Below are 89,314 nucleotides of genomic sequence, written 5' to 3' on the forward strand. Positions count from 1 at the left end.
TGTTGTGGGCGAAGTTGTGAATCTGATCAGGCAGTACCCGATCGCGAATCATGTGAGCGTGATCGACACGCGCAGACGCTTCCTGTTGCCAAGCGGCATCGTGGTAACGTTTGAGTCGCGAGTAAATATGCCCCGGCATGTGCCACATGTGAGCAATCCCCGGTGCGGATTCCCCACACTTCGCGGCCGACTCCAATGCCCGCGCGGGCTTCTTGTAGTCCCATAAGTGAATGCGGTAATGATGCACTGGATGCAACGGATTCGCCGCCAACACTTCACCGATCAACGCATTGATCGTGAGGTTACTCGGCAAATCCAAATCGCGGCGGTATTCGTACAATGCCAAACACAGAAACGCCTTGGCTTCGATGTCGTCGGGATGATCCAGCGAGATCTCTTCCAACGCTTTCACGTAATCACGTTTGCGGTCTTTGGCGTCTTTGTCTTTCTTCTTCGGGTTCCAGTACTCGTTCAATGCATTGATGTAGGCCTTCTCGCGGGCGTCGGCGTGGTCCAAACGTTCGACGGCTTCCTCGATGAAGCCTTTTGCTCGGCTTGAGTTCTTGGTGTTCGCCATCGCCATGCCCCAGTACGCGATGGCACAATCGGGATCGATCGCGGCGGCTTGCCGGAAGGTTCGCTCGGCTTCGAAGTACCAGAACCCGTGCAACTGCCCAACGCCTTGATCGATGAACTTCTGCACGAGTTCGTTCTTTGACGAACACGGAAAATGAACCGCCCCGGTGCCGTCCATCAAGTACGCTGCTTGTCGAGGGCCTTCGTTGAAGGCTTCGCCGTGGAAAGAATGACCGGACTCCACCTGCTTCTCGGCATTCGCGGGGGAATCGTCCGCCCAGGCCAACCCGGCAGCAATACAGACCATTACGCAAGCCAACGAAAAGGCAATCCAACGGGGCATGCGACGCTCACTCTCTGAACACGGAACAAATCGGAAGAAACGAATTCATCTATTTTCGATGCTCGCGTGGAAATGTCTACCGGCGAACCGGGCAAAATCCCCATTGCGGTCATTTTCGCAGACGTCACCCGTACAGTTTCACCGAATTCACATAACCGGATGAATCTCGCGACGCGTCGCGTAACACCTCACATTTGCAAAATGGAAAGGGTGGCATGTCAATGGCTTTGCATGGACATGATTCGACATTCGAGTCTCTCTGGCCCATGCCCACACCGAGCTGTGGGCATGCCACCCGACTTCCTTCTCCATCGATTGTATCGCGCGAACCTCTGCCACAAACGATTACAAATGAGGGAGTTGTGTGCCACTGCTAGCTGGCCTAGCAGTGCGAGTGACCAGCGGTCTGGGAGTCGCTGAAAACACTGCTGGACAATCCAGCAGTGGCACCCATTGGACGCCAGCAGTGCCGGAAATTGCCTGTATTTAAGACAATATTACGTGACATTCGATGTGGTTAATACTTGGGTGGCATGCTCACCGTTTGGGGTGGGCATGGGCCAGCGATGTTTGAATGTCCAATCATGCCCACGTAAAACCGTGGGCATGCCACCCACGACGCTATATCGATGCAATTTCCCGTAGTGGCACCCGTTCACGCTGAGAAATGTGAAATTGGACGCGACGTCCCCTACGTTCCTTCGATGTCCGAAGGGTCACTCTGCAGAACTTCTTCGAGTGGTCGGACTTCTTTGCCGGCGAGGCGGTTGACGCTGTGCTCGACTTGCTTCCGGTAGGAGGGGTTGTTCTTGTAAAGATTGTTGATCCGCCGCCAAATCTTTTGGGCTTCGAGCAATCGATCTTCCAAAAACGCCGTCTCTGCTTCGCGGAGTTGTTGATTGACGAACTCGACCGACGTGAGCGGCGGATCGGTTTGCCGATCGGCGATTTGCCCGCGATGTTTCTCCGCCAGCAAGCGAAACGGACGGGCTTCTTCATTCCCTTGAACCGATTCGATCAACTGCGCGTACTTCGTATCCGCAAATGCCAAGTCGCCGAATTCCTCGAAATCCTGGGCTTCCATAAACTGAGCTTCCGCGACCGATTTCGGATCGATGCCGCGTTCCTTGCGACTCATGGATTGTCGCAGTGCTAAATCCATTTCAATGCGGTCTAGCCATTCGCGGACTTCCGGGTTGAACTGGCTGTTGGGAAACCGAGTTTGCAGGGGATCGATGAATTTTTCGCGGGCGGTTCGCCAATCATCGATGTTTTCCGACGCCATCAACGTCTTAGCTTCCTCATAAAGCTGTTGTTCGCTCATTGGCCAAACCGACCAAGCGACAAATCCAATGAGCCCCGCCAAACACGCAACGAGAAACCATGTCCGTTCCCAGATCGGACCGGCGTCTTTTTTCTTCTTCTTGCGTTTCTTGCGACCTTGCATTTCGACAGTTGGCGAACCCGGCGCGATGGAGGTACGACCGTCGCCGCCTTTGGTGGCCCCGGAAACCGCTGTTCGCTGGGCGACTCGTTGCCCGACATCGTCGAGTGCCACCTGCACTGCTAAGGCATCGAAGTAACGATCGTCGGGGTCTTTGGCCATCAATTTATCGATGAGTGCCTCCAACCAGAACGGGCAGTCAATCGCGAAACTTGTCAGCCGTTCGGGTTCCTCCTTGAGATGAGCCATCAACATGGCCGGCATCGTGTCGTGTTCGTAGGGCGTGCGGAGCGTGAGCATCTCGTACATCACGCAGCCCAAAGCGTACAAATCGGTTTTGCGGGAAATCGGTTTCTTCCCGGTGATTTGCTCGGGGGCCATATATGCATACGTACCCACTGTGCTTCCCGGTGCGGTGAGTGCCGTCGCATTGGTGTCTTGTGCGATCCCGAAATCACCGATTTTCAGTTGTCCCTTTTTGGTCAGAAACAAGTTCGCCGGTTTCAAATCCCGATGGATGATCCCCGCTTCGTGGGCGTATTCCAATCCTTTGCAAATCGCGCGTGTTAACTCGATCACCCGTTCCCAACCGAGTCGTCCGCGTTTCTCTAGCAAGTCTTCAACGCTGCCACCGTCAATGTATTCCATCGCGTAGAAGGTTTGGCCGTCGATCGTCCCGCCACCAAAATACCGCACGATGTGTTTGTGTCGAAGCTTCTTGAGGATCTCCATCTCACGAGTGAAACGCGCCCGTAACTTGGTATCGGACGACATTGTCGGCGTGAGCACCTTCAGCGCGACCCAGCGATTATCTTTGAGGTACTTCGCGAGATACACGACCCCCATACCGCCATCGCCGAGCTTTCGCTCGATTTCGAATGGGCCGATCCTGCGTTTGGCCGTGGCCATTCCGCTACTCCGAGACCTCAAAGCCGTGATGGGTGCCATGATCGTGACTGGAAACGGACCTGGTTGCACACGATTCCACCGGTCCGCCTGGAACTGTCCATTTTTCCGTAAGTGCCCGCGAGATGCAACTTGGAACAATTGCCGAGTTTTTGAAATCTTTTGAAACAAAAGTTCAATAGAAGCAGGTCCCATAAGGAAAGCGGCATCGCAAATTGCAATGGTTCACAAACCACGGTCGTGAGTTTTGCCTTGTGAAAATGGGTCAATGTTCGGCCAGATTCATTGATCCCGAGAAAACCAAAACCGCGGCACGGTTGGAAACATTTCACTTTCTTGTGCAGCAGGTTTTGTCTTGCAGGAGTCGGAAAACAATTTCGTTTTCGCGTCGCCTGCGGACACAGAAGACTGAAGTACGGTCCAGGAGACGATCAATGCCGAAACCTTCAAAACCCGTTCTATGGCGAACTCTGTTTCTCGTCGCGACCGTTTGCGGTGTGGGGTTGGCATGGCGAGCCAGCCAAGGTCACACGCCCGATCGGCAAGCGATTTCCCTTGGACAAGACTTGTTCACCCACGCCTGGAAAGTGAACGACGAACTCGCCGCCGAAGGTGACGGCTTGGGACCGGTCTACAATGCGGAATCCTGCGTAGCGTGTCATTTCCAAGGCGGAGTCGGTGGAGCCGGGCCGAATTCGAAGAACGTCCTTACGTTTCTCGTGGCCCCCATTGAACGTGGTCAGGGAGTCCACGAAGGCGTCGTCCATGCCTCGGCAGTTTCCGAAGACTGCCAGGAATCGACGGAACTAATCCGCGGCTTATTCCCCGCCACACCGGGCGGCGTCTCCAACGACGGTATGTGTAGAGTCCGAATTCCAAGCGTCGATCCGTTGACGTTCCAAACCATCAACACGCCGGCCCTCTTCGGCGTCGGGGAATTATCGAAGATTAGCGATCAGGCAATTACTTGGAATCGTTGGCAACGCAATCTCTCCCTGATGGGTCAGGAACTTCGAGGCAATTGGAACGCAATTCCCGCCGGAAAAGTCCGTTCCTTGGACGACGGTCGCATCGGCAAACTCGGTTGGAAGGGCCAATTCGCGGACTTGGAAGAGTTCGTCGCAGTCGCCTGTGCGGTCGAAATGGGATTGTCGAATCCGCTCAAGCAACAATTGCTCCCGCGTAGTGTTGTCTCGTCACGGGTGAATGTCACCGACGCCTCCGCCAAGTTGGACCTCAATCAAGAACAGTTCGACGGGCTCGTCGCATTTGTCGAATCGTTGCCGCGTCCCGAGCAAGTGCTGCCCGACAATCCCGAAGCCTGCAAAATTATCAAACAGGGCGAAGAGTCGTTCTATGACGTGGGTTGTGCGGAATGTCACACGCCGAACATTGGGGGAGTCGATGGGGTCTATAGCGACTTCTTGATCTACCGTCTGGAACCCGAAGAAAGCGATGGCAGTGGTAGTGGATACGGCCCACCAATTCCCGACGATTGGCCAGATGACATCCCGAAACCGGAAGAATGGCAAACGCCACCGCTATGGGGTGTTGCCGACTCCGCACCGTATTTCCACGACGGCAAATCGCCCACGCTGCAAGCTGCAATCGAACGCCACGACGGAGCCGCAAAACTCTCTCGCGAGAACTACCGGCAACTCAGCCCGGCAAAACGGACAGCGTTGTTGAAGTTCCTCGGAAGCCTGCGAGCTCCCCAAGTCCGCTGATTCCATTCGGAAAATTAGTGTGCCACGGATTTGTGAATTGTGCTGAGTAGCATTCACTAACTCGAAGCACGACTCACACAACCGTGGCACACGATTGGTTTGGTCTACTCGTCGATCGAATTCTTGCGGTCGGTTTCGTCGAACTCGACTGGGGCCGACATGATGCCGGCGGATCGTGCTTTGCGGAATTTGGACGTGTTCTTCGCCACGGCCTCGAAAGCCGCCTGCTGACCACGTGCACTCCCCGTGTACGCCAGCGAAGAGGCCGCCGCAATCCCCATCGCTCCCGCGGAGGCAATCGCATCTTGATCGGCCCCGAGGAACACGAACTGCCAACTGTATTTGTCTCGATGCTCGGCGATCAAATCGTTAATGCGACTCATGTCGAACTCTCGGCTCGAATTCTCTTGGCCATCTGTTTGAATCACAAACAAGACGTTCCCCGGCCGGTCCTCCTCTCGCATCGCAGCGAACTGGCGTCCGTTCTCCATAATCGTGCGACCAATCGCATCTAACAATGCGGTGCTGCCACGTGGTTCGTAAGTCCTCTGAGTGAGGGGCTCAAAATCGTGGATCGGAATCGAAGCACAATCGACCTGATACTGATCGTCGAACTGCACCAACGTGAGCAGACACTCCCCGTCTTCTTGTTGTTGGGAAGCGACATATCCATTGACGGCCTCGATCGTGGCATCGCGAATGATCCCCATCGAACCGGAACGGTCGAGTACAACTGTGATATGTGTTTTGTTGAGATTCATCAGCGTCACCTCGTCAAGTTCAAGTAAATGCTAGTCCTGATACTTCCGCTCGGGAATCTGGGACAACGCAAACCGCGTCCGTTTGGATCACCAATTATACTGTTCATAACCAAACGAAATTCCAATCAGACTCGCCAAAAGGCACTTGGCGAATTTGGGAAGCTTGTGTAAACTCATCGATACCCCATTGGGATTGGGATTGCATCGTCGGGAACGTCTACCAAGTCATCACTTTTCCGTGACAGTTCCGGACATCATCCCCCAGCACATCGAGAAGCGGATTTTCGAACCCTGTGCCCAATGATCGGACCGACATCATGGAGGAGCGGAACGATGACAATTCTGTCGAACCGTCGTATTGTGGTTTTAGGCGGAGGTGCGTCCGCCGAACGGGAAATCAGTTTGTCGAGCGGACGAGCGGTACTCACCGCATTGCGAATCTGCGGGCATCATGTCGTCTGGTTGGACCCGCATGAAACCAATCTCACCGAATTCGCGTGGGAACCTCGTGATGTGGCGTTCAACGCGTTGCATGGCGAGTTTGGCGAAGATGGAGAAGTGCAGCGGATTCTAGAGTCGCTGGGTATCCCACTCACCGGATGCGATTCCATTGCCGCTGAAGTCACTTTCAGCAAATCTGCCTGCAAAGAGCGACTTCGCCACGCCAATGTCCCCACACCGGAAAGTGTGGTGATTCATCAATCCGACGATGCAGAACGCATTGAATGGCTGGCTCGCAACCTCGGTTTTCCGATGGTCGTCAAGCCGGATCGACAAGGATCGAGCTTAGGCGTCTCGATCGTGCGGACCGCTGAAGAATTGCCGGCCGCTTTGGCGGAGTGTTTCCATTTTGGCGAGCATGGCCTTCTGGAAACGTTCGTCGACGGCACGGAATGGACGGTTGGAATCCTGCCAGGAAAAACGTTGCCACCGGTTCGCATCGAAACGCCTCGACCGTTCTACGATTACGAAGCGAAGTACGCCGACCACCACACTCGATACGAATTCGCCGAAGACTTGCCGCCGCGAGTGTTGCATTACCTCGAAAATGTGGCCCTGCGAGCCGCCGAGTCCGTGGGCATTTACGAACTTTGCCGCGTCGACTTGCGATTGGATCGTCACTTGGAACCGTGGGTCTTGGAAATCAATGCGGTCCCCGGCATGACCGATCACAGTTTGATTCCGAAAGCCGCACGGAAAATCGGTCTTTCGCTAGGCGAACTGTGCGAACAAACGCTTTCACGTGCTTTGGAACGAGTGCCGATCGCTCACCGCGTCGCGGCTTAATTATTTGCCAAATGGTGAAGATTGTTAAGATTCTGGACCGCCTGTGCCGATAATGAGGGTGGACAGGGACGTCCAGAAAATGCGGCGTTCTCCTTCCGAAAAGGATTTCCGGGGGAAACGCATCCTATGGATCAGTCAAAACAAACCAGCACCAACGAGCCGACTCCTCAACCGGATGTCGCCGAACAAGCACTGCTGGCTGCCAAGCACACGCCCGAATTCATTCTCTCTCATGAGGGTGAACTTCACGGGATCGATACGCCCGAGCACCGCGAATTGGTGCGACGGATTACCGCGTGCGTTCACGCCTGCGACGGCATCTCCACCGCAGAGTTGGAAGCCGGTATCATTGCGGACATGCGACGCGTCATCGCCGAAGTGCTGCCCGTGCTGCAAGCGCAGCAAGCCGCTCAAAAGAAAGCTGGCTAGACCGTACTCCGATCTGTCGGTCGCACAATGGACGCGTAAAAACTCGAGTTTTACGGACTTCCACACCACGTAAACCGCTACGAGAAAACGGACACGGCTCTAAACGAGACCAGACTCGAAGGTCTCAATCGTGCCGTCGTGTTTCCACGACGTTTGTAAGGCTTCGAAACATCTCAGCAGGGCGGTCATTGCCGCGAGTGTCTCCTGCGAAGCCGGTTCGCCGAGTGACTCTAGTGGATCTGGCACGACTGGTTTCCGCGGCGTGAGTTCGTAGATTTCGTCCTCAGATGTGCGGATGATCTCTGAACGCTTACAGAACCCGCGATGAGTTCCGCCGATTTGCCAACCGGTATCCTCAGAGATGACCGAACTGATGCTGCGGCGAATCTCGATAACAACGCCATTTGGTTCGCGAAGCAGCAACAAGTACCCCCCGCCTGACTCGCCGTCCATTCCTGGTAACGGAATTGCCTGCACGGTCATTCGGCGTAGAGAACTTTCGGCAGCGATCAACAAGTCCCAGGCCTGAGCCAAATCGTTGAAAGCGAACTCAACGAACGCATCAACCGGAGTATTGCGTTGTGGATCGACCGCACCGGCTGAAGAAATACTGCGGTGCAATGTCCGCAATGCCCCGAACTCTCCGTCAGAAACGGCAGCATTCGCGACCGCAAACTCGATATCGGTTTGATCGGGACGGTCAATCCCCAAGCGAGAATCACCACGATCGGCAACCGCTTGAAGCTGCTGAAATTCATCGCTTTTGAACGCTGATAGCTCCGCCAATACCACCGTGCGACCTGCTTGAGCGAGAAGCGTTTGCGTTGCTGCGAACGACGAGTCGCAAATGACGACGGTTTCCCAATCGAGTTGCACACAGTCGTCGACATTCTCGACGGTCTGGTCACAAAGATGACTGGCGGCATCCCGTAATTGCGAATTCGCTTCGCAAACCCCAACCACGAAAAAATCCGGGCGAGAATGTAACTGCTGAAGCAGATGCATTCCCGTCCGGTTTAATCCAACGATCGCAACTCGTCGTGGCGTCATTCGAGTTGGTTACGTCCTCTCAGGCTCAAACGCCGACGGCTTCCAACTCTTCCGAGTTCTCGAATTCGTCTTCGAACTCGGCGTCTTGGTCGACGAAACCACGCAAGTGGTCGGAACGAGTGTGGTGTTGTAGCTTTTTGAGAGCCTTGGATTCGATTTGCCGAATCCGTTCGCGAGTCACTTTGAAGATACGACCGGTTTCTTCCAGCGTGTAGCTGTAACCGTCGCCGAGACCGTAACGCAATCGGATGATCTCGCGTTCGCGGTAGGTCAGGCTGCGAAGCACATGCTCGATTTTGTCCCGCAGCATTTGATGCATCGCGGAATCGGCAGGGCTGCCTTCGCTGGAATCTTCCAGGAAGTCGCCAAAGCTGGAATCTTCACTTTCGCCGACCGGAGTATCCAAGCTGATTGGATGCTTCCAGGTCTTCATGATCCGTTCGGTTTCTTCGACGGTCAAACCGACGGCATCGGCGAGTTCTTCCATGTTCGGATCGCGACCGGTTTCTTGGCGAATCGCTTCCGCTTTGGCTTTGAGCGTCGAGATGCTTTGGAACATGTGGACCGGGATTCGAATGGTCCGAGCATGGTCAGCAACCGCTCGCGTGATGGCTTGGCGAATCCACCAAGTTGCGTAGGTGCTGAACTTGTAACCGCGGCGGTATTCGTACTTTTCGACGCCCCGCATCAGGCCGGCGTTGCCTTCCTGAATGAGGTCCAGGAACGACAAGCCTCGGTTGCGGTACTTCTTGGCGATCGAAACCACCAACCGCAAGTTACCGCCAGAGAGTTGTTGCTTGGCTTCGGTCCAAGCTTGGTAACGACGACCGACTTCCCGCATACGGGCTTGGAAATCGTCGGCGGATTCCAACGTCATCGTTTCGTAGTCATCGAGTTCGCGTTGCAGGATTTCTGCTTCCGCGGCACCACGACGGTGGGCTCGCAAACTCGCAATTTGTCGTTGGAGTTCACCGATTCGATCGGCGACTTGCTCCATTTTCTTTTTGATCGGCTGCATGCGTTGTGTACGAACGGAGAGTTCTTCACACAGCGTACACATCTTGCGACGACGAATGACCATTCGTTCGGCGGCAGCCGTCTTGTCTTCGTCACTGCTGTTCGCGGAGGTGACGATCGCGTAATCTTCTTCGTTGAGCTTCATCAGTTGCTTCAACGTTTTCAGATTGTGCGGCATCCGACCAAGAATCTGTTCCTTTTGAACGTTCTCGGTTTCACTGGTTCGCAGTGTTCGCTCGAATGGCAGTTCGCCACAAGCGACTTTGTCGAGGATGTCGATCGCTTGCTTGAGAGCGAAATCCGACTCCATGACTTTGCGACGGAAACGTTTCCGCGTGATTTCAATTTGTTTCGCCAGGAAGATTTCTCGTTCCCGAGAGAGCAACGGAATGTTGCCCATTTGGCTGAGATACATCCGGATCGGATCACGCGACGAAAGGGCCGCAGTCTCCGGTGGCAGCAGCGACTTCATTCGCCGAGCGTCGGCCGCCTCAGCGCGAGCCGCGTCGGCTTCGCTCACGGGCGGGGCGGGTGGAGTCGGTTCGGGTGCGTCGACCAATTCCAGTCCTGCTTCTTCACAGGCGAGGACCAATTGATCGACCAACGTCGGATCGCCCCCTTCGTCTGGGAGATACGCGTCGATCTCTTGGAATGTCAACTGACCGACCGCTTCTGCACGCTCGATTAATGCCTGCTGGCCGTCTTCACAATGCACTGGTTCATCCTCGAAAATAAGGACCCGGAACGATTCGCACGTCCCTGCACGAATAGGACTACGGAGATCGCCACCGCATGTCCAATGTTCGACTCTTGACTCAAAACATACCTTGAGATTCATCCCACGATGAATTCTCACCAAAAAAGCTCATGCAGGGCTGCCCCCTGCGGGCGTCATCAATGGTGATGACTCATTCGATTGTCACTCAAAGTCCGGTCCGAGAACCGGGCTCAAAACTGACGCCCCCCTTGAGGAAGGGATGTTCTGCAACCGCACCTGCAGACCAGTCCACCGATGAATACGGCTGGCAAGAGTACCCCAACCGGATGGCAAGAAACCCATTCGGTGGAACCTATCGAACTGGTTGGTTACGGCCTGAAAGCAGGTTCTCGATCGCTGCATCCCTTCAATCCTGGAGAACCAGCATCAACCTTGACCTGTGAACCGGCGTGCGAATCAATTCGCTGACCGAGACACACGCTCACGTCTTCAAAGTGAAAACGTGATTGGTAATGCTCGTCTGAGCGGAGAATGCTACCAGAACATTGCCCACTTCAAACCGAAAAATAGCCATCCCTAAAAAAAATCCAAAAATTCTTTGAAGTCGAAGCGTTACAAAACCGAAACCCAGCCATCACATCAATGAATTACCATAAACGCATAGCTAGCAGAATCCCGATAGGCATGGTGTAAGTTTTTTACCAGTATGCACTTGCAAACACATACCCGACACGAGCCTTCACGTGGTTATTCGAAATTATTCGGAGGCACCGGGGAATCAGTCAACCTCTCAATTGTGAGAAAACAGACGGTTTCGACGTGTTCAACAGTTAATTGAGGCCCAATTTTTGATGAACGCCTCGGCAGACCCTTGACCAATCCCGTATCAATTGTTCGTGCGTATTTCGGTAAACCGCCCTGGGAATTCACTCAGAAAAGCCCGGTTCGTTTCCGGGGGAGCCTAGGAATTTGGCTCTTGAAAACGGAAACTCGCAACTGACGATTCCCGCCGCTCAAAAGTCTCCATCTGGCCCGCCGTTAGGATTAATGTGAACTGGACACCCACGAATCGCCCCCATCCTATGACTTGGTCTGCGTCCGCCATCACATTGCTGACGGCCGCATTCTGGGGTGGAACCGCAGTCGCGGTGACTTTCTCGGTGGATCAAGTGCCGGCAATTATGGCTGCCGGGATTCGATTCCTTCTAGCTTCGATTTTTATGTTGATTTGGTGCCAAGCAAGAGGCGTCTCTCTGAAACTATCACGCCACGGTTGGAATGTTGCTTGGTGGATGGGTTTCTTGCTGTTCGTGCAAATCGGTTTGTTCCACTGGGGGATTCAACAAACGAGCGCCTCCCATGCCACGGTGCTGATCAATACATTTGTCTTCTGGATCGCCGGTATTGAACACTTTGTTTTGCGTTCGCAACGACTCGACTCCTCTCGACTCATGGGACTGGCGTGTGCAGCCATCGGGAGTTTGATCATCATCGTGGCCAGTTCGCCGGAATCTCAGGACGCTGCCCGTGACCCTGTCACATTGACTGGCGATCTGTTCCTGCTTGCCAGTTCGTTAGTCCTGGCTGTGAAAGTGATCTACACGAAACACGCGGTGATGAAAGCTGAACCGACCGCCGTCATGTTTTGGCATGACCTTATCGGTGCGGTGTTGTTTTTTGTTTGTAGCCCGCTCGTTGAGAATGTCCACCTGCCGAGTCTGTTAGAAGCCGCCGGCAACCCGGTCACTGTGGCTGCGTTATTCTATCAAGGTGTGGTCGTGGGCGGATTCTGTTTTGGTGTGCAAGCAGTGTTGCTGACCCGTTACACGGCTGCCCAAGTGGCGATCTATAGCGTCGCGACACCACTGTTCGGCATCTGCTTCGCGCACTTCTTCCGTGGTGATCCACTCTCACCGTGGCTGATCCTCTCCGGCGTCTCCGTCGCCACCGGCATTGCGATCATCAACCGCGCGGGGTGAGCTTTGCGAGTCACAAATGCACAACAGGCCAAAAGCGACTAACCGAAATGAGTACCAATACTTTCACGTTTGTCTTCGTCTATGGCACTTTGAAACGCGGGTTTTGTCGGGCAGGGGCGTTGGCCGATCAACGGTTCATTGGTGAAGCCTATACAGTGGCAAAATACCGGTTAGTGAACTGCGGTGAGTATCCCGGTTTGCTGCAAAACGAATCCGGCAACTCGATACAAGGCGAACTCTATGCGGTCGATGCCGACTGTTTGCAACGCCTGGATGAAATTGAAGCCGTCGACGAGGACTTGTACCGTCGCGAGCCGATCGAATTGCAAACTCCCTATCATCAAACCGCTGCTGTAGCGTACTTTTATCATCAAGACGCAAGCGGAATGCCGGATTGCGGAAGCCAGTGGATTTGAAACTCGATTGGCACCCGCTAGCACCACCTCAAACTAGCCGAACTCTTCGCCAATGACTGCAACAACTGCACCAACCGATCAACACTGGACTCGGCGACTGTTCGAGCCGGTCGACATCGGCATGCTCGTTTTCTTTCGCATGGCGTTCGGTGCGGTGATGGTGTGGGAGGCGACTCGCTATCTCAATTTCGGTTGGTACACGACGCAGTTTCAGGAATCAGATTTCTACTTCAAATACTTCGGTTTCTCTTGGGTGCATGCGTGGCCGGGTGAGGGCATGCGAATCCACTTCATTGTTTGGGGTATCCTGGCGGCCATGATCGGCCTGGGGTTGTGCTATCGGATCGCGACGATTCTATTTTTCTTCGTCTTCACCTATGTGTTTCTGCTCGATCAATCGACGTATTTGAACCATTTCTATCTCATTAGCTTGATCAGCTTCTTGATGATCTTTCTGCCCATGCACCGGGCGGGTTCTTTAGATGTGTTGCTGCGACCAAAATTGCGAACCACCCAAGTCCCTGCGTGGACACTCTGGCTTTTACGTTTTCAGATTGCAGTGCCCTACTTTTTTGGGGGGGTCGCTAAGCTCAACGGAGATTGGCTACGAGGCGAACCGATTCGGTATTGGCTTGCGGATTACTTCGGCAAACCCGTTTCAGAGCCAACGGTATATGGATTCGCCTGGGGGGGAATGCTATTCGATTTGCTCATTGTGCCAGCACTCCTTTGGAAACAAACCCGCATCCCCGCATTTGTCGCGGCTGTTGCATTTCATCTGACGAACAACACGATCTTCCACATCGGCATCTTCCCCTGGTTGATGATGGCCGCCTCGATCGTGTTCTTGCCATCGGAGTGGCTCGCAATTTCCGAGCCAACCGAAGATTCCAAGAGGGCAAAAAAAACCAAGATATCCAACTGGACGATTCCCTCACCCCGTCGACAACGATGGATTCTCGGATTGCTCGGCGTCTGGGTCGGTGTGCAGTGTTTGGTCCCGCTCCGTCACTGGCTTTACCCCGGCAATGTGAGTTGGACCGAAGAAGGACACCGGTTCGCATGGCATATGAAACTTCGCGATAAGTCGGCCGATTCGCTCGTCCTCAAAGTGCCAACTGAGTCAGGCTTGATGCTGCAATGGGAACTAGTACCGATCTGGGACGCCGAACTGCAACGACATGATTTTCAGCTGCGACTCTCTGCAACGAATGTGATCGGCGAACCCATCAAAGACCCGCCGCCTGTAGACCTGAACCTGAGCAGTCATCAATTACGATCGGCGGCTACCAAGCCGGATATGTTGCTGCAGTTGGCGGAGTACATCGCGAATCAAGTGCGGCTAGCGGGTGAGGAACCCATGGGCGTGTTTGCGGATTCCCAAGTCTCGCTTAACGGACGCATCCCGCAACCTTTGATCGACCCGAATCAAAACTTGCTACGCACGCCGCGAAACCTGTGGCACGCCGACTGGATTCGCCCGCTCTCGGTCCCGTTGCCAACGCCAAAGCGACGCTGAGAATTACGTTCGCAAACCAATCGCTTGCATGAGTCGATCGGTTTCTTGGTACGCCTCTGTGACCCACTCTTCAATACGCTCTGGGTCCGGTGAGTACTCCAACTCGATCGAAACACAACCATTGATGTCGAGTTGTTTAATCGCTTCCAAATAGGGCGGGAAGTCGACAACACCGCGACCGGGTGGCAAGTCGCCGTGGACTTGGCCATCGCAATCAGAAATGTGCACATGAATGGCTTGGCCGCGAAGTTTCTCCAACTCGCACGGTTCAACACCACTGAGCACCAAATGAGACACATCGATATTCGCTTGGCACGCCGGGTGGTTCACGTCATCAAGAAACCGTTTCATACTGTCGACATCATTCAACAACGATAGCGGAAACGGCTCCAATTCCAACGCGATTTTCAGATTGCGTTCAGCGGCGTAGTCAGCCAGTTCGCGGCAACATTCCACGCCAGCTTGCCATTGCTCGGACGGGGGAATGACTTCCCGGTTCCAAATGTACTCCCCCAACACAAGCAATACATTCTCGGCTTCATACTCGTATGCGAGATCAAGGTACGATTTCACGCGACTCAAGTGAAACCGTCGCACGCTGGGGTTGAAATCGATCAGTCCGACCGCAACGCAACAGATCGACACAATCGGCAACCCCACGCGATCACACTCGCGTTTAATCAGGCAACGTTCGCGAATATCGATGTCGAGCGGATCGGTGAAGATATCAATCGAGTCGAAGCCGAGTTCCTTCGTCTTCTGAATCCCCCACTTCGTATCCCGACCAGCTTGTGCCCAAGCCGAGTTGATCAATCCGAGTCGCATCGTTCCGAACCCTTGTCTATTCTCTCGCGTCTGGCGATTGGCATCAAAGTTGATGCGTGCAGATTAACCGGGCAATCCCTCGGAAACTAGGGGACATCCTCAGATCCGGTAGCGACATTTGTGCGTTTCGTGTATTCATCAAGGTCCCAGGGAATCACTAGCTGTTTTGGCTGCATCGGCAGACGAAAGTTGCTCCATGTCCACATCCGCCGAACAAGCATTCTTGCAAGCCGTTCTCGAAGATCCCGATAACGATCTGCCCCGGTTGGCGTATGCAGATTGGCTCGACGAACAAGGCGATCCGCGTGGCGAGTTGATTCGTGTGCAATGCGAACTCTTCCCGCTGACTGAAGAAGACGAACGATTCCGCCCGCTCTACAAACGCGAACAAACACTCCTCAAACGCTACAAAGACGAATGGCTCGGTCCGCTGAAAGAACTCACACAGCACCCGAAGTTCTATCGCGGATTCGTCGAGAACATCGTGCTGGGTTCGAATCAATTTCTCGAACGCCGAAAAGACATCTTCTCCCTCGCACCGATTCGCGTGCTGAACATCATGGCACTCGCCACCAAACATGTTTCGCCACTTCGATCGGCTCAGGAATGGAGTGGACTGCGCGAGCTTTCCCTAGACATCCGCAAGATGACTGACATCGGTTGGCGAAAGCTCATCACCGCGCCACAGCTAGCGTCGTTGCAAAAACTTCGGTTGAATTGGTGGGGAATGGAACCACATCACTTTGACATGTTGGCCGAGATGTCGGCGCGTCATATCCATGAAATCGAGTTCGCACATCGCGTCTGGCGGAACCAGTGGAATTGGGGAGTCGTGTTTCGTAGCGGCGTACTGTCTTCGCTCAAATCCTTTGTGATCCACGTGAACGATTTGGAGCATGATTTCATCAATGGTTTGCTATCGAATTCTCGGTTTCCAAATTTGCAAAGACTCGCATTGAACTCCTGGGGGTATTTCGAGCGTGTCAGTCGAAAACGGCTGCAATTACTTGGCAATCATTCCCGATTGCCGGAACTCCGATCACTCGCATTCTCGATCCCGGGCGTTGAGTCGAACCAATCGATCCCCAGATTGCTGTTTCCCAATCCGGCAATCATGCAAACCGAGCAACTTCAAGTTCAGGGGTGTTCGATCGATGACGATGGTGCCGACCGGATCGCGCAGTTCGCTTCACTCAAAACCCTGCGATTAGATAACTGCCAAGTTGGAGATTCCGGTGTTTCGATCTTTGCTGACTCGGAACGTATGCAAAACCTCAGAGTGCTAAGTTTAGTCCGTAACAATCTCACCGATGTTGCAGCCCAAGCGATTGCCAAATCGCCTTACTTAAACAATTTGCTAGTGCTCGATTTGTCCCAGAACGAAATCAGCAAGAACACACAAAAAGCCCTGCGGAAACATTTTGGGGTCGGCGTGTGTAAGTTTAGTCGGCCTTAGATTTTCGTTTCTTGCTTTCGAAATGGGTACCACTGGCTTTGCGAGGCGTTCACCCAATGACTGCTAGTGATGGTTTGCACTGGCATAGCCAGTGGCACCCCAAAACCAATGTCTTGACAGCGTCATCGATCATGTCACTTGGATTCCGACGTCCCGCGGTTGAGATACAGTTTCACGTTGTGTGTTGCGCGGCCGCCGGCGACGATGTCGATTTTGCCGTCACCGTTGAGGTCTTCGGCGACTAAGTCCTCCGTGGCAATGCCGCCATCGTCGATGACATGTTTAGTCCACGTTTCGCCGGTTTGATCTGGTGAGTCGTAGATGTAGATTCCGGGGCCTTTGATCTTACCTGTGGCAGGATCGCTGTGACCGAGAATGATTTCCGCAGAACGATCTCCATCTACATCAGCTGCCCACAACGCATGGCCACGACCAAGCGTGTCGTCGAGCACAATTCGTTTGGAGCTACCAAGCGAATACACAGCCAGTGTATTGCCATGCATTGGTTCGATCGCTGCCACTAATGAATAGCGACCTGGGATACGGTGGACATCATGCTGCATCCAGACCGATTTGACCTCGCCAGCACCGCGACTTTGTGGAATCTTGGTCGCCTCAAATCCGTTGACGATCTTATCAGGCTTGCCAACACGGAGCCCTCCCGAACCATCGTCCGGCTCATGCTTGCGGATGAAGTACACGCCTTCGGCACTTGCGGTGAGAGTGTGAGTCTGGTTGTCGGTTCGGTGATGCCAGTGGTTGTGCATTTTATCGAGCGAATCGTTAAGCACCGTTCGTGGCCAAGCGTCGGATTTGGGATCATCAGGGATGCTGAACGCGGTGAGATTCACACCGTTACCTTCGGTTTTGTTGAGCGGACTGACGACGAGTTGCTTCTGACCGTTGCCAAGCACGTCGGCCCAACGCATACGGTGCGTCCACGGGATTTCACCGATGAAATGCACGGACCACTTGTCGTCCGGGTTCTTGCCCCGCGTGATCCACTGAATCGTGCCGGTGTTTTTGCCGTGGAGCCAACCCGCACCGACCGCGAAATCGATTTGCCCATCGCCGTCGATATCATGCGGGGCGAAGCAGACGTTATCGGGTTGGGTTTGATTGTCGAGAATGACGTGTTTCGTCCACGTCGGAGCTTCGTACCAAATCACTTGAGTTTCGGTGAGGGCGACGATATCGGGTTTCTTGTCGGTGTTCACGTCGGCCACGGTAACGGCGTACACGACTTCGCCCGCATGTGGATCGATCGTCACGGCTTCGAACTCCGGAAAGCCATCCGCGTACGCCAGTTGACCGGATAGATTTCCGAGAACAATCGTCATAATCAGAAAACGCACCATCCCGAAACTCCCAGTGAATGAGAAGCAGTTGTGTGGATTGGTTGCATTGTGCCGACTCTGCGGATCAGGATCAACAAACGGTCTTCGTCCGTATGTCTACGTGACGACACGGTCGTGACGACTGTTGCGTCCGTCACGATCGCTAACATTTCGGATCGAACCAGCAAGACGGTGGTCGCATCGTTGAAGCGAAAACGCGATGTCCGCCGAATAACACGAAGGACACGCCAACCGACACCGGGCCGGTGACCATTGAAGTCGGTGAATCCACAAGTTCAAGGAGTGGTAGATTGATGCGGAAACGGATTCTCGTTGTCATGGTTCTTTCTCTCACGACGGCCAGCGTTTCGACCGTTGAAGCCGGTTTCTTCGGACGGCTTTGGGAGTTGGAGAAGAAAAAGAACGCCTGGATCATGCGGAACGTCTTCGGCGTGGGACGTCAGAAGAAGCAACCGGTTTACTACCATACGCCGCCCGCTCAAGAGCCGATGCAATATCGCGAACCGGAAGTGATTCCGCAGCCGATGTCCGAAGGGATGCCCTCCGTACCACCAGCGGTGACGGTGCCGGCAGCCCCACAGACAGTCACGGTACCTGCGGCTCCATCGCCGACGTATGAGCCATCCGAAGCAGCTCCGAACCGAGCCTTCACACGTCCTCAGAACACGGCCGCCATTCCGCCGGCACCCGCCGTTCGGTAATCGCACGACCGGCCCGATCTGACGGCATCGACAAGCAATAAAACGATAATCCGTTGGCAATTGCCAACGGATTATTTTCGTTGAAAGGGGCGTATGTCGATGTCAATCGCGGTGCTGTCGACGCAAGCCCGCGGCCGCCGGAAGAGTGAGTTCGAAGTGTGAACTCAGCGAACGTTCCCGACGGTTGATAGAAAGTTCCATCAGTGCCCCGTGCATTCCACTCAGGAAGGGATGGGAAAACCCGTGTGGCACGGATTGATCATCGAATCGACTTCGATTTGCCCAATGCGTGCTTACCCAGCCAGGAATTTGCGGATCGACGTTCCATTGGAATTGGCCGCTGAGTGGGTCGAGCAAACGTCCGTCGTGAAGCTGCTGGACCGACTTCTCGAGGCCCTCTGGCTCGATGTGGAATTGCTGCATTAATCGAAGCATATAACGTGCGGTATCGGCAGACATGCGACGAGTTTCGACGTATGCTCCGGCTTCGATCGAACGCCGGATTTTCGATTGTGATAAATCGCCGACGTAACATCGAAGTTGAGCCGGTCGCAACGCGGATTCGAGTTTCAATTGCGGCGTTGCCTGTTCCAGAACGTGTTTCTGATTCGAGACCGCCAACCAATCGTCATTCCAGACACGGAGCCAGCGTTTTTCGTGTAGTCCGTAGCCGTTGGCGTCTCGTGTGACTTTTCGTAGTTCATTGTCGGGAATGAAGAACCGCATCAGCCCCGCTTTGTGAGTCTGGCCAAAGTAACCGGGGATCTTCGATTCATCCGTTGGAGCATACTCGATTTCACCATTCGCGATGGTAAACGGCGGTTCAAAGTCGCTGAGACCGGCGAAGAGATGAAGATTATTGTCGGAGTCTTCCTTCACGCGTTCCAGAAATGGCGCAACAACATCGAGGAATAGCCAACTCTCAGTCGATGGCGAAATGCGAACTTGATCGGAATTCGGTAGAAACGCCGCCAAGAACGTGTATTGGCCCATCGCTAACGGGGTGACGTACAGATCGAACACGAGGCGAGTGGCATTCGGTTTGTCAGACGGTTGCTCGGTGATCGCAAGTGCGACGGGATCGACACGAGTCCAAAGTCGACGATAGAAGGCACGGAATTTTTCGTAACCTTCCACTTCGGATCGCGTCGCCTTCGATAGCTCGACATCAGGAATTGGCAGAAAATTGCCTCGGACACCACGTTCAGAATCGACGAGTTCGCCATCCTGAATTGTCGGCTGGCTATGATCGGAACGTGCGAGAATCGACGGCGGGAGAAGCTCTGCAGAAACCAGGTCTGCTACGGACTCCGCCGGGATGCCTTCTGCTTTGGCAGCAAGTTGAGCCAAGGCGACCAGCTCCAATTCGGCAGCTGCCTTCGCGCGACGAGTCATTTCGATCCGGTATTGGGGCGAAATAAAGTTCCGAAAGAAGGCGTCCGACAAATACACGAACACCGGGCCGATGCGTTCGTCGGGGAATTTCATGGCCCGCGTGTATTGGTATTCCTTGAGAGCCCCAAGTGAGCCCGCTGTTTTCGAGATCTCCGTGAATCGTCGCGCGATTGTTTTAGAGTTTGTCACCAGATGGTAATCGCCGACGACAACGTGAATCGATCGCACGCGATTATCCGGCGTGGATAGGAGCGTGCCATGAATCTCCCCAAACCGCAGCGGTGTGAGCTTTGCGTGTGGCTCCATCTTCAACGTGTGAGCTTGCTCCTTCTTCACCCATTCCCGAACGGCATTAGTGTTTTTCGCTTCGAAGACCACACCGATGGCGGCTCCTTCTCGGACGAAAAAGTCGGTGCCAATGACAGCCATTTGACTCAGGACTTTAGGTCCGAGTGCGATCGCGGCTGTCGATTCGCGGATACCAAGTTGACGTTCGAGTTTGGCGTCAATTCCAGATTCGATGGTGTAATCCGAAATTACCCCGTCAACACCTTGTGAGAACGTCTGTAGTTGGTCCAATGCTTGGCGTAACCAGCGGTATTCGGGCACGCCGGCACAGCGAATGTAGAAACATTCCTCGGGTACGTGATACGCTAACTCTTCCACATCACGGCTAACGAAATCACCAGGGATGTCGACCGCGGGTAGGGTCATTCCTTCGGGCAACGGACTATTGGCGATCTCGACCGTCGTCGATTCGCGTAGCAAGGTGTCTCGTTGCAACGCGGCTTTCACCGCCTGTGTGCCAATGATGAGTTCCGCAAACGAGGACCAATCGTTTCCAAAGACACCGGTGCTCTGAGACCACGAACTTCGACGATGGGCGTCTTCATTCGGCAGATCCAACCGACGCGACAACATCGCGGTCAGGTATGTGCCCAGCGTTTCAGGTTCTCGGTGCCATTTCTTTTGGCGGAGGAATTGCGATGGATAATGCTTCCACCACGTTTCGAGCAAATCGCGTCGGGCGTCGGTGTTCGCTTGCGGCGTGATCGTCAACTCACGCGACGGCTTCCCGGGCAACTGGAGTCGTAGGGGTTTGTCGCCTCGAAAGAGAAAGTACACGTCCAGCCGGTTGACGGTCGTTTTCTTGTCCCGCAACTCACGCTTGACCACAGGATAGAACACCCGTTGGTCTTGTTCGTGGAAAACGAACGGTCGGTCGGCGGGAATCTTCTCGTCCAGGTCAGCCCCGATCCGCCCCACACCGAACGGTTCCCCAGGGTACGCCCAAACATGCCATTCGGTCTCGGCTGCCGATGCCGACATCGACACCAACGCTAGACAGACCCCGCACACCCCACGCAATTGCAACCTACGAATCGCACGCATCGGGACACCTCCGGTGTGGAAAGACATTTTGACTCGGTCTTTCCCCAGTGTACCCGGATTCAGCCTTCCACGTTTCGGATTTTCAAGATTGTTTCTCATCCTTCCACGGAGAGTGTCGAGCCAAACGACGAGAAGCCGATTTCAGATCGGCAATCTTCTTGCACTCGCCACTCTCGGGACGCGAACCCATCCGTTACTTCACCATGAAGTTCAGCCGATAGGTGGCGACTTTCTGGCTGAGTTGATCTTCGACGGTCAACACGAGCACGTGCGGACCCAGCGAAATCTGCTGGGGGATCGAGAATTCATAGCTGTGGAAATAATCCTGTCGATAGTTGTGACAGAAGTCTTCCGTAGCGGGGAAGGCCATTTCCTCGACGACTTCACCAGACGGACCCACGCGGCTGATTTCAATCCGCGATTTCAACACCGTTTTGTATTGGCCCTCTGGGGTGACATCGCTTTTGAAGTTGCCGACCTCGGCGTACAACAACACCGGTTGACCGGGGCGGAATTCGTCCCGCTCGAATCGTTCGTAATTGCCGAAGCTGGAAATCTTGTGACAGAACGCCACGTTTCGGAGTTCCAAGCGGGCGTTCTCTTGCAATCGCCGCACGGCGGTTCGCAATTGAGCGACCGTTTGCGTGGCTCGGTAGTCGGAATCGGGCATGGCGTTGGTATCAAAGTAGTTCGCGGTCGCCCAGAACACTTGTTGCCAGAACTCACGATCGGACGGCGGAATGTCGGGAATCGCAGCGAGCGCCCGTTCTTCCTGCCCATCGATCAAGTACAAGAGTCGCAAGAAGACGTGCTGTTGGATGTAGCGGTTGCGGTCTTCCGGGGTAACTTGGTCCGCATATCGCATCGACTGCAAACCGGTTTCATAGCGAGCAATCACGCCCGATAGTTCGTCGGGATTTTGCACGCCATTCGGTCCCGGTGGCACACTGTTGCCGCGTGGCATCACACCCGGAATGGCCTGATCCGGATTGCGACTTGCCGTTTGTACGGGCGGTCTTTGAGCGAAGGGATCGCCCCCGGACTGCGAATAGTTTGGCACACGTGGAGATGGCGGATATTGGTCTCCCGCGAGTCGGCCGTCCTGCGGCGAGAAATCGCCATTCGGGTAATACGGTCTGACTGGGGGTTGGGACCCGACAACCGCTGGTTGCGGACGCGGACTTCCACTCGCGGTCGGACGCTGCGTAATGACATTCGCCGGCAACGGATCCGAGAACCCATCCGCAGTGATCTCCACCGGATTTCGTGACCGTCCGATGCGGTAGACGCCATCGTCGGTATTCGACTGACCGGGACTGTTCAACTCTTCGACGATGCGTGTCGACTGCGATCTTGGCACACGTCCCCACGGATCGACGGCCCCCAAACCGGGATCATTGGCGGGAGTTCGTCCGGGAACATGACTGTAGGGATCGGCAGTACCAGCTTGGCTGCGTTCAATTCCGGGAGCCGGTGGCACTTCGGCACCAGCTAACTGAACGGAAGAACGTGAACGATCAGCCGCGACGTCTCCCGCGAAGTGACTGTGCCCAGGACTAATCACCGGCATACCAGGTTCGGTAGTCGATTCGACTTGCCGAACCATCTTGCGAATCCGAAGAATCTGCCGAATCATCGGCGGTTCGAGCCCCTTCAGATCGTTTGCCAATTGCTCACGTTCGGCGGGGTTCGCTTCGGCGAGTTCGCGTTCGATTAACTCCCGCGTTTCGGCGTCGAGACCACTCCAAGCGGGATCGACAGACTTCGAAGTCTTCACCGGCGGTTTCGCAGCCGTATGTTTCGCGAGTTCCCGACGAAGCGGGTTATCCGATTCCGCAGCGTTCGCATCTGCGGGTTCGGCTTGCGACGAGCGATCGAACAGAGTGGCAACTTGCAACCCGACCGGCGCACCGCAGCCGCAGGTCATGGCACAAATCGACACCACAATCGGTGCCGCGGCGCATTGGGACCATCGGCTCATGAGGGCATCCTTGCTCGCGATGAGTGTATTGTCTGTGAGTGATCGAAACCCGCTGTTCCCGCAACGGATTTCCGGTATTTGAGAGATGAACGCGGGATCTAAACAATCTCTCGAAATGCCGCAAGCCCAAAACCGCGTCTTCTGTGATCAACCAATCGGTGTAATGTAATACCGCCCCGAAATCCCCTCGATATCGTGGAAGTAATAGAAACAGTCTGGGTCGGCCGCTTCGATGGCGTCGACGATCGCCGGTAGTTCCTCGTGAGTCAGAATGGCCCGCACAATCGAAAACGATTCTCCACTGCGTCCCCCCGTGCCAGGATGAACGGTATACGTGCGATGCTCTGACGTTTGCGAGATTGCGCCACCGACCGCGTCTTTCTGCCGGGTAATCACGACCAGCATCGTGATTTTGAACTTCCGATAGAAATTGTTCAGCGTCTCCGCCGACGCAAAAATGTAGACACACGTGTACATCAAGGTGTTCACAACAGACTCAAATTGGCCGGTTTTGGCTAAATCCAGCGACATACCAAACGCAGTCGACGCCGCCCCCGCGAACACCGCGATCGAGCCGACCGGCTTCAAGTATTTGACGGCGAAATACGCAGCGAGAATGTCTTCATCGCCAGTTGATCCGCGATATTGAAATGCCAACGACTTCGCCACACCTGCCAGAATCCCACCGAAGAGCACCAAAATGATGCGTTCGTTCTGCGGTTCCGGTTGTGCAAACCGGAGCTCGGGTAACACCATGAGACAGATAACGACCGTCGTAACAACCACCAGCGATCGCACCGCGAACACTTTGCTGACTTTCGCAAACGCAAACGTCAGCAATATGGCTTGAAACACCACATACAGCCCGACGAAAACGGTATGGCTTTCGAAGTAATACGACAAAGCCGTCGCGATGCCCTCGGTCCCTGTGAGAATTACCTTCGACGGCAATACAAAATAGTGCAATGCAATCGCGTACAGCAGCCCCGCGAGTACAATGACACAGTAATCCATCCATGCACGATGCACGCGAAATCCTTCGTTCAAAAGAAGCAGTCCCGGTTTCGATCTTCCACCGCGAACAGTTTAAGAACCGTTTCGAACTTGTCGAATGCTCCTACGACAAATTCGCAAGATGCAGCGAGAATCCAGCAGCTGGTTCAGAACGATTGTTCCCACTTCCGCAGTTCAGTTTGCAGGTCCCGTACGACATCTGGTTTATCGTCGGCCAGGTTCTGCATCTCACTCGGATCGGATTCGAGATTGAAAAGTTGCCAAGCGTTCTTGGGGTTTTCGCGGACGATCTTCCACGGACCTTTTCGCACTGCAGCGTGGTTTCGGTAACGGAAGTACAACGATTCGTGCGGCGAATTCGCGTTGTCCGTGAGCACTGGCAGAATATCTTTGCCGTCATAGACGACATCCCGGGGAAGCTTCGCAGCGGTGAGTGTCGCAAACGTCGTCAGCAAATCCGGCGACCAACACGGTTCGGAAATCGTCACGCCTTCCGAAATCTTTCCCGGCCACCGAGCCATCGCCACAACCCGCAGACCGCCTTCCCAACACGTGACCCCACCACTTCGCAGTGGAAAGTTCGAGCCGACATCCAAACCGTCCCGTCCGAGTCGGAAAGCCCCATTGTCAGAGTAAAAGAAGACGAACGTATCGTCTGCGATCTGCAGATCGTCCAAAGACTTCAGCACCCGACCAACCGCCGCATCCAACGCGGTCACGACCGCCCGATACCGCTTAACGGGTTCGGTTTCCTCAGGGGACAGGCCATAGGTTTCGAATGCCCATTTCGGAGCTTGCCATTCGTTTGGTTCGCCGGGGGCTTTGTTTCTTGCATTGGGAAAGTGCGGGGCATTGAAGGGCAAATAACAAAACCATGGGTTCGCCTTCGACGACTGGCGACGAATGAAATCAATAGCCGAATCTGCGAACAAATCCGTCGAGTACACGCCTTCGCGATGGAGTTCCCGCGTGCCCTCGTACAAATCGTGTTTGCCGTTGTAGTTGTGCGTGTAGTAATCCATGTTGCCGGACGCATGGCCGATGAACTCATCAAATCCACGCTCCGTCGGCCGTGACCCTTCGGCGAAACCGATGTTCCACTTCCCGAAGCACGCGGTCGCATACGCTGGTTTCGTGGTCTTTAAGATTTCGGGCATGAGGACTTCGCGTTGACTAAGACCCTCACCGTAATTGCCTTCGAGTCCTGGCAACTGAAAATCCAACCCGTGTCGCTGGGGAATGCGTCCCGTCATCAGGCACGCTCGCGAAACCGTGCATGTGGGTGAGGCCGTGTAGAAGCTCGTGAACTTCGCTCCCGACTTCGCCAACCGATCCAAGTGCGGTGCCTGAATCCGTGAGTCCGGGTTGTAACACGGCAAATCCCCGTAGCCCAAATTGTCGGCCGTGATCAGCAAAATGTTCGGTAATCTGGCTGAAGATTCGTCGGCACCAAAAGCGGCGTCAGACAGTGAAATTCCCAAACCGATCGCAACCAGCGCCAACGGAAGATAGAAAAGACGTTCCACACGAAAACCCTTTTGTCGAGATTCAACCAGCGCAGAGATCGGCTTCACTGTACCGGCGATTGCGTCCCCGAAATACCCTCGCCGGTGGTGTTTCAGGTTGTCTGCGGATTATCATAGGCAGACATCAGCCTCTCGCTTGGCAAATCGACAATCTCCACCCACAAAGACACCTTTCAATTACGGTGACAAAATGCTGCTTGGGAATGCTCCTGTTTGGCTCAAAGCCATTTCCTTGATAATCGCTCTGCTGGTGACAAGCACGTCGACGTTTGCGGCAGACCGACCGAATGTCGTGTTGATTTACGGTGACGATGTCGGCTTCGGTGATTTGAGCGTGAACGGCTCGAAGAAGATCCCCACGCCAAACTTGGATCGCTTGGCCGCTGAGGGGTTGAACTTCACCGATGGGCACTGTCCGGCGTCGACGTGTTCGGCATCGCGGTACACCATGCTGACCGGCATCCTCGCTCATCGAAAGAACATCCGTGTACTCGGCCCGACCGCACCATTGGCGATCTCGACTGATCGCTACACGCTGCCTCGCGTCTTCAAAGATGCCGGTTACACCACTGCCGTCGTCGGGAAGTGGCACCTGGGACTAGGCGAGAAAGGCCCGGGCACAGATTGGAACGGCATCGTCAAACCCGGACCGCTGGAAATCGGTTTTGACTACGCTTTCCTCCTCCCGAACACGAACGACCGTGTGCCGACCGTGTATGTGGAGAATCATCGCGTGGTGAATCTCGACCCGAACGATCCGATCTCCATCGGCAAACCGGCCGGTCCGAATTCCACGGTTTATCCCGACGGGAAGAAAAATCCCGAAGCGATGACGTACTACAAAAGCACCCATGGTCACAACAATTCCGTGATCAACGGCATCGGTCGCATTGGGACCATGTTCGGCGGCAAGTCGGCATTGTGGAACGACGAAACCATGGCCGACGAATTCGTCGACCGCACACGGAAGTGGCTCGGCGATCAGCAAAAAAAGAACCCCGATCAGCCGTTCTTTCTGTATTTTTCCTCGCAGGACATTCACGTCCCCCGCACGCCACACCCGCGATTCCACGGCAAAAGCGAACTCGGTTATCGCGGGGATGCAATGGTCCAACTCGATTGGTCCGTCGGCGAAATCATGAAAATGCTCGACGAACATGACCTCACCGAAAACACGATGGTGATCTTCTCATCCGACAACGGTCCCGTATACGACGACGGATACGACGACGGCACGACGGTGCTCACTTCAACCGAAGAAGCCGACCGCGGACATGACGGGTCCGGCCCGTATCGCGGTGGGAAGTATCAAATTTACGAAGGCGGTACGCGGGTGCCGTTCATCGTGCGTTGGCCGAACCGCATCGAACCTGGCACATCGTCGGCTCTCGTGACGCAAACCGATTTCATTCCGTCATTCGCTGAACTGTTGGGCGTGGAACTTCCCGAAGATGCCGCCCCGGATAGCCAAGTCAATCTCCGTGCACTCTTGGGAGACGAGTCCACCGGCAACCAAATGATCGTCGAAGAAGCCGGTGGTTATGCCGTGCGTGACGGCAAATGGAAGCTCGTCCGCAATGCCGGAAAGCCCAAGAAAGGCAAACCCGGAATTAGCTACGAACTTTACGACCTTTCACAAGACATCGGCGAACAAAATGATGTGGCGAGTGTCCATCCGGAAATCGTTCAGCGACTCGGTGCTCAACTCGAAAGAATTGTGAAAGGTGCCGGTGCCCGCGAAGTGTTCACGTCCTCGGCCAACGAATAAATCCCACGCATGCCTCACACGACAGTTCGCTCGTTTGAACCCTCCGACTACCACGCGGTGATCGCCTTGCGAGAAGCCGCGTTGCCCGGTTCGCACCCCCGCAATGATCCGCAACGGGCGATCTGTCGAAAACTTGCGATGGAGGACGGCCTGTTCTTCGTCGCCGAACAACTTGGCAAAGTCGTCGGCACGGTGATGGCGGGTTACGACGGTGTCCGCGGTTGGATCTATTCACTCGCTGTCGCCGAAGATGCCCGTCATCATGGCATCGGCCGTGAGTTGCTTGAAGAAGCCGAGCGAAAACTACGGGCCAAAGGTTGCGACAAGATCAATCTGCAGGTTCTCAGCGACGACACAGACGTCATCGCGTTCTATGAGAAGTGTGGATACACGGTCGAAGACCGCGTCTCGATGGGCAAGATCACCATGTCCTCCGACGAAATCGCCGACCCGGTCCCCACGATTCCCGTCAATTCGGAAATTGAACTGTCACAGATCGTTCGCGAAGATCGCCCCGCGTACTTGCAGCATCTCAACGAAACGTCCGAGTTCTACGAACGCATGGGAAGAATGCCGTTTCCCTATCGCGAATGTGACGCCGACACTTGGTTGGGAAAAGTCTACCGGGAGACACTCGAAACGCACAAAGTCCGCAATTGGGGAATCCGTAACATCGATGGCGAGTTGATCGGCGGAATCGGGGTCTTCAATGTCGTTCTCGAACAAAATTGCGAACTCGGATACTGGCTCGCCAAACCGTATTGGGGACAAGGAATTGTCACCGCAGCCACACGGCAACTTTGCGATTACGCGTTTGATACGTTCCAGTTACGACGAATCTACGCTCGAGCGTTGGCCACGAATCCGGCTTCGGGACGAGTGCTGCAGAACGCGGGATTCGAACTCGAAGGCACACTCCGCGACCATCTGTTCCGTGACGGCAAGTTCTATGATGTGCAGTACTTCGGGCGACTGAATTCCGGTTGACGCAACATCCATTGAAAACAAGGAAAGTCGCGAAAGATCATCTTGCCGCTTCCACAAGGGCGTGATAGGATGCTGTCAGCAATCCAACAGGACTTGCTTGCCTCTACCAACCTATATCGCCTGGGCAATTGTCGAACCCTATGTATTGAACCCAGGGAACCCTGTCGGTTTGGCAGCGTGTATAGCCGGCTTGTACCGGATCACACAATCCAAGCGGAGGGTGCCCACCTAGCATATTCGGGTTCGTACACCGCCCACGCGATTGGTAGAGGTTTTATTTCAGCCTTCAAAGCCCTCTGGTTCCGCCAGAGGGCTTTTCTTTTTGGCTAGACGCGGTCGCCGTTGGCGATGATGATGTGATGAGGTCTTGTGTGATGATGTGAAAAGCGGTCGACCGCCAGCATGGAAACCGCTTGAGGCACCCATCACTCGGGAACAATCACATCATCACCTCAGACCTCATCACCCAAAATGCCCGGACTTTTTGATCAACAGGAAGCCGACAATCTCCGCGACGCTGAACCGCTCGCCGCTCGGATGCGTCCGCGATCGCTGGAGGAATTCGTCGGCCAAACGCACTTCCTCGGCGATGGCAAACTCCTCCGTCGGATGCTCGCGGCAGATCGGTTGGGGTCGGTGTTGTTCTACGGTCCGCCGGGAACGGGGAAAACGACGCTCGCCAAACTCATCGCTCGCCAGACAAAATCGAATTTCGTCACGATCAATGCGGCGGCGTCCAGCGTGAAGGAATTGCGAGCCGAGTTGGAAACCGCCCGTCGGAACCTGAAGTCCGGTGGCACGCGAACGGTACTGTTCATTGACGAACTCCACCGTTTCAACAAAGCTCAGCAAGACGTGTTGTTGCCGGATGTGGAAACGGGAGTCGTCACACTCATCGGCGCGACGACGGCGAATCCGTTTTTCTCACTCGTTGCACCGCTTGTGAGTCGTAGTCAGATTTTCGAATTCCAATCGCTCGCGGCGGAAGACGTGGCGAAAGTCTTGCGTCGCGCCCTCACCGACAAAGAAAACGGTCTCGCGAAACACAAGGTGCAAGTCGATGACGACGCAATCGCATTCCTCGCGGACATCTCCGAAGGCGATGCCCGACGGGCGTTGAGTGCGCTCGAAATCGCGGTGCTCTCGGTGTTGGAGACGGATCAACACGTGACCGTCGATGTGGCTCAAGAATCGATTCAGAAGAAAGCGATTTACTACGACGGCACCGGCGACGAACACTACGACGCCGCCAGTGTGTTCATCAAGAGCATGCGGGGCGGCGATCCGGATGCGGCGGTGTATTGGTTGGCTCGCATGTTGGAAGCCGGTGAAGACCCGCGGTTCATTGCCCGGCGGATCGTGATTCTCGCTTCCGAAGACATCGGCAACGCCGACCCGCAAGCCCTCGTCGTCGCCAACGCCGCTGCTCAAGCGACCGAGTTCGTCGGCCTGCCGGAATGTCGCATCATCCTCTCGCACGCCGTCTGTTACATGGCGACGGCTCCAAAATCGAACGCGGCTTACATGGCCATCAACGAAGCCCAGCAAGACATCAAACACCAACGCGTCCTGCCCGTCCCGATGACGCTCCGCGACAAAAACTCCAGCGGCCGCCGCCTGAACCAAGACGGCCAATACATCTACCCCCACAACGCCGCCGAGGGCTACGTCGATCAGGACTATCTCGGAGTGGACAAAACCTACTACACCCCCACCAACCGAGGCTACGAAGCCGAAATCCAAAAACGCCTCGCCCACTGGCGCTCGCTGCAAGACAAGGAGTGACTTGCAATAACAGACAACGAAATCTTTGACCGTGCTGAGCGCAAATGGTTCGTATTGTCCACGGTTGTCTGCATGCTTTGCTTCTATTGCATTGTGTTCCTCTGTTTGTCGAGTGCTCGACCGAAAACCACAGATCGCGAAGCGTCGGAAACAAGCCGAAATGATCATTCCGTAAACTATCAGCGTATCGTTCCGCATGAGTTTCTGAAACTGGAGTTGGTCGGCTTCGAGGCCTGGGATGAAGTCATCATTGCCCGTATACGGCTCACGAACACCAGTGAGGATGAATATGTTTTTCTGGAAGTCGATCAATTGCCGTGGGGCAAAGACCAGGTGTTCTTGAGTTTTCACGATGCACCAGGATCTGAGGGATTCACGCAACCGAACGGGAATCTTGTCTGTGGCGTTGGCATTGGTTCATCCGCGCCGGCGAACGTTGTCGTGTTGGGAGCCGGGGAATCGATTGAAGGCACGGTCGACGCGAATCAACGACTCACGGAGAAATCGAAAGAGTGGCTTCGCAACGGCAATGCCTCACTCTTGCGTCAATGCATTGTCCTTTCGTGCGACGTCAGAGAACGTGGACCTCGGATGTGGAGTGATCGGTTCGGGTATCGCTATGATTCCGAGTATCACCACGTCGGATTCGTCTCCGACGACTGGTAGAACGTGCAGGCGGTTTTCGAGTCGGGTGGCACGTCCCTGACCAACGGGACGGGCGTGGCGAGCGTTCCCAAGCGTTTTCCACGGTTGACCACGCCCTTCGCAAAACCTCAGAGCGTGCCACCCTGCCGATCGCTGCAAGATGAATCGTAAGTCGCTTCATCCTGGTGGGGATCGACGGTACAATCAGCGAATGTTGATGTAAGCTCTCACTTCGATGATCTCCAATTGACTTACCACCTATGCCTGACACGACTGCTCTCGGACTCTCGGATGATTTCGAGTTCGACGATACGTTCCTCCACGCCCGCAAGGAGGCCCTGATTATTCTGGGCATCTGGTTCGTGTGCCTGCTGTGGACGATTCCGTATTGCTATCTCAACGGGTTCACCGATCCGACGAGTGACGCCGCCGCGATTCCCACCGTGTGGGGCATCCCCAGTTGGGTGTTCTGGGGCGTCGGCTTGCCTTGGTTGATGGCGGACATCGCCACCACGTGGTTCTGCTTCGTCACCATGAAAGACGACAACCTCGGCGAAGCCCACGAAGGTGCCGACCTCGAAGAACAACACGAACGGGCCGAGCACGCGGAGGGGCAGGCATGAGCGAGTTTCCATCCGCCATCTTCGCCGCGAATTCGAATCCGGCGTTGATCACGTTTTTGTTGTATACGCTGGCCGTCTTCGGGATTGCGGCGTTGTCGAATCAGTTGCTCAAGGGAAAAAGTTTCCTCAGCGAATACTTCCTCGGCAGTCGAAGTCTCGGCGTGTGGGCGTTTGCACTCACGTTTGCCGCGACGAGTTCCTCCGGCGGAAGTTTCACGGGGTTTCCCTCGTTGATCTACACGCACGGTTGGATTCTGGCGTTGTGGATCAGCAGTTACATGGTAGTGCCGATCTGCACGATGGGCCTGCTCGGCAAACGGATGAACCAAGTCGCACGAATCTCCGGTTCGATCACCGTGCCCGACGTCCTCCGCGACCGCTTCCGCAGTGTGACGTTGGGTCTGCTGGCGGTGTTACTGATCGTGTTCTTCATGAGTTTCAACCTCGTCGCGCAGTTCAAAGCCGGCGCAATGATTCTCAAAACGCTGTTGCAAGACGTGCCGATTTTTGAAAGTTCCGCGCGGTCACTCGGCTCGATCACAAACGGGGTATCGTTGTTCGGCGATGATCCGCAATACTTACTGTGTCTGATTTCCTTCGGCATCGCCGTCATTATCTACACCACCTACGGCGGGTTTCACGCGGTTGTCTGGACCGATGTCATGCAGGGCGTGGTGATGGTCATTGGTGTGCTAATCATGCTGCCGTTGACACTCGATGCCGTCGGTGGATTGGACAAAGCCACTCAAGAAATGTCACAGATGCAACCGCCGATTGAGCGGGTGCTCACGCTGGAAGATACATCACCCGACACACCGTTGCGGGTGGATAAAGGCGATTGGCTCGTTATGGATGACCGTATCTATCGCTTCGCCGAAAATGCCCGCTGGGCCGAAGATGCGCCAAGTGCCGCGGTGAATGTGATTGAAATTGTCACCCCGAGCGAAAAAGAACGGTTCATCAATGGGCCGCATCCGCGTTATGAAGCAGCCAGCAAATTGGGCTCGAACGAATTGAGCCTTATCGAAATCAGCGACCCGACAGAGTTTGCTTACGGGGCCGAACACCCCGGCGTATATGTCAGCGGTCCCGGGCCAAGCAAAACCAACGCGAATGGCTTTCTGCCGCTCTCGTTGGCGATTTCGTTCTTCTTCATGTGGTCGATTTCCGGGAGCGGGCAGCCGAGCAATATGGTGCGGCTGATGGCGTTCAACAGTGCGACGACATTACGTCGTTCGATTTTCACCGTGGCGATTTATTACACGGCGATTTACTTTCCGCTGGTGATCATCTTCTGCTGTGCTCGTGTGTTGATGCCGGGGATGGAAGTCGAATCGGACCGCATCATGCCCGCGATGGCGGTGTTCATCACCGAAAACGCCGGGGTCGGTTGGTTGGCGGGGTTGCTCGTGGCGGCTCCGTTTGCGGCGGTGATGAGTACCGTCGACAGTTTCCTACTGATGATTTCGTCGGCGCTCGTGCGCGACATCTACCAACGCAACATGAACCCCGAAGCAGAAGAACGTATCATCAAACGGCTGAGTTATTGGTGCACGCTCATCGTCGGGACTGCGGCCATGTTCGGAGCGATGAACCCGCCGGAGTTTCTGCAGAACATCATCGTTTACACCGGCAGCGGGTTGGCGGCGGCGTTCTTGGCACCGGTCGCGTATGCCTTGTATTGGCCCCGCGTGAACACGGTCGGTGTGATTGCTGCGATGATCGGTGGGTTCTCGGCTCACTTGTCGATGTACGTCGCCGGGATGTTCGTCAACGATAGCTTCTTCAACCCGTATCGACTCTTCGATTTCGATCCGATTTTGGTCGGGTTGTTTTCGTCGTTCGTCATGGGTTGGTTGGCGACCAAAGCCACACCACCGCCGCCGACGGATCTCGTCGAACGATATTTCGGCAAGCAATCCACTTAGTCCACGAAGCAGCCGTGGTTATTCTCCGCGAATGACCACGGCTGCACTTTGCCCGACGGATGTCCGACTGACCACGAGTGCGGTGGGATGCGTGCTCGGCTGCGTGTCGGCACTCAATTGCAACGGACACTTCGAATCGGCGTTGCGAATGTTGCGTGTCGGCGGGATCGAGCCGTGTCGCAACGCGAGCAAGCTGCCGGCAAGTTCCATGGCCCCGGAACCAGCATCCGCACTTCCAAAACTTCCTTTAAGAGCAATGCTTGGAATGCGATTCAAAGCATCGCCGAAAACGATGGCCAATGCTGCTGCTTCAGTACGGTCCGCGTTTTGCCCGCCATGTCCGTGTGTGTTGATGTGACCGACTTCATCCGCTCTCAGATTCGACGACCTTATCGCAGCACCGGCGGCGTGAATCAATCCGCGACCGGTTGGGGAGTCCATAGGGTCGCAACCGCTGCCGATACCGAGCACTTCCGCGAAGATGGTCGCACGACGACGTTCCGCGTGACTTCGTCGTTCCAACACGAACGCCGCCGCTCCCTCGCCGACTACCGTGCCATCACGGTTTACATCGAACGGCCGACATGCCCCGGTTGGGTCATCAAACGATTGGGAAAGCTCATCGAATAGACGCAGTTTGAGCCAATCCAACGGAGACACTAACGAGCCGCAACCGCCCACGATCACGCAATCGACAATGTCACGTTCGATCATGTTGACGGCTTCCGCGATCGACAGCAGTGCCCCGCAATCGCGATTGGTGATTGTGTTACTTGGGCCGCGGGCGTCGAATTCAATTGAGACGTGGCTCGCGGGCATGTTCGGCAATTGCCTGAGCAACCATAGTGGTGCGATTTCATCCGTCGCACGGTGTCCCCAATGGTCAGGCAAGAAATCGCCGACTTCGTTTTGACAAGCTTTAAGAACGGCGAAAAGTTCCTGCGGCGTGGTCGACAACCGTCCGGCTCCGAACACGGTTCCCAATCGCTCGGGAGGAATATCGCGGCGTTTCAATCCCGCTTCTTGCATCGCGAGTGTGGCCGCTGCGGTTCCGAATTGAATCGCGGGCGGCATCACTTTCAGAAATTTTCGCCGACGGGCCAGCAATGCACTCGCGTCGAAGTCTCTGATGCGGGCCGCCAATCGGGGTGTTTCCGTTTCTCCCGCCACCAATTCAACACCTGACTGGCCCTCAAGCAGCGATTGCCAGAACGCAGCGTTACCAATCCCGATCGGTGAAACCACACCGACTCCGGTAATGACGACTGATTGGCTCGATTCGCGTCCCGTGGGCATGACGTGTCTGACGCGGCTAGGAAAATGGGGCGGTCGCGGGTCGCGTTGGGTCGGAAATTACAACGGGAATCCACGATTCTGTCAAGAAAGACCAAGCCGGCCCGTTTTCGCGGAATGTCCATTCCCGTTCGTCAAAGTTGCACCCCCCCAGCTTCTCTAGTCATCGTAAACCGTAGTAAATGAGGAGTCTTTGACGACTTGCGTCCAGAAACGCAATCTGTCGGTCGGGCTGAACGGATGAGATTGCCATTGGGTTTCTAGACCCACTGCGATAAGGTTCTCCCCCGCAGATTCCGCGATTACCCTCACCGACGAGGCCAATCGACATGCATTTTGACCGCATCGGCTTGATTGCCGTTCTGACCGGCTGTGTGCTGATTTCGAGCGTTCACGCTCAAGACGGACCACTGCTTCTTCCACCCAGACCATCGACATCGGAACCCACACTTCCGACTTCGCCGGAAATCGTTCCGCCATCCGGCTTTGAGTCGCCCTCCCATCGAGTCGACCATCTGTTGGCGTTGCGTCCGCAGGGGAAAGACTTCTCGCGTCCGTCGCTGGAACGGTTCTACGCAGCTTTTGAGGAGACCTACGGTCCGACTTACCGTGATGTGCCGTTGGAGGCCAAGGCGGAACTGTATGAGTGGGCATTGGAGCGATATCACTGGACGCCTTGGGACCAGGTGTTGCCTCGGGTGATTCTCTCCGACGACCCAAACGCAGAAATCGGTTGGCATCAGGGGGCCGATATTTCCACCTGGAACGGAGCCTTGTTGGCGGCTCTCAGTTATAAGTACGCGGTCACACGGGAACCGGAAACGCTGGAGAAAATCGCTCGGTTGTTGCGGGGGTTGCACCTGTTCCTCAAAGTCACCGACGAAATGGGCCTGCCCGCCCGGTGTGTGATGAAAACGAAGCAGGGTGATGTCAATCGGCAGTTCATCGACGAAAACGGTGAGGAATTCTGGTTCCGCAGTGACGCCGCAAAAGGCACGCTGAATCAGATCGTCGGCGGTTTCGCGGTGATGATGCTGCTTGCCTATCCCGATTTGCCGCCGGAGGTTCAAGCCCAGGCCCGCTTCGATCTGCAAGAGATGGCGTATCACCTCATCCGACACGACTACAAACTTACCGAACGTGACGGCAAGCACACGAAGTATGGCAACCTCACGCCACGCGTCGGTTCGACCGGTGTGCCGTTCAATGCCCAGGTGGCGTACAGCGTCATCGCCACCGCGACGATTTTCGAAGGCCCCGACGAAGGCAAGCAACGCAAAATCCTCAAACACATGCAGGACTTGCGGGGCAAACATCATGTGTATTACGAATCGCCGCTACGGCACATCATTCTGCCGCAACGGATTGGCGCTAGTCCCTTCGTCAAAGGCATGAACGACCGCAACCACGTTTGCAACGCAGCTTACATCGGCTTGTTTCTCGAACGATATGATGCTGTCAAAAACAATCGCCCACTCGATTCCCGCTTCTGTTACGAACTCGGCCGCACGATGTACTGGACACTCCGCGAACTGGAGAACCACCGGAATGCCTTGATCAACTTTCAATGGGCCGGGATTCTGAACGATCGCGAACTGTTCCCACGCGTGCTGAAAGAAGGCGAATACCAACAAACCGTCGAGCAAGTTGGTCGCTTACACGCCGATGGCATGGAACAACTTCGCCGATTTCCGATCAACCGTTTCGGTACGGAGGGAGAAGAAGCCGAGTCGCCCACGCCATTGTGGGTCGATGCCCGCAAACGTCACGACGCCTATCTTTGGAAAAGCGACGCCTTCCAAGCTTGGCAATCTAACGGCCAAACGACTCCCACACACATCGCCTCGATCGACTTCCTACACGCCTATTGGCTGATGCGGTATTGGGGTTTGGATCGGTGATCACTCTCTCGATTCGTCGGCAACATTGACCATAGCGGCCAGGATGTCCATCGCCGTGATCATGCCACAAAGTCGAGCTTGGACATCCACGACGGGCACACGATGCCAATGTCCGTCACACATGCGACGGGCAACATCCACCAATGGCGAGAGATCGCGTACGGACTTCACTTGGTCCGACATTCGCGATGAGACCGGTTGCGAAAGGAACTCTGCATCCAACGCAGGGGCGGTGTCCCAAATCTTCCAAACGGAACGTTGGTTGCCAGGTTCGAGCGTGCGAAGATGCGGTGGCTCATCGGATTTCGTGATGTCCATCACATCGGTGAGCGTCAAAATCCCCACCAGTTTTCCATCACGACAAACCACCGGAGCACCGGTGATGTGCGCTTCACGGAACGTCTTGAGGGCAGCTTCCAGAGTGTCGTCTTCCGAGACCGTAATGACTGGTCGCGTCATGATGTCTTTGGCTCGAAGCTCTCCGAGACGTCCGGGCAGCCGCGACATGGTCGTTTCTCCAACTCCGATGGACCGAAAAACAGAAACCGCCACGAAGCTGACACTCCGCGGCGGTTGAGAATTCTCGATCGATCGCGTTCTGCGTTACTTCGTTCGCGTTCGATTGTAACGCCCAAGTGCCATCAGAGGGAAGTAGATGCGGTAATAGTGATACCGCAGGTAGAAGACTTTCGGGAACCCAGTGCCGGTAAACCACGGTTCATCCCAAGTGCCATCGTCTTTTTGCGTGCTGAGCAGGTATTCCACGCCGCGACGCACTTCCGAGGAATCTTGCTCGCCAGCTGCGATCAAACCTAGCAAAGCCCATGCGGTCTGCGAAGCTGTCGCCGGACCTTGGCCGCGGAGTTTCGGATCGTCGTAAGAATCAGCCGTCTCGCCCCATCCGCCGGACGCTTGCTGACAGTTCTTCAGCCACCGCACGCCAGCTTGGATTCGAGGGTCGTGCTGAGAATAACCAATAGCCGTCATCCCCACGAGAACTTGCCAAGTGCCATAAATGTAGTTCACGCCCCAACGACCAAACCATGCACCGTCCGGTTCCTGATCGTTCCATACGAACTCGGCAGCTCGTTCGAGAGCCGGGTGACTCAGTGGCACATTGAGATGGCTGAACATCTCGATAATTCGCGCGGTGATGTCGGCGGTGCTCGGATCGATCATCGCGTTGTGATCGGCAAATGGCACGCGGGTGAACAACTCGCGATCGTTGTCAGAGTCGAACGCTCCCCAGCCGCCGTTCTTGCTCTGCATGCTGAGAATCCACTTCGTGCCCCGCCAAATCGCGTTCAAAATTGGGGCGGCGTCCTCGACATCGCGGGTCGAACCACGATGACCACGCCCGCTGATCACGGTGGAGGCATCGCGGTCGGCTTCGTGCGGACTCCAATCACCGAGCAGGAATTGGGTTTGCCATTCGCCATCGTCGGTGCTGCTCGGCAAACACCGGCTAAGTGCCATCACCACCATCGAGGTGTCGTCGGTATCGGGGTAGAACTCGTTATTGAATTCGAAGTACCAACCGGCGGGCGGCGTGTTCGGTTTGAGCACCGACCAGTCACCAGGGTCTTTGACTTCTTTACTCAGCAGCCATTCCACGGACTTGCGAATCCCCGGATGATTCCGTGGCACACCGGCATCTCGCAACGCGATCGTGGCGATCGCAGTATCCCACACCGGCGACTTACACGGTTGGAGGCGGATCGTGTCGTTCTCTTCGATGAACAACGCTTCGAGTTCGTCCATCGCGGCTCGCACCATCGGCGAGTCATCCGAATGACCGAGACATTTCAATCCGATCACACTCCACACGATCGGGGGGAAAATCGCACCGAGACCGTCACTTTTGGCAAAGCGTTTGGTCATCCAGTCGGCAGCGCGGTTGATCGCCACTTTTCGCAGCGGTTTGATTCGCAGCTTCTCGACCACTTTGACTGCGGAATCCAACCAGAGGAACATCTGGTCCCAATTCAGCCGCGTGGACTTCTTCAAGTCATCGACGACACCCGCCGCATCGGTCTTCAACTTGAGATCGTCGGGATGACCGAGGAACAGTTCGTGAATCTGCATGGACTTGGGCAAATGCCGAACCGGTTGGTAGGCCCACAGCAAACTCAACGGAATGATGATCGTCCGTGACCACGACGACATTTCGTAAATGTTGAACGGCATCCATTTCGGGATGAGGATCAACTCTGGCGGCACGACGGGGCACTGTGAATACTTGAGCAGCCCCAACATCGCCAAATAATACCGCGTGAAGCTATTGATCTTCTCTGCACCGCCGGCTTCGCGGATCGCGTTGCGTGCACGGATCATTTCTTCACTGTTCGGATCGAATCCGAGAATCTTCAGGGCCAAATACGCCTTGACCGATCCGCTGATCTCCAATTTTCCGCCGGGGTACATCGCCCAACCGCCGGTCGGAAGTTGCTGCTTGCGGATGTACTCGCCACACTTGCGAGCCGTCTCGGATCGTTCTTGCCCGAGGTATGTCAGCAACAGAATATATTCGGATTCGAGGATCGTATCCCCCTCGAGTTCCGCACACCAAAAGCCGTCCTTGTGCTGTTCGTTCAGCAGAAAGGATGTCGTCCGCCCAATGGCCGCTTCGACACGGTCGCGGTCGCCCACCTGTGGGACATTCCACTCCTTCAACGAGGCAGCAGCAGCGGTCGCACTCTGTGCAGGCGGTCCAACCATGCCGGCGTCAAAGCGGAGTCGATTCGGACCAGGGGAGCCGGAAGTCATTTCCGTGTTCCTAGTTGGGGTGATTCGGAGAGAAAATGTGGGGCGGGCCGTATTCTAAAACCATCGATCTAGCGTCACAAGCTTGTCCGCCCGGTTGCGGACGAAATCAACGCAACATCGGCGGAACATCCGCAACAATCGATCTAACGCGATGCAGTCAGTGGCGTCAGCTTCGCAATTCGATACTTGGGAAAGCCCGTTCGCGGGTCGAGATTTTCCGTATCGATCCCGCCTTCGACTAGAACAACCTGTTCATCACGCAAGCCGGTCAGCTTGGGATGATCGGCCAATGTAATCTGCCCGTTAAACGGATCATTGGGCTGCGGAACCTGGCTATAGAACAGGATCCAAACCTTGTCTTGTGGATCGTAGTCGACGATCCCTCGCAACCACCGATAGCCGTTTGGGTCGCGATCATACGGGCTGCGGTCCGTGTTGCCGGCCGGGATAACTCCCGGCGCCCTGGCAGTTTCCTGAAAGGCCGCCGCGTTCTCGACACCACGCGTCCCATCGGGTTGGAACATGGCCCCTTCGGGATAGAACGGCGTCGAGTTTCCACCTTCGAATGTGCCTCCACCGGACGGTGGCAACGGATTGTTGTCCGGGTAGTTCGGCACCAGCCCTCCGCCGCCGTCGTAACCACCACTGGATGGCGGTGGCAAGTCGGAACTTCCCGGAACCGTCCCCGAGGAACCGCCCGGCAACACAGGCTGCGGCGATGTGTAATCCTCTGGAGGCAAGGAGGGACCGAAGGTCGACGACCCATCACTTGGGAAACTTTGTGGTGTTCCCAGTGGCGCGGAATAAGCCGGAGTGGGCATTCCCGCCGGAGGGGCAACCGTCGGCGATCCATACGCAGGAACCGAGTTATATGGTTGATACGGTGCAGGTGCATAAGGGCTATAAGGTGCAGACTGATAATGCGAAAAACAACCCGACGCACTACCAAGAATGACTAAACCTAGCCAGCACAATGAATTCTTAAGCCGCCAATAAAGACGACACCATGAATAGGCAGCCATGCCGTGGGTCCTCGTATCCGTTCCGAGAAATGGGGATTCCGGATCGGCACACTTCGAAGCGGGGAACTCGAAGTGGCGAATCGGCAGGTAGAGCAATCGATCAGCATGCAAACGTAGAAATCAAGCATGCTAGTCCATTGCCGGACCGGAAAGCGAATCTTAAAGAAGTCCGCAACTAAGTCCAGAGCAGTTTCCGCTCGGACTTGAGCCGAATTCGCCGATATCCACAAAAAGACCAAAAAAGATCTAGGCTGACTTACGTAGCTCTTCGGCTACCACCTGTTCAACCGCCGGCTCTTGCACAAAGTTATAGACGATTGATGTGGATCGGATGTGAGGTGAACGTTTTGTCGCACCGACTATACACCGTGCAAACTTAGGCATCCGCGCGATGACATGGGGATTGTCAGACTCACGACTTTGCAAAGCGAGATTGACATCATAGATCCCGGCACTCAAAGACGGGACCATCTCAAACTCATAACGCCGCAACAACCCCTCGTTAGCATCGGCCTCAATCAAACGTGGATCTAGGATGGTGTCCAAACTTGCAACACGTCGACCGTCTAGCGTTGTGAACGATAGTTTCAGCCCGGGGCTTTGAACCACACGCGACAGCTTTGTATAGAACACCGTCCTCAAAGAGTCTCCCGATTGCAGTCGAACATGATGTGGATTCGTAACATCGACAAAGCCAGCGGCAACGATCTCTGTTCCATTGTACTCTGGCGACGCCTCGGATTTCGCACGTTGTAATCGCTGAATCTCCGAAGACTCTTCACATCCCGACTCGATCGCGATCCGTTTCGGGAACGTCACTAATGCTTCGTTGCCTGTACTTGCGCCACCGACAACTTGCATCCTCAACGCCTCGACGGGTTCAATCTCGATTTGCCGGCCATCGAGTGTCTCAGCTGTTGCCCAGACGTTGAACTCATAGTCGGCCGCTGTAATGTTCGCATCAAAGTCGATATCAACCTGAAACCGCCCCTCCTGACTAGCGACGCCACCAACTTTAGCGATCACTCCGCCTAGAATTGACTTGCCAGTTTCGTGAACCTCAAAACCAAGTTCACATCGATCTAACTTTTGCGTGGTTTCTAGTTCCAAACTTAGGCGGCAGGTCTCGCCAACTCGCACGAATGTCCGTGGGACACGGGCCGACGGCGCAAACCCTCGCACCACACGCAACCCCGATGCATCCCCAACGAGCCCGGAAATCGTTTCATCACTACCGTGGAGCGTCAAACGACGACACGCCAACACCGGTCGCTCCGCTGCAGACGGCTGATCGCACGAAATTTTCCCAAGACATCGCACGGTCACGGAACTATTGAGATCCGCAGAACCTACGAAGTCCGTCATACTTGTTTGGTTATCAGCAACGGTACTAGAGTTCGCAGGCGCCTCGGCAGTTCGCACATTGATCGACCATCGACGGTCGACAAGAATCTGTTCCGCACCATCTGCCAAGGGACGGGTCATCAACAACCGTAGTTCGTGATCTCCCGATAGAGATTCCACGGCAAAGTCCCAGGTTAGACAACCTTCGTCGCCTTCACCTGTTGATGCAAATCGATTTGGGTCTAACAAGAACTCTGTGGAATCGACACAAGCACCATTGGAATCAACTAGCAACAAGCGCGTGGTAGCTTTGACGACGGTTTCTTGAAACTTGCACTGAACCGACAACGTCTGTGGCGTACCCGCCTGCAACTGGATTGTCTTTGTCGTTTCGAGATCGTTCCCGGACAAACTCGCTTTGACCACCTGCACGGCAGAGAGACCGGAATCTTCTGACTCTATTTTCGCAGGGTTGAAGATTCGACAAACTGATGCGGCAGTTGGTAGTGCATCGGGGTTGTGAGTTTTCACTTCTCGCGCACCCGATGCCTCTGACTCAGCATCGGTCTGATATTGTTCCAAGAGCACATCGGCCGAACCATGAGCGAGAACTTGGCCTTTCTGCAGCCAGAGAGCTTCGTCCGCAAGACGTCTTAACTGGCCCGCCGAGTGACTTACGAGAACCAGGGTTGTCCCTTGCTTTTTCAACCCTTGAAGATGGCGGATACATTTCTCTCGAAAGGCGACATCGCCAACTGCTAGAACCTCGTCGACTAGCAGAACATCTGGCTGAGCCTGCGCTGCAATACTATAAGACAGCCGGACATACATCCCGCTACTATAGTACTTGACGGGCATATCGATGGCGTCGCCAATTTCCGAGAACTCAACAATCTCATCGAAACGCCGGTCGAGTTCACTCCGGCTTAGTCCTAGCAAGCTGCCATAGATGTAAACATTCTCGCGACCTGAGAGCATCGGGTGAAAACCCACGCCCGACATCATTAAAGCGATCAATCGTCCGCGAGCGCGAATCTCTCCCTGATCGGGAGTAATGACGCCGGTCAACAGCTTCATCAGGGTACTCTTACCCGCACCGTTTCGACCAATAACTGCTAAACAACGTCCGGGACCAATCTCGAAAGAGACATCACGCAAGCTCCAGAATTCGTCATTCCGTAAGCTTGGGTTTGTATTCGCCATATTGAAGAATGTGCGACACGAGTCCGTCAATGCGTATAAGGAGCCGCGGCGTAGGTTGCCACAGTACCGCTTCCAGACATTGCTGACTTTTAACTTCCAAGTATCGGCCATGTTCTCAATACCACTTTCCGACGGCTTGAATGTCAATCCCGTTGTAATGTTCGCTAGTCACGTGAATGAGTCGGCTTATGCTTTTTCTGCGACGTGCGGTAGCAAACAGTGAAAGAACCGCCAACCGACAAGCAGCATGACGACTGTCACTCCACAACTCAAAGCCAGTTGGCCTGGCATTGTCAGGTAACCACGAAATAGCAGGTCTCTATAGGCTGTGATGAATGCACACATCGGGTTGAGCCAGTTAAGTATCAACCGTCTGCCTTCCGTGAATGTTGGAAAGAACACGGGTGTCATGAACACCCATAGATTGATCACGAGCGGAATCACGCTTGTGATGTCTCTCAAGACGGCATTCATCACAGAGAGAATCAGCACAATGCCAAAGCTAAATAGAAACTGCATGAATACGAGTAGCGGCAGTAGCACCACGGTACTAGCCGGCATAACTCCGTAGCCAAGGAGTACAATCGCAGTGAGCCCCACACCGATCATGTAGTCGAACACGGCACTGGCCATCGCGGCGAGAACTAGCACCTCTCGAGAGCAACGCAGCCGTTGTACAAGGTGTGTCGACGCGACAAGGCTTTGCGAACCACGGGTCAAACAGGCGGCGAACATTTGCCACGGAATCAGCCCGCTGAACACAAACACGGGGTAAGGCAAACCGGTGTCACCGACAGCGACAACATTCGCTGAATTGAGATAGATAAACACACCGGCCATGGCGAGCGGTGTCAGAATCGCCCAGCCTAGCCCTAGCATCGACTGCCGATACCGCGAAACGATTTCACGTCGTGCGAGTCGCCAGAAGACCTGCCGACTCGCGCGAAGTTCGAGAAACGCTTCTTTCCAAAACGAAAGTCCAAACGCATTGATACGGTCGGAGACGTTCACGTACTCTGCGAGAGACGCCGGATCGACTTGAGCTACGGTCTCTGTGTTGTCGGAATCCGACCAATTCTCTTCGGTTTGTGGACTCGTCCGTTCGAGTTCGCAGACTCCCGCGATCGATTCCGTCGACATTCGTGTCGTCCTCGTGGTTTGAAGTCGCTGACTGTACACCGCGACGGGATTGCTCAGCGGATGGAGAGAAATAGTTCGGTTGACGTTAGGACTTTTCAGACGGTCGAAGTGACGACCGAATGGCGCGGAGCGGTTTCTTCCACGCGTCTAGAATGCTCGACTTTTTCTCAGTTAATTCAGGTCGACGACGGCAAACCATCAGATAAAACCGCGGCTTGAGTTTACTCGGATCTTTCGGATGCCGAGCTGGTAACCACCGTTCACGCACAAGCTCGAATTTCGGCTTGATCATGCGATGGAGTTCTTTCCGCGTGTATTCTTTGACATGGTACTTCGAGACCAATTCTTCCGTCACGAATAATGGAGTCCCGATAATGAATTGACCATCTGGCTTGAGATAGTGATCGATCACACTCAAGAGTTCGGTTGGTTCCAGCAGGTGTTCGATGCAATCCATCGAGTAAATCAAGTCGAACTTTTTGTACTCCTCGGGCATTCGTGAATGCATATCCGAGAACACACTATGCACGAGTGTATAATTTGTCACGCCATGCTGATCGAGTTCTTGACGCGCGCAGTTCACACCGTCTTGATCCCCGTCCACGCCGACAACGTGCTGACAATAGTTCGACATCTCGTACATATACGCACCGTCACCACAGCCAAGATCGAGGACGACATCAGTCGCCTTCGCTGTGGCACAACAGTGCATCACCCGCAACCCATATTCGGGATGAGTCTTGAGATGTTCCCAATGGTAAGCTCCGTGGGCGCGGTATTTATTGAACTCTACCATTGCAGTCATGGTCGTACCGATCATTGAACAAGTGTCAAACTTTGAGCCACCATTCGGGGGCACCAATAACGGATCTCGTCAAATCTGCCTAGACGGAATTAGAATCCTCACGTCAGGCGGCATTCGACAGAGGAAACCCTTGCTTCCAGGCCATTACTGACTGAAAGTATGTTTCGTATTGTGCGGCAATTGCTTCGAGAGAGTAGGGCGTTCGATCAGCGAGAAAACTTTGGTGAATCTCTTGCCGATGCTCATAGGGCAAGACCTGTCTCAAACAATCTTCGAGTTGTGCTTCATCGGTGAAGAATTTGACATAGCCATTGTCGACTTCACGATAGGATTGTTCATCACTTTGAACGATCGCAGGAATTCCCGCTCCCATGAGGTTGGCGAGTTTCACATTCGACTTGTACCGCGACGCCATCATCGAGCCATGCAATCCACCGCGGGCGGCGAATCCAATATCACAGAGTCCGAGATGAGCTGGGTTCACGACGAACTTCAACCCAAGTTTCGCAGCCACATCTGTCACGATTTGTTCCCAAGGCCCGAGATATTCCGCCCGGCCTTCATAGCCAATCACTTCCGCTTTCTCGCGGATCTTGATGGGCTTGGTGTTTTGTCGATAGTGATGATAGATCGTGGTGGCGTTGGGCATGAGATGGCCATGATCTTCCATCATCTTGCGATTCGGAAAGATGACGCCGTCAACCGGCAACCCTTCGAAGAAGCGATGAAAATAGTCTAACACTCTTGAAATCGAGTTATTGACCAAACCATCACAGGGCTGAACCCACGGATCGACTGGGTCGTAGACAACCGCCTTGCCCAACGCGTGTGCGTGGAGAGCGAGCGGTAGATCGAACCGTTTGATGATGCACAGCACGTCGTAATCGCCAAGCTGCGATGGCGAAAAATCGTGTTTGCCGAAGGCATCCCATTCTGGCCGCATCGCCGCAATTTGCTCGGCCCGCATCAACCATGAACCGCTCGCCCCGTCACCCCAGAAACAGACACGGGGTGTGTTCGAGACGCTTTGTTGAGCTGTCAGGGAAAGTTGATCCATGAGTGATCTGATTCAAACCGTTTGAAATCTGGATTGGTGATGAACTACCAAGAACCGTGCAACAATCGTCGCATCGCCCCAACAGGATTTCGTGCACTCCGTCCGGCGAATGCATAAGCCCGCTTCGTTAGGACAATGATCCGATTTCCCGGATGCGGTTGAGGCAGTGGGAATCGGCGACGTGCTCGGAACACGTCCATTTGCTCATCGGAGAAGGCATTCAGAAGCGTCTCGTGGATGTATCCCTCGTCGACGGCGTCGTAGATGTCATCGACGGTGACATCACCGGTTTTAATCGCTCGGCGCAAGGCGGTGTCCCAGGCTGAGCAACTTCCGAACTCGTGTTTCCATGGCTGATGCAGCGGATCACGGAAACGATGTACAACGCTTTTGCCTGTCAGTGGCCCCGTGCTTGGTCGCCAAGTCGCCGGGATTTGTACGGCGATTTCTTGAGGGTCTCGAACAACAGCGAGAGAATTGATGAGTTCATCCGATGTGTAGGTTCCGTCATCTAACCCACGAATCACCTGTTCGATTTGCCAATCGGCCCGTTCACAATTGATGACTTGAGGCGTTGGTTCCCAACCTGTCGATTCTTGTCGTGGCAACACGGCAACTTGGCAATCATTCGAAACCTGTGACACGAGTTCCGCGACATCGCCACGCACGAGCATGTCGGCTTCCAGGAACAAGGCCAAACCTTGATGACCGGTAAGTTCCGGAATGAGGAATCGCGAAAGGGCTCGCGTGTCACGTGGCCAACGTTGCGGATTCCGTACGCGAGGCAGAGTGGGATTCTTGAGAACTGAAATAGCAATCGGAATCGTGGCGTGATCCCGTAGCCCTCGGGCCAACACTCCCGCCGCGAGTTCTTGCGACTCATCCGCGTTGATAACAACGTGAAAGGGCGTCGCCAAAGGTCGCTGTTCGATGCCGAGGCTGGCCAAGTGTTTGTGTCGATGGTCGCGTTGTTTTTGACGCGAGTGCGGATCGACCACAAGCGAACGAGACTCACGAAATGGTCGAAACTCGTCGTGAATATCGGCAGTCTCATCGCACCCGAGCGTATCGACGGCTTCGGCCCCGAGTTTCGTGAGAAGTTCACAGGCGACGCGTTCGTCGAGTGCAGGTCGGTGTTTGTCGTAGCCACCCGAACACGCCTCGAGACGTGACCGATCGAAACCCACGAGACGACCGGCGTCTGCCAACTTCTGCAATGCCGGCACAACACTCACAAGTTCGTCGAGCGTGATGGAACTTGGTTTGCCATGCACGAATGGCTCCGTCGGCATCAACAATGTGCCGACGTTCTTCAGGTCCGTGTCGGTGCAACTGTCGACGGCCTCTGCATCGAGCACAATCGCGAGATCGACTTTCGTCCGGCGAAAGACATAGTTGAGGCCAACGGTGGTCCACGGGGTTGGGTCGAGATCCGCCAGGTTGGCGAATGTCGGTCCCTCACCAATGAGCAACCACTGAGTCGGTTTGCGATCGAGTGTTAGAGTCCAATCACTGAAATCGATCACAGGTGACACTCCAGCGTCTTATTCATCGAAACAGCGTTTCCGAACTGGAAACGAATTGCGAATGCCGATCCCGAACTACGGACGGAACGCCGTCCCGATTCGGTCTCTCACATTCTCTTTTCGTCACAATCGCTACCATCCAACCAGACCAATCCCGGAAAAATCTGCCGGAATGCTCCAGCTCAACGGCTTTTAACGAACCCTTCAGGCGGCTTTTCGTTGCAAGGATGCGGACGGGGAGAGACGAAAGTTCAGCCGTTCGAGCGGCACATCCTTTAGTCGCGGGGCATCTTTGTCCTTGTCCGAAAGAAGCGGGTCTTCGACGGGCCAATCGATTCCCAAGTCGGGATCGTTCCAGAGGATGCTGCCCTCGGCGGACGGATCGTAGAAGTCCGTGCATTTGTAAACGAACAACGCCATTTCGCTGGTCACGCAAAAGCCATGTGCGAAACCGGGTGGCACGTAGAATTGTCGTTTGTTCTCGGCGGAAAGTGTTACCGCGACCCACTCCCCGAACGTCTTGGAACCGGCTCGGACATCGACGGCCACGTCATAAACTTCGCCTTCCAACACCGAGACGAGTTTCCCCTGAGTGTTCGGGTTCTGGTAGTGCAACCCTCGCAGAATGCCACGTCGCGAGTAGGACAGATTGTCCTGCACAAAACTGAAATCCAACCCGCTTTCGCTGTATCGCTTGGCGTTCCATGTTTCCATGAAGAAGCCACGCTGATCGCCAAACACCTTCGGCTCAATGATGACCACGCCATCAAGTTTCGTCGGTTTGATCTCCATGCCAGTCCTCCGTGACCGTCTCACCGAAAATTTGTAAACCGGGTTCGCAAAGCGTAACCCAGCATTTGATTTGACTCCGTGGCGTCTGAATGTTGGGACGAATCCCAGCTTTCGGTATCACCGTTACGCAGATTTTTTCTTGTCGTGCAAGCCGAGCCGTTGGCCTTCGTAACGATCGTTTGTGACGCGTTGACACCAAGCATCGTTGGCGAGATACCACTCCACCGTACGTCGCAGACCGGTTTCAAATGTCTCACTTGGCGTGACGCCAAGTTCCCGTTCGATCTTGCTGCAATCGATCGCATAACGGAAATCGTGTCCGGGACGGTCGGTCACATAGGTGATCAGATTTTTGTGTGGGGCGTGCTTCGATGCGGGCAACAATTCGTCGAGCAAGTTGCAGATCGCTTCGACGACTTGCAGATTCGTCCGCTCGTTGCGGCCGCCGATGTTGTAGGTTTCGCCGACGACGCCTTTCTCGACGACCGTGACCAATGCCCGAGCGTGATCGTCCACGAACAGCCAGTCCCGCACGTTTTCCCCGGTGCCATAAATCGGCAACGGCTTGCCGGCAATCGCGTTGCGGATGATGACAGGAATCAGTTTCTCCGGGTATTGGAACGGGCCGTAATTGTTCGAGCAGTTCGTCACAATTGTCGGCAACCCGAACGTGTGTTCCCAGGCCCGCACAAGGTGGTCCGAAGAGGCTTTACTTGCCGAGTATGGCGAACTTGGGTCGTACGGAGTGGTTTCCAAGAAGAACCCGTCATCGCCGAGTGAGCCATAGACTTCATCGGTCGAAATGTGATGGAATCGGAAGGCAGCTTTCTTGTCTTCGGGCAACGTGTTCCAGTACGTGCGGGCCGCTTCCAACATGTTGTAGGTCCCAACGATGTTGGTTTGAATGAATTCCGCCGGACCGTCAATCGAACGGTCGACATGCGACTCGGCCGCCAAGTGCATCACCGCATCGGGGCGGTGCGTCTCGAACAACTCGTTGATGCGAACCGCATCGCAAATGTTGACTTGCTCGAACGTGTAACGCGGATCGTCAGCGATCATTTCCAGAGTGGAAAGGTGCCCGGCGTACGTCAGACAATCGACGTTCACGACTTCATGTTCGGTGTTACCAATCAGATGGCGAATCAATGCCGAACCGATGAACCCGGCCCCACCCGTCACGAGAATTTTCATGTCTCACATCCTTGTTTGATCGCTGATGATTCAGGTCAGTACTTGGTTGGTTCGTGAAGTGCCGGCTAGGCAACTTTGCAATTTGGTTTGGTCGTCGTCGGCAGGGTCGGTCGCAGGTTCGCGAAGGTCGCTTGGAGTGCATCCTGCCATTTCGGCCCAACGATGCCAAAGGTTTCGCGGAGCTTGGAACAATCCATGCGAGAGTTTAACGGTCGCTTCGCGGGAGTCGGATAGTCCGCCGTTGGAATCGGTTTCACACTCTGAACGGAAAGCGGCACGTTGCTGTCGTTCGCCAGACGGAAGATCTCACTGGCGAACTCATGCCAACTGGTTTCCCCCTGACAGGCAAAGTGATAGGTCCCACCAACTTGGCCCAGGAACGAAGCGAAATCGCTTTTCGCTTGAGCGAGAATGTGTGCGGTGGCTTCGGCAATTGCACGGGCGGAAGTCGGGGCACCGATTTGATCGGCGACGATCGAAAGTTCCGGACGCTCCAGTCCCAATCGCAACATCGTTTTGACGAAGTTTTTCCCATGCACCCCGTAGACCCAACTCACCCGTAAGATGAGATGATCGACGCCCACGGATCGTAACGCTTCCTCACCGGCAAGTTTGCTCGCGCCATAGGCACCGAGTGGACCAGTCGGGGCGTCTTCGCGGAACGGCTGATCGCCGTCGCCGTTGAATACGTAGTCGGTCGAGTAATGCACCACGCCTGCGTCAATCTGTTTCGCTGATTCCGCGATGATGGCCACCGAATCCGCGTTGATCCAGTTCGCCATTTCCATGTCGGACTCGGCTTGATCGACCGCCGTATAAGCGGCCGCATTGACGATAAGTTGTGGCTGGACGTCTGCCACACACGCACGGATCGCGTTGGCGTCGGTCAAGTCGAGCGGTCGACAATTCGCCACCACCGGCGAAGACCCGGAACGCGTGGTCGCGGTCAGTTCACCCAGCGTCGAGAGCGTTTGCACCAACTCCCAACCGACTTGTCCGTTCGCCCCAATCAACAAGATTCGCGGGCGATTGTTCGACGTGTTCGAACTCATAACCTGTTCCGTTTCCGCATCGACGCGGTGTCAAAACTTGGGTGTCACGACCCTGTGAGCCGTGCGTATTTTCGGCTGTTCGATCGGGTGCCACTGCAGGAAATTGCATGTATTAAAGACAATATACCGTAACATTCAATGCGTTTTATACTTGAGTGGCATGCCCACCGTTTGGGGTGGGCATGGGCCAGCGATGTTTGAATGTCCAATCATGCCCACGTAAAACCGTGGGCATGCCACCCACGACGCTAAACTGATGCAATTTCCTGTAATGACACCCTGTCGAACTTCAACTTTGGCATAAATCCGTTAGGCCGCTTCTGCGATCGATTCCATTTGTTTCCGTCGTGCGGAACCTTCGGTGCGAATCATGTCGATCAAGTAGCGGCCGTACTCGTTTTTCTTCATCGGTTCGGCGAGCTTCAAGACATCGTCGTCGTTGATGTGCCCCATTCGCCAGGCGATTTCCTCGGGACAGGCGATCTTCAACCCCTGTCGCGATTCCAGCACGGCGACAAACTGAGACGCTTCCATCAGCGACTCATGAGTCCCCGTGTCGAGCCACGCGCTACCACGTCCGAGTGTCTCGACGTACAACCGCTTTTGTTCAAGGTAGATGCGGTTGATATCGGTGATTTCCAATTCGCCGCGTGCAGACGGTTTCAGGTTTTTAGCCATCTCGACGACGTCGTTATCGTAGAAGTACAGGCCGGTGACAGCCCAATTGGATTTTGGTTGCGTGGGTTTTTCTTCGATTTCGAGGGCTCGTTTGTTGTCGTCGAGCACCACGACCCCATACCGTTCGGGATCATGCACGTGATACGCAAAGACACTCGCACCATCGGTAACCGCAGCGGCGTTGCGTAAGGTCGCGGTCAGTTGATGGCCGTAGAAAATGTTATCACCGAGCACCAAACACGTGGGATCGTTGCCAACAAATTCCTCGCCGATGATAAACGCCTGAGCCAAGCCTTCCGGCTTCGGTTGCTCGGCATATTGCAGATTGATGCCCCATTGCGAACCGTCACCCAGCATCTTCTGGAACAACGGTAGATCGTGTGGCGTGCTGATGACAAGAATGTCTTCGATGCCCGCCAGCAACAGCGTACTGAGCGGGTAGTAGATCATTGGTTTGTCATAGATCGGCAGCAGCTGTTTGCTGATAACCTGTGTGATCGGATACAGCCGCGTGCCCGAACCGCCGGCGAGAATAATGCCTTTGCGTCGGGGGCTTGTTTTCGAGGGCGTTGTCTGTGGCATGGGTCCGCTCCGTCCTTGGCGGTTGGTGTTCCGTAATGAGATGGCGATTGATCAAGCCGCCCGTTTCAATTCCGTGCGAGGTCGCAAACGTTCGATCCAACTGGCAAGTTGCTCGCTCGTGTTTTGTTCGTCCGCCCGGCGAAGACGTGGCGTGGTGGCCAAACATTCCAACGCGGGATGGAAATACGGGTCACGATCGATTCCCCGATTCACAAGAAATTCCACGAACAACTCTAAGTCTTCCAGGCTGTCTCCGAGTGGCCGGGTTGCGGACTCATGATGCACGAGCGTCGCATGCGGCGTGTATAAGTTGCGATAGCCCTGTTGCCAGATTTTGAGACACAACGTGACATCGCTGTACGTCATGCGGAACTCTTCATCCATTCCGCCGACGTCCCAGAACAACTCTGTTCGCAATAACTGACAAGCACCAGTGACCGCAGTCACGTTGCGTAGCGACTCCGAATTTCCAAGCGGGCTCGGCGTCCCGGGTGGCAAGTTCGCAAACAGATGACCGGCGACACTGGTCAAACCCAACGCGAGACCGGCGTGCTGAATTTTCCCACTCGGAAACAGTAACCGAGCACCTACCACGCCGATTTCTGCTTGTTCGCCCCAGCGGACAAGTTCGGTCAGCCATTCGGGATCGATGACTTCAATATCGTTGTTCAGGAACAGCAAGTAATCGCCGTTCGCCGCACGTGCGCCAATGTTGCAAGCGACGGAATAGTTGAACGGCTGATCGAACTCGACGACCCGCACCCGGGCGTCGTGCTTCAACGATTCATATAACGCAAGCACCTCTACATCGGTGCTGCCGTTGTCGACAAGAATAATTTCCAGCGACGGATACGCAGTGTGATGGAGTAAACCGTCCAAGCATTTCGAGATCAGCGAGTACCGGTCCTTCGTCGGGATCACGATCGAGACGGTTTTTGAGGTATCCACCGGCCATGTGAGTCGCAACCGGCGATTTAATTGTCGTTCACAATGCCAATTCAAACCGCGACGCAGGAATGTTTTAGGGAGTAATGTTTCACCATCCTCCGCCCCTTCGGTTTCCGGGCAGCGGTGGAAAAGGACTTGAGGGATGTGTTCGATCTGACAAGAGTGTTCCGCCGTCTGCAGCAGGGCATCCCAAGTCGATTGAGGGGACTCTTCAAGTGACCGTAGCAATTCGCGACGGAAGAAAACGGTGTTGCCAAGATCATTCGCTTCGAGCAGATTCTCGGGTGACCATTCCGGCAACATCTGAGGTTGGCAACGTCGGCCGGTTGGTGTCCAGATATCGTGATCACCGTAGAGAACGTCAATCGATGCGTTCTCGTCGAGTCGGTCCGCCACGGCAAACAATGCCCAGGGTGACAACCGATCGCCCAGGTTTAACCGAGCCACATGCGAACCCTGCGAAGTTGTGAACCAATCGGCTTGGTCTTTCGAGACCACACGAATTCGCGATTCCACCTCCAACAATTCCGACATGTCAGCGGAGGGCCGATCCGTGACAACGATCCACTCCCAAATCCCATATGTTTGTTGAGTCAAACTCTCTGCGGTGAGTGCGAGATATCGCTTGAGATTTTTGGCCGGAAGGTCAGCCGGAAGGTCGGTGCACAACGAGAGCAACGGACCGTCCGCCTGTTGAGACCAAATCATTTGTCGTTGGAGTTCGAGGGCACTTGGCTCGAAGGCTTTCTGCCACGCACGATAATTTCTCGCCGGAGAAGCCTGACGGATTTGACGTTCGAACCGGCGAACAAGACGACCGGCGACCGCGCGAAATCCTTCTTCACGCCAGTAATGCGTGACTTTCTCGAAGGCGTAACCGCATCGGCGGGCCAATCCGCGGACGTCCATCCGCTGCCCGATCCGTTTGAGGGATGATGCCCGTTTGCTGGAATCCCCAGCGAGCGTTGGGATCATCCACATCCGTGAGCCCTCCGTGAAGCGAAAATTCTCGGCCCATCCTAGACCGACCCGCGCGGAGTATAGCCCTCACTTTCGGAATGTGTCAATAAGTTTCCGCGAACTGCCTGATTCGCCGTGTTTTTCAGGCAAAACCGTCAATTGAGGTTCGACGCGGGAATCGCCGGCAACAGCCGCACATCGTTTGCGAACAAAGCGGGACCGGGTTTCGAGTGCTGTTCGGCATCCCAGGCAGCCACCCAATCGTCCCATTGGATTGCGTTCTCCGCATAAATTGCTTGCGGTGCATCCATCGCGGGCATGGCATGTTGTTTGGCGAGTGTACGGGGTTTCGGTCGCATGGTCGGACGTTGGGTCATTTCGTACCGGACTTCATCGCGGTAGTCCCCGCTCGGCCAAACGACGAGACCGCGATCCGTCATGTCATAAGGAGGCATCCCGCCCACGAAGCAACTTTGCAGTTGCTCCCGAACAATATCCACCCCCGCCATCTTGTAGAAACCGGCGAACGCCAACCACAACGATTTTTGTTCGGCTTCGTTCAACGCCACCGTCCAACCCGGTCGAAGTGTGCCGGCCATCAGATAACTCGACTGTTCCTGAAACGCCACTACGAGAGACAGATCAGAAAGTTGCGGACACAACAACTCCACACAAATGCTGTTCGACGCGACGCGAATCTTGCCAGTGCGAATGGTCAGGTGTTGAATTTCCTTGCTCTCGGCGAGAAGTTGAATCAACTCGCGGTCAACGAAATGACCAATCTCGACGACAACGTGATGCAGTTTCTCATGGTGACGCACACGGTTACGCGTACGACGTTCCGGGCTGTGATGACGCTCCGCATGACGTAATTTGCGGAAGATTTTTGGGATCGTGCCGGAATGAAAACCGGGTTTCATTAGACGAATCATGGATTCCCCATGACTGCCGACCACGACCGGACGCAGTTTTCGAGAGCGATTCGCGGTGTACAACCGCCAGTTTTCTTTGCACTCCCAAACCAAGAACCCAAACACGCCAGGGATCAGGAATACAACCCCGGCCGCAATCGCGTTGGCGGTGCTGATGTCGTCGAACAGGGGAGCAATGATCGAGGCTAACGGACTCAGCGTCGTCTTGGGATCACTCGTAAACCCAAGTGGCAGAATGATTTTGTGCGAAACCGTCACGACGGGGAAGTGCTTGATCGGGTTGACCTGTGGCTCGACAAGCAGATTGATCACGAACCGTAAGACAAACGCCACCCCTGCCCATAGGAATGCCGCGACGCCTTTGATCCACATTGTCAGCGAGTTCTCGCCACTCTTGAAGCGGAGCCACTCGTCGACGGCATACAGGATCCGTTCGACGGTTTCCAGCACGCGTTTGAAGAAGTTCATGATCGATTCAAACAACGCGACGAACACGTGTGCTCGGACACGACGCCAGGTATCGTGGGCACGTTCGGTGGCGAGTTCTTCGAAATCACGACCAGCCCGGCTATTGAGGGCGATCGTCAGAACCGCGAACAACAACGCGGCCCAGCCGATATGCATGCGTTCGAGCGGGGTGACCAGCGGGAACATCAACCACACAACCCCTGTGATAACCAGGGGATAGAACACCCACTCACGGAACATTTTCGCCACACGGCTCTTAAAGAGGAACCGCAGCGAACTCACCCGCCACAACCACTTCGGGAATTCAACGACCCCGATTCGCAGTATTCGCCAGACCGCCTTCAACACATCGACCACGACCGCGCGGAACTTCGGAACGTGGATCAGGCCCATCAGAAAAAAGCCCATCACGACGATTCCGGTCCAAAAACCCGTCGGGTGATGGTGGGAATCGAACCAAGACAGCAAGTGGGTCGGACTTTCGCTGAGTTCCGTGCCTTCGACCGGCACCGCATGGGTGTCGACACCGGCCAACTTATCGAACAGGTGCTTCATCCCTTCGAGGACGATCAGTCCACCACCAAACGGAATGGCCACGTACTTCGTGAGGAACCGTCCGGGCGGTGTGCCGAAGGCGAGAGAACTAACTTTCTGCAAACCCCGCAGATAAATTTCACCACGACGATACACTCCGTCGAGTAGCTCGTTCAGCCGACGATCGGCCTGCAGCAACCAATCGCCTTTCCAAAGCTCCTTAGGACCGGAGAGATCCGGCATCTTCAGATTGTTGCGGGACAGGGCATCACGCAGCATGCTCATATTGAGAAAGCCGTGATGTACGATTTTATCGAGCAACTCGTTGATCAACTTCTTCCGCGAAATACGTTCGGGCAGGTTTCGCGGGCAGATACCGACATCATCGAGGGCCCGTGTTACCAACGGACCGAGACGTCCACGAAGTTGTTGCTCGGCCGACTCCGTTGCTTCATGGAGCAATTTGGAAAGTTTTTCGCGTTCATCTCGAGGCAAACGAACCGCAGCCAATCGGCTGGTCGCTTGACGCAAGTGCTTCGACATCAACACTTCACGTTGATTAGGTAGCGTGCGTCGCACCGGTTTCTTGCCCAAGGACATCACCCATGGGACCAAGTCGACTTTCGAGACTTGGCGTTCATGATCGATGCAGACCTTTTGCAGATCGTACAGCATCCGTTTGTCGGCGTTCCAAAAACCGCTCGTAGCATTGGCCGCTAAAGCCGACAGGATTTCTCGCCATGAATCCGCTTCGTGCTCATCGAACCCCAATGCTTTTTGCAGTCGGGCAGCCAACTGATCAAGTTCCCGCTCCGCCCCCAACGAGGCTTCGCCGACCGATTCCCGGCGACCGTGGCGAGCCGCTCGCAACCGCAGCAATGCCGCCTTCGCCGAGTTGCCACGATCGGAAGATTTGTTGGCTTTGGCGACTAACCGGTTATACGCTCGGTTATTGTGTTCTCCGTTGGCTGCAAATTCGGCGGCTGATCGTGTCAATCGCTCCTGGCTTGTCACTTTCGGCTCAAACGATAACGGAGGGGCGGCATCGCCGTGTGTTCGTGGGGTCGTGCGATTGGAAAGTTGCTCGCCAGGTTTGGGAGCACCTTCGGGTCGAGTCGACTCCAGCAAACCTTGAACATCGACATCTTCCGCGAAAATTGCCTCCACACGGTCGAAATCGTCCAAGCAAGGAAACCACGCCGAGAGCCATTGCGGACGGAAGTACTTCAGTTCCAGAAACACCGCGGCCGCTTCGGTATAGATATGCATCGGATCTTCGGGCCGCAGCAGAAAATCTTCCTGCCGAATGACCGCGTGCATTTCGTCGTACTCGACTTGCCCGATGCGGTCGATCCGTTCACGAACGATGCTGGCCGTAAGTTCCTGCTTCTCGATTTTCTCCGCAATCGTGGCATCGATCCGCGCGTGAAACAACAGACTCCACGACCGCAACAATAAATCGGACAGCGTCAGCGTTGCCAACCGTTCATCACCGGGTTGGGCGATGAGAATTGCGGGTGAACGGACTTGGCTGCTGCGATCAAGCCCCAACTCGTCACGCTGCACGACTTCCAAGAGGGTGTCCGCATCGATGACGTAGCTCTTGCGATGCGGAATCCGCATGCCCAAGCCGGTCAGTTCGTATTCCGCTCGGATCACGCGACGAACGACGCGAGACTCAACCAGAAATGCCGACGAATCGGCAGCGTGAATCGCTTCCGCGGCTTTTCGGACGAGTAATTCTTTGGCATCGGTGTTTGGCACGGAAGATTGCCCTTGGCGCAACCGGAATCGGAACACAGCCCCCCCTCGTTACCGAGATCGGTCCGACTTGAGTCAATATCGATCGGAATTCACGATTCCCTCCGTGTTTTCGCAGCATTACCGTCAAGTTAACCAATTTCGCCGATCATGCCTAATACGAATCACGAATCTGGACAAAAACTTCCTCACGATCAACTGTTCAAAGATCAGTTTCGGCTGATTAGATGGTTTCCATTTCCGCTTCGTCTTCCCCACTCGACCCATAGATTCCATCCTGACAGATGGCGGCGAACTCACGGAAATGCTGCACATCATCTTTGGGTGGCCAAAAGTTCTCACGACGAATATTGCGAATCCCCTCTGCCGCCACTTCGTCGGCTGCCGCGAATTCGTCTGGCGACCAATCCGCGAGATGCATCCCCGTGACGACCAAATCTCTGGGCAGTAATACATAGCCGACTTGGAACGAATCCACATCCGGCACACCCGCGACCGCACGGATCAAGCGACGATAGAGTGGAAGTTGCAGATCAATCCACTCCACCTTCTTCTTACGGTGTTTCTTCTCCGGCGGATCTCCGGCATCTCCGGTTTTGTAGTCGAGAATTGCAACTTCGAGCCCGTTGGCCGTCTCGCGAATGTCGATGCGATCGATACGGCCACGCAAACGCATCGGTTCGCCGTCGACTTCCAAGAACGATTCGGGACTGTCGATCTTCTGTTCCGCCGCGAACACCCGCCAACCCTCGTTTCGCCAGTTTGCTTGTCGTTCCGCGAAGACCCGCAACCGCTCCCGGGCCTGCTCGACTTGGACTCGGACCGCAGGCAGCGGATCATTCCCGAACGTGCCGACGGCCATTTCATCGAGCTTCGCATTGAAGAATTTTTCAATGGTCTCCGCCGAAGCTGAATCGCGAACGTCCTTGTCGAGACCGAACTCTTCGAGCACGTCATGAATCAGATCGCCGAACGCACTCGGTGGCATTTCGAGGCTTGTCGTTTCGCGAGTTTTCAGCGAAAGTCGTTGTTTAAGGTAGTAACGGTACGGGCACTTTAGGTAGTCCGCGAACTCGGTGACACGCATTGAGGTGATCGGCTTCGGCAACCGCACGGGACGCGGCGGCTCGAACACGGTTTTCGGTCCCGCCTGCAAACTGCCGGCAATGCGAGCCGTCGCAAGCGTGTTGGGCGGGGGATCGAACAACTGCTTAACCCGCGTCGGCAATTCCGCTTCCGCACACGCCAGCAGCAACCGACTCGGCACTAGCGGGTCATGCTCCGCGGTGCGTCGACCGGCTATCAAGCGGACTTCCGGTGTGCTCGCGAGTATCGATGTCAACGTGTACGCATCGCGGGCGTAGCGACGGTCGTTGTCTTCCAGATTCAAGGATCGTCGCAATTCGTTCGGCAGGAACATATCCGCGTTCCGCGAATTCGGCACAATGCCCTCGTTCATCCCGGTCAAAATCGCGACAGGAGAATCGTCCAAACGCACATCGAGCCAACCGATCAAGTCAACCGAATTGGCTGACGATTCCTCGAACAAACGTGCGCGTTCAAATGCCCGCTGCACTAACCGCACCGCTTCCGCTCCACTGACTAACGGTGCGAGCAACTTGGGCAACCGAGCCAATTCCGCCAACCCGGTTTTCAACTGCTCGATCGTGGCGAGAATCGTGTGATCATGGGCGGAATCGGGATCGAACGTGTTCGCCCGATAGACCTCCGTCACGCACCGAAAGATCACATCCGACCAATCGTGCAGCGGTTTCTCGGCGGCTTCGAGCGGTTCGAGCCACTTGCGGACCGCTTGGAATGCATTGGATAAATCGTCGGGCGGAGTTCCATCACGACGGGGACGAGCGGAACCCGAGAGTAGCTCCCGTCCCAGCGATTGTGGCAGCCGTTGGTTGTAATAATCATCAAGTTCGCTGAGCCAATCCCCCTCGATGCCTTGCCGACGCAACCAACGTTCGACATCGGGATGCCGAGCGAGATTCGCGAACGTGCGGAACGTCGTGCGTTCCAAGTGACTGGCCATCGCCCGAAACAACCGCCCCGTCGGATTGCGACGCACTGGCGAACCGGCCTCGAGTCGTGTTTCGAGTTCACACTCCCGCAGCCGTTGCGTGATGTACGGCACCACGCGTTCGTCCGGCACCGAAATCGCAACATCATCGACGCGGAACCGATCGCCAAACTCCGAGAGCGTTTGGATGACCGCCATCGCTTGCTCGGAGGGACCGTTCACGATTGTCGTGCGTTCGGCAACGCCTTCGATCTTCGCGGTCTGCCAACGTTCAGGAATCACGCAGCCGAACTCGTCGAAATCGTTCGTCCGCGCTGGCGGTGCGAAGACCCACGTCTGAACATGATCGGCGACTTGTGCCAACACCGCGCGTTGCATCGCATTTAGGTCGGCCACGCCAATAAGAACCAGCGGACCAGTCGCCCGGAACTCGCGTTCTCGGATGGCGAACAACCGGGCCGTTTGTTTGTCCCACAGTTTGAGTCCGTCGAGAATTCGCAAGTAACGTTGCTGAATCTCGTGAAGAATTTGCCAACGACTGGCTTCGTGATGACTTCCGAGCGCGTCCAACTTTTGTTTGACGTGACCGAAGTCGAGCACCTCGGCGGCGAGTTCGCGATGAATCTCCGCGAGTAAATCCGCGAGTGCCAACCAACCGCCACGATCCTCGGGGCTAGGTAATCGCCGCGCGATCCGTGTGAGGTCTTCTTCGGGCGACTCTCGGAGTGCTTGCAACCACGCGAACTCCTGGGTTACCGCATTCGCGAAGGGAAGTTTCGCCTCATACAGTAACTCCGGCAGTTCGCCAGGCGTGATGATTTTACCCGGTTCCAGAATGACGTCGTCCGCCTCGCAGCGTTCGATCAACACTTCCAACAGCCGTCGCGCCGCCCGACCACCGGGAACGACAAGCACCACATTCCGCAACGACAGCGTGTTGCCATTACGGTATTGGTGCAGCAACCAATTCGCGGCCGTCGAAAGCGCCGGTGCGGACCAATCGAGAAATTTGCGTGTGATCGCCATATCTGTTCGCAAAACCGAGTATCTTGGACGTTCGCTGTTGAGGACTGAGGATGGAAAAGACAGGATAGCGAAGTCTCAGAGTATCTTCCTGGCGATCCTTGATCTTCTATCCTCCATCCTCAGTAACCATCGATCGGTGGCGGTTGAAGCCGGGAAACCGTTTCAAACTTCCAATCAACCGATCGAAGGACTGTTCTTCCGTATCCACCATTTTTGGATTTCGACCGCCCAAAAGACAAGGGTACTGACCGCCAGACAGATCAATAAATCGGTCAGATTCAACGCAGTGGTACGGAAGACGTTCTGCAGGAATGGCACGTAAATCACACCGATTTGCAACGCGAACGTCAGCGAAACCGCCCCGAGCATGAGTTTGTTCGAGAACAGCCCCTGCTGGAACAACGACTCTTTGTGCGAACGCACCGCTAACACGTGGCCCATCTGCGAAAACGTGAGGACTGTAAACACAATTGTTCGCCAGTGTCGATTTGCGGGACCGTCGCTGGGGTCGGGCGGTCCATCGGCAAGCCAATACACGATGCCCGTGCCCAGCGAGACGGCTCCCATTAGCAAACCGATCCACAGAATGTGCGAACCCATCCCGCGGCCGAAGAAGTTCTCGTTCGGCGGGTAGGGCGGTCGGTTCATCGTTTCACGTTCGGCCGGTTCGACGGCAAGTGCCAAACCGGGAAGGCCATCGGTGACGAGATTGATCCATAAAATTTGCAAGGGCAACAACGGCAACGGAATGTCGCCCATCACGCCCCAACCGATCGCCGCCAGGATGGCCGGGATTAGCATCACCCAGATTTCGCCGGAGTTGCTTGTCATCGTATACATGATGAACTTGCGGATGTTGTCGTAGACGATCCGGCCTTCTTCGACGGCTCCGACGATCGTCGCGAAGTTGTCGTCGGTCAGCACCATTTCGGAAGCTTCCTTCGACACATCTGTCCCGGTGATTCCCATCGCGACACCGATCTCGGCACGTTTCAGGGCGGGGGCATCGTTCACGCCGTCACCGGTCATCGCGACGACTTCGCCTTGCCGCTGAAGACTTTGAACGATCCGCAATTTGTGTTCGGGTGCCACCCGCGCAAAGACGGCAGCGTCACGAACGGCTTTGTCGAGTTCCTCCTCCGACATCTTCGCCAACTCGCTACCGGTGACGACATGCTCGCTCTCAGTGATGCCAAGTTCTTTCGCAATGTGTCTCGCCGTCAACGGGTGATCGCCAGTGATCATGACCGGCCGAATCCCCGCCGTCTTGCAGCGATGCACCGCGTCTCGCACCTCCGGTCGAGCCGGATCGACGATCGCCGTCAGTCCGACAAAAATCAAATCACGTTCCCAATCCATTGACGGCGAATCAGCGGATTCCTCGGGCTTGAGCGGTCGAAATGCCATGCCGAGCACCCGCATGCCGTTGCTTGCAAGATCGGTGTTTGCACCGTCGATCCGTGATCGCCAAGACTCATCGAGCGTTTCAATCTCGCCGTTGTTCCACACTCGCGAGGAGACTTCGAGCAGCCCGTCAACAGCTCCCTTCACTAACACGACATGCTGCGAACCATCCGGCATGGCTGACTGCAGTTGGTCGCGAAACATTGTTGCTTCCGGCGAATCGATCTCGACGCTGTCCACGGCATGAACGGTCGCCATGCGTTTGCGATCAGATTCGAACGGTAGTTCTCCGCGACGAGGCAACCATTGTTCCAGGGCGTTCTTGTCGAGACCGGCTTGGGTGGCGGCGAACACGAGAGCCGTTTCGGTCGGATCACCCACCGATTTCGGGCTGTGTTCTTCCGACTCGTCTTTCTCGGTGTGTAAAGACGCATCGTTGCAGAGCGTTGCAACACCCAAAATCAGGGTGATTTCCGGGTTAGTCGAAATCTGCCCGGTGAGATCGATGTCACGATTGTCGATCGTGATGCGATCGCCGGCGGCTTCGATCGCGGTGACGGTCATGCGGTTCTCGGTCAGCGTGCCCGTTTTGTCGGAGCAAATCACCGTGACGGAACCGAGTGTTTCGACGGCGGGCAGTTTCCGAATCAGTGCATGGCGTCGCAGCATCTTTCGCGCTCCAAGCGCAAGTGCCACTGTCGCCACCGCTGGCAAACCTTCGGGCACAGCAGCGACGGCCATCGCCATACCAGTCAGCAGCATCGTCTTCCAATCTTGGCTGTCCAACAGACCAAGCACCACCACGACCGCGACAATCCCGATAGCCGCAATCGCCAGGCCTTTGCCGAGTTCACCGAGCCGGCGTTGCAATGGTGTTTCTTCGGCATCGACGGTTTGCAGCATATCGGCGATGTGTCCGAGTTCGGTCTGCATGCCGATCTCGGTCACAATCAACGAACCACGCCCATAGGTCACTTGCGTGCCCATGAAACCAAGGTTTCGACGATCGCCCACCGCCAGATCGTCTTCCGCGATGGCTTGTGAGGACTTCTCGACCGGTTCCGATTCCCCCGTGAGAGCCGCCTCCTGAGCACGCAGCGATTGGGCTTCGATCAGTCGGCCATCGGCGGGTACGACGTTCCCCGCTTCCAATAACACCAGATCACCGGGCACCAACTCGCGTGCGGAGACCTCTTGAACTCGCCCGGACCGCCGAACTCGCACCTGCGGAACGGTCATTTGCTTCAGGGCGGCCATCGCTTTTTCGGCCCGGTATTCCTGCACGAACCCAAGCACCGCGTTCAACACCACGATCAACATGATCACGATGGCATCTTGGTACTCATGCAAAATCACAGACACCACCGCCGCGATAATCAGCAAAATTACCATCGGCCCGGAGATTTGCTCCCACACGATCTTCCACGGACCGCGGCCGCCCGTTTCGATCAATTCATTCGGACCGTGTTCGACTTGCAGTCCATCGACCTTGTCCGTCGACAAACCGTTCGTCAGATCCGTGGAGAGTTTATGGGCAACTTCGTCGGGGGTCAGCTGATACCAATGAGACAACGCTTTGGCTCCGAACCGTGTTCATTCGAGGATGGAGGACTGAAGATAGAGGATCGCGATACCGGATTGCTACTCAACCGGTGATTCGCAAACGCTCGACCTTCGCCTCTGCAACTTCGGAGCCAAAATTAGAGATTCGTCGCCTTGCGTTTTGAGATCGGAACTTCACGGCCGGCTTAATCGCTCAGACGGTCGCGTCGTTTGGCGATGCCTCGCAGATATTCCTCATAGAGATTGCGAACCGCGGCCGGTGCGTTCGCGGGTGGGGCACTGATGATGTCACGGTCGGCTCGATTCCGAACCGATGAACCTTGCCGACGGACGGTTTTCGTCGTCTTCTTCGGCTCGAGTTGTTTGAGCCATTCTTCGTACTGTCGACGTTGGGCCTGTGCTGCCGCCGAATCTTCGACAGGGTTCTGCCGTTCTTTCATGCGATCCAGGAAGTTGGCCGCGTCTTTGTCGGTCCAGCCCATTCTTTCGAGCCAGTCTTCATCGACCTTTCCACGTTTTAAATCGTCTTCCAACTTCTTCAGAACGAAGTCGGCCGCTTGCTGGCTATCTTCCAAGTTCGGCTGATCGGCAGGCGCGAGTTCTTGCTCGGCATTCCCCGCAGGTTCGTCGCCGCTGTCGGAATTCGGACCGTTGGCACCACCATTGCCGGTGCGAGGTCCATTCGGATCTTGTTTTGTCTTCGTATCGCTAGGATCGTTCGGTTTCTCACTGTTGGGTCGATCGTTACCGGCTGGCGTGTTCCCTGGCTTTTGCTCGGACTTCGCATCGGAAGGATTCGCCGGATCGCCAAACTCCGAATCAGACGGCCCATTCTCGCCGGTCTCGTCGTTCATTGGTTTCTGTGAGTTCGGCTTGTTCTCCGAACCGGGTTCGCCGTTCGATGGCTTCTGATTGTCCGGATTGGTCGTTGTGTCATCAGTTGTAGTCGGGTCTCCCATTCCTTCGTCAGCCGGTTGCTTCTCGCCGTTAGGACGTTCCGAAGAACCTTTGCCGGTCTCGTCACTGGCTTCGCCGCCGTTGGGTTTCTCGCTGGTTTCCTTGTTGCCGGGATTGTCGGATTGATCACCAGGACCGGTTTCCTGACTTCCCGGTTCGCCTTCCTGATTCTGTTTGCTGCTCCCTTTCTCTCCGCCTTCTGGCTGTTGAGATTTTTGATCGTTCGGACGACCATCGCCTTTGAGTTCATCCTCGCCGCGATCCGTATCACCTTCCCGTTTGGCCGGACGTTCGGAATCGTCGGCGGTGCCGTCTTTCGGTCGGTCAGCCTCGTCGTCGGAGTTCTGTTTGTCGCCGGGCTGCCCTTCGGCGGAATCCGTATCGGACGGTTTGGAATCGGGATTGCCCTTGCGACCATCGGGATCGCGATCGGTTGTGCGGTTGTTTTCGCCCGGCTTTTGGTCGGAAGATGACGGCTTCGGATCAGCAGCAGAATTCGGTTTTTGATCCGCTGGTTTTTTCTCGCCTGTCCCATCACCTTTCGTGTCGGACGCTGGTTTTTCCTCGACGTTTGGTTCGCCCATCATATCGTCGGTTTCGGACGTTTTGCCGTCCGTCGGTTGGTCCGTGGTATCGGTTGGTTTGGACTTGCCGTCGTCGGGCGTGCGTACGCCGCCAGTAACATCACCAGGCTTCTTGTTTTCCGTTCCTGGTTTGGTGTCCGTACCGCCATCACCGCCCGACATGTTGCCGGGATCGTCTTGGGTTTCCGCGTTCTCATCGCCGCCGGAAGCAGAATTGTTGTCCGACGGTTTATTCTCGGAGTTCGGCTTGTTCGATCCGCCTGAGTTGTTCGACTTCGGCTTACTCTCATTATCCGCCGAGTCCGAGGCATCGCCGGGGGTGTTGTCGTCGTTCTGCTTCTGATTATCGTTGGGATTCTTGGAATCCGCGTCCGTCGGCTGTTTCTCGCTGGATTGGTTTTCGGGGTTCGGGTCAGAATCCGACGGGCGTTGGTTTTCGCTCCCCTCCGACATATCCGAATCAGACGGTTGATCGTTGTTCTCACTCGGCTGCTGATCCGCGTCATTCGGTTTCTGTTCGGGGTTCTGCGGATCGGAATCGCCGGTGCCGTCTTGGTTTTTCTGCTGTTGTTGTTCGCGGAAGCGTTCCACGAGGTCTTTCAACGCTTCGCCATCTTCGGAACCATCGTTCGCGATGGGATCGTCATGCGGTTCGCCGCCCTCACCACCTTCCGAGGCTTCGCCACTCTCGCCGGTTTTACCGTCGGTGTTTTTCTCATCCGATGATTTCCCATCCTCGTTTTGATCTTGGTTTTCGTTCTCGTCCGGCTTTGGCGGGTCTTTGTCGGTGAGTTCGGAATCTTGCTGATCACCCGGCTGAGGATCGGTATTTTCGTTCCCATTGTCCGATTGTTCGGGATCGTTTTGGGACTCTTTATTGTCCGGTTCGTTTTGCTTCCGGTCTTGTTCGAGTTGCTTCTGGACCTGGTCCTCTGTGACCGGTTCGCTGATCACCACAACGCGTTTCTCGGAATTCTTGCGTCCGGGGCGGAGGGTGTTGTTGTCACGAGCTTCGATCCACCAGGTGAGGCGATCGCCCGGCTTCACTATCCACCCGGGACCTTCCCCGATTTTCCACTCGTACCCCGCAGTGAGGGCTTTCTCCGAACCTTCGAACAAGATGCGATGCACGCGTGGCTGTTCGTCGTTCTTTTGTTTCCACAAAGTGGCCGTTTGGACGGCAAAATCGTCCCGAGCAGCAAACCGCAAGGGCAGAATCGCATTGGCGGGGCGTTCGAGTTCCGGCTCACGCGGGCTGATCACACGAATCTCAGGTCGCTCATCGGGACGAATCGCAATGTCATACCGAGTCGGGGACGGGTCACGTTCGTCTCGATCGTTGCGGACGTCAATGTGGTAATGCGTGGGGTACACGCCATCGTCCGCGATCGACAACATCCATCGGCCGCCAAACTGCCGACGATCCTCGCCCACCGCCCGCAGCGGAATGTTCTCCGCCCCGAAATCGGTACCATTGTCGTCAGAAAACGTGACAACCGCGGACTTCAACGGCATGTTTGCCGAGACTTGAATGGCAACCGTTGTACCTTCGTAATCGTCAATGTTTCCGGTCGATTGTGTTTCGGCCGGCAGCTTCATGTACTCGGGGTGCGTGAGCCGAACCTCTGTCACTTGGGCCGTCGGTGGTTGATGCACGGAGACGGTGTATTCCGGCGACCGCGTATCTCCCGCGTAGATACGGTAGGTGAGTGGTTGTTGAATTCCGGCTCCATTGACGCCCAGAATGTCGCCCACATAACGACCGGGTGTGGTTTCATCCGTGCGGAGCGGAACCACTTCGTCCACAAATGCCCGATCCGCCGTCGTGTAGACAAGCTCGACCGCATCGGGAGTCTCGCCGGTAATTTCCACCTCGATCGGCAACCGTGTCCCAGGCACGACTTCGGCGTCGCCCGGTTGAACAGATTTGATCACCGTCTCGGTTGGAGCAGCGATCTCGGCGGTCGGCAGAATCGCTCGCCAAACGGAACTCGAAACCCGTTTCGGTGTGAACAGCGAGTACAGTAGGAACACAACGATCAACACGCAGAATGCATACACGCTGATCATCAGCGGTCGTCGGTCGATCGCGGTGTCGACGTCGGTGTGAGCCATCGATTCGGCGGCGCGACGTTGGAGTGCCCGCTGAATCTCCGGCGGCATCTCGCGACCGCCATCTTGCAAATCGACCAGGTTGAGCAGCGTGCTTTTCAACTCCGGTTGGGTGCGTTCAATCTGCTTCGCGGCGAACAAACGGTTCACACGACGGAGATACGGAACGAAGACCTTCCAACCCAACCAAGCCAGGCTAATTGTGCCGAAAATGACGGCCATCGCAATTCGCGCGGTCGGACCAACGCCGTCTTGAATAACCCAGTGATCGAGAATGACGAACAAGAACAGCCACACCATCAACCCGACGCCGAACATCATCACGGCGGTGAGAATATCGGTGGCCCGAATGCCGTCGCGGGCTTTTTGCAGTTGCAGATCGACGTACTCGTCAAAATCGACGTACTGCTGCGTTGGAGGGGGTTCAATTACGCTGGCCATGGGGCTTCCTGACGCGTCTCAGACCGGCTCGTAGATCGGCAACGACGGACCGTCACCGCAGACTATTATACCGCGCATGACGCAGGGAAGCACCCGGAGGTTCCGGATTGTTCGGAATCACTGATCGACGAGCAGGTCGTAATTATCCAGCACGTCGGAGAGTTTGAGAATGCGGCCGTCACGGTCGACGCAGGCGAGCACGGTTTTGCCAGTGGTGAGCAGGGTGTCGCCACGATAGAACTTGTACTCGTGTTCCATCCGAGCGAGCGTCAGGCTGGTCAGCTTCGTGTTCAGCCGCAGCACGTCATCATAGCGAGCCGGAACTCGATACCGGCATTGGACTTCCGCAATAACGAGGTATTGCCCGCGTTCTTCCATCTCGCGGTAATTCCCGCCTTGAGCACGAAACAATTCCGTCCGACCCATTTCGAAAAACACGAAATACCGTGAGTGATGCAGAAATCCCATCGGATCGGTTTCGCTGTAGCGAATGCGGATTTCCAGATCGATTTCACGTTGCGCTGGGTCGGCCATGTCACGGTCTCGCGGGTTCAAAATCAAATTGGATTGGTTGTGTGTCACTAGCTTCGAGGGTGCGAATCCAGTTCGAAGCCGAGAGCGTCTTGCATTGGCCAAACCTATGCAAGAAACTGCATAGGTTAAAGACAATATTACGTAACATTCAATGCAGTTGATACTTGGGTGGCATGCCCACCGTTTGGGGTGGGCATGGGCCAGCGATGTTTGAATGTCCAACCATGCCCACGCAAAGCCGTGGGCATGCCCCCCGCCGATTGGTCTTTCAATCACGGACCAACGAATCGAATCACGAGTGCGACGTGGTTATAGATTGGAGGTCGAGGGGACGCAAGCGACCTCTGCGGGTGCGGAATCGTACGTTCGGCCACTTCCCGTGGTGCCTTGGTCTCGTTGGTTCAACGCGATCTGGTAGAGTTTTTGTCCCGCGTTGGTCGGATACTGACAATCGATACAGGCTTGGCAGAGTTCGTGTTCTTCGATGCCAATCGAGCGTTTGATCGAATTGACCGGAAGATACCGTAAGCTGTCGGCTCCGATGGTTTCCGCCATCTCCGCTTCGATTTCGGGCGTTAACTCCATGCCATCCATAAACTTGGGCGCGAAAAGCTCGCTGATGGTCGACATGTCGATCCCGTAGAAACATGGCGAAATGATCGGTGGACATGCCACTCGAACATGCACTTCTTTTGCCCGCCCGCGTTCTTTTAATTGCCGAACGAGGGCCTTCATGGTTGTCGAACGGACAATCGTATCTTCAACCAGCAACACCCGTTTGCCTTCCAACACCTCTTTGAGTGGGGTGTACTTCATACGGACTTTATCCGCACGATTCGCGCCGTCGATAAAGGTTCGCCCGACATAACGGTTGCGGATCAGCCCTTCCAAAGACGGAACATTCAGACAGTAAGCCATACTGTCGGCGGCGGCTTTCGCGGTGTCGGGGACAGGAACAACGACCGTGTCGCGGTCGATTTGAATCGTCTCCAGCTTCGCCAATTCCTCACCCAATCGCTTCCGTGTGACGTACACGCTGCGATCATCAAGCGTACTGGCGACGTTCGCGAAATAGATCCATTCGAAGAAGCAGTGGGCCTTGCGGGGGCTGTCAGCGAACCGTTGAATGCTGAGTTCGCCATCTTCAATGATGACTGCCTCACCCGGCGCAAGACTGTGGATATTTTCTTCTTTGAATCCCAAGTGAGCCAACGCGACACTTTCGCTGGCAGCAGCGAACAAGGGGCCTTCGACTGCATAACATAGTGGTCGCATGCCGAGTGGATCGCGAGCGACAAACATCCGCCCATCTGCACTCAGAAAGACGATGTTGTAAGCGCCATCCAACCGACGACTGATACTCTTGAGCACTTCGACCAACGAAATATCCCGATCTTCCGAGAACTCCCGGGCGATCATGTGCATGATGATTTCGGTATCGGTATCCCGTGCGAGATGGAAGTTTGGATCGGCTAGAATCTCGTCACGCAACTGCGGATAGTTCGCCAATTGCCCATTGAATGCAAAGCTGAACCACTTCGGTTTCTCGATGTGTTCGCGTTCAAACGGCTGGGCATTGCTGCGGTCGTCGAGTCCACAGGTTGCATACCGGGTATGTCCGATCGCAGCGGGACCAAGGTATTTGCTCATCAACTCGCGGGACCGTTCCGGTTGATTGAGATGGAACACCTCGGTCACGGTGCCGACGTCTTTATGCGTCGAAAGCAGACGGCCTTCTTCCGGATGGAATCGCGTAATGCCAGCGGCTAACTGACCGCGATTCTGAATATCCAGCAACATTTGCACCATCAGCCGGGAGGCGTCTTCGATCTTGCCGCTGGGGATCAAAGGACTCACGGACTTTGCGGCGTCTTGGTCGGCAGGCTGAGGAAGGTGGTACACTGCGGCGATGCCGCATTCGTGGAACAGTTCCGCCATGGTGGTTGGATGTCCGTCGTGGAGAGGGCGAAAGGCAGTTATCCGGCGTCGTGGCTCAACTTCCCTATCCTAACGAGAGACGTTCGCAGGACCAACCGGTGGACTCGAATTTCCTGTTCACCTTCCTGATTCCCCAGAGAACGACCGGTTATTCGTTGCTCCCCGTAGAGTCGTTGTCGCCGGACTTGCATCAATGTATACTGATGCAGTTAAGTGGCGTGTTTTCCCAGTGGTCAAACCACAGCGGAGGTCAAAGTCGTGACCATGATCCAAACAGGATGGAACCGTCGAGCGTTTCTGGTGGCGTCCGCGTCTCCACTCTGGGGAGCGTTGGCCGGACCTGCGACATCTTCCGCGATGACGACAACGTCTGCCGGTAGTGGACGGGCGAAATCGACGATCCTCTTTTTTCTCTGCGGCGGAGCATCGCAACTCGACACTTGGGACATGAAGCCCAATGCCCCAATCGAATACCGCGGTCCGTTCCAACCAATCGCGACATCGCAGCCAGGGTTATGGTTGTCGGAACATTTGCCGTTGTTGTCTCGCCAGGCTCACCATTTGGCCTTGGTGAATTCGGTCGGAGCAACGGTCAACACAAACGATCATCACGCCGGTTACTATTACAACCTGACCGGCCATGTCCCCGATGTCACCTTTCGTACGCAAGGCAACAATCGCACGCCGTATCCTGATGATTGGCCGTTCGTGGGTTCTGTAGTCGCATCGCGACGCGAGAAACGCGATTTGCCGAATGCAATTACGCTTCCGCACAGCCCCAGTCGCAAACCGTACACGCGACCCGGTCAATTTGCGGCTCGTTTGGGGGTCGAGCATGATCCGCTATACCTGATCGGTCGCCGAGACGATCCGTTCCGATTCCAAGCTCCGGCACTTGTGCTCGACAAAAGTTTGGCCCCCTCACGACTCAACCAGCGAACGGATCTGTTGAAATCCCTTGATGCGGCCCGACGCACGTTCGACCAGACAGCCACGACCGCGACTTGGAACCAACATCAAGAACGGGCCGTTTCCTTGCTCCTTTCGGCGGGCACGACGGAAGCATTCGATGTGACCAGTGAATCACCTGAAACCAAACGACGATACGGCGAAACCATCAACGGCATGAGCTTGCTACTCGCTCGCCGCTTGGTCGAGGCGGAAGTGCCGTTCATTACGGTGTTTTGGCTGGGCGAGGGCATCGGCACACCGTTGGCGAAGAAGTGTCGAAGTGCCGGGAGTTGGGACACCCACGGCAACAACTTCAACTGCCTGAAAGACGATCTGCTACCAGAATTCGACCGCTGTTTCTCCGCACTCATCGAAGATTTGGCCGAGCGTGGTTTGCTTGATACCACGTTGGTAACGATCTCTAGCGAGATGGGTCGCAGACCGAAAATTGGTGATCCACGCAGCGGTGGTAGTTCGGGTGGCGGTCGCGATCACTGGACGCACTGTCTCACCAATGTCTTCGCAGGTGGCGGAATTCGAGGCGGACAGATTTACGGTGCCAGCGATCCACTCGGTGAATTCCCCGCCGACCGACCGGTCACGCCAGCCGATGTCGTCAAAACCGTCTATCATGCCATGGGGATTGAAGACCTCGAAGCAACCGGTCGATTGGGGCGTCCGTTCAATCTCCTCGCCGAAGGCCAACCAATCACCGCATTGTTCTAGGGTAGGCGTTTTCACTTGAGAAGTCGGTTGTTCTGGCTCAAAACCGATCAAGTCGACTCAAACCGCCTCAGACATTCGCTCTCATCGCTATCCACAATCCAGCAAAAATCGCGTCTTTGCTGATCATTCCAGCTCTGGTACGGAAGATGCATTCTCATCCGCCCACTGGTGGTATTGAGACATTAAACTTGCTTAGGAAGCCTGGAAATGCGGACTTTTGAGTGTCACTGCGGTGGAACTTTGTTTTTCGATAGCACTCAATGCGTCAAGTGCGGATTGGAAGTTGGCTTCTGCGAACACTGCCGACTGGTCACCGCCTGGACGACGAGCGACATGGGTTACAGCTGTTCCCGGTGTGACTCCCAACTCGTCAAATGCGACAACAATTTCGACCACGAGGCGTGCAACCATGGCGTGCTCGTGCCCGCGACGTCGCCTGCACTTTGCGAGTATTGCCGAACGACAACGGTCATCCCCGACCTTAGCGTTCCGGGCAACTTGCGGTATTGGCGACGGTTGGCATTCGCGAAAGCGCGGGTCCTGTATAGCTTGGAGGAACTCGGGTTTGCACGACGCGAGAACAATCGACTCGTGCTGCCAGGCTTGTCGTTCGAATTTCGCGCCGACGCAGAAGAACCGGTCTCCACGGGTCACGCCAACGGTGTAATCACGATCAACATCAAAGAGGCAGACCACATCGAGCGTGAGAAAACCCGCGTCGAATTCGGCGAACCGCAACGTACGCTCGTCGGGCATTTCCGGCATGAACTTGGCCATTACTTCTGGGAACAACTCGTTCGAGACAAATGTCTCACGAAGTTTCGTGCCGTCTTTGGCGATGAAACCGACCCAACTTATGCCGACGCTCAGGCGAGCTACTACGAGAACGGCCCAAAACCAGATTGGCAAACAAACTACATTTCCGCCTACGCCACGATGCACCCTTGGGAAGATTTCGCGGAGTCGTTCAACGCTTATCTCGACATGGCAGCGGTGGTTTCGACGTCCCGCAACTTCAATTTGACGGATTGCGACTCCAGCGATTTCGATGCCATGGTACTAGCGTACGAGCGAATCGGGATTATCGGAAACGAATTGAACCGCGACCTGGGGCTGCTCGATCTGGTACCGGAAGTCTTCACGCCACCCGTGGTTGAGAAATTGCGTTTTATTCACGGATTGCGACGCTATACGAAACCCACTCAACCCACACGAAAAACGTCGGCGGCTCAGCAGCAGTCTCAACTCGTCAAACCGATTTCTTGAAACCGTTTGCAGACCGACCGGGTAGACTCTCCCGAACCATTGACGAGAAGGAAACGCCTCGGGACGCTATAATGGTTCGTTCAGTCATTATTCCGCCAATCTCGGGGAGTCGCCTGTATGTTTCGACGTGACCGTGTTTCGAACCGTTTCCGCTGGCTGACCTGTCTGCTACTCGGCGGGCTTTTGGTGACTTTGACGACACCGGCATTTTCGCAAGATGCTGAGGAAGTCATTCCCGAAGGCGCCCCGATTCCGTTGGTAATCGTGAACTTGGCCAGCGTCGAAAGTTTGATGACCGACATCGACTACATGTTCAAGACGATCAATCGTCCTGACATGATGGAGGTCATTCAAGGATTGCTCGGCAACGTCAACGACCTTGGCGGGCTCGACCGGAAGAAACCGCTCGGCGTAATGCTGTTCATGAAGCAGGGAGTTGTCCCCACATTTGCGCCGGTAGCTTACTTGCCGACGGACAAACTTACCACCTTGATCGACACCCTCGAAATCGGGCCCGTCCAAGCGGCACGCGTTGCCGGTCAAACCGATCGTTACGAACTCACCACCCGTGGCCAAACTCTCGAACTTAAGCTCGACAACGGCTACTCGCTGATCTCAAACGATGTCGAACTGCTCGATTCCGATCTTCCCTCGCCGACGGCAATCACAAAGACGATGTCGTCCAAATACGATTTGGCGATTTCCGCTGATATCACCGCCGTTCCCAAGGCGATGCGGAATTTGTTTCTCGATCTGCTGCGTGCACAATCCGATGCTCAACTTCAACAACGCGACGACGAACCCAAAGCCCAATACGAAGCACGTCGCGCGGCGGGCATGAACAACATTGACAGCTTGGAAGCCGTCCTGCGGGACGGGCAACGGTTTACCATCGGGTTCAACGCGTCGCCGGAAGAGAAAGCCATCCTGATTGATCTATCGCTCGACGTCACCGCAGAGAGCAAGTTGGGCGAGGACTTAAAAAGTTTCGCGGGTGCGAAAAGCCGATTCGCACCACTGGTTGACAACCGAGTTCCGATGATCATTTCGGCTTCATTCAATCTTGCCGACACAGACCAGAAAGTTTGGAAGACATTCCTGGAGTCCGGTCGGGAAATGCTCGTGAATCCGGAGAACGTCGAGTATGACGCCTTCGACGCTCCGACCGTCGACCGAGTTTTCGACGCGTTGAAGGCCACCGTCGACACCGGCAAAGTCGACGCATTTATGAAGTTCGAAGGACAACCGCCGAATCCGTTCGTGCTTATCGGTGGAATTCAAATGCGGAACACCGAGGCCTTGTCCACCGGTTTGATGCAAATGGGTCAGGAACTGGATCGTCGCATCGACGAGAGCAACGGCAGCTTCGACATCAACCATGAGACCCACCGCGGAATGGCCATCCATCGGTTCACAGCTACGCGTTCCAGCCCTTGGGACCGGCGAACTTACGGCGGTCCACCTAGCGTTTATGTTGGCGCGGGTTTCGGAGCATTGTGGTTCGCTGTGGGCGGCGAAGATTCGGTATCTGTTCTGGGAGACGCCATCGATCAAGTGCTGCAACCAACCGGTAGAGAGGTTGTTGCACAATCCACTGCACCATTTCACTTCGTTTTGAACTTTGGCAGCTGGTTCGGTCTCCCGGAAAACGAAGAACGACGACGCGGCCAGGCATTCCGCGAGCGGGCCAAAGAAGCATTCTCAGAGGGAGGCGATCAGTTAAAATTCGAACTTCGCCCGACCGAGAACGGAATCCGTTGGCATATTCGGCTTGATGAAGGCTTCATCCGTTTGATCGGTTCCGGCATCACCAGCCAATACGACCGCAACCAACTCTGATCGCCAAATGATCCGGGGCCAAAGAGTATGATTTGGCTCCGACTCATAAAAAAGACGCCTGAAGAACATTGCTTCTTCAGGCGTCTTTTCAATTGTTGTCAACCAACCAACTATTTGGCGGCGGCATAGCGACGGGAAACTTCGTCCCAGTTGACGACGTTCCAGAACGCGGTGATGTAATCGGGGCGTTTGTTTTGGTAGTTCAAGTAGTAGGCGTGTTCCCAAACGTCGAGGCCAAGAATCGGCGTACGACCTTCGGAAAGTGGGGTGTCTTGGTTCGGGGTGCTTTCGACGACCAACTTGCCACTATCGACAGACAGCCAAGCCCAACCACTGCCGAAACGGGTTGCGGCAGCATCGGCGAATTTGGACTTGAACTCATCGAAGCTACCAAAGGTGCTGTTGATGGCATCGCCCAATTCACCACTTGGTGCACCACCACCGTTCGGACTCATGACGGTCCAGAACAAATTGTGATTTGCGGTACCGCCACCGTTGTTGCGAACGGCTCCACGGATATCTTCCGGGACCGCGGCCAAGTCGCTCATCAGGTCTTCGATCGACTTGGATTCCAAGTCCGACTTGCCTTCGATCGCTGCATTCACCTTGTTGATGTAGGCTTGATGGTGTTTCGTGTGGTGAATCTCCATCGTCTTCGCATCGATGTGCGGCTCCAATGCGTCATACGCATACGGCAGCTCGGGCAGAGTGTACGCCATGAGTGTCTCCTAAGTTGAGGGGATCTTCAAAGATGTTCGAATCGTCGGTGGTCACAACACAACGTCCGACCACCAACGCCCTTTATTCTAGACACTCCGCCCATACCCACAACCGAGGCGGCGTGAATTTTCCACTTCGTTGTCGTTCTGAGCCTCAACCGCGTGGGGCTTGGTCGTTTGATAATCCGAATCGCATAGCGATTGGAATCACCAGACCAATCAACACACACAACAAACTCACTGCGGAGACCAAAAGCAGTCCAAAGAACAACTCCACCTCAGTCAGCGGCAGCCGAAGAAGTTTGTAGAATCCAAGCATCAGCACAAGGACTGCGCCCACCCAACATACAAACTGCCCGACTCTCGCATCGAGGGCATCGGAAGTGAATCGACGACTCATCAAACTGGATATTTTCGACATGGGATTTTCTCATTCGACGAGCAGCTTAGAATCCGCCTTCACCACCGGCTCCACCAACACCGCCGGCACCGCCTTCACCACCCGCACCACCAGCTCCGGTGCCGGGGCGATAGTTCGGATTATCGCGGATGTTGAGGTCATAGACCACGTATTGGCTCTTGTACTTGCGAACAACAAACGTCAGAAGTTTTCCGGTATCGGGATTGGCTAACGAAATCCAAATATCACGCTGCACAGTGCGGCGCCCATTCGGGGTGAGTGCCATCAACATTTGTTGGCCTTCTTCGATGGCATCATCACGAGTTTTTTCGTCGTAAAGTTCGCCGATCAGACCTTTGGGACGGAGCGGATAAATGTATTTCGGAATTTCCTCGCCATTCGAGGCCAGAATGTTACGAATCAACTCGACAACCGGATACTCCGGCGTGTCATCCGGAACTTGAGGCACCATTTGAGCGGCTTCAGCGGGAGTTTTGGGTCGCGCATTGCCCCCAAGTCCGCCGCGTCCGCCTTCACCAGGCCCCCCGCCGGCTCCACCTTCGCCGCCACCACCGATGAAACCGGGTTCGCCGGGTGCCATGCCGGGTTCGCCGGGGGCACCGTGACCGTCAGGCATCGGAACAACTCCTGCGGGAGCCCCGTGTTCGCCGGGTGCACCGTCCCCGGATGGATACTCTGAAGGATCGCCAGGAGGCGATTGCCCGTGTCCTGCACCTCCAGCCTGTGCCTCGGCATGAGCGAACTCCTCGGCTCCTGGCATCGGTATCGGCATCGGTGACCGCATCGGTAATGATCCTTCGCTGTGCTCGCTCGAGCCATGACTCGCATTCCCTGGCGAACCGTGTCCGTTCGGTGCAGCTTGCCCGCCGGGTGATCCGTGCCCGCTGGGTGCATTACCCGCCGGGTACGCTTCGCCATGCGAACTTTCAGCGAATTCCGCGTGGGCGATCGATTCCCCTGGGGCAGTCGTCCCGCCTCCATGGCCACCACCGTGACCACCACTTTGGGCTCCCCCGTGTCCGCCCTCCATCATCGCCGGGTCGTAGCTTTCTCCCGTGGCATGGGGATCGCCCGCGAGCATTTCACCATGTCCGTCTTCGAGGCCCGATCCGTGCCCACCAGTTGGGGCAGAGGAACCGTTCGATGACACTCCCATTGGCGGCTGTTGAACAACTTGGCCGGAATCGTCCCCGTCGCCACAACCAACGACGGCCAAACAGCCGATGAGAACGAGTAGCGTCGGGAGGATTTGTTGCGAGTTCATAAAACGAATTCCTAGGGGGAGCGACTCACAGAAGCGGTGCCGCTGCGAGTCACAATGTGTACAATGCTCAGCACATGATAACCGGGCCGAGGCAAGTCTTCCAACAAAACCGGGCGGATTTCCCCCTTGGCTGGGAAATGTCCCCCACGGAAAGATTCCATCCGACGATATGCAGAGCGTTTGAACCCCCAGCGATCCTCAAGGATAGACGACATGTTCGAGCATCCCGATGCGGATGTGATCCACCGCCACGTGGCTGCCCGTTATGATTGCGATGTCGAGGACTTCACGCGTCCTGGAGTGCACATGAAAGTTTGGCACCACGCGGATCGGCGATTGATGCTGACTTTTCACCATGACAATTCGCTGTTGGTCGAAACGTCCGACGAACTAGCCGACCGAGTTCAGACATGGCTCGAAAGCCGCGAAACGCAAATCGTCCACTTCGACGAACTGACGCAACAATTCGCACCGGAAAGCTCTCGGGGAGCCCCCACGGAACGAGTCCTGTATTTGCATCCCGATCGGTTTTGCCCGAAGTTGGATACTGACGTTCGCCGACTCACAGAAGACGATAGCCCCGCGCTCACCGACTTACACCGCGCGTGTCCGATGTTGGATCAGCGGATGGCCAACATCAACATCGATCACCCGGCCGTCTTTGGGAAGTTCCAGGGTGACCAGCTCATTGCAGTGGCGAGTTTTATCGAGTCCGACTTTGACAATATCGCGGATGTCGGCGTGCTCGTTCATCCCGATCACCGTGGCCAAGGTCATGGCCAAGCCGTCGTCTCCGCCCTCGCCGATCACGGCCTCAACACCGGCCGCATCGTTCAATACTGGCGACTCGACGTCAACACCGGCTCCGCCAACATCGCCGACCGCCTCGGTTTCAGTGAATACGGAAGACAAACGACGTTTCGATGTGATGTATAGCTTTTCGTTTATTTGACACGATCAAGCATTAGTCGAAATGCTGGGTCACGACCCAGCCTACGATACTTTATGAGATGCCAGCCAAGGACACGTCGTTTGGAAGAATCTTGTGATTCGCGCCGAAGAGGTCAAGTAAACAGATAGCTCAACTTTCACTAGCGGCTTGCTTAAGAGCTTTCAAATCAGCACCGGTAATGGCTGTGATGTTCGCTTCGATCTTTTCGAGAGGCCAATTCCACCATTTGATGTCTAAGAGTGTCTTGGTGGTTTGTTCGTTGAAACGGCTTTTGATGACCTGGGCGGGATTACCCGCGACGATTGTGTAAGGCGGCACGTCTTTGGCAACGACCGCACGAGCACCGATGATGGCCCCATCACCGATCGTCACCCCTGGCATTACAACCGATTCCATGCCGAACCACACATCATTCCCGATGATGGTATCGCCCTTCTTCTCAGAGACTTCAAACATCGCTTTGATGTCGTCCATCGTGGTGGTAGGACTCATCATGAAATTATTGAAGGGATAGGTCGAGAATCCTCGCATGTTATGGTTCGCGGAACTTGTAATAAACCGCACCCCATGGGCAATCTGACAGAACTTGCCAATCACTAGCCGCTCGGGACTGAGCGGAAACAGAAACGGGGCGATGTAACTGCCGTAATCTTCCAACTTTTCGAGATGACCAAAATACGTAAAGTCGCCGATCTCGATTCGCGGATGATCAATTACCTGATTCAATTGCACGACGGTTTCAATCACCGTCCCATCCGGCATCACCATCGGATACTTTTGGCTCGCATCAAGCATGTGGCTTACTCGCTACACGATTCATTCAATGGAAATATCCGGGATACAGATTAGCTCTCTCGCCGTCTTGGTGTTCGGGGAGCGTTTGTTTGAGATCCGTTCTCGGTGGAACTCAACAGTCTTCGTGCCTTTGCTGAAAGGTTGACAAGTTTTTGCCGATTTGCGTTCATGAACTCAACTGCATACGGCTCGGAGAGAATCGAGAATCGATGCGTTGAACCATGCCATCCGAGATACACGATGGATTTCGTGACACAAGCACAGCTTGAGGTGCATTTCTTCTGAGCTTGCCCCGTAAACTTCTTATAGAATACGCTAGTTGCAATCAGGACAAGGATGCCGAAGCCAATCCCTACAGTTATGCTGGTGAAGTACCAGAGCACACCTGCTCCTAATACTGAAATCACGCAGAACATAATCGTAAGCGATGCCGTGCCTTCTGCGAGATTGACATGTCGTACGCATTCATCACAGTACGGTATGTCCCATTCGTTTGTCTTCGTACGAATAACTCGCCTTCCCGTTGCTTTGCTCGCGGAAGTTGACAACTCAGCGTCTGCAGTCCCACCGCAGCAAGCACACTTTACTGGAAATATAAACTGCTTGCCTGACACTTCGACTTTCATGAGCACACACAACCTTTACTAGTGAGCATCGAGAGTCAGAACTAATCAAAGTGAAACTCGTTTCACTGATCGACACTAGAACATATTAAAACTCGTCCCTGCCGCCTAGATAGGTTGGACACTGCGGACGAGTTCGTTTAGCACCTGATGGTCGGTCGGTAAGTCGCTTTGCAGGAAGGCTCGGAGTGGGATGGGCACTTCGTCCATGCGGTAGGCGGTGCCGGGGTGGTGAACGCCGTAGACGGCAGTGGTGAAGCGGACGGTCGGCGGGATTGCGGATTCGATGGTCGGGTAGTCGAGCACGATCGTCGGGATTTCATGGAGACGCTGCTGAGCAATCGGTGACAACGCCGGCACACCTTCGCTGCCGACCAGTAAACACAGATCGACTTCGTTCCGTTCGAGCAAATCGTTTGCAGAAAACTCGCCGGGGTTGTAACGGGGAAATCCACGACGCAAGTCGACACTAAACGGATAACCGGTCTGCCAACAGAGAACGCTGTCGGCTCCGGTGACGTCGCCGGGCACTCGCATGCGACGGGCATAGAAATGGGAATGCCGATTGAGTTCTGCCGCCAACCGGAGTAGGGCATCGACATTCAAATGCCCGAGCGACTGCTGAGTGAGACCCAAGCCGAAGAAAATCACACCGCATTGGCAATTCTTCATCCGATTGGCCAAATCCCGCAGTGTTTCCCGGTCGGCTCCAAGCACTGCATTTTCGGGTGGCTCCCGATCGGCGACAAAACTGCGGAGTGTCCACAAAGCTTCGTAGTCGCGGTTGGGTTCGACGGGCACGAACATATCGGCCGCTTCGGTGGTTGCAGTTTGCTCGACATCGACGACGACCACCGTACGGTCCGCGCGTCCGTTCGGAATGAATCGCCCAACGGGATCGGCGGAATATCGTTCGAGATGCCGAGGGTGACTGACAAGCGGATTCGATCCCCAATACACGACCAAATCCGCCCGATTGCGAATCTCGCCCAACGAACACGTGGGTTCGCCGGCTTGTTGAAACGCCAAAATCGACGGTGCGTGGCAGCGAGAGGCGGTCGTGTCGATGACGGCTCCCAAGCGATCCGCCAACGCCGTTGCCGCTCGTTGACCGGCAGTGCTACTTCGGGAAAGACCGTAGATTAACGGTGCATGTGATTCGTGGAGCAGTTGCGTGGCTCGCTCGATGGCATCTGCATAGCTCGATGGCTGCTGGTCGATGAAATATGCGGAAACATGCTGACTGGTTTGTTCCAAGAACCACGGTTCGGCGAGCCCACACGCACGATCGGCTTTTACAACCGCCCCGTTCTCGGTGGTAATCTTCAGATCATCACAGACACAGCCGCAAATCGTGCAAGCGACATCTGTAATGGTGTTCAAATTGTGTTGGTGGGGCTGATCGGTCAATGGAATGTGGCTGGCTGGATGTCTATTTCAAGTGCAACGACAAGTTCGAGTGCAACGACAGAGTGGATTTCGCTTCCTGACCCATAGTCTCACGGAGGCCTATAGGACAGATTCTACAAACTCGCCGGATTTTTCGACGGGATTCGGGAAACTCGGGTTTGCGAAGATTCTAAATTGTGTTAATACCCCGCTCCCATCCTCGAATTGCACAATCTACTGTTTCCAATGTCATTTCTACATTGATACCGAGATTTCCTCACGGTTAATTCCCCGAGGTAATACGAGGAGCCGATTTGGGTGGAGCGCCCGATCTGAAGTGGTGATTGACTTGACCGCTTTAGATGGAGTGTGAACAGCATCGCAATTGCCCAAGTCAACCAGTTTGAATCATATGTCCGCAGGTGGGAAGGGACTTCCATGCAGACCTCGTTATGGAAAATGACAGCCCTGATGGGTGTTGTTGGTATCGGTGTGCTGGTCGTATTGCAAGCGCAACGCGGACTCTCGAGCGCTGGCAAACCGGAGTTTACTCCGCCGGTCGCCGATGCGGGTGAACTGGATCCTAACGGCGATCGTCGTGCCGACGAGGTCGAACGTGTTCCCCCGAAACCGTCGGAACCCCTGCGATTTGCAGCGGAACCGGCTGAGTTCGAGGTCGTGCCGAGCGCGTTCCCCGAGCCGAACCCACCACGAACGTTGCCGACAAACGCGAGTGCAGATGTTCCCACGCCGGTGGAGATGGCCGCCTTGCCTGCGGAATCTCCGATGGCGTTTCGACGTGAGCTGCCCAGCACCGACGAAACACCAATCCCGTTGGAACGGGCTGCCGAACCACTGGGAAAGGCGTCTGTCAGTGGACAACCGATATCGGCGAAACCGGCAGAGATTCGAGTAGCCCTGAACGATCCGGCTCCATTCGGTGCCGGCGGGTCATCGACCGACACCTTCGGTGCCAGCGACGAAAATCCGTTCTTCGACTCGCCGGAACCACCACGCGAATCCACGCCGACGCTTCCCAATCCCGAACCGGATCCCAATGGCGGAGCGTTTGACGAACCCGTGTTTCCGACATCGAGCAGCGAACCGAAGCCATCCGCAGCGACGGGGACGACACCGGAATTCGATCCCTACGAACCAGAAACCACGAACGACTCGGGACCGGCTTTACCAGCGCCGGCTGGTCCGTTCGATCTCGCAGCTCCAACTGCACCGACACCGGTCGACACTGCCGCGAACGAGCCGGTTCTCCCAGAACTTTCGCCCGCTCCGAATACCCTCGGAAGCGGTGACGTTTCCTTGCCGACCGCGGAAGCCGCACCGACACCAGTCGACATGCGAACTCCGGCTGGCGTGACCGGTCCCGAAGAAGATCCGCTCACGGCTTTCGGTTTGGTTCCCGAAGCTGACGAAACTCAGCCGGAACCAGTCGCCGAACCGACCTTACCGGCAGCGAAGCCATCGAACGACACCCCGGTGGCTAAAACTCCTGTCGAATCGAGTCCGTTCGACGTTGCGGTCAAACCACCGCAACCGGTTGCTGAGCCCAAACCAGAGGCGGAACCGGAAGTCGATCCGCTCGACAACTTGAACTTCAATGCCGGTCCAGCGTTGGGCAATGCCCCGACCGTTGCACCGCCGCAAACCGACCCGACACCGGTCCCGATTCCAGCCGCTCCCGTGCCCATGGAAGCCGCACTCGACTTGCAACCGGAACCGGAAACCAAATCTGCCGCTGTGGAACCGGCTCCGACGATGAACTCCGATGAGCCTCGCGCTCCTGGCAGCATCGTTACACGGCCGGAAGAACTAACAGGGAACGGTGTGATTACCGACCCGTCGCTTAGTGAACACGAGCGGCCGCAATTGAAAATCGAAAAAGTGGCACCGCCGCGAGCCGTCCTCAACGAACCGATGGTTTACAAAATCGTGGTTCGCAATGCCGGACAACGGGCCGCACATCAAGTTGTGGTGGAAGATCAAATTCCTAAAGGCACTCGTCTGACGGGTACGATTCCACGAGCCGAACTCTCCGGCACAACACTCCGTTGGAAACTTGGCAAACTCGAAGCCAACGATGAAAAAGTCATTTCCGTCCGCGTGATTCCGCTCTCCGAAGGCAAAATCGGCAGTGTGGCGAAGGTCAACTTCGTCGCTGAAGTGGCGGCTCGTACGGTGATCACCTCACCGAAAATCGCTCTGACCTTGGATGGACCATCCGAAGCCGCCGCTGGATCGGAACTGACCTACACCTTCAAACTGACCAACACCGGGCAAACCGACGCCGAGGGTGTGTACCTGCGGAACTTGTTGCCGAGTATGCTCTCGCACCCCGGCGGCAATGACCTGGAATACGAAGTCGGCAACATGGCCGCCGGCGAGACGAAACAAGTCAGCTTGACCGTGACCGCGCTCGAACCGGGTAACGCTCTCAACAAAGCGATTGTCACCGCGTCTGGTGGTGTGAAAGTGGAAGCTAGTCGGCAAACGTCGATTGTTGGCACACGACTGTCGATTACCCGCACCGGTCCGAAACGACGTTTCATTGGTCGGGCAGCCGTCTACGAAAACACCGTGCAGAACGATTCCACAAGCATGGTTCAAAACGTGCGAGTGGTCGAAACGGTCCCGGCGGGGATGCGATTCGTCAGTGCCAACGGTGGCGGACAATACGATGCTCAGTTGAATACAGTCACCTGGATTGTTCCCCAGATGGCTCCACAGGCTCAGCAAAAACTGACCGTCCAATTCTTGCCGACCGCAGCGGGGGCCAAGAAAAGCACCGTTGTCGCCAGCGAAGGCGTTGGCAGCGATGCGATGGTGGAATCCGAAACCGAAATTGAAGGCTACACCGCATTGCGGTTGGATGTTGCGGAACTTCGCGATCCAGTCGATGTCGGCGAAGAAATCGCTTTGCGATTCATCACCAAGAACCGAGGCACCGAGCCGGCGACCAATGTGCGGGTGAGTTTCACCCTCTCGCCTCAACTGCAACTGGTCTCCGCCGACGGACCATCGGATGCAGTCCAAGATGGCGACACCGTCAGCTTCACGGCCTTGCCTTCAGTAGCTGGTGAAGTGAAGTTCGATGTCGTCCTTAAAGCGGTCCAACCAGGATCGGCTCGCATCGAATTCGCCTTGCAGTCCGATCAAATGTCCGAACCACTCCGCCGCGACGAAGCCCTCCGCATCTTGCCACCGGAGTGAGTCGCTTCGCCGGTAGGGCAGACATTCCTGTCTGCCTTACGACGAACCGCCTCGAAGACAGTTGCTACCTCACACGGAACCGCTATGATTCCTCGCGAATCTCAGCGGTTTTGTTTGTTAGTGAGCCTGTTATGTCTTCTTCCGTGTCGACCGATCTCCTGGAAACTTTCGAGAACCCGTTCCCGCACCGCGATTATGTGATGGAAACGGTCTGCCCGGAGTTCACGTCCCTGTGCCCCAAAACCGGTCAACCGGATTTCGGCACACTGACGATCAGCTACATCCCCGACCAAGCTTGCTTCGAACTGAAGTCGTTGAAGATGTATCTCCAAGCGTACCGGAACGTCGGTGCGTTCTATGAAGACGTGACGAACCGCATTCTCGATGATCTTGTGAAAGTCACGTCCCCTCGTTGGATGCAAATCATCGCCGCTTTCACGCCGCGGGGTGGCATTCGGTCGACAATCACCGTCGAACACGGCTCGCGAAAGTAACACGCCCTCCACATCGAATCTGGATTTCTTGATCCGGGCTGATCCGAGATTGAAACGACGACGATTGGACATCACGTGGGTGGCACGCCATGACCAACGTGAAGGATGTGGATTCCAGGCCCGCCACGCCCATCGCTTCGCTCTGGGTCGTGCCACTCCGACTCAATTTGAAAGTCTGACCAACCGTGTTTTCTTGATCCGGCGATTGACAAATTTGCATCCAACGCGGCAGGATATGTGAAAGGAATTTCACTTCTGCTCACCGGAGGCGACAGATGCAATTCACTCAGACATTGTGCACCGCATTGTTGGCGATCGCGGTTTCTCAGCCCGCATTGGCGAAAGACCCGCTTGAGAAAATCTTCAATCCGAAGAAAGCCGATGCGTTCAACCCGGCAACTCTGGCCAAAGACGTGACGTTGGAAGACTTGTTCGGCCCCGTGCCGACAAAGCCCGCACCGAAGCAGCCGCAGAATCCGGTGGTGGAGTCAACACCAGTTCCTCCTTCTAGTGATGATCCACTGGACGCTCTGTTCGGGCCCCACCCCGTAGAAACTCAATCCAAAACCCAGCCGACACCGGAAAGTGATGGTCCCTCGAAGGCAGAATTGCTGCGTCGCATCGAACAGCTTGAAAAACGCCTGGCAGAGATTGAGGCAAGACAATCGGAATCACCCCGAGTTACGCCGCCGCATGTGATTCCCGCTCCGGGAAATCCGAAGTTCCGTCGCGAACCGTCACCACAAACACCGCATATGATTCCCCAAAACCCGCGACCAAATCTTGGCGTCCCCGTAGAGCCACCCAACAAGGCAGTGCCCCCAAACTGGAAGAAGTTCCACTTCAACGGCGAAGACTATTACTACATCCCCGTCAAAGATGTCTCGCCCGTGTTACCGATTCAGAGCTATTAAGTGGAATGATCTCTGAGATCAATTGACCACTGTCAATAGTCAAGTCGGGCAGACATGAATTAGGAAATCGCATTCGTCAGAGATGGCGGGTGCCACTGCAGGAAATTGCATCAATTTAGCGTCGTGGGTGGCATGCCCACGGTTTTACGTGGGCATGATTGGGCATTCAAATATCGCCGGCCCATGCCCACCCCAAACGGTGGGCATGCCACCCAAATATAAACCGCATTGAATGTTACGTAACATCGTCTTTAGTACATGCAATTTCCTGTCCTGCTGGCTTGTCCAGCAGTGTTTTCAGCGACTCGCGATCAACTGGTGACTCGCACTGCTAGGCAAGCTAGCAGTGGCACACAACGTCTTTTACTGTAGTAGCTTGTGTTGTTTACAATCTCGCAAATGTAATTTCCTAATTCATGTCTGCTCTACTCAACAGAGTGACAAACACCAAACAAGCGGCGACTACCCTCCCACAATTTGCCCGACGATATCCAACCCCACGCGATCGCTCCAAGCTGACATCAGTTGTGTGAACACAGGCCCCGGACATTGCGAACCGATTTCGTGCCCATCATGACTCCTCACCGGCATCAAACAATATGGCGTGGATGATGTGAACGCTTCACTCGCTTCGCGGACTCTTTCGGAATGGAGTCTTGTAAAGCGAAAACCAATCCCGAGTTCCGCCGCGAGTTCCTGCACGACCATCCGACTGATGCCTGGCAAAGTGTCGGCTTCGGGGGGTGTCAAAATTTCGTCATCAATCACAACGAAAAAATTGCCGGTGCTGGTTTCGGTGATGTGGTCATCGTGATCGAGCAACAACGCGGACGCCGTCGGGAACTCCACGCGAACTTCGCGGTCGGCAATGTACCAGTGAAGTCGGCTACGCGATTTGATCGCGGGATCAAGGCTGTCCGCGGGAATCGCTCGTGTCTTCGGCGTACGTAACTCCTGACCGTTCTTGACTTTGTCCGCCCACAACTCCATCGGCAACCGCCACGTGTGAACCCCAACCAGCCCGTGAGTGTCTGCCTTCGGCCCGACATACGTGGGATTTGGCCCGGCGGTGGCGAAAATCGTGATGCCAAGTTCTTCCTGCGGTTTGATGAACTGGACGTTGTGCGAAATGACCCGCTGAACGGCCTCTAGCAATTCGTCACGAGATATCGTTAGTGGTATCCAAGCCAACTTCGCCGACTGCGCGAGTCGAACGAGATGATCCTCCAAGCGAAATGCCCTATGCTGGAACGTACGAACGACTTCCGTCACACTTGCTCCGTGAACGAAGCCCATGTCGCTTACGGGAATCGTCGCCGCAACGGCGGGGGTCAGTTTCCCGTCAAGATATGCCAGTGGTTGGTCGGCGGAATACATAGCAGCTCGATCAAGAAGCATACCGAGATGGGACCATAGTCGACTTGTAGTATCGACTGTGAAACGACGGCACATTTCCGGTTTTCCCGGGCCGCCAACGTGACGACCCGCGTACAGACCGTTATACTGCCTGCGACACCCGCATATCATTTTCAATTGCAGCGAGAAAGGCAACGATATGGCAGTTCCAGCCATTACACCTGGACAAACGAAAATCGGCTGGATTGGCACCGGCGTGATGGGTTCGAGCATGCTCGGGCATTTGCTCGACGCGGGCTTCTCCGCCACCGTGACGACCCGCTCGAAATCCAAAGCCGACGGTGTGATCGCTAAAGGAGCCGTCTGGGCCGACACCCCGAAAGCCGTTGCAGAAGCGTCTGATGTGATCTTTGCCATCGTCGGATTTCCTTCGGATGTCCGCGAAGTGATGCTCGGCGAAGACGGGGCACTTGCAGGTTCGAAGTCGGGCAACGTCCTTGTTGACATGACGACCAGCGAACCGTCCCTCGCGGTCGAAATTGCCGAAACTGCCAAAGAAAAAGGTGTTTACAGCGTCGATGCCCCGGTCTCCGGTGGTGATGTCGGTGCCAAGAACGGCACATTGTCCATCATGATCGGAGGCGACGAAGACGTCGTCACCGCACTCAATCCTTGTTGGGAAGCAATGGGCAAAACGATCGTCTATCAAGGCCCCGCCGGTGCTGGTCAACATACGAAGATGGTCAATCAAACCCTGATCGCTGCCGCCATGATCAGCGTTTGCGAAGGACTTTTGTACGCCTACAAAGCCGGTCTCGATTTGCCGACCGTGATGAAATCCGTTAGCAGCGGAGCAGCCGGAAGTTGGTCACTGTCGAACTTAGGACCACGGATGATCGACAACAATTTCGATCCCGGTTTCTTCGTCGAACACTTCATCAAAGACATGGGCATCGCGCTATCTGAAGCGAAGAAGATGCAACTGAGCCTGCCCGGTTTGGCGTTGGCCCACCAACTCTATCTCTCCGTCCAAGCGAACAAACACGGACGTGACGGTACTCATGCCTTGATGTTGGCGTTGGCTCAAATGTCGAATGTTGACTGGAAGAATCGGGGTTAGGATTTCGGGACTAGGGGTTGGGGCTTTCAGCTCTGCCCTAATCCCTAAGCTCCAATCCCTAATCCCTCCAAAGATTGAAAACATTGGCGGTGCGTTCTCGAGCACCCAACCTAACGGAGACTTAACCATGCCTCGCAAAGGCGAACAGTTTGCTGGATTGACTGTGGCTCTCGTGACCCCGTTTGATAACGGAAAGGTCAACGAGAAAGCCTTGCGGGATCTGGTGGATTACCACATCGAAGCCGGAACCGATTGCGTCAGCCCTGTCGGCACGACCGGCGAAAGTCCGACGCTCACGCACGAAGAGCACGAGCAAATCATTGGCGTTGTGTGCGAGCAAGCCGCCGGGAAAATCAAAGTGATGGCCGGCACTGGCTCGAACAGCACCGCCGAAGCAATTCGCCTGACGAAGTTCGCCAAAAGCGTCGGCGCGACGGCTGCGTTGATGGTCGCTCCCTATTACAACAAGCCCACGCAGGAAGGTTTCTTTCTGCACTATAAAGCGGTAGCGGAAGCGGTCGACATTCCGATCGTGCTCTACAACATCCCTGGCCGCACCGCGAAGAACATGGAGCCGGAAACGATCATCCGTCTCGCCGAGTTGCCGAACATCGTGGCGGTGAAAGAATCCACCGGCGTGATGGATCAAGCCTCCGCGATCCTTAACAGTTCGGACCTGACCGTTCTGTCCGGCGATGACAGCCTCACGCTACCGCTGATGGCGCTCGGTGGCAGCGGTGTGGTCTCCGTGGTGGGGAATCTCGTCCCCCAAGACGTGAAAGCCATGCTAGACGCGTTCAATCGTGGTGACCTCGCAGCCGCTCAAAAGCAACATCACAAGCTGTTCCCGCTGTGTCGAGACATGCTCGGTTTGGCGACCAACCCGATTCCCGTCAAAACCGCAATGGAACTCCTCGACCGTTGCTCGGGTGAATTGCGACTCCCAATGACACCCCTCACTTCCGCCGAACGCGAGAAGCTGCAAGCGACGCTGAAAACCTACGGTTTGCTCTAATTTCGTAGGGTGCATAACGCAACGCTGCTAGGAAACTGCATTGGCGAGATGGCGGGTGCCACTGCAAGAAATTGCATGTATTAAGGACAATATTACGTAACATGTAATGCAGTTTATACTTGGGTGGCATGCCCACCGTT

62 protein-coding genes, 1 other RNA gene and 1 pseudogene (1 of these 64 cut by a window edge) are annotated in these 89,314 nt (G+C 55.3%); 26 read left to right on the forward strand and 38 right to left on the reverse strand.

Annotated elements, in window-relative coordinates; all coding sequences use genetic code 11:
• Both AC5DDB_RS13225 and AC5DDB_RS13230 read right to left on the reverse strand, forming a co-directional pair.
• Positions 1-919: the start of a redoxin domain-containing protein gene (locus AC5DDB_RS13225; RefSeq protein ID WP_491740198.1), read on the reverse strand. The gene continues 1,466 nt to the left of window position 1, outside the view; only the first 919 of its 2,385 coding nucleotides appear in the window; it begins with the start codon at positions 917-919; the stop codon falls past the left edge of the window.
• A 691-nt stretch (positions 920-1,610) separates the two neighbouring features.
• Positions 1,611-3,272 carry a serine/threonine protein kinase gene (locus AC5DDB_RS13230; RefSeq protein WP_491740199.1) on the reverse strand — a complete coding sequence of 554 codons (1,662 nt, stop codon included), beginning with the start codon at positions 3,270-3,272 and terminating at the stop codon, positions 1,611-1,613.
• A gap of 431 nt (positions 3,273-3,703) precedes the next feature.
• Here AC5DDB_RS13230 and AC5DDB_RS13235 point away from each other — a divergent pair, with 431 nt between their 5' ends.
• Positions 3,704-4,996 (forward strand): di-heme oxidoredictase family protein, encoded by a 1,293-nt coding sequence (locus tag AC5DDB_RS13235; RefSeq protein WP_491740200.1) that lies wholly within the window; start codon positions 3,704-3,706, stop codon positions 4,994-4,996.
• Positions 4,997-5,100: 104 nt separating this feature from the next.
• Here the strand turns inward: AC5DDB_RS13235 and AC5DDB_RS13240 are convergent, their stop codons facing one another.
• Positions 5,101-5,757 (reverse strand): VWA domain-containing protein, encoded by a 657-nt coding sequence (locus AC5DDB_RS13240; protein ID WP_491740201.1) that lies wholly within the window; start codon positions 5,755-5,757, stop codon positions 5,101-5,103.
• 333 nt (positions 5,758-6,090) lie between these two features.
• Here AC5DDB_RS13240 and AC5DDB_RS13245 point away from each other — a divergent pair, with 333 nt between their 5' ends.
• Together AC5DDB_RS13245 and AC5DDB_RS13250 are read left to right on the forward strand one after the other, a co-directional pair.
• Entirely contained in the window at positions 6,091-7,044 is a 954-nt protein-coding gene (locus tag AC5DDB_RS13245; protein ID WP_491740202.1) for a D-alanine--D-alanine ligase family protein, read from the forward strand.
• Between the two features lie 126 nt (positions 7,045-7,170).
• Entirely contained in the window at positions 7,171-7,473 is a 303-nt protein-coding gene (locus tag AC5DDB_RS13250; protein ID WP_491740203.1) for a hypothetical protein, read from the forward strand.
• Between the two features lie 99 nt (positions 7,474-7,572).
• Here AC5DDB_RS13250 and AC5DDB_RS13255 read toward each other — a convergent pair whose 3' ends face one another.
• Positions 7,573-8,523 (reverse strand): Gfo/Idh/MocA family oxidoreductase, encoded by a 951-nt coding sequence (locus tag AC5DDB_RS13255; protein WP_491740204.1) that lies wholly within the window; start codon positions 8,521-8,523, stop codon positions 7,573-7,575.
• A 25-nt stretch (positions 8,524-8,548) separates the two neighbouring features.
• Complete coding sequence (locus AC5DDB_RS13260; protein ID WP_491740205.1) at positions 8,549-10,255, reverse strand: sigma-70 family RNA polymerase sigma factor; 1,707 nt, start codon at positions 10,253-10,255, stop codon at positions 8,549-8,551.
• Between the two features lie 1,052 nt (positions 10,256-11,307).
• Between AC5DDB_RS13260 and AC5DDB_RS13265 the strand changes: the two genes are divergently transcribed.
• From AC5DDB_RS13265 to AC5DDB_RS13275, 3 genes are read left to right on the forward strand one after another with little or no spacing between them, the layout of a single operon-like run.
• Entirely contained in the window at positions 11,308-12,237 is a 930-nt protein-coding gene (locus AC5DDB_RS13265; protein ID WP_491740206.1) for a DMT family transporter, read from the forward strand.
• A 47-nt stretch (positions 12,238-12,284) separates the two neighbouring features.
• On the forward strand, positions 12,285-12,653 hold the full coding sequence (locus AC5DDB_RS13270) for a gamma-glutamylcyclotransferase family protein (protein WP_491740207.1): 369 nt from the start codon (positions 12,285-12,287) through the stop codon (positions 12,651-12,653).
• 52 nt (positions 12,654-12,705) lie between these two features.
• On the forward strand, positions 12,706-14,172 hold the full coding sequence (locus AC5DDB_RS13275; protein ID WP_491740208.1) for an HTTM domain-containing protein: 1,467 nt from the start codon (positions 12,706-12,708) through the stop codon (positions 14,170-14,172).
• Between the two features lie 3 nt (positions 14,173-14,175).
• Here the strand turns inward: AC5DDB_RS13275 and AC5DDB_RS13280 are convergent, their stop codons facing one another.
• Positions 14,176-14,997: a sugar phosphate isomerase/epimerase family protein gene (locus AC5DDB_RS13280; RefSeq protein ID WP_491740209.1), complete on the reverse strand. Its 822-nt coding sequence runs from the start codon at positions 14,995-14,997 to the stop codon at positions 14,176-14,178.
• Between the two features lie 196 nt (positions 14,998-15,193).
• Here AC5DDB_RS13280 and AC5DDB_RS13285 point away from each other — a divergent pair, with 196 nt between their 5' ends.
• Positions 15,194-16,453, forward strand: coding sequence for a TIGR02996 domain-containing protein (locus AC5DDB_RS13285; RefSeq protein WP_491740210.1), 1,260 nt, complete (start codon positions 15,194-15,196; stop codon positions 16,451-16,453).
• A gap of 134 nt (positions 16,454-16,587) precedes the next feature.
• On the opposite strand, the gene AC5DDB_RS13290 is transcribed toward AC5DDB_RS13285, so the two are convergent.
• Positions 16,588-17,811, reverse strand: a complete 1,224-nt coding sequence (locus AC5DDB_RS13290; protein WP_491740211.1) for an FG-GAP repeat domain-containing protein — start codon at positions 17,809-17,811, stop codon at positions 16,588-16,590.
• Positions 17,812-18,104: 293 nt separating this feature from the next.
• Here AC5DDB_RS13290 and AC5DDB_RS13295 point away from each other — a divergent pair, with 293 nt between their 5' ends.
• Positions 18,105-18,512: a hypothetical protein gene (locus AC5DDB_RS13295; RefSeq protein ID WP_491740212.1), complete on the forward strand. Its 408-nt coding sequence runs from the start codon at positions 18,105-18,107 to the stop codon at positions 18,510-18,512.
• Positions 18,513-18,614: 102 nt separating this feature from the next.
• Here the strand turns inward: AC5DDB_RS13295 and AC5DDB_RS13300 are convergent, their stop codons facing one another.
• The 4 genes from AC5DDB_RS13300 to AC5DDB_RS13315 form a co-directional block, all read right to left on the reverse strand.
• Positions 18,615-21,299, reverse strand: coding sequence for a hypothetical protein (locus tag AC5DDB_RS13300; protein ID WP_491740213.1), 2,685 nt, complete (start codon positions 21,297-21,299; stop codon positions 18,615-18,617).
• 193 nt (positions 21,300-21,492) lie between these two features.
• Positions 21,493-23,280, reverse strand: coding sequence for a hypothetical protein (locus AC5DDB_RS13305; RefSeq protein WP_491740214.1), 1,788 nt, complete (start codon positions 23,278-23,280; stop codon positions 21,493-21,495).
• Positions 23,281-23,427: 147 nt separating this feature from the next.
• Positions 23,428-24,309, reverse strand: coding sequence for a YitT family protein (locus tag AC5DDB_RS13310; protein ID WP_491740215.1), 882 nt, complete (start codon positions 24,307-24,309; stop codon positions 23,428-23,430).
• A 131-nt stretch (positions 24,310-24,440) separates the two neighbouring features.
• Positions 24,441-25,820: a sulfatase-like hydrolase/transferase gene (locus tag AC5DDB_RS13315; RefSeq protein ID WP_491740216.1), complete on the reverse strand. Its 1,380-nt coding sequence runs from the start codon at positions 25,818-25,820 to the stop codon at positions 24,441-24,443.
• Positions 25,821-26,010: 190 nt separating this feature from the next.
• Between AC5DDB_RS13315 and AC5DDB_RS13320 the strand changes: the two genes are divergently transcribed.
• The 8 genes and pseudogenes from AC5DDB_RS13320 (at position 26,011) to AC5DDB_RS13355 (ending at position 33,556) form a co-directional block, all read left to right on the forward strand.
• The gene (locus AC5DDB_RS13320) at positions 26,011-27,588 is read left to right on the forward strand and encodes a sulfatase family protein (RefSeq protein ID WP_491740217.1); all 1,578 of its coding nucleotides are present in this window, start codon (positions 26,011-26,013) and stop codon (positions 27,586-27,588) included.
• Between the two features lie 9 nt (positions 27,589-27,597).
• Positions 27,598-28,014, forward strand: a pseudogene (locus AC5DDB_RS13325) (GNAT family acetyltransferase); the annotation flags it as partial.
• Positions 28,015-28,575 carry a GNAT family N-acetyltransferase gene (locus AC5DDB_RS13330; protein WP_491740259.1) on the forward strand — a complete coding sequence of 187 codons (561 nt, stop codon included), beginning with the start codon at positions 28,015-28,017 and terminating at the stop codon, positions 28,573-28,575.
• A gap of 97 nt (positions 28,576-28,672) precedes the next feature.
• Positions 28,673-28,851: non-coding RNA, 6S RNA (ssrS, locus tag AC5DDB_RS13335), on the forward strand.
• Between the two features lie 195 nt (positions 28,852-29,046).
• Positions 29,047-30,360: a replication-associated recombination protein A gene (locus AC5DDB_RS13340; RefSeq protein ID WP_491740218.1), complete on the forward strand. Its 1,314-nt coding sequence runs from the start codon at positions 29,047-29,049 to the stop codon at positions 30,358-30,360.
• Between the two features lie 72 nt (positions 30,361-30,432).
• Entirely contained in the window at positions 30,433-31,026 is a 594-nt protein-coding gene (locus AC5DDB_RS13345; protein ID WP_491740219.1) for a hypothetical protein, read from the forward strand.
• Between the two features lie 239 nt (positions 31,027-31,265).
• Positions 31,266-31,628 (forward strand): YhdT family protein, encoded by a 363-nt coding sequence (locus AC5DDB_RS13350; protein WP_491740220.1) that lies wholly within the window; start codon positions 31,266-31,268, stop codon positions 31,626-31,628.
• Positions 31,625-33,556, forward strand: a complete 1,932-nt coding sequence (locus tag AC5DDB_RS13355) for a sodium:solute symporter family transporter (protein ID WP_491740221.1) — start codon at positions 31,625-31,627, stop codon at positions 33,554-33,556. Before AC5DDB_RS13350 ends, AC5DDB_RS13355 begins: the two co-directional genes overlap by 4 nt.
• An 18-nt stretch (positions 33,557-33,574) precedes the next feature.
• Here AC5DDB_RS13355 and AC5DDB_RS13360 read toward each other — a convergent pair whose 3' ends face one another.
• Entirely contained in the window at positions 33,575-34,852 is a 1,278-nt protein-coding gene (locus AC5DDB_RS13360; RefSeq protein WP_491740222.1) for a beta-ketoacyl-[acyl-carrier-protein] synthase family protein, read from the reverse strand.
• A 326-nt stretch (positions 34,853-35,178) separates the two neighbouring features.
• On the opposite strand from AC5DDB_RS13360, the gene AC5DDB_RS13365 reads away from it, so the two are divergent.
• Entirely contained in the window at positions 35,179-36,750 is a 1,572-nt protein-coding gene (locus AC5DDB_RS13365; RefSeq protein ID WP_491740223.1) for a hypothetical protein, read from the forward strand.
• Here the strand turns inward: AC5DDB_RS13365 and AC5DDB_RS13370 are convergent, their stop codons facing one another.
• The 19 genes from AC5DDB_RS13370 to AC5DDB_RS13460 form a co-directional block, all read right to left on the reverse strand.
• On the reverse strand, positions 36,751-37,257 hold the full coding sequence (locus AC5DDB_RS13370) for a CBS domain-containing protein (RefSeq protein ID WP_491740224.1): 507 nt from the start codon (positions 37,255-37,257) through the stop codon (positions 36,751-36,753).
• 96 nt (positions 37,258-37,353) lie between these two features.
• Complete coding sequence (locus tag AC5DDB_RS13375) at positions 37,354-39,516, reverse strand: terpene cyclase/mutase family protein (RefSeq protein ID WP_491740225.1); 2,163 nt, start codon at positions 39,514-39,516, stop codon at positions 37,354-37,356.
• Positions 39,517-39,659: 143 nt separating this feature from the next.
• The gene (locus AC5DDB_RS13380; RefSeq protein WP_491740226.1) at positions 39,660-40,538 is read right to left on the reverse strand and encodes a hypothetical protein; all 879 of its coding nucleotides are present in this window, start codon (positions 40,536-40,538) and stop codon (positions 39,660-39,662) included.
• A 246-nt stretch (positions 40,539-40,784) separates the two neighbouring features.
• Positions 40,785-43,196 (reverse strand): ABC transporter ATP-binding protein, encoded by a 2,412-nt coding sequence (locus tag AC5DDB_RS13385; RefSeq protein ID WP_491740227.1) that lies wholly within the window; start codon positions 43,194-43,196, stop codon positions 40,785-40,787.
• 75 nt (positions 43,197-43,271) lie between these two features.
• Positions 43,272-44,225, reverse strand: a complete 954-nt coding sequence (locus AC5DDB_RS13390) for an ABC transporter permease (protein WP_491740228.1) — start codon at positions 44,223-44,225, stop codon at positions 43,272-43,274.
• Between the two features lie 85 nt (positions 44,226-44,310).
• Positions 44,311-45,030 (reverse strand): class I SAM-dependent methyltransferase, encoded by a 720-nt coding sequence (locus AC5DDB_RS13395; protein WP_491740229.1) that lies wholly within the window; start codon positions 45,028-45,030, stop codon positions 44,311-44,313.
• A 103-nt stretch (positions 45,031-45,133) separates the two neighbouring features.
• Entirely contained in the window at positions 45,134-46,087 is a 954-nt protein-coding gene (locus AC5DDB_RS13400) for a glycosyltransferase (RefSeq protein ID WP_491740230.1), read from the reverse strand.
• A gap of 44 nt (positions 46,088-46,131) precedes the next feature.
• Positions 46,132-47,613 carry a hypothetical protein gene (locus tag AC5DDB_RS13405; protein WP_491740231.1) on the reverse strand — a complete coding sequence of 494 codons (1,482 nt, stop codon included), beginning with the start codon at positions 47,611-47,613 and terminating at the stop codon, positions 46,132-46,134.
• A 204-nt stretch (positions 47,614-47,817) separates the two neighbouring features.
• Positions 47,818-48,405: a dTDP-4-dehydrorhamnose 3,5-epimerase gene (gene rfbC / locus AC5DDB_RS13410; RefSeq protein WP_491740232.1), complete on the reverse strand. Its 588-nt coding sequence runs from the start codon at positions 48,403-48,405 to the stop codon at positions 47,818-47,820.
• Positions 48,406-48,528: 123 nt separating this feature from the next.
• A complete protein-coding gene (rfbB, locus tag AC5DDB_RS13415; RefSeq protein WP_491740233.1) occupies positions 48,529-49,599 on the reverse strand; it encodes a dTDP-glucose 4,6-dehydratase in 1,071 nt (356 codons plus the stop codon).
• Between the two features lie 65 nt (positions 49,600-49,664).
• A complete protein-coding gene (gene rfbD / locus AC5DDB_RS13420) occupies positions 49,665-50,651 on the reverse strand; it encodes a dTDP-4-dehydrorhamnose reductase (protein ID WP_491740234.1) in 987 nt (328 codons plus the stop codon).
• Between the two features lie 309 nt (positions 50,652-50,960).
• The gene (gene rfbA, locus AC5DDB_RS13425) at positions 50,961-51,911 is read right to left on the reverse strand and encodes a glucose-1-phosphate thymidylyltransferase RfbA (protein WP_491740235.1); all 951 of its coding nucleotides are present in this window, start codon (positions 51,909-51,911) and stop codon (positions 50,961-50,963) included.
• Between the two features lie 51 nt (positions 51,912-51,962).
• A complete protein-coding gene (locus AC5DDB_RS13430; protein ID WP_491740236.1) occupies positions 51,963-53,840 on the reverse strand; it encodes a glycosyltransferase family 2 protein in 1,878 nt (625 codons plus the stop codon).
• 134 nt (positions 53,841-53,974) lie between these two features.
• Positions 53,975-57,517, reverse strand: a complete 3,543-nt coding sequence (locus AC5DDB_RS13435) for a hypothetical protein (RefSeq protein ID WP_491740237.1) — start codon at positions 57,515-57,517, stop codon at positions 53,975-53,977.
• 220 nt (positions 57,518-57,737) lie between these two features.
• Complete coding sequence (locus AC5DDB_RS13440) at positions 57,738-60,572, reverse strand: PD-(D/E)XK nuclease family protein (protein ID WP_491740238.1); 2,835 nt, start codon at positions 60,570-60,572, stop codon at positions 57,738-57,740.
• 174 nt (positions 60,573-60,746) lie between these two features.
• Positions 60,747-63,548: a cation-translocating P-type ATPase gene (locus AC5DDB_RS13445; protein ID WP_491740239.1), complete on the reverse strand. Its 2,802-nt coding sequence runs from the start codon at positions 63,546-63,548 to the stop codon at positions 60,747-60,749.
• A 176-nt stretch (positions 63,549-63,724) separates the two neighbouring features.
• Complete coding sequence (locus AC5DDB_RS13450; RefSeq protein WP_491740240.1) at positions 63,725-67,633, reverse strand: hypothetical protein; 3,909 nt, start codon at positions 67,631-67,633, stop codon at positions 63,725-63,727.
• A 117-nt stretch (positions 67,634-67,750) separates the two neighbouring features.
• Positions 67,751-68,167, reverse strand: coding sequence for an acyl-CoA thioesterase (locus tag AC5DDB_RS13455; protein WP_491740241.1), 417 nt, complete (start codon positions 68,165-68,167; stop codon positions 67,751-67,753).
• Between the two features lie 309 nt (positions 68,168-68,476).
• A complete protein-coding gene (locus tag AC5DDB_RS13460) occupies positions 68,477-70,105 on the reverse strand; it encodes an amidophosphoribosyltransferase (protein WP_491740242.1) in 1,629 nt (542 codons plus the stop codon).
• Positions 70,106-70,369: 264 nt separating this feature from the next.
• Between AC5DDB_RS13460 and AC5DDB_RS13465 the strand changes: the two genes are divergently transcribed.
• From AC5DDB_RS13465 to AC5DDB_RS13475, 3 genes are all read left to right on the forward strand, one after another.
• Entirely contained in the window at positions 70,370-71,782 is a 1,413-nt protein-coding gene (locus tag AC5DDB_RS13465) for a DUF1501 domain-containing protein (protein WP_491740260.1), read from the forward strand.
• A gap of 207 nt (positions 71,783-71,989) precedes the next feature.
• Positions 71,990-73,048, forward strand: a complete 1,059-nt coding sequence (locus tag AC5DDB_RS13470; protein WP_491740243.1) for a zinc-binding metallopeptidase family protein — start codon at positions 71,990-71,992, stop codon at positions 73,046-73,048.
• A 117-nt stretch (positions 73,049-73,165) separates the two neighbouring features.
• Entirely contained in the window at positions 73,166-74,887 is a 1,722-nt protein-coding gene (locus AC5DDB_RS13475) for a hypothetical protein (protein ID WP_491740244.1), read from the forward strand.
• A 110-nt stretch (positions 74,888-74,997) separates the two neighbouring features.
• On the opposite strand, the gene AC5DDB_RS13480 is transcribed toward AC5DDB_RS13475, so the two are convergent.
• From AC5DDB_RS13480 to AC5DDB_RS13495, 4 genes are all read right to left on the reverse strand, one after another.
• Complete coding sequence (locus AC5DDB_RS13480; protein WP_491740245.1) at positions 74,998-75,606, reverse strand: superoxide dismutase; 609 nt, start codon at positions 75,604-75,606, stop codon at positions 74,998-75,000.
• A gap of 154 nt (positions 75,607-75,760) precedes the next feature.
• Complete coding sequence (locus AC5DDB_RS13485; RefSeq protein WP_491740246.1) at positions 75,761-76,027, reverse strand: hypothetical protein; 267 nt, start codon at positions 76,025-76,027, stop codon at positions 75,761-75,763.
• A gap of 25 nt (positions 76,028-76,052) precedes the next feature.
• Complete coding sequence (locus AC5DDB_RS13490) at positions 76,053-77,291, reverse strand: hypothetical protein (RefSeq protein WP_491740247.1); 1,239 nt, start codon at positions 77,289-77,291, stop codon at positions 76,053-76,055.
• A gap of 11 nt (positions 77,292-77,302) precedes the next feature.
• Positions 77,303-77,506 carry a hypothetical protein gene (locus AC5DDB_RS13495; protein ID WP_491740248.1) on the reverse strand — a complete coding sequence of 68 codons (204 nt, stop codon included), beginning with the start codon at positions 77,504-77,506 and terminating at the stop codon, positions 77,303-77,305.
• On the opposite strand from AC5DDB_RS13495, the gene AC5DDB_RS13500 reads away from it, so the two are divergent.
• Entirely contained in the window at positions 77,505-78,227 is a 723-nt protein-coding gene (locus AC5DDB_RS13500) for a GNAT family N-acetyltransferase (protein ID WP_491740249.1), read from the forward strand. The two genes, AC5DDB_RS13495 and AC5DDB_RS13500, sit on opposite strands and share 2 nt — an antisense overlap.
• A gap of 145 nt (positions 78,228-78,372) precedes the next feature.
• Here the strand turns inward: AC5DDB_RS13500 and AC5DDB_RS13505 are convergent, their stop codons facing one another.
• Positions 78,373-79,038, reverse strand: coding sequence for a CatB-related O-acetyltransferase (locus AC5DDB_RS13505; protein ID WP_491740250.1), 666 nt, complete (start codon positions 79,036-79,038; stop codon positions 78,373-78,375).
• Positions 79,039-79,769: 731 nt separating this feature from the next.
• Positions 79,770-81,044 carry a formylmethanofuran dehydrogenase subunit B gene (locus tag AC5DDB_RS13510; protein ID WP_491740251.1) on the reverse strand — a complete coding sequence of 425 codons (1,275 nt, stop codon included), beginning with the start codon at positions 81,042-81,044 and terminating at the stop codon, positions 79,770-79,772.
• Between the two features lie 444 nt (positions 81,045-81,488).
• Here AC5DDB_RS13510 and AC5DDB_RS13515 point away from each other — a divergent pair, with 444 nt between their 5' ends.
• From AC5DDB_RS13515 to AC5DDB_RS13525, 3 genes are all read left to right on the forward strand, one after another.
• Positions 81,489-84,275, forward strand: a complete 2,787-nt coding sequence (locus tag AC5DDB_RS13515) for a hypothetical protein (RefSeq protein ID WP_491740252.1) — start codon at positions 81,489-81,491, stop codon at positions 84,273-84,275.
• Between the two features lie 131 nt (positions 84,276-84,406).
• Positions 84,407-84,769 carry a preQ(1) synthase gene (gene queF / locus AC5DDB_RS13520; RefSeq protein WP_491740253.1) on the forward strand — a complete coding sequence of 121 codons (363 nt, stop codon included), beginning with the start codon at positions 84,407-84,409 and terminating at the stop codon, positions 84,767-84,769.
• A gap of 275 nt (positions 84,770-85,044) precedes the next feature.
• Positions 85,045-85,683 carry a hypothetical protein gene (locus AC5DDB_RS13525; protein WP_491740254.1) on the forward strand — a complete coding sequence of 213 codons (639 nt, stop codon included), beginning with the start codon at positions 85,045-85,047 and terminating at the stop codon, positions 85,681-85,683.
• Between the two features lie 462 nt (positions 85,684-86,145).
• Here AC5DDB_RS13525 and AC5DDB_RS13530 read toward each other — a convergent pair whose 3' ends face one another.
• Complete coding sequence (locus AC5DDB_RS13530) at positions 86,146-87,060, reverse strand: aminotransferase class IV (protein ID WP_491740255.1); 915 nt, start codon at positions 87,058-87,060, stop codon at positions 86,146-86,148.
• A 178-nt stretch (positions 87,061-87,238) separates the two neighbouring features.
• Here AC5DDB_RS13530 and AC5DDB_RS13535 point away from each other — a divergent pair, with 178 nt between their 5' ends.
• Together AC5DDB_RS13535 and dapA are read left to right on the forward strand one after the other, a co-directional pair.
• The gene (locus tag AC5DDB_RS13535; RefSeq protein WP_491740256.1) at positions 87,239-88,159 is read left to right on the forward strand and encodes an NAD(P)-dependent oxidoreductase; all 921 of its coding nucleotides are present in this window, start codon (positions 87,239-87,241) and stop codon (positions 88,157-88,159) included.
• Positions 88,160-88,286: 127 nt separating this feature from the next.
• The gene (dapA, locus tag AC5DDB_RS13540; protein WP_491740257.1) at positions 88,287-89,174 is read left to right on the forward strand and encodes a 4-hydroxy-tetrahydrodipicolinate synthase; all 888 of its coding nucleotides are present in this window, start codon (positions 88,287-88,289) and stop codon (positions 89,172-89,174) included.
• Positions 89,175-89,314: the final 140 nt, after the last annotated feature.

The organism is Thalassoroseus sp., assembly GCF_984380535.1.

What these genes read in the sequence shown, in the direction of transcription:
- AC5DDB_RS13250 (WP_491740203.1), top strand. Translation starts at nt 7,171, where the DNA reads ATGGATCAGTCAAAACAAACCAGCACCAACGAGCCGACTCCTCAACCG.
- rfbD (WP_491740234.1), bottom strand. Translation starts at nt 50,651, where the DNA reads ATGAGTTCGAACACGTCGAACAATCGCCCGCGAATCTTGTTGATTGGG.
- dapA (WP_491740257.1), top strand. Translation starts at nt 88,287, where the DNA reads ATGCCTCGCAAAGGCGAACAGTTTGCTGGATTGACTGTGGCTCTCGTG.
- rfbA (WP_491740235.1), bottom strand. Translation starts at nt 51,911, where the DNA reads ATGCCACAGACAACGCCCTCGAAAACAAGCCCCCGACGCAAAGGCATT.
- AC5DDB_RS13375 (WP_491740225.1), bottom strand. Translation starts at nt 39,516, where the DNA reads ATGACTTCCGGCTCCCCTGGTCCGAATCGACTCCGCTTTGACGCCGGC.
- AC5DDB_RS13300 (WP_491740213.1), bottom strand. Translation starts at nt 21,299, where the DNA reads ATGCGTGCGATTCGTAGGTTGCAATTGCGTGGGGTGTGCGGGGTCTGT.
- AC5DDB_RS13470 (WP_491740243.1), top strand. Translation starts at nt 71,990, where the DNA reads ATGCGGACTTTTGAGTGTCACTGCGGTGGAACTTTGTTTTTCGATAGC.
- AC5DDB_RS13525 (WP_491740254.1), top strand. Translation starts at nt 85,045, where the DNA reads ATGCAATTCACTCAGACATTGTGCACCGCATTGTTGGCGATCGCGGTT.
- AC5DDB_RS13505 (WP_491740250.1), bottom strand. Translation starts at nt 79,038, where the DNA reads ATGCTTGATGCGAGCCAAAAGTATCCGATGGTGATGCCGGATGGGACG.
- AC5DDB_RS13355 (WP_491740221.1), top strand. Translation starts at nt 31,625, where the DNA reads ATGAGCGAGTTTCCATCCGCCATCTTCGCCGCGAATTCGAATCCGGCG.
- AC5DDB_RS13460 (WP_491740242.1), bottom strand. Translation starts at nt 70,105, where the DNA reads ATGGCGGAACTGTTCCACGAATGCGGCATCGCCGCAGTGTACCACCTT.
- AC5DDB_RS13465 (WP_491740260.1), top strand. Translation starts at nt 70,370, where the DNA reads ATGATCCAAACAGGATGGAACCGTCGAGCGTTTCTGGTGGCGTCCGCG.
- queF (WP_491740253.1), top strand. Translation starts at nt 84,407, where the DNA reads ATGTCTTCTTCCGTGTCGACCGATCTCCTGGAAACTTTCGAGAACCCG.
- AC5DDB_RS13380 (WP_491740226.1), bottom strand. Translation starts at nt 40,538, where the DNA reads ATGGCTGCCTATTCATGGTGTCGTCTTTATTGGCGGCTTAAGAATTCA.
- AC5DDB_RS13440 (WP_491740238.1), bottom strand. Translation starts at nt 60,572, where the DNA reads ATGGCGATCACACGCAAATTTCTCGATTGGTCCGCACCGGCGCTTTCG.
- AC5DDB_RS13240 (WP_491740201.1), bottom strand. Translation starts at nt 5,757, where the DNA reads ATGAATCTCAACAAAACACATATCACAGTTGTACTCGACCGTTCCGGT.
- AC5DDB_RS13385 (WP_491740227.1), bottom strand. Translation starts at nt 43,196, where the DNA reads ATGGCCGATACTTGGAAGTTAAAAGTCAGCAATGTCTGGAAGCGGTAC.
- AC5DDB_RS13345 (WP_491740219.1), top strand. Translation starts at nt 30,433, where the DNA reads ATGCTTTGCTTCTATTGCATTGTGTTCCTCTGTTTGTCGAGTGCTCGA.
- AC5DDB_RS13370 (WP_491740224.1), bottom strand. Translation starts at nt 37,257, where the DNA reads ATGTCGCGGCTGCCCGGACGTCTCGGAGAGCTTCGAGCCAAAGACATC.
- AC5DDB_RS13340 (WP_491740218.1), top strand. Translation starts at nt 29,047, where the DNA reads ATGCCCGGACTTTTTGATCAACAGGAAGCCGACAATCTCCGCGACGCT.
- AC5DDB_RS13295 (WP_491740212.1), top strand. Translation starts at nt 18,105, where the DNA reads ATGCGGAAACGGATTCTCGTTGTCATGGTTCTTTCTCTCACGACGGCC.
- AC5DDB_RS13245 (WP_491740202.1), top strand. Translation starts at nt 6,091, where the DNA reads ATGACAATTCTGTCGAACCGTCGTATTGTGGTTTTAGGCGGAGGTGCG.
- AC5DDB_RS13330 (WP_491740259.1), top strand. Translation starts at nt 28,015, where the DNA reads ATGTCCTCCGACGAAATCGCCGACCCGGTCCCCACGATTCCCGTCAAT.
- AC5DDB_RS13290 (WP_491740211.1), bottom strand. Translation starts at nt 17,811, where the DNA reads ATGGTGCGTTTTCTGATTATGACGATTGTTCTCGGAAATCTATCCGGT.
- AC5DDB_RS13255 (WP_491740204.1), bottom strand. Translation starts at nt 8,523, where the DNA reads ATGACGCCACGACGAGTTGCGATCGTTGGATTAAACCGGACGGGAATG.
- AC5DDB_RS13400 (WP_491740230.1), bottom strand. Translation starts at nt 46,087, where the DNA reads ATGGATCAACTTTCCCTGACAGCTCAACAAAGCGTCTCGAACACACCC.
- AC5DDB_RS13270 (WP_491740207.1), top strand. Translation starts at nt 12,285, where the DNA reads ATGAGTACCAATACTTTCACGTTTGTCTTCGTCTATGGCACTTTGAAA.
- AC5DDB_RS13535 (WP_491740256.1), top strand. Translation starts at nt 87,239, where the DNA reads ATGGCAGTTCCAGCCATTACACCTGGACAAACGAAAATCGGCTGGATT.
- AC5DDB_RS13455 (WP_491740241.1), bottom strand. Translation starts at nt 68,167, where the DNA reads ATGGCCGACCCAGCGCAACGTGAAATCGATCTGGAAATCCGCATTCGC.
- AC5DDB_RS13285 (WP_491740210.1), top strand. Translation starts at nt 15,194, where the DNA reads ATGTCCACATCCGCCGAACAAGCATTCTTGCAAGCCGTTCTCGAAGAT.
- AC5DDB_RS13490 (WP_491740247.1), bottom strand. Translation starts at nt 77,291, where the DNA reads ATGAACTCGCAACAAATCCTCCCGACGCTACTCGTTCTCATCGGCTGT.
- AC5DDB_RS13475 (WP_491740244.1), top strand. Translation starts at nt 73,166, where the DNA reads ATGTTTCGACGTGACCGTGTTTCGAACCGTTTCCGCTGGCTGACCTGT.
- rfbC (WP_491740232.1), bottom strand. Translation starts at nt 48,405, where the DNA reads ATGGAGATCAAACCGACGAAACTTGATGGCGTGGTCATCATTGAGCCG.
- AC5DDB_RS13275 (WP_491740208.1), top strand. Translation starts at nt 12,706, where the DNA reads ATGACTGCAACAACTGCACCAACCGATCAACACTGGACTCGGCGACTG.
- AC5DDB_RS13360 (WP_491740222.1), bottom strand. Translation starts at nt 34,852, where the DNA reads ATGCCCACGGGACGCGAATCGAGCCAATCAGTCGTCATTACCGGAGTC.
- AC5DDB_RS13365 (WP_491740223.1), top strand. Translation starts at nt 35,179, where the DNA reads ATGCATTTTGACCGCATCGGCTTGATTGCCGTTCTGACCGGCTGTGTG.
- AC5DDB_RS13495 (WP_491740248.1), bottom strand. Translation starts at nt 77,506, where the DNA reads ATGTCGTCTATCCTTGAGGATCGCTGGGGGTTCAAACGCTCTGCATAT.
- AC5DDB_RS13430 (WP_491740236.1), bottom strand. Translation starts at nt 53,840, where the DNA reads ATGTGGATGATCCCAACGCTCGCTGGGGATTCCAGCAAACGGGCATCA.
- AC5DDB_RS13450 (WP_491740240.1), bottom strand. Translation starts at nt 67,633, where the DNA reads ATGGCCAGCGTAATTGAACCCCCTCCAACGCAGCAGTACGTCGATTTT.
- rfbB (WP_491740233.1), bottom strand. Translation starts at nt 49,599, where the DNA reads ATGAAAATTCTCGTGACGGGTGGGGCCGGGTTCATCGGTTCGGCATTG.
- AC5DDB_RS13305 (WP_491740214.1), bottom strand. Translation starts at nt 23,280, where the DNA reads ATGAGCCGATGGTCCCAATGCGCCGCGGCACCGATTGTGGTGTCGATT.
- AC5DDB_RS13485 (WP_491740246.1), bottom strand. Translation starts at nt 76,027, where the DNA reads ATGTCGAAAATATCCAGTTTGATGAGTCGTCGATTCACTTCCGATGCC.
- AC5DDB_RS13530 (WP_491740255.1), bottom strand. Translation starts at nt 87,060, where the DNA reads ATGTATTCCGCCGACCAACCACTGGCATATCTTGACGGGAAACTGACC.
- AC5DDB_RS13480 (WP_491740245.1), bottom strand. Translation starts at nt 75,606, where the DNA reads ATGGCGTACACTCTGCCCGAGCTGCCGTATGCGTATGACGCATTGGAG.
- AC5DDB_RS13280 (WP_491740209.1), bottom strand. Translation starts at nt 14,997, where the DNA reads ATGCGACTCGGATTGATCAACTCGGCTTGGGCACAAGCTGGTCGGGAT.
- AC5DDB_RS13350 (WP_491740220.1), top strand. Translation starts at nt 31,266, where the DNA reads ATGCCTGACACGACTGCTCTCGGACTCTCGGATGATTTCGAGTTCGAC.
- AC5DDB_RS13230 (WP_491740199.1), bottom strand. Translation starts at nt 3,272, where the DNA reads ATGGCCACGGCCAAACGCAGGATCGGCCCATTCGAAATCGAGCGAAAG.
- AC5DDB_RS13390 (WP_491740228.1), bottom strand. Translation starts at nt 44,225, where the DNA reads ATGTCGACGGAATCGATCGCGGGAGTCTGCGAACTCGAACGGACGAGT.
- AC5DDB_RS13500 (WP_491740249.1), top strand. Translation starts at nt 77,505, where the DNA reads ATGTTCGAGCATCCCGATGCGGATGTGATCCACCGCCACGTGGCTGCC.
- AC5DDB_RS13515 (WP_491740252.1), top strand. Translation starts at nt 81,489, where the DNA reads ATGCAGACCTCGTTATGGAAAATGACAGCCCTGATGGGTGTTGTTGGT.
- AC5DDB_RS13320 (WP_491740217.1), top strand. Translation starts at nt 26,011, where the DNA reads ATGCTGCTTGGGAATGCTCCTGTTTGGCTCAAAGCCATTTCCTTGATA.
- AC5DDB_RS13395 (WP_491740229.1), bottom strand. Translation starts at nt 45,030, where the DNA reads ATGACTGCAATGGTAGAGTTCAATAAATACCGCGCCCACGGAGCTTAC.
- AC5DDB_RS13235 (WP_491740200.1), top strand. Translation starts at nt 3,704, where the DNA reads ATGCCGAAACCTTCAAAACCCGTTCTATGGCGAACTCTGTTTCTCGTC.